Source organism: Sphingomonas sp. (assembly GCF_019746665.1).
Lineage (GTDB): Bacteria > Pseudomonadota > Alphaproteobacteria > Sphingomonadales > Sphingomonadaceae > Sphingomonas.
In genome coordinates, this window is record NZ_JAIERS010000002.1 from 1 (window position 1) to 109,891 (window position 109,891).

Here is a 109,891-nt window from a genome sequence, read left to right on the forward strand (position 1 = left end):
GGGAGCGCGGGCGGGCGGGGGTGGCGGCGCGGCGGGTGTCGGCGGGGACGATGCGCGCGCGGGCGGGGCCGAAGCGGCGGCGGCGGCGCGCTCGGTACGGGTTTCGGGTTTGGGCTTTGGCGGCTCGTTCGGGCGATCGAGCGGGAGCAACGTCACCACCGTCGTCCGCTCGCGCAGCAACTGGCTCGCGGGCGGCGCCCAGCGCACGAGCAGCAGCGCCAGCAACAGGGCGAGCACCGCCACCACGCAGGCGAGCGCGCGGCCACGCTCGCGCGAGGTGGTGGGGGCATAGGCCATGGCGCGGGGTTCTAGGGGGTTCCGGCCGCCCCGGAAACCGGCGCGCGTGGCGGGGTGACGTCGAATTTGACGACGAACTTCACCCAGCCGCGATCAATCGGCACATTGTTCACCTCGCGCGGGAACACCCGCAGCGTGCGCGACAGGCGCAGCGCCGCCGTGCCGAAGCCCCATTCGGCCGGCGCCTCCTCGGCGACGAGGCAGTTCACCAGCTTGCGCGCGAGCGTCACCTGGCAGCGCAGCTGCACCCGGCCCGATTGCTTGGCCGATAGAGCGCGCGTGGGGTGGAAATCATGGACCTCTTCCCAGGTGGCCATGCGCACCCAATTGGCCGAGATCGCCGCGCTTGGGTCATAGCCCTCCCCGCTGCCGTCACCACGCCCGCGACCGCTCCCGGTGCCCAGCCCCACCCCGCCCGCACCGCCGCCCTCGGCGAACAGCGAGGCGCCGCCGCCCGAGGTGGCGGGCGCGAGGCTCGGCGGGGCGTCGAGCAGCTGCGAGCGATCGGGCGCGGCAAGGGCGGGCGGGGCGAGCAGCGGCGCCGGGGCCGGGAGCGGGCGCGGCGCGGGACCGGGTGCCGCGGGGACAGCACGCGCCGGCGCCTTTACCGGGCGGCTGCCGCCCGAAAGCCCGTTCCTGACCGGCGGCGGCGGTGCGACCGGGGGCGGCGGCGGTGCCACCTCGAAGCTGTGCAGCTCCGGCAGGATCATGCGCGACGGCGGCGCGGCGACGCGAAGCAGCTGAAGCAATGCGAGCAGTACGATCAGCAATAGCGCAAGACCAGCGCTCGAGATGCGCTGGTGCATCGTCACAGGGCGATAGTTGGTCGCCGCCAGCATCACGCGATCATACCCAAAAGACCGCGCCTGTCTTGCGAAAAATCAATGTCGCGCGGACCTGTTTAGCAACGCACTCACCGCGCCGTTTTCAACGGGCGTTCAGTCGCCGGTCGGCACCACGCCCGCCTTTTCGATCATCAGTACGACCGATCGGCCGCGCGCGTGCGGGAAGTGCATCACCCCCTTGGGCACGGGGAATGCCTGGCCCGGCTTCAGGCTGACCATCCGGTCTTCCAGCTCGATGTCGAGCTGGCCTTCCATCACCATGAAGAACTCATCGGTATCGTCATGCTTGTGCCAGTGGAAGTCGCCGTCCATCACCCCAAGGCGCACCCAGGCGCCGCTCACCTCGCACAGGGTGCGGTTCCACCACGGCGTCTGCGCCGCGCCGACCGCGGCGATGTCGAAATGCTCGCCCCCGCCGAACATGCGGCCATCGGTGTCGATGTCATAGCGGTCTTCGATCTTTGCCATCCGGCGCCTCCATGGTAGGGCGCATTGACCTGTAACGGCAATTAGCAAAATGGCAATATACCTAATCGACGCGCTGAAAGCGCTGAGCAACGAGCGGCGGCTGGAAATCCTGGACTGGCTCAAGGACCCCCGCGCCCATTTTCGCGAGCAGATTTGGGGTGATCTGGTCGAAGACGGGGTGTGCGGGCTGTTTATCGCCGAGAAGCTGGGCGTGAGCCAGCCGACCGCCAGCGAGCATCTGCGCGTGCTCGTCCAGGCCCAGTTGCTCGTCCCCAAGCGGATCAAGCAATGGACCTTTTATCGCCGCAACGAGACGCGGATCGCCGAGGTGAAGCGCGCGGTGGCGAGCGAGCTCTGACCGACGCGCCCGGCTTGGCGCGTCGGGCGCCATCATCCTCGCGCGGCGGCGGGGGTCAACGCCCCGCCAGCGCGGCCCCGGCCTCCGCCAGCAATGTCGCGACGATCTCGGCGACCGGCTCCTCGCGCGTCACCATGCCGACCGACTGGCCGGCCATCAGGCTGCCCTGCTCGACATCGCCGTCGATCACCGCGCGGCGGAGCGCTCCCGCCCAATAATGCTCGATCTGGAGCTGCGCGGCCGCCATGTCGACTTCGCCGGCATCGAGCGCGGCGGCGACTTCGCGCTGCTTGGCGGCGAAGGCTTCGGTGCCCGCGTTCTTCAGCGCGCGCACCGGGATCACCGGCAGGCGCGGGTCGATCTGCACGCTCGCCACCGCGTCGCGCGCATTTGCCCGGAAGAACGCCTTCTTGAAATTGGGATGGGCGATGCTTTCGGTCGCGCAGGCGAAGCGGGTGCCGAGCTGCACCCCGGCGGCGCCCATCTCCAGATAGGCGGCGATCGCCGAGCCGCGCCCGATCCCGCCCGCCACGAACACCGGCACCTCGGCGGCGACCGCCGGCAGGACCTCCTGCGCGAGCACCCCCGTCGCGACCGGGCCGATATGCCCGCCCGCCTCGCTTCCCTCGATCACCAGCGCGTCGACGCCCGAGCGGATCAGCTTCTTGGCGAGCGCGAGCGCGGGGGCGAAGCAGATGAGTTTCGCGCCAATGCCCTTGATCCGCTCGATCGCCCCCGCCGGCGGCAGCCCGCCCGCGAGGACGATGTGGGACACCTGGTGGTGGCCGCAAATGTCGATCAGCTCGCTGAGCTGGGGGTGGAGCGTGATGAGGTTGACGCCGAACGGGCGACCGGTCAGCGCCCTGGTCGCGGCGATCTCGGCATCGAGCAGCGCGGGCGGCATCGCCCCCGCCGCGATCAGCCCGAACGCGCCGGCATTGGAGACGGCGGCGACGAGGTTACGCTCGGAAACCCATGACATCGCGCCGCACAGGATCGCGCTGTCGCTGCCAAGGAACGCGGTGCCGCGCGCCATCAGCGCGCTCAGGCGCTCGGCGCCAGGGGAGGAGTGAGTCATGGCGGCGGGGCCTAGCGCCCGCGCCCCGGCTGAGGCAAGTCTGGCGGCGCAACGAACGGGGGGGAGGCGATGCGGCTTGCTCGGCTGCGTGGAGTGTCACGCACGGTGTCGGCGGCGTTATGGGCGCCGCTCGTCGCCTCGACCGCGCCCGCCGCGCAGCGTTTCTGGGCACGCTGGCGCGATTTCGCGCGCGAAATCCTGATCGTGGTGCTGGGCGTGCTGATCGCGCTCGGCGCGCAGGAAATCGTCAATGGCTGGCACGACCAGAGCGCCTCGGCCGAGGCGCGCGCCAATATCCGCGCCGAGATCGCGGAGAATCTGGGGCGGATGGCGCAGCGCGACAAGACCCGCGCTTGTGTCGATGGGCGGCTGGCGGAAATCGCGGCATTCCTCGCCCGCGCCGAAGCGGGCGCGGTCCAGCCGGCGATGCGCTGGATCGGGCGCCCGCAGACCTGGCCGATGCAGCAGAACCGCTGGGATGCCGCCGCCAGCGCGGGCAAGGCGAGCCTGCTTACCCCTAAGGAACAGGGCGATTACGGTGCCATCTATGCGAATACCCGCGATTTCCAGGCCAACGAGGCGGTCGAGCAGCTCGCCTGGGCGCAGCTGCGCGGCCTGGCCGACCAGGCGCGGGTGACGCCGCAACAGGCCGCGCTTTATCGCCAGGCGCTGCAAAATGCCCGCTACGCGGCGTGGCTGATCAACGTGAACATCTGGCAGGCGAGCGCCGACGCGAAGAAGTTGCGGATCAAGCCGCACACCGATTGGGTCGGCTCGCGCGGCATCTGCATCGCGAGCGACACGCCGTTCGAGGAAGCAGTGCGGCAAACGGGCGCCAGCCAGCTCGGCGAGCCGCGCTAGAGCGGTTTTCGATCCGATGAAATCGGATCGCCGCTCTAGGCTTTTGTTTATCCGCGATTTCCGAGCCGGCAGGTGATTCCACCTGCCTCGAAATCGCTCTAGCCGTCACGGTCTCGCCTCAGCCCTCCGCATCCAGCCCGTAAGCCGTGTGCAGCACGCGCACCGCGAGTTCGGTCTCGTCTTCGTCGATCAGCACGCTCACCTTGATCTCGCTGGTGGTGATCGCCTGGATGTTGATGCCGCGCGCGCCCAGCGTCTTGAACATCGTCGCGGCGACGCCGGCATGGCTGCGCATCCCCACGCCGACCACGGTGATCTTGGCGACGCGGGTGTCGTGCTTCACCGCTTCATAGCCGATCGCGCCCTGCGCCTTCGCCAGTACGTCGAGCGAGCGGGCGAGATCGGCGGCGGGCACGGTGAAGGTAACGTCGGTCGATCCGGTCGAGTGGGCGATATTCTGGACGATCATGTCCACGTTGATCCCGGCCTCGGCCAGCGGGGTGAAGATCGTCGCCACCGCGCCGGGCTTGTCGGGCACCGCGGTCAGCGTGATCTTCGCCTCGTTCTTGTCGTGGGCGATGCCGGTGATCAGCTGGCGTTCCATATCGAGTTCCTCTTCGCTCACGATCAGCGTGCCGCTGTCATCCCCGCCCGGCACGAACGAGGAAAGCACGCGCACCCGCACGCCTTCCTTCATCGCCAGCCCCACCGAGCGCGTCTGGAGCACTTTCGCCCCCACCGAGGCGAGTTCGAGCATTTCCTCATAGCTCACCCGCCGCAGTTTCCGCGCGCGGGGAACGATCCTCGGGTCGGTGGTATAGACGCCGTCGACATCGGTGTAGATGTCGCAGCGATCCGCCTTCATCGCCGCCGCCACCGCGACCGCGCTGGTATCCGAACCGCCCCGGCCAAGCGTCGAGACGCGCCCTTCGGCGACTCCCTGGAAGCCCGGGATCACCGCGACCTGGCCGGTCGCGAGCGCGGCGTTCAGCGCCTGCGTGTCGATCCCCTCGATCCGCGCGGCGCCATAAGCGGTGTCGGTGTTGATCGGCAATTGCCAGCCGAGCCAGCTGCGCGCCGGCACGCCGATCGCCTGCAACGCGATCGCGAGCAGCCCGCTCGTCACCTGCTCGCCGCTCGCCACCACCACGTCATATTCGCGGCGATCATAGAGCGGCGAGGCTTCGCGGCAGAAATTGACCAGCCGGTCGGTCTCGCCCGCCATCGCCGAGACGACGACCGCCACCTGATGGCCGGCATCGACCTCGAGCTTCACCCGTTCGGCGACGAGGCGGATGCGCTCGATCCCGGCCATCGAGGTGCCGCCGAACTTCATCACGATCCGCGCCATGGGGAAGCGAAAATTCCTTCAGCTTGAAAGCCGCGCCTGATAATTGCGCGCGCTGGGGCTGGCAAGCGGCCCTGGGCGAAGGAGAATGCGCGTGGCGAGCCAATTGACGATCAACCCGGCCGAGGCGCAGCATTTCGGCCGCCTCGCCGCCGATTGGTGGAACCCCAAGGGGTCGTCGGCGATGCTCCACCGTCTGAACCCGGTGCGGCTGGGCTATCTGCGCCAGCTGGCGGACGCGCATTGGGGCGGCGACGCGGCGAGCTTCGCCCCGCTCGCCGGCAAGCGCGCGCTCGATATCGGTTGCGGCGCCGGACTGCTGTGCGAACCGCTCGCCCGGCTCGGCGCGGCGGTGAGCGGGATCGATGCCGCGCCCGAGAACATCCACGCCGCGCGCGCCCATGCGATGCAGAGCGGGCTGCGGATCGATTACCGCGTCGGCGGGATCGAGGCGATCGGCGACGAGCGCTTCGATCTGGTGACGAGCCTGGAGGTGATCGAGCATGTCGCCAACCCGGCGGGTTTCGTCGCGGGCCTCGCGCGGGTGCTGGCGCCGGGCGGGCTGCTGCTGCTCTCCACCCCCAACCGCACCTTGCTGTCCCGCCTCGCGCTGATCACGCTGGGCGAGGGGCTGGGACAGATCCCGCGCGGCACGCATGACTGGCGCCAGTTCCTGCCCCCGGCCGAGCTGACGCAGCTGGTGATCGACGCCGGGCTGCGCCTGATCGAGACCAAGGGCCTCGGCTTCTCGCCGACGCGCGGCTTCCAGCTGAGCGACGATCTGCGGCTCGATTATTTCGTGGCGGCGACCACGGCTTAGAGTCCGTTTGAAAAAGGCGCGCTGCGCCTTTTTCACGGCGGTTCCGGCCCGCACCCCCACCCGGCCACCCAACGGCAGTATTCTATGGGTGGCCGGGTGGGGGTGCGGGCTGGTGCCGCGAAGTGCGCGACCAGCGCATTTCCAAACGGTCTCTTAGGCGCGGTACGCCGGGCTTCGCTTGCGTCCGTCGCCGGGCCGGGTAACGGCGCGCACCGATGCGCCACCGCCTGCCCGTCCTCGCCCTGCTGCTCCTGGTCGCGCTGGCGCTGCGCAGCTGGGATTTCGGCAATCCGGTGATCCATGTCGACGAGCAATATTATTTGCTCGTCGGGGACCGGCTGGCGCATGGCGCGCGCGTCTATCTCGACATCTGGGACCGCAAGCCGATCGGGCTGTTCCTGCTCTACGCCGGCTTCGCGCGGGTGGGGGACGGAATCCTCGCTTATCAGCTGGGCGCGACGCTCAGCGCGACGCTCACCGCGGCGGCGATCATGGCCGGCGGGCGGCGGCTCGGGGCGACGCCGCGCGGGGCGCTGCTCGCCGCGATCGCCTATCTGCTGTGGCTGCCGCTGCTCGGCGGGCGGGGCGGGCAGGCGCCGGTCTTCTACAACCTGCCCATGGCGCTCGCCGCGCTGCTCACGCTGCGGCTGCCCCGGTTGGTGGCGGCGGAGCGCCGCGCGACGATCGCGGGGCAGGGGGCGCCGGCGTGCCTGCTCGCGGGGGCGGCCCTCCAACTCAAGGGATCGGCGCTGTTCGAGGGGGTGTTCTTCGGCATGGCGCATCTCGTCGCCATGCGCCGTTCCGGGACGGGATGGGCGGGGACGGCGTTGCTCGGGAGCGGCTTGGCGCTGTCCGGCGCCGCCCTGACGCTGGCTGCGGGTGGCTTTTACGGGGCTCAGGGGGGCGCGGCGTGGCACATTTGGTGGTTCGCCAACGTCGATTCGATCTTCCTGCGTCCACCTTATCCGCTCGCGCAGTCGTTGGGCCGGCTGGCGGGGATCGGGGCGACGCTCAGCCCGCTGATCCTCGCCGCCGCGCTGGGCTTGGCCGGGCGATTGCGCGGCTCGCGGCGCGACGAAGCCTGGCTCGCGCTTGGCTGGGGGATCGCGGCGCTGATCGGCTTCGCGGCGATCGGCACTTTCTTCGATCATTACGCGCTGCCGCTGCTTGTCCCCCTCTGCGTCGCCGCCGCGCCGACGCTCGGCGCCAAGCCGCGCGTGCGGGTGGGCGCCTTGGGGCTCGGGCTGCTGCTGTTCGCGGTGGAGCGCGCGGTGATTCCCGATGACGCGCCCGGCGCGCGCGCGGTCGCGCGGGCGGTGGCGGCGAACAGCCGGGGCGCGTGCCCCTATGTCTTCATCGGCGACACGATCACGTATCATCTCGCGCGCAGTTGCTTGCCCACGCGCTACGTCTTCCCCAATTTCCTCGCCTACACCACCGAGCGAGGGGCGACCGGAATCGACGCTGGCGCCGAGGTCCGTCGCATCCTCGCCCGCCGCCCGCCGGTGATCGTGACGACCGACCGCCGGCTCGCCATCTGGAACCCGGCAAGCCTCGCCGCGCTCAAGCCGGTCCTCGCTCGCGACTATCGTGTGATCCTGACGGTGCCCCGCGCGCGCTGGCACAGCGTGGTTTACCTGCGCCGCGACCTCAGCGCGCGTCCTTGAGGGCGAGCGCGACGCACAGCAACGCGCCGAGCACCGCGAGCAACTGCACGAGCGCCCAGTCGATCGCGCTCACCGCATCGGGATCGCGCCGCCGCCGCCGGGCGTGGTCACGCTGATAGCCCAACAGGCCGAGGGCGACGCACAACCCCGCCAAGCTCCACAGCTCCGCTTGCATCCGCCGCGCCTCCTCGCTACAACCGCGCGCATCCGCTTTGGCCCAGGGAGACACAATGCGCTACCTTCTCGCCTCGTTCGCCGTGCTTGCCGCCGCTGGTGCGATCGCCGCCGCGCCCAGCATCGACCCCGCGCTCACCGCCGCGATCAAGGCGCCGACCCGCGCCCCGGCCAATGTCGCGCGCGACAAATATCGCCACCCGGCCGAAACGCTGACGTTCTTTGGCGTGAAGCCAGGGCAGACCGTGGTCGAAATCTGGCCCGCGGGCGGCTGGTATACCGAGATTCTGGCGCCCTATGTCGCCAAATCGGGCCGCTACATCGCCGCCGCGCCGAGCGAGAAGGGGCGCGGCGGAGTCCAGAAGCTGATCGCCGCGCATCCCGACACCTATGGCAAGGTACAGTTCGCGACCTTCCCCTCGGCCGACGCGCCCGATCGCGTCACCGCTGGCAGCGCCGATGTCGTGCTCACTTTCCGCAATGTCCACAACTGGATGGGCGCCGGGGCGGCGCAGGGCGCGTTCGAGCAGATGTTCGCGATGCTGAAGCCCGGCGGCGTGCTGGGCGTGGTGGAGCACCGCCTGCCCGAGGATGCCAAGGGTATCACCGAGGCCGAGAGCGGCTATGTGAAGCGCTCGACCGTGCTCGCGCTCGCGACCAAGGCGGGGTTCAAGCTGGCCGGTGAAAGCCAGGTCAACGCCAACCCCAAGGACGCGCATAACTACCCCAAGGGCGTGTGGACGCTGCCGCCCAATTATGCCGAAGGTGACAAGGACCGGGCGAAATATGCGGCGATCGGTGAAAGCGACCGGATGACGCTGAAGTTCGTCAAGCCCATCAAGTAAAGCCTCGCGTGGCGTCCCGCTTAACCCGGAGCGCCATGCCCCATCTCACTCGACGTCATCTTCCATCCGCCGCGCGCGAATGGCCTTCCATGCTGGATCGGGGCGATCATTCTTGATCAGGATCGCCTCGACTTCCTCGAACTCCTCCAGGCCCAGCGCCTCGGTGATTCCCATCGGGAAATAGACATTTTCATCGGTATCGGCGCGGATCGCGAAGGCACCGCGCCCTTCCTCACTGTTGGTGATGATGCATTTTGCCACGACTGCCATGAATTTTCCTGTCGTTCGACGATGTTAAATGGCTATTAAAGCAAGATAAATAGCGTTAGATGAGCGGTGCGGCCAGGTGATTAGCGTCACCGCCCGGCGAAACAAGGGGTGAAACCCGGCGACGTTTTGCAATGGCGGTGGTCAGCCGAGCTTCTCGATCTTCGCCTGCAGCGCGGCCAGCTGCTGCTTAAGCTCGGCGATTTCCTCGTCCTTGGTTTTCTCCGCCTTGCGCGGACCAAAGGCGGCGGTGGCGGCCTCGAACATTTCCATGTTGCGCTTGGCGATCTCGGCAAAGGGCGAATGGGCGAACGCGCCCTCCACCGCCGACTTGAACTGCGCCTGATTGCGGCGGAAGCCTTCCATCGATGCTTCCAGATAGCCCGGCACCAGCGCCTGCATCGAATCGCCATACATCGCGATCAGCTGGCGCAGGAAGCTTACCGGCAGCATCGTCTGGCCACGGCTTTCCTCTTCCATGATGATCTGGGTGAGGACATTGTGGGTAATGTCCTCGTCGCTCTTCGCGTCCACCACCTTGAAGTCACGGCCGGCGCGGGTCATCGCCGCCAGGTGCTCAAGTGTGATGTAAGTGCTGCTTTCGGTATTGTACAAACGGCGATTAGCGTATTTTTTGATAATGACGACGCCGTCTTCAGCCTTGGATTTCATGGCACATAAGCCCTCATATGGTTGATGCACCCATAACAGCATCGCTTGATGCACCGCAACACGGGCCCCGGCCACTGCCGCTGTTTCTTGAAATGCTGCGCCGCGAGACCGAGGCCGCGCCGGAGCGTCGCGCCGCGGCTTTGGCGGGCTTGGCGGCTTACCAGCGGGCGCCGCGCTTGCCCGCCCCCCCGTTGCCGCCACCAGTCGCGCACGCCGGTCGCGCGGTGCTCCGCGACTATGGCGGCGAGGGGACGCCGATCGTTTTCGTGCCTTCGCTGATCAACCCGCCCTACATCCTCGACCTCGGCGCGGAGACCGCGCTCCTGCGTTGGCTGGCGGGCGAGGGGTATCGCGTCATGCTGGTCGAATGGGGTAGCCCCGCGCCCGACGAACCGACCGACATCGCCGGTCATGTCACCCAGCTGCTGCTGCCGCTGATCGGCGCGCTCGGCACGCCGCCGGTGCTCGCGGGCTACTGCCTGGGCGGGACGATGGCGGCGGCGGCGGCGTGCCTCGTGCCGGTGCGCGGCCTCGCTCTGATCGCCGCCCCCTGGCGCTTTCACGGCTTTCCCGCGCCTGCCCGCGCGCGGATCGCCGGACTATGGGCGGAGGCCGAGCCGCTCTGCGCGCGGCTGGGGCTGGTGCCGATGGAGGTGCTGCAGGCGGGCTTCTGGCGGCTCGACCCGGCGCGGACGATCGCCAAATATGAGCGTTTCGCAACGCTAGATCCGGCGAGCGCCGCCGCCGCCGCCTTCATCGCGCTCGAGGATTGGGCGAATGGCGGCGCGCCGCTGCCCTATGCCGCGGGCGCCGAGCTGTTCGCGTTTTTCGAGCGCGACGATCCTGGTGCCGGGCGCTGGCGCGTGGCGGGGCGCGCGGTCGATCCGCGCGCGCTGCCGGTGCCCCGCATCGATTTCGTCTCGACGACCGACCGCATTGTTCCTGCCGCCTCCGCCGCGGGCTTCTTTGAGCGCCATGAATCCCGCGCCGGACATGTCGGAATGGTGGTCGGCTCGGGGCGCCATGCCGCTTTGTGGCATCCGCTGCGCGATTGGTTGGCGCGGATCGCCGAACTGCCCTAAACCCTGCCGTCAGACTCAACCATCGGAGCGTTCGACCATGACCGAGATCGTGATTTCCGCCGCCAAGCGCACCCCCGTCGGCAGCTTCAACGGCGCCTTCGCGACCGTCCCCGCGCACGAGCTTGGCCGCGTCGCGATCGAGGCCGCGCTTGCCGAGGCGGGCGTCGCCGGCGCGGACGTGAGCGAGGTGATCATGGGTCAGGTGCTCACCGCCGCGCAAGGGCAGAACCCGGCGCGCCAGGCATCGCTCAACGCCGGCATCCCCAAGGAAGTGCCCGCCTGGGGGGTGAACCAGGTGTGTGGATCGGGGCTGCGCGCGGTCGCCCTCGGCTACCAATCGCTGATGAACGGCGATGCGACGATCATCGTCGCGGGCGGGCAGGAGAACATGACGCTCAGCCCCCACGCCCAATATCTGCGCGCCGGGCAGAAGATGGGCGACCTGCAGCTGATCGACACGATGCTGAAGGACGGCTTGATCGACGTGTTCAACGGCTATCACATGGGGATCACCGCCGAGAATCTCGCCGAGCGCTACCAGATCACGCGCGATGACCAGGATGCCTATGCCGTCGCCAGCCAGAACAAGGCGGAAGCGGCACGAGCCGCAGGCAAGTTCCAGGGCCAGATCGCGCCCGTCACCGTGAAGGGCCGCAAGGGCGACACGGTGATCGACGCGGACGAGTATATCCGCGCCGGGGCGACGGTTGCCGGCGTGCAGGGCCTGAAGCCCGCGTTCAAGAAGGATGGCACCGTCACCGCCGCGAACGCGAGCGGCCTCAACGACGGCGCCGCCGCTTTGGTGCTGACGACGCGCGAGGAGGCCGAGAAGCGCGGGATGCCGGTGTTGGCGCGAATCGCCAGCTGGGCCTCGGCCGGGGTCGATCCTGCTTATATGGGCATCGGCCCGGTGCCCTCGGTCAAGCGCGCGCTGGAGAAGGCGGGCTGGACGATCGACGAGCTCGACCTGATCGAATCGAACGAAGCCTTCGCCGCGCAGTGCATGTCGGTGAACAAGGAGCTTGGCTGGGATCTGGAGAAGGTCAACGTCAACGGCGGGGCGATCGCGATCGGCCACCCGATCGGCGCCTCGGGCGCGCGGCTGCTGACGACGCTGCTCCACGAAATGGCGGCGCGCGATGTGAAGAAGGGCCTGGCGACGCTGTGCATCGGCGGCGGGATGGGCATCGCGCTGTGCGTCGAGCGGTAAAGGTCCGGACGCGGCCGGTATCACTGACGGCGTCCGGGACAACCGGGCGCCGTTTTCGTTTATAAAAGTCATGCTACGTTCATGTTGCAGTGTTGCAACAGTTTGCACTCTTTGTGCCCGAGAATATGGCTGAACCCCAATTATCGCTTGTTTGGCGAGCGAAATTAGATTGTTTTGCAATGTGAACCCTTGGGGAAAAGGGTCATGCGAAAACAATGGAGGTCCCTGGATGAAATTTTCTAAGCTTCTCGCTGCCACGGCGCTTGCCTCGGCGGCATTTGCGTTTCCGGTAGCAGCGAACGCGCAAACGCCTGCGGGCCAAGCGCCGGTATCGGCTGGCGACGGCAAGAGCGATGACGCGAAGAAGTCGAGCGGCGTCCTTGAGGACAAGGATGTTCCCGAGGGCGAGGTTCTGGTTACCGGATCGCGCATTCCCCGCCCCGAATTCAGTGGTACCTTGCCAGGTGTTCAGATCAGCGAAGCGCAGATTACCGCGCGCGGTTTCACTAACGTGCTCGATATTCTGAACGACCAGCCTTTGATCGGCCCCGGCGCGAGCCCCAACGGCACGAACGGCGGCCAAGCTGCAAGTCTTGGCGCTTCGTTCCCTGATTTGCTTGACCTGGGAACGCAGCGCACGCTGACGCTCGTCAACGGGCGTCGCTTCGTCTCAGGCAATGCTGCCACCCTGTTCGTGGACGCCAACGCGACTGGCGGACAGGTCGACTTGAACGCCATTCCTTCGGCGCTGGTTGCCCGTGTCGACGTGCTGACCGTCGGCGGTGCCGCGGCTTATGGTTCTGACGCTATTGCGGGTGTCGTCAACGTCACGCTCAAGAACGATTATGAAGGCCTGCGGCTCGGACTGCTTGGTGGTTCGACCACCCGCGGCGATGCGTCGAATTATCAGGTCAGCGGTCTGTTCGGTAAAAACCTGGCCGATGGTCGTGTCAACGTGACGGTCTCAGCCGAATATACCCGTAACGACGGCTTGCAGGCTGATGCCCGTGACTTCCGTTTGGTCCGTGGCGGCACGATCACCAATTATCTCGATGGCTCGGTGCGCAACCCCAATTTCGCGTCGGCGATCATCGATGTTGCTGGTTTGAACAACGGGGCGTTCCTCCGCGCTTCTGCTGACGGCATTCCGGGCACCGCGCTCGGCCAAGACTTCATTAACCAAACGATCAGCTTCAATGGCACGATCCTGAACACCCTTGGGACACCGCCGACGCCCTACGTCGCGAACGCCGCGGGCTTCATTAACCTGCGCAACGGCTTGGCACCGACCAATATCGCGTTCTTCAATACGGGCGCGCAAATCATTAGCGGTCTGCCGGGCGCACAGCTGATCTCGGGTAACGGTCGCAACGGCTTGGCGACCGCAATCGCCAATCTGCCCATCACCACTTTCGCACCGACCGCGTTGCCGGCGGGGGTGACACCGGCGCAGGTCTTTGCTCAGTTCAACGTCACGCCGCCCGCAGGGGCGACGGCAGCCCAGCTGAACACCCTCGCCGTCAACGTCCTGCAGGCCAACCGCCCGACAGCGCGTGAGTTCTTTGCGGCGAACCCAACGGTGCCGGTCAACGCCTTTATTGGCACGTTCGCCCCCGGCGTGCCGCGGATCGCGAACACCGATACGCGTTTGGTGACCGTCGCTGGCGTGCAGGTGCCGCTCAATCAGGTGCTGCCGTTTGTCGCCGTCCCGCTTGAGTTCAACCCAGACGGCAGCATCCGGCCATACACGGCGGTAACCGCGGGGCCGACGACGAACTTCAATCTGGGCGCCGCGCCCGGCTCGGACGGTGGCTTTTCGCGGGCGATCGAGAACACGGTGCTGCGTGTGCAGCAGGACCGGTTCGTTGCCAACTTTAACGCCACCATCAACATCACACCCAATCTGACGCTGTTCACCGAAAATCTTTACTCCCGGGTCGAATCGGTTTCGCTGCGGAACAGTCCGAGCCAGAACTTCCTGTCGACTGGCGCGGAGAACTCGGCGCTACTGGTCAATGTGGATAATCCCTTCTTGACTGCCGCATCGCGCGCGGCCCTGAATGCGGCCGGCATCAATGCCGCCACCCGGGGAGGCAGCTTCCTTATCAGCCGCCAGAACCAGGATATTTTTGGCAATAACCCCAATTTCAACACGGTCGACACCTATCGCTTCACCACTGGATTGCGCGGCAAGTTCAATCTGTTCGGTAAGAAGTGGACCGCCGAAGTGTCGGGTACATTCGGTCGTGCCGCGCAGACCAATCGTCTGACCCAGATCGGCGATCTTGAGTATCAGCTGGCGCTGGACGTCGTTGATCAGGGCCAAGCAACTACCGGTGTGGCGAACGGCAATATCGTCTGCCGCTCGCAGCTGTTCCCCAATCAATATCTCGGCCGCACGCCCAACGGCACCGTCGCTAATCTCACGCGAGTTACCGGCGCGGATGGGCTGCCGACCGAAGTGGTGTTCACCCCTACGATCACCCAGGATCTGATCAATCGCTGCGCGCCGCTGAATCCGTTCGGCTACAATCAGATGTCGGAGGCGTCGAAGGCCTATGTCCGCCAAGATAACGTCTTCAACAACATTTCGAAGCAGACATTCATTCAGGGGACATTTGGCGGCGGCATCTTCGACCTGCCAGCTGGTACTTTCGCGATCAACGCCACGGGTGAATTCCGACGCGAGGATCTGAACTTCTTCTCCGACCCGCTCAACCAGCTCGGTCGTGGTCGTGCGGCGCCGTCGGCCGCAACGCGCGGCTTCATCGAGGTCGTCGAAGGCGGCACCGAAGCACGGATTCCGATCTTCGGTGACAAGTTCCTCAGCTTCCTGGGCAAGCTCGAGCTCAACCCGTCGTTCCGCTTCTCTCAGCAGTCGGGCGGTTCAGCACGCTACCGTAATCTTGCCGGCCAGATCATCAGCCCTTCGGCCAGCGGTAGCCCGCAGCTGATCTGGACGATCGGCGGAAGCTGGCAGGTCATCCGTGATATTACCTTCCGCGGCAACGTCACCAGGTCGCTGCGCCAACCGGGTGTCGTGGAACTGTTCCTCGGTGGTCAGCCCGCGTTTGCGGCGCCGACCGATCCCTGCGGGCCCGCCAATATTGACTTCGGTGCATCGGCCACCGTCCGCCGCGGCAACTGCCGTGCCGACGTGATTGCCCGCGGCCTCGCCACGGACAATGCTTCGGCGGACGCTTTCCTGTCGTCGTTCGTGCCAATCACGGCCGCGCTGCCCGGCACCTTCTCTGGCGCGCCCGGGCTTCAACCCGAGCGTGGCAGCAGCTGGACGGCGGGTGTTATCATCAACCCGCGCTGGATCAAGAAGCTCAGTATTTCCGCCGATTACATCAACCTCGACTTGACCGGAATCATCCAGCCGACCAACTTGGCCCAGGCGCTGCAGTTCTGCTACGAAAGCCCCACTTACCCGAATACCGCGCCGCAAACCGGTGCCAACACTTGCGGCTTCTTCACACGCGATGCGGCCTTCCAAGTCGCTCCGGGTTTTGCTTCTGGCTACATCAACCTGTCGTCAATCCGGCTGCGCGCTTGGAATATCTCTGCTTCCTATAACACCACACTGCCGAAGAACTGGGGCAAGATCACGCTTTCTGGCAACGCCTACCACTTGGTGAACTACACGAGCTCGTCGATCGGCGACTTCAGTGACCGAATTGAGTCCGCGGGTACATTTGCCCGCCCGCAACTCGAGACCCAGCTGACGTTCCGCTACGAGAATGGCCCGTTCTTCGCTCAGACGACCTGGAATCGGCAGAGTGCGACGCGCCTCTTCACCAATGGCGCGCCTTCAACGATAGAGAACTTCGCCGATTTTCGCTTCCCGGTGATCAACCGCCTCGACTTCACGATGGCGGTGACGGTTGCGGAGAAAATTCAGTTCCTCGGTACCCTGTTCAATGCAACCGACGTGAACTACGTCGGCGACAATGGCTTGCAACAAGGTGCGTTTGTCGACCAGATCGGCCGACGCTTCCAGTTCTCGATCCGCGCGAATTTCTGACGATTGGAAATTACGGCGATAATGAAGGGCTCTTCGCTACTGGCGAAGAGCCCTTTTTCTTCCCAAGTAGTATTGTTGCCACCGCTCAGCTGACGAAGGTCAGCGATGTGGGTGTCATGAAGCGCGTTCACCCCCAAATGGCCGAGGCTGGCCAATTCTCCTATCGCGCTGCCAATTTATACGCGCCGAGCGCCCGGATGCGTTAACTGACCGTTCTTTCGGTCCAAACCCGCTCAAATCTTGTGCCGAGCCCTGTCAGAAGCTCGTATTGCGACCGCTCGCTCGCCCCCGCGAGCTTGGGCAGGTCGAAATCGAAGCGCACCCAATCGCCCGCGCGCAGATCGGGCGCCGCGCGCAGATCGAGCGCGATCAGGTCCATCGAGACGCGGCCGATCACCGGCAATATCGCGTCCCCGGCGAAGGCGCGCCCGACATTGCTCAACGCACGCGGATAGCCATCCGCATAGCCGAGATTAACGATGCCGACCGGCATGTCCTCGGCGGCGTGATAGATCGCGTTATAGCCGATCGCGTCGCCCGCGCGGAGCAGGCGACATTGGAGCAGCTCCGCCTCGGGATGGGCGACGGGACGGATCATTCGGGCGAACTCCGCGCGAGGTATCCCGCCGTAAAGCGCGAGGCCCGGGCGGACGAGGTCGAACGCAAAGCCCGGCCCCAGCGCGATGCCCGCCGAATTGGCGAGACTGTAGCGTTCGGCCGGTAACGCCCCGGTGATCGCGGCGAAGGCCGCGCGCTGCGCTTCGTTGTCGGCCACATCCTCATCGGCGCGGGCGAGGTGGCTCATCAGCGTCGTGATCTCGAGCCCCGCCGCCGCGTCCAGCGCGTTTCGGTCGAGGCCCAGGCGGTTGATACCGGTGTCGACCATCACGTCGCATGGCCCGCCGCCGCTCGCCCGCCACCGCCCGATCTGCTCGGGCGAATTGAGCACCGGCCGGGCGAAGGTCAGCGTCCGGGCGAGCGCCATATCGGCCTCCCGCACGCCATGGAGCACCGACACCGTCAGTCCCAGTGGCGCCAGTTCGGCCGCTTCGGCCCATGTGGCGACAAAGAAGTCGCGGCATCCCGCTTCGGCCAAGATCCGCGCGACGCCTGGCGCCCCCAGGCCATAGCCATCGGCCTTTACCGCGGCGCCGCACGCGACCCCTGCCATCGCGGCGAGCGCGCGCCAATTATGCTGAAGCGCGGCGCGATCGAGCGCCAGTCGGAGCGGTGCGGTCATCGCCTTCGGCGTTACCCGGCGCCCAAGCGCGGCGCTACCCCCGTCGCGCTACCCGTTCCTCGCGCGGCTCCTTCAAGAACACTACGGTGACCACAAGGGCCATCGCCACCACCGCCCAGCTATACCAAAGCCCGGCATAGGGATCGCCGCTGCGCGCAACCATATACTGGCTGATGAACGGCAGGAATCCGCCGAAATAGCCGGTACCGATATGATAGGGGATCGACATCGACGAATAGCGGATGCGCGCGGGAAACAGCTCGGTCAGCAGCGCGGCGACCGAGCCATAGGTCATCCCCGAGAGCGCGGTGAGGAGCAGGATGCACAGCAGGATCACGGCGATCCCCCCCGCACTCGGCACCACTGGCGCCAGCCGATAGCCCGCCCGCGCCAATGCCGCGTCCAGCGCCTCCGGGCGGGTATCGGCGATGGGCTCATCGCCGATCGTCACCACCGTCACCGGCGCGCGGTGGGTGGTATATTGCACCCCTTTTTTCGAGAAATAGTCGAGCAGCCGCCCGCAATCATCGGCCTGTTGCTTCTGAAACGGACTATAGGCGCAATGCGGCCCCGAGACGACGACCGGCGCGCGCTTGGCCGCCTCGGCCAAACCCGGATTGGCCGACTGACCCATCACCCAGAAGATCGGGAACAGGGCGATCAACGTCAGCGCATAGCCGATCACGATCGGCTGCTTGCGCCCCACCCGGTCCGAGAGCCAGCCGAACAGCACGAACCAGCCAAGGCCGCCCAAGGCGCCCGCGCCGACGATCAGCTGCGCCGTCGTCTCCTCCACCCGCATCGTGCCTTGCAGGAACGCGAGCACACTGAACATCGCCGTGTACCAGATCACCGTCAGCCCCGCTGCGATGCCGAACAGGGCGACGAACAGCCGCACCAGATTGCCGGGATAGGTGAAGCTTTCGACGAAGGGGTTGCGCGCGGTTTCGCCCGCCTGCTTCATCGCCTTGAACACCGGGCTTTCGGACAGCTTCACCCGCATCCACAGCGACACCGCGAGCAGCGCGAGGCTGAACAGGAAAGGCAGCCGCCATCCCCAGGCCTGCCAAGTCGCGTCGGGCAGGGCGAGCTTCGCCAGCAGCACCACCGCGAGGCTGAGGATGAACCCGCCGGCGACGCTTGCCTGGATGAAGCTGGTGAAGAAGCCGGCGCGGCGCGGCGGCGCGTGTTCGGCGACATAGATCGCGGCGCCGCCATATTCGCCGCCCAGCGCCAGGCCCTGGAGGATGCGCAGCATCAGGATGATGCCCGGCGCCCACAGCCCGATCGTCGCCGCCGAGGGCACGAGGCCGACGCCCGCGGTCGCCAGGCCCATCAGCGTGATCGTCACCAGAAACGTGTATTTGCGCCCCAGTCGATCGCCGAGAAAGCCGAACAGCACCGCCCCCAGCGGTCGGAAGCCGAAGCCGACCGCGAAGCCGGCCCAGGCCAGCAAGGTCTGGACGATCTCGCTGCCCGCGGGGAAGAAGGTGCGGCCGATGATCCCCGACGCGGCGAGCGTGCCGTAGATGAAGAAATCATACCATTCGAACACCGTGCCGAGCGACGACGCGGTGATGATCATCCGCATGTCGCCGGCGCTCGGCTCGGCCTGTGCCGCGACGCTCGCCATTCAGTCCCCCTTGTGCCCCGCGTGGGGCGGGGCTCTTCTCGTTGGGCGATACCCTAGTGCCGTGGGGGGCGTCTGAAAAGCGGGGGCGGCTATGCGGGCTTTTGGTCGAGCATCCGGATGATGCCCGAGAAATCGAGCCCGGCATGGCCGGCATCGGCGAACGCCTGATAAAGCTCGGCGGCGCGCGTGCCCATCGGTGTCTGCGCACCGGCGCCGAGCGCGGCTTCCTGCGCGAGTTTCAGGTCCTTCAGCATCAGCGCGGCGGCGAACCCGCCCTGATAGTCGCGATCGGCGGGCGTTTCGGGGCCGACGCCGGGCACCGGGCAATAGCTCGTCATCGACCAGCTCTGCCCGGAGGAGACGCTGGCGATATCAAAGAATTTGTCCGCCGCGAGGCCCAGCTTCTCGGCGAGCAGGAAGGCCTCGCACGTCGCGACCATAGTTGCACCTAAGAGCATGTTATTGCAGATTTTTGCCGCCTGCCCCGCGCCGTTCGCGCCGGCGTGGATCACCGCCTTGCCCATGGCGGCGAGCACCGGTTCGGCGCGCTCGAAGGCCGTGTCGCTGCCGCCGACCATGAAGGTGAGCGTGCCCGCGTTCGCCGCCGCGATCCCGCCCGAGACCGGGGCGTCGACCGCGACCAGGCCCTTGCCCGCCGCGCTTTCCGCCACGGCGCGCGCGGTCGCGACGTCGATCGTCGAGCAATCGATCAGCAGCGTGCCCGGCGCGGCGGCGGAAAACAAAGCTTCTTCATAGACTTGCGCGACATGCCGGCCGGCGGGAAGCATGGTGACGATCACCTCGGCCTCGGTGGCGGCGGCGGCGGCCGAGTCGGTCGGCAGGCAGCCGGCGGCCTTCGCCCGGTTCAGCGCGTCGCTCGACAGATCATAGGCGCGCACGTCGTGCCCCGCCTTGGCGAGGTTGGCGGCCATGCCGCTGCCCATATTGCCCAAGCCGATGAAACCGATGCGTGCCATGCTGCTCTCCACGATATGTTTTGGCCGCAATAACGCCCGCGCCGGGCAACGCCAGCCCCGCCCACGCCCCGCTAGGGCAACGCCGCGGCGTAGCCGCGCGCTACCAGGTGCCTCTCAACCCGCCCCGCGCACAGCCGGGCAACCAGAATTGCGAGCGCGGCGTCGCAATCGTGCCGCCGCCCGCACAGGAAGATGTCGATCGCCGCATAACCGCGTTCGGGCCAGCTGTGGATCGAGATGTGCGATTCGGCGAGCAGTGCCACCCCCGTCACCCCCGCGCCCGGACCAAAGGCGTGGATCCGCACGTCGAGCACGGTCGCGCCCGCCGCCGCCGCCGCGTCGCGCAAGGCCCCTTCGATCAGCGCGGCGTCGTCGAGCCCTGAACAGCCGAACAGATCGGCGAGGAGGTGGCGGCCATCATAACTCATAACAGGCTTTCGAAGCGGTGGCCGAGCCGCGCCATCGCGGCCTCGGCGGCGCGCACCCCCTGATAATGCGCCTCTTCGAACAGCGAGAGGCCGGAGACATCCGAATGCGCCAGATAGAGCGGCGGATCGGGCTGGGGCCGCGCGCCCCACAGGAAGTCGGGCACCGGGCGGATCATCGCATGGCCCCAGCGCCACAGGTCGATCCGGCGTATCGCGCCTTCCAGCTCGGGGTTCATCGCGAGCAAATCGTCCCGCACATAGCGCTTCCAGTCCTTGGCGGGGGTTTCGAGCAAGCGGCGACGGGCGGCGGCGGGGTCTTCGCGCGACAGCGGCTGATACCAGGTGAGCACGCTCGGCCCATCGCGCCCCGCGCTCTGGTGGGTCGCGACGACATAGCCGAGCGACTCGCTCGTGCTCGACACATTGTCCCAGGCGAGCGGTACACCCGGCCCATGCGGCAGCCGATCGACCGTAACATTCGCGACCAGCCAGGGGGCATAGCTGTGCCCGGCATCGTCGATCTCCTCGCTCAGCCGCGCGGCGACGAAATGGGGGAGCGCGAGGATCACCGCCTCGGCCTCGGTCCGCACGGTTTCGCCGCGCGCGACATCGAAATGATCGACCGTCATCCCGCCGCCCGTCATCCCGCCGCTCGTGCGCGTTACGCGGTGGACGATCCGCCCCCCCGCGATCCGGTCCGCAAAGCGCGCCGCCATCAGCCGGATCAGCCGGCCATTGCCTTCGGGCCAGGTGAGCTGATTGTCCTCGCTGCCCCTGGCCGTGTAGCCCCGCCGCCCCGCGAAATAATGCAGCCCCGCCCAGGCCGAGACATGGTGCGGTTCGCAGCCATAATCGTCGCGCATCGCATAGCGCAGATGCGCGCGCAGCACCGGCGCGGTGAAGCCATGCGCGTCGAGCCAGGCGGTGAAGGGCTGGCGATCGAGCGCGCGCAGCGCCGGATCGCGGCTGCTATAGGCGATCGGCGAGGCGAAAGCGGGCCGGCCATCGCCGCCCTTCAGCGCGCGCAGCCGCGCCATTTCGCCTTCGAACGCGGCGATCTGGCGGCGATCCTCCGCCGGCACGCCGGTGCGCGGGATCAGCCCTTCCTGCCATTCGCCCTGCCAGAACAGCCGTTCCTCGAGCTCGGCGGTGAGCTGGAAGGGGTCATAGACCGGGCGGCCATTCTCCTCGCCCACCACCATCCCGAATTGCCCAAGCATGTGGCGCAGCGCGCGCGCCTCCTCGTTGGGCACCGGCAGATAATGCGCGCCGAGCGGGAAGGCGCTCACCGCATTGCGTCCGGCGCGGGCATTGCCGCCGACCCGGTCTTCGAGTTCGAGCAGGCGGAAATCGGTGAAGCCCGCCTCGGCGAGCCGCCACCCCGCCGCGAGCCCCGCGACCCCGCCCCCGGCGATCAGCAGCTTCACGCGCTCGGTGCGCGAAGGCGGCGGAAACTTGCCCTGACGCAGCCGGTGCCCACGCGCGAGATCGGCGCCGCCGAGCGCGCCTTCGGGCATGGGTTCCGCGACCGCCGCCAGCCCCAGCCCGGCCGCGCCCAGCGCCGCCGCGCCGCCGCCGATCACCGCCCGGCGGCTAACCCTCATAACGCCCCCAGGCATCGGCGAAGGCGCGCACCAGCGCCTGATTGTCCAGCCGGTTCACCGGGGTCGCGCGCCGCGCCATGTCGGGCGGGAAGGCGAACAGGCGCGCTTCGGTGGCGGCATCGAGGAATTTGTTGCCCGCCAGCAGCCGGGGATGATCGGGGATGGGCGAGAGGCTCGCCAGCACGAAGCCCCATTCGCCGAAGCTCGGCACATAGGCGTGATAGGCGCGGGTACGGAAGCCCGCCGCCTCCAGCGTGGTCGAAACCGTCCAGAAGGCGCCGGGCGCGACATAGGGCGAGGTGCTCTGCACCACGATCACCGCGCCGGGGTTCAGCCGGGCTTTCAGCGCGCGGTAGAAGCTTTCGGTGTAGAGCTTGCCCACCGAATAATCGACCGGATCGGGAAAATCGACGATCGCCGCGTCGAACCGCCCGCCCCCCGCGCGCACCCAGCGGAACGCATCGGCGTTGATGAGCGTGAGGCGCTTGTCGCTCAGGCTCCCCCGGTTGAGTGCGGCGAGCGACGGCGTGTCGCGGAACAGCTTGGTCACGGCGGGATCGAGATCGACCAAGGTGACGTGCCGCACGCCCGGCCAGCGCAGCACCTCGCGGGCGGCGAGCCCGTCGCCGCCGCCCAGGATCAGCACTTGCCGGGGGTCCGTCACCCGCCCGAGCGCGGGATGCACCAGCGCTTCGTGATAGCGATACTCGTCGCGCGAGGCGAATTGCAGATTGCCGTTCAGGTACAGCCGCAGATCGTCGCCGCGATGCGTCAGCACCACCCGCTGATAGGGCGAGGAAACGGCATAGACGATCGGCTCCTGATAGCTCGCGACTTCGGCCCAGCGCTGCAACCGATCGCTCGCCACGAACCCGGCGACCAGCGCGGCGAGCACCAGCACCCCGATCGCCTTTTCCACCGCATAACGGCGCGGCAGCAGCGCGAGCAGCGCCAGCGCGACGCCCGCGTTCAGGATGCCGAACAGGAAGCCGGTGCGGATCATCCCCAAATGCGGCATCAGCAGCAGCGGGAAAGCGAGCGAAGCGACCAGCGCGCCGACATAATCGAAGGTCAGCACGCTGGAGACGGTCTCGCGAAAGTCGAAGCCCTTCAGCAGCCGCATCAGCAGCGGGATTTCGAGGCCGACCAGCAGGCCGATCAGCAGCACCAGCCCATAAAGCGCGACGCGAAACTGCTCGACCAGCGGAAAGGCGAGGAACAAGGCCGCCGCCGAACCGCCGCCCAGCAGCGCGATCAGCAGCTCGACCCGGACGAACAGCCGCAGCGCGTCGCCCCGGGCATAGCGCGAGCACCAGCTGCCCACGCCCATCGCGAACAGATAGGTGCCGATGACGGTGGAGAATTGGGTGACGCTGTCGCCCAGCAGATAGCTCGCCAGCGTGCTCGCGAGCAGTTCATAGACCAGCCCGCAGGTCGAGACGACGAACGCCGAGGCCAGCAGCGCGGCGGTGCCGGCGCGCGCGCGCAGCGCTGGCGGGTCGGCGTCAGCCATGCACCGCGGCGGCGACGATCAGCGCGAAGCCGAGCGCGACGAACCCGGCGAAGGTCGCGACCGCCAAATTCTGCTTCTGGTGGATTTCTTCCCACAATTTGCCCGGGGTCAGCGCGTCGAACACGAAAAAGCCGACCGCGAACACCACGATCCCGACCACCGCATAGACCAGCGTGCCGATCAGTCCTGCCCAGTTGATCATCGCCCTTGCTCCCTGTTTGTGCCGCCTATTTGTGGCGGGGACCGCCGACATAGACGAAGCCGCCGCCCCCACCCCCCCGCGCGCGGCCGCCATCGGCGAAGGGCGACCAGGCATAATAGCCGGAGAGCAGGAACAGCGCGACGACGCCCATGCACCACAGCGCGAAGAAGAAGACGCGGCCGTTCATCTCGCGGCCCACGAAAAGTTTGTCCCGTCACCCCGGCCTTGAGCCGGGGTCCCGCTGCCTCGCGCCGAGCGCAACAAGCGGGACCGGGGGTCAAGCCCGGGGTGACGGCAAAAGAGCGGGGGCACCGCGTATCGCTCAATCATCATCGCTGTTACTCGTGAACATCGCCGCCAGCCCGGTGCGGCCGACATCGCTCTGGTCCTGCCGGGCCTGCTCAAAGCGGATGTGGCGGAACAGGAACCAGCCGAAGGGCAGCGCGATCAGCAGCGCGGCGAGCAGCCAGTTGCCGAACAGCGCGCCGCCGCTCACCGCCTCCAGCTCGATCTGGGGCTGGCCGGCGAGCCGCCAATCCTGGCTGAAAGCGCCGATCACTTGCGAGGTATCGCTCCAGCGGTTGCCCTTATAGTCGACCACCAGATCATAGCTGCCCGCCGGCACGCTCGCGACCGAGACGCGCGCGCCGCCGCTGCCCTCGCTCCAGCTGCCGTCGCTGTCGACGCCGTGATAGCGCTCGGCGGCCGCCCCGGCTTCGTAGCGCGCCTGGGTCTTGCGATCGACCAGCGCGTAATCGAGATCGACCCAGCCATTGTCGACCGCCGGCACCCGCGCGCGGATCTGCACCTGCTGCCACGGGGCATGGAGGGTGATCGGGCCGATCGTCGCCGATTGCTCGCGTCCGTCGGCGGCGATGGGCAGCGTCGCGCGCGCGATCGTCCGCCCGCCCGACAGCACGATCATCGCGACGAACGTGAACAGCAGCGCGGCGGCGGCGATCCAGCCGATCGGCGCGATCGCCCCGCGATAGGGGGAGGGCTGATGCGGCAGCGGCGGCCAGGGGTCGCGCGGCGCCGCCACCCCGAACGCGGCCTCGGCCTCGGCCGCGGTGAGCAGGCGCAGCACCGTCCAGCTGACTTCCTGCTCATTCTCCTCGCGCGAGAGCATGAAGCCGGGGGCGACCCAGCTGTCGCTCTTCACCCGTTCGCCGCGCTTCACCCGCCAGTAGAATTCGCCGACCACCGCATCGACCTGCGCCCGGCCATCGACGAAGAACCGCTCGAAGCGCGTGTCGCCGACGCGCATCCCGCCGCCATCATAGCTTGGCGTCTGGGTGAGCATCTCGCCGAAGCTCCAGCCGCGCCCGTCCCACATCAGCCAGCGATAGCCGTGATAGGGGTTGAACAGCAGATACTCCTCCCAGGGGTAGCTGCCGCCTTCCGAGCGATCAAGATGGCCGATCGCCTCCCATTCGATCCCGTCGATGCGCCCGCGCGTGCCGAGCGGAATGGCGAGCCGCCCGACCGCCTGCTGATAGCGCTGGAGCAGCCGCACCTCGCCCTGGCTCACATCGAGCAGGCTGCCGCAATATTCGCACGCGACCGTGACGGTATAGCCCGCCGCGCGCAGGCTGACGGTGCCGCCGCAATTGGGGCAGGCGAGCGCCTTGACGGCGGGTTGCGCGCTCATGCGGGGCACCTGTTACCGCGCATAGTCGGGCAGCGCCCAGCCTTCGATCGCGCGCAGATCGCGCGGGGCGAGCTCGGCGAGGCTCACATAGCGGCCGACATAAAGGCTCGCTTCCTCGCCGTCGCGCTGGAGGCTGGCGGCGGCGCCGCTCTCGCTGCGCAGGTCGACGCTGTAGATCCGCCAGCCGGTGGGCGCGCGGAACGGCAGTTCGCCCTCGGCGGCGAGGCATTCCACCTCGCGCGCGTCGCTCACCACCATCACCTCGCCGTTCACTTGGACCTTGGCGCCGATGATCGCGTCGCTCCCCTTGGCGATGCCGGCGCCCCAGGGCGCGCGCAGCTGCTCGATCGGCACTTCGCGGGTGAACAGATATTGCCCCATCGCTTCGCCGAGCCAGCCATGCCCGCCATCCTGGAACAGCATCAGCCATTCGTTCCAGCTGCCGTCGGTCCAGCCCCAGCGGATGCGCCCGATCACCTCGAACGCCTGGCCGTCGAGCGTGCCGCGGGTGCCGCGCTGGATCGGCGACACGTCGAACGGCAGCACCGCGACCTCGCCCGCCTGCTCGATGCCGGCGTCGGTGCGCACCAGCAGCGTGCGGCAGGTGTCGCACACCCGGGCGGGGAGGGCGGGCGATGTGAACACCACGTCCGCCCCGCAATGCGGGCAGGGGAGATGGAGGGCCATTAGCGAGCGGTCTCCCCACGGCCTGAACCATACCGCCCTTCCCCGGCGCAGGCCGGGGTCCAGCGGCGCAACGCGCGACGATGTCGCGCGCCATCGGCAAGCCGCGGGATGCTGGCCCCCGGCCTGCGCCGGGGAAGAGCAAATTGGGTCGAGGGCAGCTCATGCCGTTCGCCCCGAGCGACGTCGAGGGGCGCGCCACCGCGCGCGGCGCCGGGGCCGCGCGCCCCGCCTTCGCCTGGCACGAACCGAGTCCTCACCATCAGCGTGATCCCAAGCCCCGTTCAGCGGATGCGGCTGAGCAATTCGGCCTTCTTGGCGTCGAACTCGGCCTGGCTGATCGCGCCCAGCGTCATCAGCTTGTGGAGCTTTTCGATCTGCGCGAAGGCATCCTCGCCGGGCGCGCCGCCACCGCCACCGCCGCCGAGCGCGCCCGCCATCTGCTGGCCGATCGCCATGCCGGCGGCGGCACTCGCGCCGATGCCGCCCAGCCCGCCCTGGTTGCTCGCCGCCGCCTCGATCGCGTCCGCCGCCTGGAACTTGGCGTAGCGATCGAGATCGCCGACGACGCGCATCGAGCTCGCCTTGTCGAGATAGGCCTGCACTTCCTCGGGCAGCGACACGCTTTCCACGAAGAAGCTGGGGCAGGCGAGGCCCCATTGCTTGAACGCCGCGTCCACCGCGTCCTTCAGCCGGTCGGACAGCGCCTGCTGGTTCGCCGCCATGTCGAGGAAAGCGATCTCGCCGCCGCCCAGCGCCGTCGCCATCGCGGTCGCGATCACGCCGCGCAGCTGGCCCTCGACATCGCTGACGCGCAGATGCTCGGTGGTGCCCATCAGCTTGGTCGCGAACACCGCGACATCATCGACGCGGAACGAATAGCTGCCGAACGCGCGCACCCGCAGCGGGCCGAACTCCTTGTCGCGCACCGTCACCGGCTGGGCGGTGCCCCATTTCAGCCCCGCCTGCTCGCGCAGCGAGAAGAAATAGACATCCGCCTTGAACGGCGACTTGAAGCCCTTGTCCCAGTTCTGCAGCGCGGTCAGCAGCGGCAGGTTGGCGGTGTTGAGCGTGTGCTGCCCGGCCTTGAACACATCGGCGATCTGGCCTTCGTTATAGAAGAAGGCGATCTGCCCTTCGCGCACCGTCAGCTGCGCGCCGTTCTGAATCTCGCGGTCCTGCATCGGATAGCGGATGCCCAGATCGCCGGGTTCCTCCACCCAATCGATCACATCGACGAACTGCTTCGACAGGAAATCGAGAATGCCCATGTGCGTCCTCCACGTGTGTGGCATCAGTATAACGGCGCTTTGGAGCGGGCGGAACCGAAATCGGACGGTTGCCGCCCACGCCGCCCGCGCCTAGCCTCGCGCGCGCAACAAGCGGAGCGCGCCTTATGGCCGAGCAACTGAGCATCGCCTTCCTGCTGTTCCCCAACGTCACCCAGCTCGATCTGACCGGGCCGGCGCAGGTGTTCGCCCAACTGCCCGGCGCTCGCATCGCGCTGGTCGCCAAGACGCGCGATCCGGTGCCGACCGACGCCGGCTTCGCGCTGCTGCCGACCGCGACCTTCGCCGAGACGCCCCGGGTGGACATCATCTGCGTCCCCGGCGGGTTCGGCATCAACGACGCGATCGACGACGCGGAGACGCTCGCCTGGGTCCAGCAGGTCGCGGCCGAGGCGCGCTGGGTGACGAGCGTGTGCACCGGCGCGCTGCTGCTCGGCGCGGCGGGGCTGCTGGTCGGCTATCAAGCGACGACGCACTGGACGCAGCATCATTATCTCGCGGCGTTCGGCGCGGTGCCAGTGCAGGAGCGGGTGGTGATCGACCGCAACCGCGCGACCGGGGGCGGGGTGACCGCCGGGATCGACTTCGCGCTGGTACTCGCCGCGCGGCTGGCGGGTGACGAGACGGCCAAGATGATCGAACTCGGCCTTGAATATAATCCCGCGCCGCCCTTCGATACCGGCAGCCCGGATCGGGCGGGGCCGGCGCTGGTCGAGGCGTGCCGGGCGCGGGCGCTGCGGCTCGCGCCCGATCGTGGGGCGCGCACGCTCGCCGCGGCGGGGCGGCTCGGCGTGCTGACTTAGAGTTTGTTTCAGCGAAGCTGAAACAGGGGCGGCGCCGAATCAGCGAAGCTGCATTAAGCCCTGGCCCCGCGCAGCCGGTGCCAGACGAACCAGGCGGCGCCGGCGACGAGCACCACCCCGATCACCGCGTCGGCCGAATGGAAGGCGGCGCTCACCCGCGGGTCGCTGTGCCATTTCTCGCCGAGGATCATGCCGAGCCAGGCGAGCCCCAGGCACCACGGCCACGAGCCGACGAAGGTATAGATGTGGAACGGCACCAGCGGCATCCGCGCGACCCCGGCCGGGAAGGCGATGAACGAACGCACCCCCGGCAGCAGCCGCCCGATCAGCACCGCGGCATTGCCCCAGCGCGCGAAGAAGCGATCGGCGGCGTCGATCTCGCCCGCGCCGATCAACAGCCATTTGCCGTATTTCAGCAGCAGCGGCCGCCCCCCGCGCTTGCCCAGCTCATAAGCGGGGATCGAGCCGAGATTGCACCCCAGCGCGCCGGCGGTGGCGGCGAGGTACAGGTTCATCTCCCCCTTATACGCCAGATAGCCGGCGAACGGCATGATCAGCTCGCTCGGCAACGGGATGCACGCCGATTCGATCGCCATCAGGACGACGATGCCGGGATAGCCCCCGGCGCTGATCACCGCGGTGCAAATGCCCGCCAGCCATTCGAGAATGCGTGCCACCATATTGGGGGCCGTTGGCGGAAAAGCGGGGGCTTGGGAAGGGGGAGCGTGCGTGATGAGATGGGCTGGCGCTTCAGCCAGAAGCGTCACCCCGCCCTTGTTCCGGGGTCCATGGCGGCGCCCTGCTCGGGAGGCGTGATGCCGGGGCATCCTGCTGCGTCCGCGCTAGTGGCGCACCCACCCTGACGGACAAGGGCGCGCTCTCACGCCGAGAGCGTCGTCCCCGGCGAAGGCCGGGGCCCCGTATCCCGCCGATGGCAAGGGAAGCGGGACACAGCAGACGGCGCGCGGCTGGGCCCCGGCCTGCGCCGGGGAGGGAGGGAACGGGATTGGGCGCTACACCTTGGGGCGCCCCGCTAGAATTCCCCGCCCTCGCGCCGCCGTGGTTCGCGCGGTTCCTCGGGCGGGGGCGGGCGTTTGCCGTCGCCGCCCAGCGTGACGCTCCCTTGCCCCTCGCTGCCCAGGGTGATGCTGCCATCGCGGCCGAGCTTCACGTTCAGCCCCATCCCGTTGAGTTCGCCCTCCAGCGGCAGGGCTTCGTTGCCGATCAGCCCGTCGAGCCCGGGGATGATCATCTCGGGATCGGGCTCCTCCACCTCGGGCGGGCGGGCCGGGGCGACGCCCAAGGCGCTGGTCATGAAATCGCGCCACAGCCGCGCCGGGATGCCGCCGCCCGACAGCCCGGGATTGGGCGAGTTGTCGTCATTGCCCACCCACACGCCGACCACCAGATCGCCGGCGAAGCCCAGGAACAGCGCGTCGCGCGCGTCCTGGCTGGTGCCGGTCTTGCCGAAAGCGTCGATGCTGAGCGCGGCCTGGTGCCCGGTGCCCTGGCCGATCGAGGCGGCGAGCAGATCGCGCATCCCCTCCTGCACGCGGCCCCCCAGCGGATGCGCGCGGTTGCCGAGCAGATCGAGCCAGCTCTTTTCCTGCGGCGCGTCGAGCCCGTGCGGGCGCACCGGATAGGCACCGGCGGCGATCGAGGCATAAGCGGCGGTGAGTTCGAGCAGCGAGGTGCCGCCGGTGCCGAGCGCGATCGTCGCCTCGCTGGGGAGCGGCGTCGAGATGCCGAGATCGCGCGCGGCGCGGATCACCTGCGCCACGCCCACCTGCTGGGTGAGCCGCGCGGCGGCGACGTTGCTGGAGCGCGCGAACGCCTCGCGCAGCGTGATTCGGCCGCGATAGCGCCCGTCATTATTCTTGGGCGACCAGTCGCCGATCGTCACCGGCTCGTCGTCGATCATCGAATCGGGGGTCATCCCCTGGCGCAACGCGGCGAGATAGACGAACAGCTTGAACGCCGATCCCGGCTGGCGCCGCGCCTGGGTGGCGCGGTTGAACGGGCTCTTGGCGTAATCGCGTCCGCCGACCATCGCGACGATCCGCCCGTCCGGGCGCATCGCGACCAGCGCGACCTGGGCCTTGCGCAGCCCCGCGCGCCGCACCGCGCGCTCGGCGGCGCGTTGCAGCCGGGCGTCGAGCGTCGTCACCACCTTGGTCTCGGCGGCGATCGCGCCGGCCTGGTCACGCGCGGCGGGGAGCACCCAGTCGGCGAAATAGCTGCCATCGGGCAGCTGCTTGTCGGGCGCGAGCCGCAGCCGCGCCGGGCGCACGCCTTCCGCTTCCGCTTTCGAGAGCACGCCGGTATCCGCCATCGCCGCGACCACCAGCTTCTGCCGCGCGCGCGCGCCGGCGAGGTTGCCGGTGGGCGCGAGCCGCGACGGCGCCTTCACCAGCCCGGCGAGCAATGCCGCCTGCGCGACCGTCAGCCGATCGGGCGTGGTGCTGAAATAATGGCGCGCGGCGGCGCCGAGGCCATAGACATTGTCGCCGAAATAGACGTTCGAGAGATAGCGCGAGAGGATCTCGTCCTTGCTCAGCCACGCCTCGAGCCAGAAGGCGATCAGCACCTCGCGCAGCTTGCGCGCGGCGGTGCGGTCCGAATCGAGGAACGCGTTCTTGGCGAGCTGCTGGGTGATCGTGCTGCCGCCCTCGCGCAGGCCGCCGGCGGCGACATTGTGCGCCATCGCCCGCGCGATGCCCCAGGGATCGACTCCCCAATGGTCGCGGAAGCGGCGGTCCTCGATCGCGATGAACGCGCCCGTCACATGCGCGGGGAGCCGCGCGGCGTCGACCGGCTTGCCGATGATCGCGCCGCGCCGCGCGATCGGGGTGGTGCCGTCGGCGGCGAGCAAAGTGATGCTGGGCGGCGTCGGTGGTTCGAGCGACTTGCTCAAGGGCGCGGTCACGGCGAGCCAGCCGACCGCGACGAAGAACAGCAGCAGCAGGGCGGCCACCCCGCGCATCGCCCAGCGCAATCGCCAGCGCCGGCGGGGTGGGGGAGGCGCGGCCTCGTCCGCCAGCCAATCGCCCGCGTCGTCCTCGTCGGCGGAAGGCGGGCGATCGGGCGGCGGCAGCCCGCCGCTCAGCTCCAGCGGCTCGGGCTCGGCGGGCGCCTGACGCGGCGGGAAATTCTCTAGGCGCATCGCGGCGGCTTTCTACCAGTCGGGCCGGGGCCGACGCAACTGTATTACTGCCATATAGCACCAGACGCAAGATCGGGCATCCCGGCTAGACGGCGCCGCGCCGCTCGGGCATCAGTTTCGGTTATGGGATTGGCGCAAAGGGCAAGCCGGTGCGCGTGACGATCAAGGACGTCGCGCGCGAAGCCGGGGTTTCGATCAAGACGGTCTCGCGGGTGCTCAACAATGAGCGCTATGTGGGCGCGGAGACGCGCGACCGCGTGCTGGCGGTGGTGGAGCGGCTCAACTTCCGCCCCAGCGCCGCCGCGCGCTCGCTGGCGGGCGGCAAATCGCTCCAGATCGCGCTGATCTGTGACAATCCTTCGCCATATTATGTCTATGAAATGCAGCTGGGGGTACGCGATCGCTGCGTGCGGCAGGGGGTTCGGATGCTGAGCCAGCCCTATGACCGCGCCTCGCCCAGCCTGCTCGGTGACATCGACGCGCTGATCAGCGCGGCGCATGTCGACGGGCTGATCCTCACCCCGCCGGTTTCCGACCATGACGCGCTGCTCGATCGGCTGCGCGAGCGCGGCACGCCGTTCGTCCGTGTCTCGCCCGGCACCTGCGCCGATGGCAGCGACGCGGTGTTCATCGACAATGAACGCGCGGCCGCCGAAATGGCCGAACATCTGCTCGCGCTCGGCCATCGCCGCATCGGGATGATCGCCGGGCACCCCGTCTATGCGACCAGCGCCCAGCGCACGCGCGGGTTTCTGGGGGCGCTCGCCCGCGCCGGGATCACGCCCGAGCCGGGCTTGCTGCGCACCGGCACCTTCGATTTCGCCTCGGGCGCGGCCGAGGCCACCGCTCTGCTCGCGCTGCCCGAACCGCCGAGCGCGATCTTCGCCGCTTCCGACGACATGGCGGCGGGCGCGCTGGCGACGGCGCACCGGCTGGGGGTGAAAGTGCCCGAGCAGCTGTCGATCGCGGGGTTCGACGATACCGCGCTCGCCCCGGTGGTGTGGCCCGCGCTCACCACCGTCCGCCAGCCGGTGCGCGAGCTGGGCTATGCCGCCGCCGACCTGCTGTTCGCCGCCACCCCCGGGGGCGAGCGGCGCCAGATCGCCCACAGCCTGATCGTGCGCGAATCGACGGGGCCGGCGCGCGGCTAAGGTGGTTTTCAGCTTCGCTGAAACGGCACCAGCCCGCGCCCCCACCCGACCTCCCATAGATTACCCTGTTGGGAGGCCGGGTGGGAGCGTGGGCTGGCGCCGCTGCTGTTTCAGCCTAGCTGAAACAGACTCTAAAGCGCCTCGATTCGCGTTAGCCCGAAGCGGGCGAGCGCCGGTGCGAGCGCTTGCTCGCTCGCGCCGAGCCGGGTGAAGACGGCGACGCCCGCGCCCGCCGCCTCGGGCCAGGCCTGCCCCTCGGTGAGCGCCGCGACCCGCCGGGCAATCCCTTCCGCCCCATCGACGAAGCGCAGCGCGCGCGGGCTCGCCGCCGCCAGTTCCGTGGCGACCAGCGGGAAATGGGTGCAGGCGAGCACCACCGTGTCGATCCGCTCGCCCCCCGGCTGATCGAGCAGCCCGCCGAGCGCGCCCGCGAACCGCGCCGGCTCGACCGGCTCGCCGCGCAGCCGCGCCTCCGCCGCCGCCACCAGATCGGCCGAGCCGTGACGCAGCACCAGGCAATCACTGGCGAAATCGCGGGCGAGATTGTCGACATAGGCCTGGCGCACCGTCGCCTCGGTGCCGAGCACGCCGATCGCGCGCGTCCGGCTTAGCAGCGCCGCCGGCTTGATCGCGGGGACGGTGCCCACCACCGGCAGATCGAGCGCCGCCCGCACCACCGGCAGCGCGATGGTGGACGCGGTGTTGCACGCGATCACCACCAGCCGCGGGCGATAGCGTTCGGCGAGCCGGCCGAGCAGTGCCGGCACCCGCGCGGCGATCTCCGCCTCGCTCTTGGTGCCATAGGGAAAGCCCGCCGAATCGGCGGCATAAACCAGCGGCGCTCGGGGCAGCAGCGCCCGCGTCGCGGCCAGCACCGACAGGCCACCGACGCCGGAATCGAAGAAGAGCAAGGGCGCGTGCATCCTGCCCGCCGCTTAGCGTGCCCCGATGTCCACGCGCAACGCCGCCCCCTTGCGCCGGGGCGCGAAGCGGGGTTTAGCTGGGCTACCGAGGGGAGCCGAGATGATCAGCGCTGTTCTGCTGGCGCCGCTGGGCGCGTTGCTGCTGGGCTATGCGCTCGGATCGGTGCCGTTCGGCCTGCTGCTCACCGCCGCCGCCGGCGCGGGGGACATTCGCCAGATTGGATCGGGCAATATCGGTGCGACCAACGTGCTGCGCACCGGGCGCAAGGGGCTCGCCGCGCTCACCCTGCTGCTCGATGCCGCCAAGGGATTCGCGGCGGTGATGCTCACCGACGCGCTGTGGCCCGGCCAGGCGCCGATCGCGGCGGCGGCGGCGTTTCTGGGGCATTGCTATCCGGTGTGGCTGGGGTTCAAGGGCGGCAAGGGCGTCGCGACCCTGCTCGGCATCGTGCTCGCGCTCCACGCGCCGAGCGCGCTGGTGTTCGCCGGCGTCTGGCTTGGGCTGCTCGCGGTGGTGCGGATTTCCTCGGCGGCGGGGTTGAGCGCGGCGATCAGCGCGCCGGTGAGCGCGGCGTTTTTCGGCCGGCTCGATCTGGTGCCGCTGCTGCTCGCGCTCGCGGCGATCGTGCTGTGGCGCCACCGCGCCAATATCGAGCGGCTGCTGAACGGCACCGAGCCGCGCATCGGCGGCGGCGGGGCCAAGGATGGCTGAAGCGGTCGCCGACGCGGCCGATCGCCTGCGCCTGATCCGATCGGCCAATATCGGCCCGGTGACCTATGCCCAGCTGATCGCGCGCTTCGGCAGCGCGGCGGCGGCGCTCGACGCGGTGCCGCAGCTCGCCGCCCGTGGCGGTGGGCGCGCGCCGGTACTCGCCGATCCGCGCGGCGTGGAGCGCGAGATGGCGGCGGTGGCGAAGCTCGGCGCGCGCTATCTGTTCCTCGGCACCCCCGATTACCCGGCCTTGCTCGCCGCGCTGGAGACGGCGCCGCCGGTGCTGATCGCGCGCGGGCGAGCCGGGCTGCTGAGCGGCCCGGCGGTGGCGATGGTCGGCGCGCGCAACGCCTCGGCCGCCGCGTGCCGCTTCGCGCGGGGGCTCGCGCTGGGGCTCGCCGAGGCGGGGCAGGTCGTCGCCTCGGGCCTTGCGCGCGGGATCGACACCGCCGCGCATCAGGGCGCCACGCCCGCCACGATCGCGGTGATCGCGAGCGGCCACGACATCGCTTTCCCGCCCGAGAACGCAGCACTCCAGGAACAGCTCGCCCGCGACGCGCTGGTGCTGAGCGAACAGCCGCCCGGCACCGAGCCGCTCGCGCGCTTCTTCCCGCAGCGCAACCGGATCATCGCCGGGCTCGCGCGCGGCACGGTGGTGGTGGAGGCGGCGCCCAAATCGGGCTCGCTGATCACCGCGCGGCTGGCGGCGGAGGCGGGGCGCGAGGTGATGGCGGTGCCGGGCAGTCCGATCGACCCGCGCGCGCAAGGGTGCAACCTGCTGATCCGCGAGGGGGCGACCCTGGTGCAATCGGTCGCCGATATTCTGGAAGCGCTGGGGCCGCTCGACCCGCGCATGGTCCGCGCGCCGTCAAGCGACTGGGGCGCGCCCCCGCCCGAGGATGCGAGCGACGCCGAACGCCGCCGGGTCACCGCCCTGCTCGGCCCGGTGCCGGTGCCGATCGACGAGCTGATCCGCCAGTCGGGGCTGTCGCCCGCCGTCGTGCAGACGGTGCTGCTCGAGCTCGAGCTCGCCGGCCGGCTGGAGCGCCATGCGGGCGCGCGGGTGAGCTTGGGGTAGCCAGGCCGGCCGGCTCACTCCGCCGCCACCGCGCCGCCGATCGGCACCGCCGCCGGTTCGGGCGCTTCATGGCGCGAGACCTTGGCGAGCACGGCTTCAAGCAGCGGCGTCATCACCCGCAGCCGCCGCGCCTTGATCACCATGTCCCATAGCGGCTCGAACTTCTTCCAGCCGGCGGCATAGAAGAAATGCTTGGCGCGGTGCTTGGCGCTGTCATGCGTCCAGGCGCCGCGGGCGATATTCCCCCAATTGTAGAACTCGCGATAGGCGCGGTCATAGCCTGCCTTCAGCGCCGCCGGGCTCAGCCGCGCGGGCCGGTAGACGACGTGGCGGGTGTCATACAAATCCCAGTCATGGCTGGTGATCCGCCCCTGCGCCGCGAGCTGCTGATAGAGCCGGGTGCCGGGATAGGGCGTCTGGATGTGGAAGGTCGCGGTGGTGACGCCGTGGCGCACCGCCCAATCGACGGTGCGATCGAACACATCCGCGTCATCCTCGTCCATCCCGAACACGAACGATCCGTTGATCATGATTCCCAGGTCCGACAGGCGACGGGTGACGGCGGCATAATCGCGCGCCAGATTCTGCTTCTTGTTGCAGCCGCGCAGGTTTTCGGGGCTGAACGTCTCGAAGCCGACGAACAGGCTGCGCAGGCCCGCCTCGGCGGCGCGCTCGATCAGATCGCCGCGCAGCACGCTGTCGACCGTCGCCGCCCCCTGGAACAGCCGGCCCATCCCCCGCATCCCCGCGAACAGCCCCTCGGCGAAGCGGCGGTCGCCGAGCAGATGATCGTCGAGGAAATAAAGGTGCCGTCCGGGCAGCCGCTCGATCTCCGCCAGCGCCTCGTCCACCCGCTGCGCGTAGAAGGAACGGCCGCCGGCGAAGAAGGCGTCCTTGTAGCAAAAGTCGCAGTGCTGCGGGCAGCCGCGCGTCACCACGATCGAGTTGGGGACGAGATAGCGCTCGCGCTTGATCAGATCGCGGCGGATCGGGGGGACGCCGTGCAGGCTGCGCCCCGCGGTCGAGACATAGCGCGGCCGCGGATGGCCCGCGCGCCAGTCGGCGAGGAAGCGCGGGAAGGTCTGCTCGCCGGGGCCGATGAAGATGCTGTCGGCATGGGGCGCCGCTTCATCCGGCAGCGAGGTGACGTGGAGCCCGCCGAGCGCCACGTAACACCCCTTCGCCCGGTAATGATCGGCGAGCGCATAGGCGCGGTAGGCGTTGGTGATATAGACCTGGATCACCACCAGATCGGGGGCGTCGTCGGTCGTCAGCCGTTCGACATGATCGTCGACGAGCGTCACCTCGTCATCGGGCGACAGGAACGCGGCGAGCGTCGCGAGGCCGAGCGGCGGAAACAGCGAATATTTGATCGGGCGCCAGAAGGGGCTCTTCGCCTCGGTGAGCGCGGGCAGGATCAGCTTGACCTTCATCGGCGTCCCTCAAACCACCTGGTTGAGCAGGATCAGCGTCGGGCCGGCGAGCGTCAGCGCGAGCTGCGCGGTGCCGGCGGCGTCGCTGCGGCAGAAGCGCGCCGCCGCGCCCGACACCGCATAGGTGAGCCCGGGCCGCAGCCCGGTGATCCGCACCCGGCCCGCGCGGGGATAGGCGTCGGCCTCGATCAGCAGCGCCACCGCGCCCGCGCCGTCGTGGCGCTGCGCGATCGTCAGCTGGGTCGGTGATAAGCTTTGTGATGCAAAGCTACTGGACAAATGAAGCGGCGCGTTCATGCCGGCGTCTCCCGCAAATTGGGTTGGGCGGTGCCGGCGGCCTTGCGCACCACCTCCTCCAGCACCGCGAGATACTCGGCGAAGCGCGCGCGGCCCTGCTCGGTCAGCCGGCAGCGGGTGAGCGGGCGCTTGCCCTCATAGCCCTTGTCGATCGCGACGAAGCCCGCTTCCTCCAGCACCGCGAGATGGCGGTTGAGATTGCCGTCGGTCAGCCCGCACAGCGTCTTCAGCTCGGAAAAGCCCAACCCCTCGGCATGGACCGCGAGCGAGCTGACGATGCCGAGCCGGGCGCGTTCGTGGAACACCCGGTCGAGCCCGGCATAGGCGTAGGGCGGCTCAGGGCTGGGCATCGGCGCGCGCCGCGTGATGGAGGATGAACGCCACGAGCAGCTGGCCGATCCCGAAGGGCAGCCCCATCAGCCACGGCCCCGGCGCGCCCGCCTGCGCCGCGAGCAGCAGCGTCAGCGTGCCGCAGCCGAAATACCAGGCCGCCGCCCACAGGATCGCCGGCGGCAGGGTGCTGACCGCCGTAAAGCCGATCAGCGCGACCAGCAATTGCCACAGCCCGGGCAGAATCCAGATCGCGTCGGGCGCGGCGCGGGCGATCACCAGCGTGATCACCGCGCCAGCGGCGCCGAACGGCAGCAGCAGCCGCAAGGTGCCGGCGATCATCAGATCGGCGAGCCCGCCGTGCAGCCGCCGCGCGCGATCGAGCGCTTCGACCGCGATCACCCCGCTCGCGACCGCGGCGAGGCCGACCCATGCCCAGACGAAGCCGAGCCCGCTCGCCCCCCAGCTGTCGGGCGCCACGCTCTGCGCGGTCGCCAGCACCAGCGCGAGCACGCCGGTGAGCGCCACCGCCGACGGGGCAAGCCCGCGAAAGCGCGTGCTGGCGGCGACGCGGCCCTGAATGAAAGCGAGCTGCGCCAGGGCTTGATCGAGATCGGTCATCCTGCCTCCCGAGTCACTTTGGAGTGCAAAGTATCTTGCCGATCCAAAGTCGTCAATCGGACGCGCGCTTCGCCTTCAGGCGGCCTGCGCGGCGAGCGGGTAGAGCAGGGCGTTCTCGCGCGCCACCCGCGCCCGCAGCCGCACCAGCATCTCGCGCGTTTCGGTGGCGAAGCCTGCCCAGTCGCGCGCGATCGCCGCCGGTTTCCAGCGCAGCAGGTACAGGCTCCAGTCGCCGGTCAGGTGGCGGAACTCGCTGATCAGCTGCAGCCCGATCGCCTGCTCGGCGAGCGAGGCGCTGCCCGCGAGCCGCGGGTAGATATGGGCGTCCTCCGCCGCCAGATGCGCGTCGAGCGCGACCCGCAAAGCGGTGACCGCCTGCAGCGCGGCGGCGGGGGCGGGGGTGGGCGCCGCCACCACCGCCTCGACCGCGTCGATCAGCGCCAGCAGCGCGTCATGTTCGTGCATCAGGCGGTGCGGATCGAGCGGGGCGTCGGTCATGCCCTCCGGCTAGCGCCGCGATGGTTACGCGCGCCGTCCCAGACATGGTTAATCGATGTTAAGCGGTAAAAACCCCTAGCCCGCGCCGGCGCCCCCCTTGACGCGGCGTGGGCGGGCTCCCCACCCTCGCGCGCGAAGGAGCCTTTCGTGCAACTGGTTATCGTTGAATCGCCCGCCAAGGCGAAGACCATCGAGAAATATCTCGGCCCCGATTACCGGGTGCTGGCGAGCTACGGCCATATCCGCGACCTGCCGCCCAAGGACGGCAGCGTGAACCCCGACGAGGGGTTCGCGATGGCGTGGGAGAATTATGCCGACAAGGCCAAGCAGCTCAAGGCGATCACCGACGAAGCGAAGAAGGCCGATCGCCTGATCCTGGCGACCGACCCCGACCGCGAGGGCGAGGCGATCAGCTGGCACGTGCAGGAAGTGCTGAAAGGGCGCCGCGCGCTGCCCAAGCAGGTCGAGCGCGTCACCTTCAACGCGATCACCAAGGCCGCCGTCACCGAGGCGATGGCGCGCCCTCGCGCGCTCGATACCGATCTGATCGACGCTTACCGGGCACGGCGGGCGCTCGATTATCTGGTGGGGTTCACTTTGTCGCCGGTGCTGTGGCGCAAGCTGCCCGGCGCCAAATCGGCCGGCCGGGTGCAATCGGTCGCGCTGCGGCTGATCGTCGAGCGCGAGCGCGAGATCGAGGCGTTCCGCGCGCAGGAATATTGGAGCGTTTCCGCCGAGCTGGAGCAGGACGGCACGCCCTTCACCGCGCGGCTGGTGCGCTGGCGGGGCGAGAAGCTGGAGCGGCTCTCGCTCGCCGACCAGGGCACCGCCGAGCGCGCCAAGGCCGATGTCGAGGCGGGGCGCTTCTCGGTCGCGAGCGTCGAGACCAAGCCGGCGACCCGCAACCCGCCGCCCCCCTTCACCACCTCTACCCTGCAGCAGGAGGCGGCGCGCAAATTGGGCTTCGCGGCGAGCCATACGATGCGCCTGGCACAGGCGCTCTACGAGGATGGCGCGATCACCTATATGCGCACCGACGGCGTGCAGATGGACGGCAGCGCCATCTCGGCCGCGCGCAAGGCGGTCGCCGATCGCTATGACGCGAGCTATGTGCCCGACAAGCCGCGCCAGTATCAGACCAAGGCGAAGAACGCGCAGGAAGCGCACGAGGCGATCCGCCCGACCGATTTCAGCCGCGAACGCGCCGGATCGGGCGACCATGCCCGGCTGTACGAGCTGATCTGGAAGCGCGCGCTGGCGAGCCAGATGGCGAGCGCCCGGCTGGAGCGCACCACGATCGAGCTGACCGATGGCAGCGGGCTCCATGCCTTGCGCGCCACCGGACAGGTGGTGCTATTCCCCGGTTATCTCGCGCTCTACGAGGAAGGCCGCGACGATGCCGAGGATGAGGAAAGCCGCCGCCTGCCGCGCCTTTCCGCCGGCGACGCCCCCGCCAAGAAGGCGGTGACCGCCGAGCAGCATTTCACCCAGCCGCCGCCGCGCTATTCGGAGGCATCGCTGGTCAAGCGGCTGGAAGAACTCGGCATTGGCCGGCCATCGACTTACGCGTCGATCATCCAGACGCTGAAGGACCGCGCCTATGTCCGCGTCGAGAAGAACCGCTTCTTCGCCGAGGAGAGCGGGCGGCTGGTGACGGCGTTCCTGGAGCGCTTCTTCGAACGCTATGTCGGCTATGACTATACCGCCGGGCTGGAAGAGGAGCTGGACGACATCTCCGGCGGCCGCGCCGAGTGGCAGGCGGTGCTCGATGCCTTCTGGCGCGACTTCAAGCCGCGCACGAGCGAGGTGATGGCGTTCCAGCCGAGCGAAGTGACCGCCGAGCTCGACAAGTTCCTGGAACCCTATCTCTTCCCCGCCAAGGCCGATGGCGTCGATCCGCGGCTGTGCCCCAATTGCGGCGCGGGGCGGCTGGCACTCCGGGGCGGACGGTTCGGCGCGTTCGTCGCCTGCTCCAACTACCCCGAGTGCAAATATACCCGCCGCTTCGCGCAAGGCGGCGAGGCGGCCGGCGAGGATAGCGGGCCGGAACTGCTCGGCACCGACGAGGCGACCGGGCTGGAAGTGAGCCGCCGTTCGGGCCGGTTCGGGCCGTATCTCCAGCTCGGCGAGGGCAAGGAGGCGAAGCGCGCCTCAATCCCGCGCGACGTGCCCTCGGTCGATCTGGAGCTGGCGCTGAAGCTGCTGTCGCTGCCGCGCACGATCGGGCCGCATCCGGAAACGGGCAAGGAGATCACGGCGTCGATCGGCCGCTTCGGCCCCTATCTGGCGCATGACGGCAAATATGCCCGGCTCGGTTCGACCGCCGAGGTGTTCGAGACGGGGATGAACGCGGCGGTCGTCAAGCTCGCCGAGGCGGCGGCGGGCGGTGGGCGCCCCAAGCGGGGGGCGCAGGCGCCGCTCAAGGAACTGGGCGCGCATCCGCGTACCGGCGCGGCGATCAAACTGATGGAGGGCCGCTACGGCGCTTACGTCACCGATGGCGAGACCAACGCGACGCTCCCCAAGACGATCGACAAGGACGCGCTGACGCTGGAGGAAGCCGCGCAACTGATCGACGCGCGCGCGGCGGCGGCACCGGCCAAGGGCAAGAAGGCCAAGAAGGCGGCGCCTAAGAAAGCGGCGGCGAAAAAGGCGCCGGCCAAGAAGGCGGCGGCGAAAAAGGCTAAAGCGTAGCGGGGCGATCCTATACCCGCATCACACCACCACCCGCGCCACCAGCCACAGCGCGAGCACGGTGAGCACCGCGACCGTCGCCAGGATGCCGGTGGACCGCAGCGGCCCGATTCGCTCGCCCTCGCGCTGCAAGCCAAAGGCGTGGATCAGGCGGGCGAGCACGAACACCAGCGCGAGCGGCGCGAGCAACGCGCGCGGCGCGCCGCTTCCTTCGAGCAGCGCGAGCAGGGTGAGCCCGATGGGCATGTATTCGATGAGATTGGCGTGGGCGCGGATCGCCATTTTCAGCGGCAAATGGCCGCCATCGCCGAACGGCATCCGGTAGCGGCCGCGCAGGCGCACCGCATGGAGCGTCAACAGCACCAGCAGCAGCGCGAGCGATGCCGCGGCGAGCGCGGTGACGGGTAAGCGCATCATCCTCCCCTCCCCGCCCATTGGCGCGGGAGAGGAAGCTTAGGCCGCCCGCGCGTAGCTGGCTTGCAGGAAAGCGCGCGCCTGGCGCTGTGCCTCCGCGATTTCGCGCGCGGTCATATCCTCGGCGACATCGCTGCGGCATTGCTGGGCCGCCTCGCTGCCCCACACGCTCGCCAGGTTGAACCATTTGTGCGCTTCGATCAGGTCGAGCCGAATCCCCGCGGCCCCGGTCGAATAGAGCACACCCAATTCATAGGCCGCGGCGGCATCGCCCCGGGCGGCATCGGCAGTTCGGCACTCAATCAGGAACTCGGCGCTTTGCAGGCTGTGGGCCATGACACGTCCCCCCTTCTCCCCTGTGCTGGAGACGGTGTGACGCAGCGCCGGTAACAAAATGGTTAACGCGGTTAACCCTGTTCGTCGATTTCGACAGCGATATTGTCGATTAATCGCGTGCCGGCGATCCGCGCGGCCGCGAGCAAGCGCAGCGGCCGGTGCAAATCGCGCGGCGGTTCGAGCGTTTCGGCGTCGACCAGCGCGATATAGTCGACGCTTTCGAACCCGCCGGAAAGCAGCGCGTCGTGCGCCGTCGCCAGCGCCGCCTCGACCGCGCCGCCGCGCGCGATGCCGCGCGCCGCCACCCCCAGCGCGCGCGGGAGCGCCACCGCGCGGGCGCGGTCCTCGCCCACCAGATAGGCGTTGCGCGAGGAGAGCGCCAAACCGTCATCGTCGCGCTGGGTCGGCACGCCGATGATCTCGATCCCGAAATCGAGATCGGTCGCCATGCGGCGAATCACCGCCAGCTGCTGAAAATCCTTCTCCCCGAACAGCGCGACATCGGGGCGGACCTGATTGAACAATTTGGCGACGACGGTCGCGACGCCGTCGAAATGCCCCGGCCGGCTCGCGCCTTCCAGCGGCGCGCTGACGCCCGCGACCTGGATGTTGGTGGCGAAGCCCGCCGGATAGATTTCCTCCACCGGCGGCAGCCACAGCAGCGCGCAGCCGGCCTCGGCGAGCATCCGCTGGTCCTGCAGCTCGCGTCGCGGGTAGCGCGCCAGATCCTCGTTCGGGGCGAACTGCTTGGGATTGACGAAGATCGACGCGACGACCTTGTCCGCGACCAGCTTCGCCGCCTCGATCAGCGCGATGTGCCCGGCGTGCAGCGCGCCCATCGTCGGCACCAGCGCGACCCGCGCGCCATCGGCCCGGAAAGCGGCGAGCGCGTCACGCAAGGCGGCGAGCTGACGGATGGTTTGCACCGGCGAATGGCCTCCGATAAGAGCGAGGCCGCGCCTTCTATGGGGGGAGGCGGCCGGGATCAAGGGAAGCCGCGTGTCGCAAGCAGCGCCGCATGTCATCGTCTTCGCGAATGAAAAGGGCGGCACGGGCAAGTCGACCACCGCGGTGCATGTCGCGATCGCGCTCGCCGCGAAGGGCGCGCGGGTGGCGGCGCTCGATCTAGACCACCGCCAGCGGACGATGGGGCGCTATCTCGACAATCGCGCCGCCACGATCAAGCGCCTGGGCCGCGAGCTGCCGATGCCGCGCCACGCGACGCACGACGGCGAAAGCCTGCCGCGCTACCAGGCGCTGGTCGAGGAGCTTTCGGACGGCAGCGATTTCCTGATCATCGACACGCCGGGCCGCGACGATCGCTTCGCGCGGCTCGCGTGCCAACGCGCCGATTCGCTCGTCACGCCGATGAACGACAGTTTCGTCGATTTCGACCTGATCGGGCAGGTCGATCCGACCAGCTTCAAGGTGACGCGCCCCAGCTTCTACGCCGAGCTGATCTGGGAGGCGCGCAAGGCCCGCGCGAAAAGCGATGGCGGCACGATCGACTGGGTGGTGCTGCGCAACCGCCTGCAACATATCGAGGCGCGCAACATGCGCCGCGTGTCGGAGGCGCTGACCCAGCTCGCCAAGCGGATCGGCTTCCGCGTGATCCCGGGGCTTGGCGAGCGCGTGATCTACCGCGAGCTGTTCCCCGCCGGGCTGACGATGATCGACGCGCGCGAGTTCGGCGAGATGGGGCTGGGCCATGTCGCCGCGCGCCAGGAACTGCGCGAGATGATGGGCGCGCTCGGCCTGCCCGAGATCGCGCTGCCGCTGTTCGCATGATCTTCAAGCTGCTGGTCGCGGTGCTGGTCGCCTATGCGGGCTGGCGGCTGTGGCATGACGGTTTCGGCGCCGGCCGCCGGCGCGTGCCCAAGCCCGCCGAAACGGGCGAACTGGCGGAGGCGCGGGCGGTGCTGGGACTCGGCCCGGCGCCGAGCGAGGCGGAGATTCGCGCCGCGCATCGCCGGCTGGTGCGCGCCGTCCATCCCGATCATGGCGGCTCCGAAGAATTGACGCGCCGGATCAATCAGGCGCGCGACGTGTTGCTGAAAGCGCGCTCCGCTTGAGCGCCGACCATTTCTAGGGAGCCCCATGATGACCCACCGCTTCGATCCGACGTCGTTACGCGAATATGATATTCGCGGCATCGTCGGCCAAACCCTGGGCGAGGACGACGCCCGCGCGATCGGCCGGGGCTTCGCCACGCGGGTCCGCCGCGCCGGGGGCACGCGGGTGGCGGTGGGCTATGATGGCCGCACCAGCTCGCCCATGCTCGAAGCCGCGCTGATCGACGGGCTCACCGGCGCGGGCGTCGATGTCGTGCGGATCGGCATGGGGCCGACGCCGATGCTATATTATGCCGAGAATGTGCTGGAGGTGGATGGCGGCATTCAGATAACCGGCAGCCATAACCCCGGCAACTACAATGGCTTCAAGATGGTGCTGCAGCATCGGCCGTTCTTCGGCGCCGACATCCAGGATATCGGCGCGCTTGCCGCGAAGGGCGATTGGGAGAGCGGCGCGGGCACCGTCACCGAGGCAGCGGTACTCGACGATTATGTCGGCCGGCTGATGGCCGGCTATGCCGGCGGCACCTTCCGCATCGGGTGGGACGCCGGCAACGGCGCCGCCGGGCCAGCGATCGAGAAGCTCGTTAAGCTCCTCCCGGGTGAGCATCATCTGTTGTTTACCGATGTAGACGGTAATTTTCCCAACCATCATCCCGATCCTACCGAGGAAAAGAATCTCGCGCATCTGCGCGCGCTTGTCTCGGAAAAAAAGCTCGATTTCGGATTGGCTTTCGATGGCGATGGCGATCGGATCGGCGCGATCGACGGCGAAGGCCGCGTGATCTGGGGCGATCAAATCCTGTCCATTTTGGCGGAACCCGTGCTGCGCGAGCTGCCCGGCGCGACGATCATCGCCGATGTGAAGGCCAGCCAGGCGCTCTACGATCGCATCGCCGAGCTGGGCGGCCAGCCGCTGATGTGGAAAACCGGCCATAGTCTGATCAAGACCAAGATGAAGGAAACCAACGCCCCCCTCGCCGGCGAGATGAGCGGGCACATCTTCTTCGCGCATGATTATTACGGGTTCGACGACGCGCTCTACGCCGCCGTCCGCCTGATCCGCGCGGTCCACATGATCGGGCAGTCGATGACCGCGATCAAATCGGCGATGCCGGTGATGATCAACACCCCCGAAATGCGCTTCCAGGTCGATGAAAGCCGCAAGTTCGCGGTGATCGACGAGGTGCTCGATCGGCTGTCGGCCGAAGGCGCCGAGGTGAACCGTACCGACGGCGCGCGCGTGAACACCGCCGATGGCTGGTGGCTGCTGCGCGCGTCGAACACGCAGGACGTGCTGGTCGCGCGCGCCGAGGCCAAGAGCCAGGAAGGGCTCGACCGACTGCTCGCGCAGATCGACGCGCAGCTCGCGGCGAGCGGGCTGGAGCGGGGGCCGCAGGCGGCGCATTGAGCGTCCGCCGCCCCGAGCGCGCGCCGCCGATCCGCAACCGCTTGTTATCCTCCCCGGGGCTAGAAGCGCGGCCATGCTGCGCGTCCTGACCCTCGCGACCCTGTTCCCGGACGCGTCGCGCCCCAATTTCGGGGTGTTCGTCGAGCGGCAGACCTTGGGCCTCGCCGCGCGGCCGGGGGTGGACTTGCGCGTCGTCGCGCCGATCGGGGTGCCGCCCTGGCCGCTGGCGCGGCTCGGCCACCACCGCGCCTTCGCCGCCGTGCCCGAGGCCGAGACGTGGCGGGGGCTGAATGTCATCCGCCCGCGCTTCCTCGCGCTGCCGGGCACCGGCGGACGGTTCTTCGCCGCGAGCCTCGCCCGCGCGCTCGCGCCCCGGCTGGCGGCGCTGCGCCGGGACTTTCCCTTCGACGTGATCGACGCCGAGTTCTTCTTTCCCGATGGCCCCGCCGCGATCGCGCTCGGCCGGCGCTTCGGGGTGCCGGTGTCGATCAAGGCGCGCGGGGCGGACATTCATCACTGGGGCCAGGGGCCGACGCGCGCCCAGGTCGCGGGCGCCGCGCGCGATGCCGATGGCCTGCTCGCGGTATCGAGCGCGCTGGCGGACGATGTCGCGGCGCTCGGTGTCGCGCGCGACAAGGTGCGGGTGCATTATACCGGCGTCGATCTCGCCCGCTTCGCCGCGACGCCGCGCGCCGAGGCCAAGGCCGCGATCGGGGTGGCCGGGCCGCTGGTGATCGCGCTCGGCGCGCTGGTGCCGCGCAAGGGGCATGAGGTGGTGATCGAGGCGGTCGCGCGGCTGCCGGGCGTGGCGCTGAAGATCGTGGGGGAGGGGGCGGAGCGTCCCCGACTCGCCGCGTTGATCGCCCGGCTGGGGGTGGCGGACCGCGTGACGCTGACGGGCGCGGTGCCCCATGCCGAGCTTGGCCCGCTGCTCGCCGCCGCCGATGTGATGGCGCTCGCCTCGGCGAGCGAAGGGCTCGCCAATGCCTGGGTCGAGGCGCTGGCGGCGGGGGTGCCGGTCGTCATCACCGATGTCGGCGGCGCGCGCGAGTTGTTGACGCAGGGCACCTATGGCCGGCTCGCCGCGCGCGAGCCCGCCGCGTTCGCCGCCGCGATCGCCGAGCTGATCACCGCGCCGCCGCCCAGCGACGCGGTGCGGCGCGGCGCCGAACGCTTCACCTGGGAGGCCAATGCCGAGGCGCTGCACGCGCATCTCGCCGGGCTCGTTTCGGGGCGCCGCCAGGGCCGGTAACCGCCACGGTTGCGCGCGCCGCGCCGCACGCTAGGACAGACGGCCATGCAACGCCCCGCGCTATCCGTCGTCGTCCCCTGTTACAACGAAGAGCCCAATCTCGCTTTGCTCCATGCCCGGGTCGGCGCCGCCGCGCGCGCGGCGGTGGGTGAGGATTATGAGATCGTGCTGGTGAATGACGGTTCGCGCGACGGTAGCTGGGCGGTGATGCAGCGCTTGGCGGCCGAGGACGCACATGTCGTCGCGATCAACCTGTCGCGCAATCACGGCCACCAATTGGCGCTGACCGCCGGGCTCGATCTCTGCTCGGGCGCGCAGATCCTGATCATCGACGCCGATCTGCAAGACCCGCCCGAATTGCTCGCCGAAATGCGCGCGACGATGGCCGAACAGGGCGCCGACGTCGTCTATGCCGTGCGCCGCAAGCGCGAGGGCGAGACTTTCTTCAAGCGCCTGACGGCGGCCGCTTTCTACCGCGTGCTCGACCGGGTGACCGACACCCCGATCCCGCTCGATACCGGCGATTTCCGCCTGATGAGCCGGCGCGCGCTCGATGCGCTGCTGGCGATGCCCGAACAGGCGCGCTTCATCCGCGGCATGGTCGCCTGGGTCGGCTTCCGCCAGGTGCCGTTCGTCTATGATCGCGCCGAGCGGCACGCGGGCGTCACCAACTACCCGCTCGGCAAGATGATCCGCTTGGCGCTCGACGCGGTGACGGGGTTCTCGACCGCCCCGTTGCGTTTCGCGAGCCATGTCGGGCTGGCGCTCACGGGCGCGTCGCTGCTGCTGATCGTCTATATCGCGATCGGTTTCTTCACCGGCAGCGCGGTGCAGGGCTGGACCTCGACGATGCTGGTGGTGGTGGTGCTGGGCGCGGTGCAGATGTTCGTGCTGGGGATGATCGGCGAATATCTCGGGCGGCTTTACGTCGAGTCGAAGCGACGGCCCTTGTATCTCGTCGCCGATGTCGCCGGCCCGCTGAAGGGCCGCGCGAGCCTGGGCTATCAGGCGCTGGAGACGCTCCCCGTGGCGACAGCCGAGCTTACTTCGTCGCCAGAGTGATGATCGACACGCCGGGGCTCATCGGCACCCGGCCGATCAGGTGGCGCTCGATCGCGAACACTTTCTCGAACAGCGCGTTCACCGGCGCGGGCGGGGGGCTGTCGTCGCTGTCGTCCTTGCCCGTCAGCCGCCCGGCGAGGCGGGCCGCGACCGCGAGCGGGAACAGCAGCGAGTTGAAATAGCGCAAGCCATTGTGGCGCAGCCCGCCCGCGCGGATCGCGGCATCCAGGCTCGCCTTGGAATAGCGGCGCTGGTGGTGGTTCACCACGTCGTGCGCGCTCCACAGCCATTGGTGCGCGGGGACGGTGATCAGGATCTTGCCGCCAGGCTTCAGGCAATCGCCCATCGCCTTCAGCGCGGCGACATCGTCGGCGATATGTTCGACCACGTCGAGCACCGCGATCAGATCATAAGCGCCGCGCTCGATCCCCGGCAGCTGGGGCAGCGGCGCGTCGCCGACCGGGCGATCGAGCCGGGTGCTGGCGATGGCGCGCGCGGCATCGTCGATCTCGATCGCCTCGACTTGCCCGAAGCGCGCGAGCATCGGCAGATTATGCCCGGTGCCGCAGCCAATCTCCAGGATGCGCGCGTCGGCGCCGAGCCCGGCATAGCGCGCGACATAATCGGCCAGGATGTCGCGCCGGGCGCGATACCACCAATGGCTGCTGTCATGCTCGGCCATGCGATCATAGACAATGCGTTCCATCAGTCGAACACCCAATAGCGGTTGAGCAGGAAGCCGAGCACCGCCACCAGCAGGATCGCCGGCACCAGCGGCACCCAGGGATGCAGCCCGAGCAGCTTGGTCGCGCTCCAGGTGATCGCGGCGTTGAGCGCGAGGCCAAAGCCCTGCACCAGCACGAACTTCATCTGTTGCGCCGGCCCGCGCGCGCTGCCCTGATCCTTGAAGCTCCAGCGGCTGTGGACGACGAAGCCGAAGCTCACCGCGACCAGGAACGCCAGCGGCACCGCGTACACCGCGCGCGTGCCCGGGAAAATGGTGGCGGTGAGCGGCAGATAGACCGCCGAGTAAACCAGGCTCGATGCCAGCCCGCCGATGCCGTAGCGCACCAGCTGGCCGAACGCGGGATGCGCGCGCGCGGCCTGTAAGTGTCGGATCATTGACTTGCCCTTCTGCGCCCCGCCACTAAAGCGCGGGCGTGAGCGAGGGAAGCCTTTTGAACAGCCCCCGGAACAGTTTCGCGCGCGAGCTCGATCGCGGCTGGTGGCAGTTGCTGCTGATCGCCTGGGTGGGTGTCGCGCTGTGGGAAGTCTATAGCTATTGGCCACAAATCCGCTGGCTGGTGCTGCGCGATACCGACGACAATATGCGGCTGATGCAGGTCCGCGCCTGGCTGGGCGGGCAGGGCTGGTATGATCTGCGCCAATATCGCCTCGATCCGCCGCTGGGCGCCGATATTCACTGGTCGCGCATCGTCGATCTGCCGATCGCCGGGCTGATCGTGGCGCTGAAGCCGCTGGTCGGTGGACCCTGGGCGGAGCGGCTGGCGTGCGGGATCGCGCCGCTGCTGCCGCTGTCGGTGGCGATGCTCGCGCTGGGGTTCACCGCGCGGCGGCTGGTGCATCCGCTCGCCTGGCTGCTGGTGCCGGTGATCGTGCCGCTCGCCACCTCGACGATGCAGATGTTCGAGCCGATGCGGATCGATCATCATGGCTGGCAGCTGGCGAGCCTTGCCGTGACGATCGCCGGCCTGGTCGATCCGCGCGCGCGGCGCGGCGGGGTGACCGTGGGGCTGGCGAGCGCTTTCTCGCTCGCGATCGGGTTGGAGCTGATGCCCTATGTGGTGGGGGCGGGCGGCATCCTGGCGCTGCGCTGGGTGGCCGCGCGCGACGAGCACGAGCGGTTGCGGCTGTATGGCGTGTGCCTCGCCGGCGCGTGCGTGCTCGGCTATCTGGGCTTTGCCTCCTATGCCAATGCCGCCCCGCGCTGCGACGCGCTGACCCCCGTATGGCTGAGCCTGATGCTGTGCAGCGGGGCGCTGCTGGCGCTCGCCGCGCAACTGAACCCGCGGGCGATGCTCGCGCGGCTGGCGCTCGCGGCGGTGGCGGGGGCGGTGGTCGCGGGGTTGCTCGTCACGCTGTTCCCGCAATGCCTCGGCCGGCCGGAGGGCATTTCGGACGAGCTCGCGCGCGACTGGCTGAACAATGTACGCGAGGCCAAGCCGATCTACACTCACCCGCTGCGGATCGCGCTGCCGATCGCGGTCTCGGCGCTGCTCGGGCTGGCGGGGGCGGCGCTGGGGGCGTGGCGCGCGCGGGGCGACGATCGCCTGGTGCCGTGGCTGACGGTGCTCGCGTTCAGCGCGGTCGCGGGCGGGCTGCTGCTGTGGCAGATGCGCGCGGGGCCGGCGGCGCAGCTGCTCGCGGTGCCCGGCATGGTCGCGCTGGCCTGGTTCGGGATGGGCTGGGCACAGGCGAGCCGCTTCGCGCTGGTGCGGGTGTTCGGCACCGTCGCCGCGTTCCTGATCGCCTCGGGCGCGGTGAGCGGGCTGGTGCTGCGCTACCTGCCGTTCGACCGGCCCAAGCCGATCGAGCGCAAGGTCGGGCGCGCGGCGGGCAGCTGTTCGAGCCTGACCGCGCTCGCCCCGCTCGATCGGTTGCCGCCACAGACGATCTTCACCTTTGTCGATCTGGGGCCGCGACTAATCACGCTGACGCATCACCGCGCGATCGCTGGCCCCTATCACCGCAACGGCGCCGCGATCCTTGACGTGCAGCACGCGTTCGGCGGCAGCCCGGCGCGGTTCCGGGCGATCGCCAGGGCGCACGGTGCGACCTTGCTGCTGATCTGCCCCAACCTCGCCGAATCGACCATTTACCGCAGTCGCGACAAGGGCGGTTTCTACGACCGCCTCGCGCGCGGCGAGCGGTTCGACTTCCTGCAGCAGCTGCCGCTACCGGCGCGCTCGCCGCTGCGGCTTTACCGCATCACAGGTTGAACAAGGTCGGGTGCGGGCTTCACGCTCCTCCCCCATAGGGGGAGGGGGACCACGCGAAGCGTGGTGGAGGGGTATGACCCTCAGCCGGGTGGGGGACACCCCTCCGTCAGGCGCTATCGCGCCTGCCACCTCCCCTTCCAGGGGAGGAGCTGACGGGCAGCAGCGGCAGCCTCTAAAGGTTGAACGCGCCCTTCAGCCCGTCGATCACGAACTGCGCGGCGAGCGCGGCGAGCAGCACGCCGAGCAGCCGCGTCACCACCGCCTCCACCTTCGCGCCCAGCACGCGCATGATCGGCCCGGCCAGCAGCAGCGCGAAATAGGTCAGCGCCAGGATCGCGCCGAGCGCCGCCAGGATCACCAGCGTCCGCTCGATGCCCGTCCCGCGCGACATCAGCAGCATGATCGAGGCGATCGAGCCCGGCCCGGCGAGCATCGGCATCGCCATCGGGAAGATCGAGACATCGTCCACCTCGTCCGCCGCGATCATCTTCTGCGCGCGGTCCTCGCGGCGCTGGGTGCGCTTTTCGAACACCATTTCGAGCGCGATCAGGAACAGCATGATCCCGCCGGCGATGCGGAAGCCATCGAGGCTGATCCCCAGCGCGCGCAAGATATCCTGCCCGAACAGCGCGAACACGACGAGGATGCCACCCGCGACCAGCACCGCGCGCCCCGCCATCGCGCGAACATGCGATCGCGGCGCGCCGGCGGTGAGCCCGGCATAGATCGGCGCGCAGCCGGGCGGATCGATCACCACGAAGAAGGTGATCAGCGAGGAGACGAAAAGCTCGATCATCGGCGGGTCACAGCGCCTCGGCGTCGATCGCCACGCCCGCACGCTGGCCGGCGGCGATCAGCGTGTTGCGCAGCAGGCAGGCGATCGTCATCGGTCCGACCCCGCCGGGCACCGGGGTGATCGCCGAGGCGACGCTCGCCGCGCCGGCGAAATCGACATCGCCGACCAGGCCATGATCGCCGCGATTGATGCCGACATCGATCACCACCGCGCCGGGCTTGATCCACTCCCCGCGCACCAGCTCGGCACGGCCGACCGCCGCCACGACGATGTCGGCGCGGTGGACGATGCTCGCCAGATCGCGGGTGCGCGAATGGGCAAGGGTGACGGTCGCGTTCTCGGCGAGCAGCAACTGCGCGATCGGCTTGCCGACCAGGTTCGAGCGCCCGATCACCACCGCGTCGCGCCCGGCGAGGCTCCCCAGCCGATCCTTCAGCAGCATCAGGCAGCCTTGCGGCGTGCACGGCACGAAGCCCGGATGCCCGGCGGCGAGCAGGCCGGCGTTGAGCGGGTGGAGCCCGTCGACATCCTTGGCCGGGTCGATCGCCAGGATCACCGCCCAGGCGTCGATCTGCGGCGGCAGCGGCATCTGGACGAGGATGCCGTCGATCGCCGCATCGGCGTTCAGGTCGGCGATCAGCGCGAGCAGCGTCTCGGGCGCGGTGTCGGCGGGCAGGCGGTGCTCGCTGCCCGCCATGCCGACCGCGGCGCAGGCCTTCGCCTTGTTGCGGACATAGACGGCGGAGGCCGGATCGTCGCCGACCAGCACCACCGCCAGCCCCGGCGCGCGGCCGGCTTGCTTGGTGAATGTCGCGACCTGCTCGGCGATGCGCGCGCGCAGCGCGGCGGCGAAGGCTTTGCCGTCGATGATCTCAGCGCTCATGGGCGCGGACCTTAGGGGCGGGGCGCCCGCCGCGCCAGCCCCCGACCTCACCGTCGAGCCGCTTAAAATCCCCCGCCGATCGCCGCGCCCGCCTGCATCTGCGCGAAGATATAGTCGAGGATGCGGATGCCGAGCAGCACCACCATCGGCGAGAAATCGAGCGGCCCGAAATCAGGCATGATCCGCCGGATCGGCCGGTAGAGCGGCTCGGTCATCCGCGTCAGCCCGGCATAAACCTGGCGCACCGCGTCGTTATAGGTGTTGATCACGTTGAACGCGATCAGCAGCGACAGGATGATCTGCGCGAAAATGATCCAGCTCGCGACATCGAGCAGAATGAGCAGAACGCCAAGCAGCGTGTAGAGCAAAGCGGGTGTCTCCGTTCAATCAGGTGTTATAATAGGATCAAACACTCGGCTTTTCCAGCCCCCGGGCATGGACCAGCGTGCCGGCGCCGCGGCGGGTGAAGATTTCGAGCAGCATCGCGTGCGGCACCCGCCCGTCGAGGATGACGGCGGCGTCGACCCCGGCCTCGACCGCGGTGACGCAGGTTTCGATCTTGGGGATCATCCCGCCGGAGATGGTGCCGTCCGCCACCAGCCCCGCGATCCGCGCCGGATCGAGATCGGTGAGCAGGTCGCCGCCCTTGTCGAGCACGCCGGGCACGTCGGTCAGCAGGAACAGCCGCGCGGCGCCGAGCGCCGCGGCGAGCGCGCCCGCCATCGTATCGGCGTTGATGTTATAAGTCTGGCCATCGGCGCCGATGCCGATCGGCGCGACCACCGGGATCATCCCGGCGGCGGAAACCGTATCGATCACCCGCCGGTCGATCAGTTGCGGCTCGCCGACAAAGCCCAGGTCGACCGCGCGCTCGATATGGCTGTCCGGGTCGCGGGTGGTGCGGGTGACTTTCACCGCGCGCACCATGCCCGCGTCCTTGCCCGAAAGCCCGATCGCGCGCCCGCCCGCCTCGCCGATCCACGCCACGAGTTCCTTGTTGATCGCGCCCGACAGCACCATTTCGGCGACCTGCGCGGTTTCGGCGTCGGTGACGCGCAGGCCATCGACGAAGCTCGATTCGACGCCCAGTTTCTTCAGCATCGCGCCGATCTGCGGCCCGCCGCCATGCACCACCACCGGATTGATGCCGACCGCCTTCAGCAACGCGACATCCTCGGCGAAATCGCGCTGGCGCTCGCCGTCGCCCATCGCATGGCCGCCATATTTCACGACGAAGGTCGCGCCGGCATAGCGGTTGAGATAGGGTAGGGCTTCGGTAAGCGTTTCGGCCTTGGCGAGCAGCGCGGCGCTGGGGCTGTGATCGGTCATCGTCGGCGCTCCTAACGGATCGCGTGGAGCGGCGAAAGCCGCGCGCTCGCCAAATGATGCGCGTGCGTAATCGCGACCGCGAGCGCGTCGGCGGCGTCCGGCCCGGCGAGCTTCGCCCCGGGCAGCAGCCGCGCGACCATCGCCTGCACCTGCGCCTTGTCCGCGCCGCCGGTGCCGACCAGCGCCTTCTTCACCGCGCGCGCGGCATATTCGCCCACGTCGAGCCCGGCGCGCGCCGCCGCGCACAGGCACACCCCGCGCGCCTGGCCGAGCTTCAAGGTCGATTGCGGATTGGTGTTGACGAACACCTCCTCCACCGCCGCCGCCTGCGGATGGTGCTCGGCGATCAGCGCGGCGAGCGCGGCGTCGAGCTGGGCAAGGCGGGCGGGGAGCGCGACGTCGGCAGGGGTCTTGATCCGGCCGTTGGCGAGATGGGCGAGGCGGTTGCCCTCCGCCCGGATCACCCCCCAACCCGTGGTGCCGAGCCCGGGATCGAGCCCGAGGATGATCGTCGCGCGCATCACCGGGGTTTAGCCGGACGCCGGCGCGGATGCTACCGCGCCGCCATGCCGGGGGCCTCGCAACCGTCGGGCAGCTTGGCTCGGGCGGCTTGGAGGGGCCAGATCACCTTGATAACAAAGCAGTGTTCCCGCCAACCGGAGTCGCGGATGCGCCTGTTGATCCTCGCCGCCTTGCCGTTGATCGCCGCCACGCCCGAATGTCCGCCCGGCACACCCTCGTCGGCGCTGCCGCCGCGCGGTTGGCGCGCGCCGGTCACGGTGGCGGCGGGGCAGACGGCTGAGGCGGCGCCGGCCATCGCGGTCAACCAGCCGGCGCGGGTCGGTCTGGCACCGGGCGCCGCGCTGCGCTTTGCCCTGCCGCCCGAGCGCGCGCCCGACCCCGCGAGCCGGGGCGGCACGGTCGCGGTCGAGGTGGCGAAGCCGGGGCGGTACAGCGTCGGACTCGGCACCAGCGCCTGGATCGATGTGGTGCGCGACGGCGCGGCGCTGCCCGCGATCGCCCATGGCCACGGCGCGTCGTGCTGGGGTTTGCGCAAGCTGGTGACGTTCGATCTCTCGCCCGGCCGCTACCTGATTCAGCTGAGTGGCGCCAAGGTGGAGACGACAACGCTGGTGGTGATCCCGGCACGCTGAACGCCTGCCGCGTTTGACGCGCGTCAAAGCCCGCGCCCGCCGCCTGCGCCAGCCTCGCAAGCCTTGGCAATCAGGAGCCCGGGCCATGCGGATCATGCTCGTTCACCCCAATTATCGCTCGGGCGGGGCCGAGATCGCCGGGAGCTGGCCGCCCGCCTGGGCGCCCTATCTGGCGGGGGCGCTGAAACGCGCGGGGTTTGACGACATCGTCTTCGTCGACGCGATGACCGAGGGGCTGGATGACGGCGCGCTCGCGCTGCGCATCGCCGAGGCGGCGCCCGACGTGATCGGCACCACCGCGATCACGCCCGCCATTTATGCCGCCGAGCGCGTGCTCCAGCTCGCGCAGCGCGTCGCGCCGGGGGCGGTGCGGGTGCTGGGCGGCATCCACGGCACCTTCATGTACCCGCAGGTGCTGCACGAGGCGCCCTGGGTGGACGTGATCGTGCGCGGCGAAGGCGAGGAGATTTTCAACGCGCTCGTCACCGCGGTCGCCGAAGGACGCTGGCCCGAGGCGCGCGCGACGATCCGGGGGCTCGCTTATGCGGAAAGGGGGCAGGTGATCGCCACTCCGGCGGCGCCGACGGTGCGCGATCTCGATGCGATCGGCCCCGATTGGTCGATCCTCGATTGGGCGCGCTACACCTATATCCCGCTCGGCACGCGGGTCGCGATCCCCAGCATGGCGCGCGGCTGCCCGTTCAGCTGTTCCTTCTGCTCGCAGTGGAAATTCTGGCGCGATTACCGCGTCCGTGAGCCGGCGAAAGTGGTCGACGAGATCGAGGTGCTGGCGCGCGATCACGGCGTCGGCTTCTTCATTTTGGCGGACGAGGAGCCGACCATCAACCGGCGCAAATTCACCGAATTCTGCGAGCTGCTGATCGAACGCGGCCTGCCCGATACGGTGAAATGGGGGATCAACACCCGCGTCACCGATGTGATGCGCGACAAGGATCTGCTGCCGCTGTGGCGCCGCGCGGGGCTCGTTCACGTCTCGCTCGGCACCGAGGCGGCGGCGCAGCTGAAGCTCGATCTGTTCCACAAGGAAACCACCGTCGCGCAGAACAAGGAAGCGATCCGGCTGCTGCGTGAGGCCGACATTTTCACCGAGGCGCAGTTCATCGTCGGGCTGGAGAACGAAACGCCCGAGACGCTGGAGGAAACCTATCGCATGGCGTGGGATTGGCAGCCCGATCTCGCCAACTGGTCGATGTACACGCCCTGGCCCTTCTCCAACCTGTTCAAGGCGCTGGGGGACAAGGTCGAGATTCACGATTTCAGCCAGTATAATTTCGTGACGCCGATCATGAAGCCGGCGGCGATGGAGCGCGGCGAGCTGCTCGATCGGGTGATGAACAATTACCGGCGCTTCTACATGCGCAAGGCTTTGTTCCATTATCCCTGGCGCGGGACCGGCTTTCGCCGGCGGTATCTGCTCGGTTGCCTGAAGGCGTTCGCGCAGGCCGGTTTCCAGCGCAGCTTCTACAATCTCGGCAAGGTCGGCTATTGGGGGCCGCAATCGAAAAAGGCGGTCGATTTCGGCTTCGATGCCAGCCGCACCATGGCGCCCGCCGCGCTCGGCGATTGGGAGGCGGCGCAGGACCGCGCCGAGCTGGCGCGCGAACGCCGCGCGGTCGCCAAGGCGGCGCGCGCGCTGTCTGCCCCCGCCGCGCCGATCTGCGGACAATGAGCGCGCGGATCGGCCCCAATGCCGCGATCCAGCTCGGCGCGGCGCTCGCCAGCCGCCCGGCGCTGGCGGCGGCCGTGTTCGCCGAGGCGCGCCATCCCGATTGGTTGAAGGTCCCGCCATCGGCGATGCTGCCGGAAGGGGAGGTCGCCGCGCTCCATGCCGCGCTATGGCGGCTCGCCCCCGATCCGCTGCCGCTGGCGCGCGATGCCGGGCGGCGCACCGCCGATTACATCATGGAGCATCGCCTGCCGTGGCTCGCCCGCGCGCTGCTGATCGCGCTGCCGCCCGCGCTCGCCGAGCCGCTGCTGTTGCGCGCGGTGACGGCGCACGCCTGGACCTTCACCGGATCGGGCCGGTTCGCGGTGGTCGGCCACGCGCCGACCCGGTTCGAGATCGCCGCCAACCCGCTCGCCCGGGCGACAGCGGACGCGCGCTGCGCGTGGCACGAGGCGGTGTTCACGACGCTGTGGCAGCGGCTGGTGACGCCGGGGGCGTGGGTGGTGGAGGAACGCTGCGGCCGTGGCATCGCGTCGTGCCGCTTCGTCGTGGAGCGCTATACCTATGCGGGGGCGAGGGTAGGCCCGGCCCGGCGGCGCGCGGCGTTGATGGTGGGCGATGACGGACTCGAACCGCCGACATTCTCGGTGTAAGCGAGACGCTCTACCAACTGAGCTAATCGCCCGCGCCCGCCGCTCTGGCAGCAAGCGGCCAGGCGCGCAAGCCCCGCGCGGCGGGTCAGCGCGCCGTGAGCAGCGCCTGGCGCGCCTGCCAGTGGCGGGCCATCGCCGCCGTCGCCTCCGCCGACAGCGAGATGAAGGCGCGGCGCCGGTCGCGCGGATCGGGCACGCGCTCCAGCAGGCCCTGCTCGCTCAGCCGGCCGATCCAGCGCAGCGCGGTGGTCGGCGCGACCGCGGCGGCGATGCACAGCGACGAAACCGAGACGCGCACCCCCTCCAGCTCGGCGGCATAGAGATCGAGCAGCATGTCCCAGGCGGGGTCCTCGAACAGGCCCGCGCCGAAATGTTCGTCGCGCAGCCGGCGGGCGCGGAGCAGGGCGCGGATATGGCCGGCGCTGCCGGAGGTCGGGGTCGGTTCGCCCCGGAACAGCGGGCGCCGGTCGGCGAGCCCGCCCGGCGGCGGTTCGTCGCGGGTGAGCCGGGCGATCGCCTCCACCAGCCGGGCGATCTCGGCCTGGAGCGCGGCGACGCTCGCCGCATCCTGTTCGCGCACGCGCCCGCCGGCATCGCCGAGCGCGACCGCGAGCGCGGTCACACGTTCGGCGATCGTCGGCGCGCAGAGCAAGGTGGCGCGGCTATCGAGCAGGAACGCGGCCACCAGATCGATCCGCGCGGCGTCGAACGCCACCACCAGCGGCACGTCGAGCGTGGCGGCGCGTTCGAGCAGCGCGGCGAGCGGATCGTCCGCCACGCCGGCCGCCTCGATCAGCACCACATCGGCGGCGCCCGGGCCAGCGAAGTCGGCGGGCGCGACCGGCCCGATCAGTCGCGCGCCGAGATGCCCCACGGCGTCGCGCCCCGCCGCCGCGCCGTCCACCCCGGCGACGAGCAGTACCGCGCGTTCGTCAAGCCGCATCAACCGATCGCCTTGACGATTTCCTCCACCATCTTCTTGGCATCGGCGAGCAGCATCATGGTGTTGTCCATGTAGAACACGTCGTTATCGACACCGGCATAGCCGACGCCGCCCATGCTGCGCTTGATGAACAGCACGGTCTTGGCCTTCTCCACGTCGAACACCGGCATCCCGTAGATCGGCGATCCCTTGTCGGTCTTGGCGGCGGGGTTCACCACGTCGTTGGCGCCGATGATGAAGGCGACATCGGTCTGCGCGAATTCGCTGTTGATGTCCTCCAGCTCGAACACCTCGTCATAGGGCACGTTCGCTTCGGCGAGCAGCACGTTCATGTGCCCGGGCATCCGGCCGGCGACGGGGTGGATCGCGAACTTCACGCTCACCCCCTTTTCCTTCAGCTTGTCGGTCATCTCGCGCAGGATGTGCTGCGCCTGGGCGACCGCCATGCCGTAACCGGGGACGATGATCACCTGTTCGGCCTGGGTCATCAGGAAGGCGGCGTCGTCGGCCGAGCCGCGCTTCCACGGCCGGTCGACCTTGGCGGCGCCCCCGCCGCCGCTGTCGCTCGCGCCGAAGCCGCCCGCGATCACGCTGATGAAGCTGCGGTTCATCGCGTTGCACATGATGTAGCTGAGGATCGCGCCCGAGCTGCCCACCAGCGCGCCGGTGATGATCATCGCGGTGTTGTGGAGCGTGAACCCCATCGCCGCCGCCGCCCAGCCCGAATAGCTGTTGAGCATCGAGACGACGACCGGCATGTCCGCCCCGCCGATCGGGATGATCAGCAGGAAGCCGATCGCGAAGGCGAGCAACGTCACCACCCCGAACACCCACAGCGATTGATCGGTGAGGAAATAGCCGATCAGCCCGAGGATCGCGGCGAGTGTGCCGAGGTTGATGATGTGGCGCGCGGGCAGCAGGATGGGCTTGCCGCTCATATTGCCGTTCAACTTTGCGAACGCGATCACCGAGCCCGAGAAGGTGATCGCGCCGATCGCCACGCCTAGGCCCATCTCGACCCGGCTCTGGAGGAAAATCTGCCCGGCGGCGGCGATGCCGAACGCCTCCGGGTTCAGATACGCCGCCCAGCCAACCAGCACCGCCGCCAGGCCCACCAGCGAGTGGAACGCGGCGACCAGCTGCGGCATGTCGGTCATCTTGATCCGGCGCGAGGTGGTGACGCCGATCACCGCGCCGATCGCGATCGCGATCAGGATTTCGGCGAGCGCGCCATAATCGAGCTGGAAGACATGGCCGCAGAAGGACTCCTTGCCGACGCACGCCTCGGGCGGCAGCTGCACGGCGGGGGCGTGGGTGAGGAGCGTCGTTACCACCGCGATGCCCATGCCGATCATGCCATAGCGATTGCCCTGGCGGCTCGACGCCGGGCTCGACAGCCCGCGCAGCGCGAGGATGAAGCACACGCCCGCGACCAGATAGGCGAGCGCGACCCAGGGATTGACGGCAACCGCTTCGTGCATCGTTTGAGCCCCCATGGCGCGTTACTTCGCCTTCTTCTTGTACATGGCGAGCATCCGCTCGGTGACGGCGAACCCGCCGAAGATGTTGATGCTGGCGAGCACTACGGCCGCGAGCCCGAGATATTTGGCGACCGGCGACCCCGCCGCCGCCCCCGCGACGAGTGCGCCGACGATGATCACCGAGGAAATCGCGTTCGTCACCGCCATCAGCGGCGTGTGCAGCGCGGGCGTGACCGACCAGACGACATAATAGCCGACGAAACACGCCATCACGAAGATCGACAGGGTGGAGATGAAGTCCATCAATAGGCTCCCACAGGAACCTCCCCATGCACCGCATGGGGAGGGGGACCGCCCGCAGGGCGGTGGAGGGGCAAGGCGACGCTTGCCACGATCGCTTCGGCGACTTGTTCGGGATCGGCGAGCACATCGCCGGCCGCGACGCGGATCACGCGCAGGCCATGCGCGGCAAGGAACGCATCCTTAGCGGCGTCACGCTCCGGCTGATCGCCGCAATCATGCGCGTGGCCGTCGATTTCGACGACCAAGCGAGCCGCCGGCGCGTAAAGATCAAGCACATAGGGCGGTAGCGGGTGTTGCTTGCGAAATTTGAGGCCCAGTGCCCGGCGTCGCAGGCAGCGCCACAACAGAACTTCGGGCAAGCTCATCCTTTTGCGGAGTTGCCGCGCTCGCCGCAGCGTCGCTGCCCCTCCACCGTTCGCCGATGGCGAACGGTCCCCCTCCCCATGCGGGGCATGGGGAGGTTCGGCTCTCACCGATGCTGCCCCCGGTTGCGGACGCCAACGAAAGTCACCCCAACAGCCTCGGGTTCACCACCTGGCCGTCCTTGGTCAGCCGGATCGCGTCGCCGATCTCGGCGTCGAGCACCGGGCGCTTGGCTTCCTTGTCCCAGAAGGCCGAGAGGAAATTGAACAGGTTGCGCGCATAGAGCGCCGAGGCGTCGGCGGCGAGGCGGCTTGGCATGTTGCGATGGCCGACGATCCGCACCCCGTGGCGCTCGACCACCTCGCCCGGCACCGACCCTTCCACATTGCCGCCCTGTTCGACCGCGAGATCGACGATCACCGAACCCGGGCGCATCGAGGCGATCTGCGCGTCGCTCACCAGCCGCGGCGCCGCGCGGCCGGGGATCAGCGCGGTCGTGATCACGATGTCCTGCTTGGCGATGTGCGACGAGACCAACTCGGCCTGCGCCGCCTGATATTCGGCCGACATCTCGGTCGCATAGCCGCCGCTGCCCTCGCCCTCGATCCCCGCCACCTTCTCGACGAAGATCGGCTTGGCGCCGAGCGAGAGGATCTGCTCCTTGGTCGCGGCGCGCACGTCGGTGGCGGAGATCTGCGCGCCGAGCCGCCGCGCGGTCGCGATCGCCTGCAGCCCGGCGACGCCCACCCCCATCACGAACACGCGCGCGGCCGAGACCGTGCCCGCCGCGGTCATCATCATCGGGAATGCGCGGCCATATTCGGCCGCCGCGTCGAGCACCGCCTTATAGCCCGCGAGGTTCGCCTGGCTGGAAAGCACGTCCATTGACTGGGCGCGGGTGATGCGCGGCATGAACTCCATCGCCAGCGCCTCGAACCCCGCCGCCGCATAGGCGTCGACCCGGCCGCGCTCGCCGAACGGGTTGAGGATCGCCGCCAGCCACGCGCCGGGCTTGGCGCCGGCAAGGCTCGCCGGATCAGGCCCCTGCACGCCGAGCACGATATCGGCGTCCGCCAACACCCCCGCCCGGTCGGCGATCGTCGCTCCCGCCTCGGCATAGGCGGCGTCGGCGATCGCCGCGCCATCGCCCGCGCCCGCTTCCACCGCCAGCGTCGCGCCGAGCTGGCCAAGCTTCTTCACCGTCTCCGGGGTCGCGGCGACTCTGCGCTCCCCAACGACTTGCTCCTTGAGGACCGCGATTTTCATGGGGCTCAGCGCCAGGCGAGAATGGCGGCGACGAGCAGGCCGGCGACGACGCCGACCGCGCCGCCGACCTTCAGCAGCGTCAGCACCTTGTCGTACGTCGCGCGGTTGGTCTGGATGTCGCCATTGCCGGCCATGATCGCTCCTCGAAATCCAAATTCACGCAAACCTTAACCGCGGCTTGCGCGCCCGCCAAGTCCCCTGGGCCTTAAGCCGGCTTTTACCCCAGCCGCGCTACGCCACTGCCCTGATTTTGGACAGTGGGGACAGGCATGACGCGCAGTGGCCAGCGGATGCTGATGCTGATCGACGATGAGCCGGCGCAGCGCCGCCTCATCGCCGCGCTCGCCGCGCGTGGGGGCTGGCGGACGATCTTCGCGGGCGACGCCGAAACCGCGATCGCCACGCTCGGCACGCAGGACGGAATGCTGCTCGACGCGATCCTGCTCGATCATTGGGGCGCGGATGACGAAGCGGCGGCACTGATCGCCGAGCTGAAGGCACGTCGTCCGGCGCTGCCGCTGCTGGTGCTCACCGCCAATGGCTCGGTCGCGCACGCGGTGCAGGCGATGCGCGCCGGGGCGACCGATTTCCTGGTGAAGCCGCTCGCCCCCGAACGGCTGCTCGGCGCGCTGGAGGCGGCGGTACGCGCGCCCGACGCCGGCGAGCTGCGCCCGCTGACCGAGAAGATCGCCGCGCCGCTGGCGTTCGACGAGATCGTCGGCGCCGATCCGCAGTTCCGCGCCGCGCTCGCCATCGCCGCCAAGGCGGCGCGGGCGCGGGTCGCGGTGCTGATCGAGGGCGAGAGCGGGGTCGGCAAGGAAGTCGTCGCCAAGGCGATCCATGCCGCCTCCCCGCGCGCGCGCCAGCCGATGCTCTCGGTCAATTGCGGCGCGATCCCCGCCAATCTGGTCGAATCCGAGCTGTTCGGGCATGAGAAGGGCGCGTTCACCGGCGCGTTCGAGCGCAAGATCGGCCGCTTCGCCCAGGCCGATGGCTCGACGCTGTTCCTCGACGAGATCGGCGAGATGCCGCTCGACGCGCAGGTGAAGCTACTCCGCGTGATCGAGACCGGCGAGGTGTTCCCGATCGGCGCGCGCCACCCGCGCGAGGTGGACGTGCGGATCATCGCCGCGACCAACAAGCGCCTCGCCGACGAAGTCGAAGCCGGCAATTTCCGCGAGGATCTCTATTACCGGCTCAACATCGTCCAGGTGACGATCCCCCCCTTGCGCGAGCGCACCGGCGACATTCCCGCGCTCGCCCGCCATCTGCTCGCGCGGATCGCGCAACAGCCGGGCCTGCGCCCGATCGGCATCACCGAGGAGGCGCTCCACCTGCTGCTGCGCTATGATTGGCCGGGCAATGTCCGCCAGCTGCAGAACGCTTTGTTCCGCGCGGCGGTGCTGTGCGACGACGCCGCGCTCACCACCGCCGACTTCCCGCAGATCGCCGCGATCGGCAACCGCCGCCCGGGCGAGGCGGTGAGCACGCCCGCGAGCGGCGGAGTGACGCTGTTCCGCTCGGACGGCAATCTGCGGCCGCTGGAGGAAATCGAGGCCGATGTGATCCGCCTGGCGATCGGCCATTATCGCGGCCGGATGACCGAGGTCGCGCGCCGGCTGGGGATCGGCCGCTCGACGCTGTACCGCAAGCTGGGCGAGCTTGGGATCGATACGGCGGCGTGAGCGGCGCTTAAGGCCGACGCTGCATCGACGAGCGTTTCTTCTCCTGATCGGCTTGCACGGGTACGCCAAGTTCGGTGCGAAGCGCGTCGCTGATCAGCGTGCGGTCATACGGATCTTGGGTGACGGTGCCCGCCGCGGGCGACTTATACTGCGTGCCATAGATTTGGGGCTGCTCGATCGTCATGAGGTAGCGATCGAGCGTCGCCGCCGCGATCCAGCTTGCCGCATGATTGCCCTTTGTCATCGCGACCATCGCCAGCGTGTGCGCGAGCAGATAGTCGCCTGGCTTGTCGCCGTGCTGAAAAATGAAGGCGGCGCGTTCATAGTCTTGGCCGGTGTGGAGCGCGCCAGCCTTGAGCAGCGCTTCGGTCCGCGCCTTGCGCGCCTTGTCTTCGGCGATCATCTTTTGGAAGTAAGCGGGCGTTACATCCTTGGGGATGTTCGCGCGCACGGCCTGATCGGCTTCATAAATCTGCGCCATCTCGGCATTGTCGGTAAGTTGCTGTGCCGAAGCGGGTGCGGCGAACGTCAGCAACAGCGCGGCAAGATACTTCATCGCCACCCCTCCAAAAAGCGCGCGACATTCGCGCCCAGCGCCTCGATCGCATAGCCGCCCTCCATCAGCAGCACGCTCGGCCAGCCGGCGGCGGCGATGTCGCGCGCGAGGATCGCGTAATCCCCGGTCGTCAGCTTGAAATGGCTGATCGGATCGCCCTCCCAGGTGTCCGCGCCGAAGCTCACCACCAGCAGGTCGGGACCGAAGCGTGCGATCGCCTCCAGCGCCCGCGCCTGCGCGCGGCGGAAAGCGTCGAGCCTGGTCCCCTGCGGCAGCGGCAGGTTGAGCGTCGCGCCTTCGCCCTCCCCCGCGCCGCGCTCATCGGCATGGCCCCAGTAGAAAGGGTAATCGGTCGCCGGATCGGCATGGAGCGAGGCGTAGAACACGTCGCCGCGCGTCCAGAAAATGTCCTGGGTGCCGTTGCCGTGGTGATAATCGATGTCGAGCACCGCGACCCGCGCCTTCCCGCCCGCGCGTGCGGCTTCGGCGACCACGGCGGCGGCGTTCAGATAGGAATAGCCACCCAGATAATCCGCCCCGGCATGATGGCCGGGCGGGCGGCAGAGCCCGAAGGCTGCGCGCTCCCCGCCGAGCACCGCGTGAAGCGCGGCGAGCGCCGATTGGCAGCTCCAATAGGCCGCCTCCCACGTCTCGCGCGCGAGCGGGGTCGAGGCGTCGAAGCTGTAGCGGCCGACCAGCGCGTCGATCCGCGACAGCGTCAGCGGGCGTCGTCCGACCACCGGCCAGACATAGCCGATCACATCGCCCGGCCGCCCCGCCTCGGCCCAAAGCGTGGGCGCGGTGCGCAGGAAATCGAGATAATCGGGGGTGTGGACCGCCGCGATCGGCGCGAGCCCGAAATCGGCGGGCGCCGCGCCGCCACCGATCGCCGTCAGGATCGCCTCGGCGCGGCGCGGCGCTTCAGCATAGGCGGTGAAGCCGCCATTATGGAGTTCCTGGGCCGGCGCGTGCGCCAATTGGCGCGGATCGAAAAAGGTTCGCATCACCCGGTTTTGCGGGGCGGCACCGCGAAGCGCAAGACGAGGAAGCCCGCCAGCCCGGCGGCGAGCGAGCCGATCAGCACGCCGAGCTTCACCTGCTCGATAAGGGCCGGCTGCTCGAACGCCAGGCCGCCGATGAACAGGCTCATGGTGAAGCCGATCCCGGCGAGCAGGGCGATGCCGTATAGCTGGGTCCAGCTCGCCCCACCCGGGCGCCGCGCGAGCCCCAGCCCTTCGGCAAGCGCGATGCCGCCCAAAATCCCCAGTTGCTTGCCGAAGAACAGCCCGGCGGCGATCGCGACGACGAGCGGCGCCGCCCAGGAACCCGGCGGCAGCGCGCCGAGCGACACCCCGGCATTGGCGAAGGCGAACAGCGGGACGATGAAATAGGCGACGATCGGGCTCAGCGCATGTTCGAGGCGGTGGAGCGGCGAGCCATGCGCGTCGGGCGTGCCCTTGCTCCGCTCGAACGGCACGAAAGCGGCGGCGAGCACCCCGGCGACGGTCGCGTGGACGCCCGAGCGCAGCACCAGCCACCACAGCAGCGCGAACAGCAGCAGATAGGGCGAGAGCGCCCGCACCCCGCGCCCGTTGAGCGCCGCCATCAGCAGCAGCACCCCCGCCGCCGCCGCGAGCGCGGCGAAATCGAGCGCGCCGGTGTAGAACAGCGCGATGATCGCGACCGCGCCCATATCGTCGACGATCGCGACGGTCGTCAGGAACAATTTGAGCGCGGCGGGCACGCGGGGGCCGAGCAGCGCCATCACCCCGATCGCGAAGGCGATATCGGTCGCCGCCGGCACCGCCCATCCCCGCCCGAGCCCCGCCGTGCCGCCCGCGACCACCAGATAGACAAGCGCGGGCACCGCCATCCCCGCCGCGGCAACGATAATCGGCAAGACGCGGTCCGCCGGGCGGGTGAGCGCGCCATCGACCAGCTCGCGCTTGATCTCCAGCCCGACGAGCAGGAAAAACAGCGCCATCAGCGCGTCGTTGATCCACAGATGCACGGTCATCGGCCCCAGCGCCGGAGCGAGCACCGGCCCGGTCTCCAGATGGAGGAGCGCGTGATAGTCAGGCGCGGTCGTGGGCAGGTTGGCGACCAGCAGCGCCAGCGCGGCGGCCGCCATCAGCACCCCGCCGCCCGAGGCGCCGGTGGTGAGCAGCGCGCGTAGCGCCGAGCGCACCCGTTGCCGTCGATCCTGCCGCATTCACGCCTCCCAAGCGTTCAAAAGCCCGGAGGTCGAGAAAAGGTCAAGCGGAAGCGAATTGCACGGCACGCAATCCATGGTGCAACCGCCGCACATCGTCCGGTTTCGATTTAACCCCGCAACGACTCTGCTATAATCAGGGGCGTGCGATAGTCGCACGCTGGAACCCGAACGATGGATCGGGCACGGTGGATCGGAAGAGCGGCGCTCGCCGTGCTTCTGCTCTGGCTGATGCTCTTCGCCGCCCCCGCTTTGTTCAACGCGCATGACACGCCGCGGCTGATCGCCGCGGTGCTGATCGCGGTGGCGGCGGGGGCGGCGATGATCCGGCTGGCGGTGGCGGCGCTGACGCACGTTTCGCCGCCGCCGGACGGGCGCGGCTCTCATGGAGATGATGATGGCTTATGGTGATGGCTCGGCCTTTCGCCCGAGCGTCGGCGCGCAGGCGCGCCGCGTGTTGCTCGCCGTGTTTCTGGTCATCCTGTTGATCTTGATGGCGCTGTTCACCTTCGCGCGGGTGCAGCCGGGCTATGTCGGCATCCGCGTGAACAATATCGGCACCGGCGCCGGCGTCTCGCCCGAGCCGCTCTCGGTCGGCTGGTATTTCGCGCCGCCGGGCACGAACATCTATGAATATCCCATCTACACGCGCACCTACACCTGGACCAAATCGACCACCGAGCAATCGCCGCTCGATGAAAGCTTCGCCTTCCAGGACAAGAACGGGCTGGGCCTGTCGGCCGATGTCGCGGTCGCCTACCATGTCGATTCGAGCCGCGCGCCGATCCTGTTCCAGCGCTATCGATCGAACATGGACGCGATCATCGCGGGGCCGTTGCGCAACGCGATCCGCAACGCGATCGTCGAGCGCGCCGCGCAACTGGGCGTCGAGGAGATTTACGGCCCGCGCAAGAGCGAGCTGATCCAGACCGCGCTGCGCCGGGTGCAGGAATATTTCGCGCCGGTGGGGCTGCAGGTCGAGCAGCTATACTGGGCGGGCAATATCGTCGTGCCCGATGCGGTGCTGCAGCAGATCAACGCCAAGATCGCGAACGAGCAGGCCGCACTCGCCGCGCAAGCCAATGTCGCGACCGCGCGCGCCGATGCCGAGGCACGGGTCGCGCGCGCCGAGGGCGATGCCAAGGCGATCCAGGTCGAGGCGGAGGCGATCCGCACCAACCCGGAAATCGTCAAGCTGCGCGCGGTGGAGAAGTGGGACGGCAAGCTGCCCACTTATTCGGGCGCCGGGCCGCTGCCCTTCCTCGACGTGAAGTGACCGGCGAGGGTGGGGGCGGCGGCGGTGCGCGCTGCCCCTACCCACCCCAACCCAGTTTCGGGTAAGCAGTCCCCCGGACTGCTTAGGTCATGCCGGGGGCATGACCGACCCGAAACTGGGCTGGGGGTGGGTCGAAGCCTTGGCGCGACGAATATCTACCGCGCCAACGCCTCGGCGATCAGCGCGCGGCTGTTCGCCACCCCATAGAGCGCGATGAAGCTGCCCATGCGCGGGCCTTGCGACGATCCGAGCAGCGTTTCGTAAAGCGCCTTGAACCAGTCGCGCAGCCGTTCCTTGCCGAACTGCGCCTTGCCGATTTCGTACACCTCGTTCTGGATCGCCTCTGCATCGGCGCCATCGAGCCCCGCGAGCGCGGCATCGAGCGCGGCGAGCGCGGTCGCTTCCTCGGGCGTCGGCGCGCGGCGCTGGAGCGTCGGCGCGACGAAATCGCGATTATAGGCGAGCGCCTTGTCGATCAGCGTGTCGAGCGCGGGGTAAGCCTCGGGCGTCGCGTCGGCCACATAGTTGCGCAAATAAGCCCAAACCTGCTCGCGCGTCGCCCCGGCGCCCATCACCCCCACCAGATTGAGCAGCAGCCCGAAAGTGACGGGCAGCGCCTCCGCCGGCGGGGGGCCGTTGTGGATGTGGTGGACCGGATTGCCGAGCTTCTGCTCGATCGGCTGATCGGCATAGGCCGCGCGAAACTGCCAATAATCGTCCACCGCGCGGGGGATGACGCCCATGTGCAGCGCCTTGGCCTTTTTGGGTTCGCGATAGATGTAGAAGGCCAAGCTCTCGTCCGAGCCATAGGTCAGCCATTGTTCCAGGCTGAGGCCATTGCCCTTGGACTTGGAGATCTTCTCGCCCTTTTCGTCGAGGAACATCTCGTAGTTGAAGCCCTCGGGCGGCTGGCTGCCGAGCACGCGCGCGATCTTGCCCGACTGGATCACCGAATCGATCAAGTCCTTGCCCGCCATCTCGTAATCGACGCCGAGCGCGACCCAGCGCATCGCCCAATCGACCTTCCACTGCATCTTGGCGCCGCCGGAAAGGATCGAATGGGTGATCCGCTCGCCCTCATCATCAAAGGCGACGAGGCCCGCCTCGGCGTCGATCACCTCGACCGGCACCTGCAGGACGATGCCGGACTTGGGGCTGATGGGGAGGACGGGCGAATAGGTCGCGCGCCGCTCCGGCCCGAGCGTCGGGAGCATCACCCCCATGATCGCGTCATAATGGCGCAGGATGCTCTTCAGCGCTTCGTCGAAGCGGCCGGCGGTATAGTAATCGGTCGAGCTGGCGAACTCGTATTCGAAGCCGAAGCGATCGAGGAAGTCGCGCAGCATCGCGTTATTGTGATGGGCGAAGCTCTCATGCTTCTCGAACGGATCGGGCACCTTGGTCAGCGGGTGGCCGAGATAGCGCGCCAGCATCTCGCGGTTGGGCACATTGTCGGGCACCTTGCGAAGCCCGTCCATATCGTCGCTGAACGCGATCAGCCGGGTGGGCGCGCCGGTCAGCGCTTCATAGGCGCGCCGCACCATCGTCGTGCGCAGCACTTCGTTGAAGGTGCCGATATGCGGGAGGCCAGAGGGGCCATAGCCGGTTTCGAACAGCACCGGGTCGGCCTTGCCTTGCGGATAGCGTTTCAGCAGCTTGCGGGCTTCCTCGAACGGCCAGGCCTTGGACTCGAGCGCGGCGGCGCGCAGGGTATCGGGATCGGTCATAACGCCACAGGCTCTGCCGCGCCCGCGCGCCGGGCGCAACCATTTGCCGCTTGTATGTGTTGGAGCGGTTATATAACTAATGAGTTATGGACCATCGACTCGACCGGCAATTCGCGGCGCTCGCCGACCCGACGCGGCGGGCGATCCTCGCGCGCCTGGCGCAGGGCGAGGCGACCGTGGGCGAGCTGGCGCGGCCATTCGGCATCAGCCAGCCGGCGATCTCGCGGCACCTGAAAGTGCTGGAGGCGGCGGGGCTGATCGAAGGCGCGCGCGCGGCGCAGGCGCGCCCCCGGCGGTTGAAGGCGGAAGGGCTGGCCGAGGCGCGCGCGTGGATCGACGGCCTCGCCAGCTTCTGGAACGACAATTTCGATCGGCTCGACGCACTGCTCGGCCAACAGGAAGGACCCCCGGCATGACGACCCCGCGCTTCACCATCACCCGCCACTTCGCCGCGCCGCGCGAGCGCGTCTGGGCCGCCTGGACCCAGCCCGAGCAATTGGCGCGGTGGTTCGGGCCGAAGGGCAGCGCGGGGACGATCCTGGCCTTCGATCCGCGCCCCGGTGGCGAATGGCGCGGACGGATGGAGACGCCCGATGGCGCCACCATGTTCAGCAAGTTCGTGTTCCGCGAGGTGACGCCGCCCAGCCGGCTGGTGTGGGTCCACGGCTTCGCCGACGCAGCGGGCAACCGCATCCGCGCGCCCTTCGCCGCGCAATTCCCGCTCGAACTGCTGACGACGGTCGATTTCGCCGAGGACGGCGCGGGCACCCGCATCACGCTCGCCTGGGAGCCGCTCGACGCTAGCCCCGAGGAGGAAGCGTTCTTCGCCAGCATGATGGCGTCGATGGAAGGCGGCTGGAGCGGCAGCTTCGAGCAGCTCGACGCGCTTCTCGTTTAGAGCGGGGTCGAGGCGCTTACCGTGTCGATGAAGGCGATCCCGTCATATTGGGTGGCGAGCGTGGTGGGGCGGTAGGTGCGGGTGTCGTTCTCGGGCTCATAGCCGCCCCCGATCGCGCGCAGACCGAGCTGGGCGGCCGCTCGTTCGCGCCAGCCGGGCAGCCGCTCGAGCTGGGGCAGCGTGACGAAATAAGCCTTGCCGAGCGCGGCCAACGCGACATCGAGTGATCCATCGCGGGCCGGGCCAAGGGTGTTGACGATCACCCCCTTGACCCCCTGGCGCTGCGCTCGCGCCTCGCCGTCGCGAAACGCCGTGCCCAGCGCGAAATAGCCGGCGCCGAGCGCATCGCCTAGCACCCCACCGAGCAGCTTCACGCCCGAAAATTCATGCGTTTCGCGGTTGATATGGCCGTTATGCGCCCACACCGCCACCTGGCCGGTTGTCTGCTTGGCCTCGGCGAGGATGCGCTGCGCGCCGAACGCGTCGCGCTGGGCATAGGCGGCTTCGAAGCTCGGCTGCTTGAACAGCGCGAAGGCGTTGTCGATCGCGTCGAACAGCCGCGCGCGGGCGGCGACGGCAGGCGCGCCGAGCGCCGCCTCAAGCGCCGGCCGCGCGGCCTGGAATGCCGCCCTCGCCGGTGCCACCGCCGCCACGAAGGCGCTCGCGGTCGCCGGGTTATAGGCCTGGATCGGCCTGGGATTGGCGGCGAGTTCGGTGAACGGGGCGGGGAAAGCGACCGCCACTTTTGCCCGATCGCACAGCGCGACGATCGCCGCCGCGTCGGCGCCCGGCGTTTGCACGTCATAGCCGAACAGCGCGATGCGCCGCGCCGCCGGCCGGCTCTGGTTGATGCGCCGGATCAGCTCGATCAGCGCCGTCATCTCGGCGGTGGCGACGGTAAAGTTGCCGGTTGCCTTCAGCAACGGCGCGATCGCGTCCGGCCGCCCTTCGCGCACGATTTCGTCGAGCGGCAGCATCGCCGCGCCGCCAATTTCGAAGCCGATCGCGCTCAACCGTCCGGCTTGGGCGAGCGCGGTGATGAAGCTGGTCTTCAATTCGAAGATTTCGTGCGATCCATGCGTCGCCTCGCCCAGGCCGATCACCCGCGCGGCGCGCGTCGCCGCCAGGAAAGCGCGCGCGCCGGGCGCGGTCGGCGGGAAATCCGCGCCGGGCAGCGGGCTGACGCCAGCGCTCGCCGCTCGCAGCGTGCCGGGCCAGAACGCCGCCGCTGCCATGCCCCCCAAAACGCCCCGCCGCGATGGATTGATGCGCATGTCCGGTTGCCCTTTCGTTCTTATTTGATCATGGCAGTCAGGTGTCGGCGAAAATGCCCTATCCCGCGCTTCACGCAAGCCATGGCGGCATTTGGATCGCGCATGAAGGTGATACCCGCCCGGTATCCCGCGCCGAGGCGATCCGGCGCGCGGGCGATACGCCGATGATCCTGCTCAATGCGCCGCTTATCGCGCAGCGGCTGGGTTATGCCGAGCTGTCGGGGCTCGACGTGCTCGAGCTGTTCGCGTTCCTGCACCCGGCGCGCTTCATGGTGCCGACGCCCAAGGGGCTCGCCGCCGTGGCCGGGCTTGCCGCGCCGGCGCGCGATGCCGATGTGCCCGCGCTGTTGATCGCCGCCGCCGAGGCGCTGATCGCGCGGATCGACGGCGATTGGCCCGAGCGCGAGGGGGCGTGGGGCGCGCTTCAGGCGCTGGCGCGGTTGCGCTGGCCCTGGGCGGCGGCGCTCGCGGCGCACATCCCCCGCCCGCCCGCGCACGAGCCCTTCCTGTTCGCGCGCCTGCCCGAATGGGAGGAAGCCGCGCCGCGCCCCGCGCCGCGCACCGTGACCATCGCGCCCGAGGCGGCGGTCGAGCGGCTGGCGCGGCTCACCGGCGCCGGCGCGGAGCAGCGCCCCGGCCAGCGCGCTTATGCCGAGGCGGCGAGCACCGCCTTCGCGCCAAGGGTCGCGCGCGAGGCGCCCAATCTGGTGCTGGCGGAGGCGGGGACGGGGATCGGCAAGACGCTTGGCTATCTCGCCCCGGCGTCGCTCTGGGCGGAACAGGCCGGCGGGGCGGTGTGGGTCTCCACCTTCACCAAGGCGCTGCAACGCCAGCTGGGGCACGAGACCGCGCGGCTGTTCCCCGATGCCGTGCAGCGCCGGGCGCGCGTCGTCACCCGCAAGGGACGCGAGAACTACGCCTGTCTGCTCAATCTGGAGGATGCGCTGCAGGGCGGGTTCCAGGGGCGCGCGGCGGTCCTCGCGCAGCTCGTCGCGCGCTGGGCGGGGTACACCGCCGATGGCGACATGGTCGGCGGCGACCTGCCCGGTTGGCTGCCAACCCTCTTCCGTCGCAACGGCGCCCCCGCGCTCACCGATCGGCGCGGCGAGTGCGTCTATGCCGGCTGCCCGCATTACCGCAAATGCTTCATCGAACGCGCCGCGCGTGCCTCGGCCAATGCCGACATCGTCATCGCCAACCACGCGCTGGTGATGGTCAACGCCGCGCGGGGGCGCGAAGTGGCGACGCGGCCGACGCGCTATGTGTTCGACGAGGGCCACCACCTGTTCGACGCCGCCGACGCGATGTTCGGCGCGTCGCTCTCGGGCGCGGAGACGATCGAGCTGCGCCGCTGGGTGCTTGGGCCGGAGGCCAATGCACGGGGGCGCCGCCGGGGGCTTTCGGCGCGGCTGTCCGATGTCGCGAGCTATGACGCGGGCGGGGCCGAGGCGATCGCCGCCGCCGCCGATGCCGCGCGCGCGCTGCCGAGCGACGGTTGGCTGGCGCGACTGGCGGAGGGCCAGCCCTTTGGCCCGGTCGAGGCGCTGCTCGCGGCGGTGCGCGGCCTCGTTTATGCGCGCGACACAGGCGCCGAGGACGCGGGCTATGCCCTGGAGACCGAACTCGCCGAGCCCGACGCCGCACTGATCGAGGCCGCCGGCCCCGCCGCGCGCGCGCTCGCCGAGCTCCACCGCCCGCTGGTCGCGCTCGGCCGGCGGCTGGAGGCGGTGCTCGATGAAGCGCCGGACTGGCTCGATGCGCCCGCGCGGGCGCGGATCGAGGGCGCGATCGCCTCGCTCGGCTGGCGCGCGGAAACGGTGAGCGCGTGGCTCGCGCTGGTCGCGCGGATCGGCGGCCCGGCCGACCCCGATTTCGTCGATTGGCTCGGCGTCGATCGGGTCGAGGGGCGCGAGTATGACATCGGCCTCCACCGCCGCTGGCTCGATCCCACGCGCCCCTTCGCCGAGATCGTGCTGAAGCCCGCCCAGGGCGCGCTGATCACCTCGGCCACGCTACGCGCCGGCGGCGATTGGGCGGTGGCGGAGGCGCGCGTCGGCGCGCCGCACCTGCCGCGCCCGGCCGAACGGTTCGAGGCCGAAAGCCCGTTCGATTACGCCGAGGCCGCGCAGGTGCTGATCGTCACCGATGTGAAGAAGGGCGATGGTGCCGCGCTCGCCAATGCCTATGCCCAGCTGATCCTGGCGGCGCGGGGCGGAACGCTGGGGCTGTTCACCGCGATTCGCCGGCTGCGCGGCGTTCATGCCCGCATCGCCGATCGCCTCGCGCGCGAGGGATTGCCGCTCTACGCGCAGCACGTCGATCCGATCGACACCGGCACGCTGGTCGACATGTTCCGCGACGAGCCGCACGCCTCGCTGCTCGGCACCGATGCCCTGCGCGACGGGGTCGATGTGCCCGGCCATTCGCTGCGGCTGGTGGTGCTGGAGGGCGTGCCCTGGGCCAAGCCGAGCGTGGTTCACGCCGCGCGCCGCCTGGCGAATGGCGGCAGCGCCTATGACGATCGCCTCGTCCGCGCGCGGCTCGCCCAGGCGTTCGGGCGGCTGATTCGCCGCGCCGACGATCGCGGGACGTTCGTGCTGCTCTCCCCCGCGGTGCCGAGCCGGCTGCTCGGCGCGTTCCCGGCGGGCGTGCCGATCGCGCGGGTGACGCTGGAGGAGGCGGTCGCGCGGGTATCGCTTTCCACGCGCGCGCCGCTGGTGCATGAGGCGGCCGAGCAACCAAGCGAGCGGCGATGAAACATCTGTTCCTGCTGCGCCACGCCAAGTCGGGCTATAGCGACGATATTCCGCGCGACTTCGATCGCCCGCTGAACGCGCGGGGCGAGCGCGCGGCGGAGACGATCGGCCGCTATTGCCGGCGCGAGCGGCTGGCGTTCGACGCGGCGATCGCCTCCGACGCGGTGCGCTGCGTGCAGACCGTTGCCGGGGTCGAGTCGGGGCTGGGGGCGGCGCTCGGCGTCCAGTGGCAGCGCGGGCTTTATCTCGCCTCGGCGGCGACGCTGCTGGAGGCGGTGCAGGCTCTGCCCGGGGCGGCGAGCCACGCGCTGCTGGTGGGGCATAATCCGGGGCTTGAGGATCTGATCTTCGATCTGGTGCCCGAAGGCGATCCGCTGCGCGACCAGGTCTATGAGAAATTCCCCACCGCCGCGCTCGCCGAGCTGGTGGCGGAGGGCGGCTGGAGCGATTTCGGGGCGGCGGCGGCGCCGGGCGCGGTGCGGCTGACCCGCTTCGTGCGCCCGCGCGATCTCGACCCCAGCCTGGGGCCGGACGGGGATTAACGCCCGCCGCGCGGCTGGCCCCCGCGCCGAACAACCGCTATACCCGCCCCATGTCGCTTATCCTCGCCGCCACGCTGTCGACGCTGGCGATGATCCTGATCGTCGCGGTGCGCTATCTGATGGTCAGCGGTGCCTTCGCCTTCGCGACGCGGCTGCGCCACCCTGGGCTCTACCACGGCCTCGACAAGCAGATCGTCCGCGAGATCCGCTGGAGCCTGATGAGCGCCGCGATCTATGGCGTGCCCGCCGGCGTCGTGGCCTGGGGCTGGCGCAACCAGGGCTGGACGCTGATCTATGAGCGGCCGGGCGACTATCCGCTCTGGTATCTGCCGCTGTCGATTTTCCTCTATCTCTTCGCCCACGACACCTGGTTCTACTGGACCCATCGCTGGATGCACCAGCCGCGCTGGTTCCGCCTGGCACACGCCGTCCACCATGCCAGCCGCCCGCCGACCGCCTGGGCGGCGATGGCGTTCCACCCGATCGAGGCACTGACTGGCGCAATCGTGATTCCACTACTGGTGTTTATCGTGCCCATTCATGTCGCGGCGCTTGGTTTCGTGCTATTGGTGATGACGGTGATGGGGGTCACCAACCATATGGGGTGGGAAATTTTCCCCGCGTTCATGTGGCGGGGGCCATTGGGAGCATGGTTGATCACGGCGAGCCATCACCAGCGGCATCATGAGGAGTATCGGGGGAATTATGGCCTCTATTTCCGGTTTTGGGACCGGCTGTGCGGCACCGACCGCGGGGTCGGTCGCTTCGCGCCGCGCAAGGCGCCTGGTGGCGGGTGCGGGCCTGCTGGCGAGCCTGATGGGGGCGAGCCCGGTCGCCTCGCTCCAGGTCACGGTCGATAGCCTGCGCTCGACCAAGGGCGAGCTGCGGGTGTGCCTCACGGCCGATCCGCGGAACTTCCCCGCCTGTGTCGACGATGCCCGCGCGGTGACGCGCACCGTGCCCGCCGCCGAGCGGGGCCTGCGCTTCGAGGGGCTGCCGCCCGGCCATTACGCGGTAGCGGTGATCCACGACGCGAACGGCAACGCCAAGCTCGACACCTTCATGGGCATCCCGAAGGAAGGCTTCGGCTTTTCGCGCAACCCGGCGATCGGCTTCGGCCCGCCCAAATTCACCGCCGCCGCGTTCGATCTGGGCGCGGAGGGGAGCGTGCAGCCGGTGAAGATGCGGTATCTGCTGTAGGTTTTGGTTCACGCGGGAGGCGAATGCCCGCGAGACGTGGCCCAACCAAGCCCTCTCCCCTTCAGGGGAGAGGGTTGGGAGAGGGGGACCGAGGCGTGCCGCTGCCCCTAGCTTCCCCTACACCCCACCCCTTCCTCTGGAGGGGAGCGGGCTTTTTCTCGCCCCGCCCTGCCGCGTGAACGCTATACTTCCGACCCGCCCCACGCTAAACACGCCGCTTCCCCGGGGGGCCGCGCCGAAGCGGCTGAGAGGCGGCTGAGGCCGCGACCCGCTGAACCTGATCCGGTTGAGACCGGCGGAGGGAGGGAGCGTCCACGCCCTCACTCCGTAAAGCGAAGGAGTGAGCCTCATGGCGGACATCAACGCGCGCACCGAAATCGGCGTGACCACCGGGCCGATCCGGGGCAGTCGCAAGGTGCATCTCCCCGCGCCGGGCAGCCACGGCGTTCGCGTCGCGATGCGCGAGATCCTGCTCGAACCCGGCTCGGGCGAGCCGCCGCTGCGGGTGTATGACACCAGCGGCCCCTATACCGACCCCGATGTCCTGATCGACATTTCCGCCGGGCTCGCCCCCTTGCGCCGCGATTGGATTCTCGCGCGCGGCGATGTCGAGGATTATCAGGGCCGCGCCGTCCGCCCCGAGGATAATGGCCAGCTCGGCCCCGATCGTTCGGGCGGGGTGCCGCAATTCCCCCACACCGTCCGCCGCCCCTTGCGCGCCAAGCCCGGCGCCAATGTCAGCCAGATGCACTATGCGCGGGCGGGGATCATCACCCCCGAGATGGAATATGTCGCCGCCCGCGAAAATCTGGGGCGCGAGATCGCGCGCGAGGCGCTGCTGCGCGACGGCGAAAGCTTCGGCGCGGAAATCCCTGATTATGTAACCCCCGAATTCGTCCGTGACGAAGTGGCGCGCGGCCGGGCGATCATCCCCGCCAATATCAACCACCCGGAAAGCGAGCCGATGGCGATCGGCCGCAATTTCCTCGTCAAGATCAACGCCAATATCGGCAATTCGGCGGTCGCGAGCGACGTGGCGAGCGAAGTCGACAAGATGGTGTGGGCGATCCGCTGGGGCGCCGATACGGTGATGGACCTTTCCACCGGGCGCAACATTCACGACACGCGCGAGTGGATTCTGCGCAATTCCCCCGTGCCGATCGGCACCGTGCCGATCTATCAGGCGCTGGAGAAAGTCGGCGGCATCGCCGAGGAGCTGAGCTGGGAAATCTTCCGCGACACGCTGATCGAACAGGCCGAGCAGGGCGTCGACTATTTCACCATCCACGCGGGCGTGCGCCTGCCCTACATCCCGATGACCGCCAAGCGCGTGACCGGCATCGTCAGCCGGGGCGGCTCGATCATGGCGAAATGGTGCCTGGCGCACCACCGCGAGAATTTCCTCTACACGAACTTCGAGGAAATCTGCGCGATCATGAAGGCGTATGACATTTCGTTCAGCCTGGGCGATGGCCTGCGCCCCGGCTCGATCGCCGACGCCAATGACGAGGCGCAGTTCGCCGAGCTTTATACCTTGGGCGAGCTGACCAAGATCGCCTGGAACCATGACGTGCAGGTGATGATCGAAGGCCCCGGCCATGTGCCGATGCACAAGATCAAGGCCAATATGGACAAGCAGCTCGCCGCCTGCAGCGAGGCGCCCTTCTACACGCTCGGGCCGCTCACCACCGATATCGCGCCGGGCTATGACCATATCACCAGCGGCATTGGTGCGGCGATGATCGGCTGGTTCGGCACGGCGATGCTCTGCTACGTCACCCCCAAGGAGCATCTGGGGCTGCCCGACCGCGACGATGTGAAGGTGGGTGTGGTGACGTATAAGCTCGCCGCGCACGCCGCCGATCTGGCGAAGGGCCACCCGGCGGCGCGGCTGCGCGACGATGCGCTTTCGCGCGCGCGCTTCGAATTCCGCTGGCGCGATCAGTTCAACCTCTCGCTCGATCCCGACACCGCCGAGCGCTATCACGATCAGACGCTGCCGGCCGAAGGCGCCAAGACCGCGCATTTCTGCTCGATGTGCGGCCCCAAATTCTGCTCGATGAAAATCACCCAGGAGGTTCGAGAATTCGCAGCCGGCAGGGCTGCGAATAGCGGCCATCCGGGGGATGGACGCGATCTCGAACCTCGCGAGTTCGCGGCGAAGCAGAATGAAAGCGCCGACAGCTTCATCGCCGCCACCCCGCCCGAACTGACGCCCGAATCCGCCGAGGCCGGCATGGCCGAAATGAGCCGCGTCTATGACGCGATGGGCCGCGAGCTGTATCTCGGCGCCGGCGGAAGGGAGCGTGACTGACACCCCCGCCGTCGCGCGGGCGCTCGCCGAGCAGGGCTATGTCGTGCTCGCGGGCGCGGTGCCGGCGGATTGGCTGCCGGGGCTGCGCGCGGCGTTCGAGGCGGGGGTGGTGCCGTCCGACGCCTGGCCGGTGCCGCGCGGGGCCGACTGGCGCCACGCGATGGTCGATCTCGACCCGCTGGTGCGCGCGGCGTGCCGTCTGCCCACGCTGATCGCCGCCGCGCGCCGCCTGCTCGCCGAGCCCTTCTTCCTGGCGCAGGTGGAGGGCCGCGCGCCGTGCCCCGGCAACGCCCCGCAACCGCTTCACCGCGACGCGGCGGGGATGGCGGGGCGGATCGTCAACGCGATGATCTGGCTCGACCGCTATGACGCCGCCAACGGCGCGACGTGCGTCGTGCCCGGCTCGCACCGCGCGGCTGCGGGCGATGGCGGCACGCCGATCACGCTGGCGGGCGAGGCCGGCGATATTCTGGTGTTCGATCCCGACCTGCTTCACGGCGCGACGACCAACCATGACGGCGCCCCCCGCCGCGCGCTGCTGCTGCTCTACGCCGCGCAAAGCCTGAGGGCAGCGCAGCGCGCGACCGAACGGCTGCGCGGGGTGCGCATGGCGACGGAGGAGGTGTTCGGGAGATGAGGCGACGATGCGCTCCGCCGTCGCCCCGTCGCCCCATCCCGGCGCGCGGCGGGCGCGGCCGATCGCTGGTTCGGCCGATGGGGAAAGGCGGATGGTGGGTCCGCCGGGATTCGAACCCGGGACCTCTCGATTAAAAGTCGCTTGCTCTACCGACTGAGCTACGGACCCACGCGGCCCCGCACATAGCCGCTTCGCGCGCCAGTGCAAGGGCGGGCGAGCTGGCGGACGGTGCGCCCGCTGACCGGATCGCGCCAATCGGGGGCGATCGCGGCGAGCGGGCCGAGCACGAAGTCGCGGGTGCGCCACGCCGGATGCGGGATCACCAGCCCTGGCGAGACCCACGCGCCGCCCGACCACAGGATCAGGTCGAGATCGAGCACCCGCGCCCCCCAGCGTCGTCCGGGGCGGCGACCGAAGCGCGCCTCGATCGCCTTCAGCGCCGCCAGCACCGCATCGGGCGGGGCGGCGATCGCGACCAGCGCGGCGGCATTGGCGAAGCGCCGCGTGGACGGGCCGAGCGGGGCGGTCTCGACGATCGGCGACACCGCCCGCACCGCGCCCAGCTCGGCGAGCGCGGCCACCGCCGCCCGCAGCACCCCGCGCGGGCGTCCGGCGCGCCCAGACCGGTTCGAGCCGAGCGCGATCGCGTAGAGATAGGGCGCGCTTGGCACGGACATCGCCGCCGCCTATCGCAGCGGGCGTGACCATCTCAAGCCTTGAACCGCCGCGCGATTGCCCGCTCTGCCCGCGCCTCGCCGCGTTCCGCGCGCAATGCCGCGCCGAATTTCCCGATTGGTGGAACGCGCCGGTCCCCGCCTGGGGGGACGCCGAGGCGTGGCTCGCGGTGGTGGGACTCGCGCCCGGCAAGCACGGCGCCAACCGCACCGGGCGGCCGTTCACCGGCGATTATGCGGGCGAGCTGCTCTATGCGACGCTCGCCAAGTTCGGTCTGTCCCGGGGAAAGTTCGACGCGCGACCCGATGACGGTCTGGCGCTCAGCGGCGCGGTGATCCTCAACGCGGTCAAATGCCTGCCGCCCGAGAACAAGCCCGTCCCCGCCGAAATCCATGCCTGCCGCCCATTCCTGGAGGCGCAGCTGGCGGCGCTGCCGAAGCTGCGCGTGGTCGTCGCGCTAGGTCAGATCGCGCATCAATCGGCGGTGAAGGCGCTGGGCGGCAAGCTGCCCAAGGCCAAGTTCGCGCACGGCGCCGAGCATCGCCTGCCATCGGGGCTGGTGCTGATCGATAGCTATCATTGCAGCCGCTACAACCAGAATACCGGGCGGCTGAACGCGGCGATGTTCGAGGCGGTGTTCGCCCATGCGATCACCCATCGCCCGCCAGCGGCGTGACTTTGCGCGGGCGTCGCGCTAAAATCGGCGCGTAAAAGCGAAAGGTTAGCCCCTATGATCCTGCTGATCGCAGCACTCGCCGCGAACCCCACCCCGCCGCTGGTCGACAAGGGCAAATGCGCCCCCGCCCGCCTGGAGCGCGCCGGCACGCCGCGCCCGGCAAGGCCCGAGACACTCGACCGCCAGCCCGATGCCGAGCTGTATTTCACGGTGTGGCGCAGCGTCGACAATTGCCCCAAGCCGGTGAAGGTGCGCGAGGCGCGGGCGCGCTAGCCGCCCGGTAACCCCCGTCCCGGGGCTGAACACTTCGCTCCCGGTGAGCAGCCCAGCCCGGGCCACGCGCATGGCCCCCATCCCATCTTTCGTCTATGGCCGTGCCATAACCGGGGGGTGAGTCGATGAGTTTGGTTGGCCGCATTCAATGCCTGTTCGGCGTGCATCATCGCTCGCAGGGGCGGGCGAAGCCGGATGACGCGCGCGGCACCTATGTCAGCGTCTGTCGCCATTGTGGCGTTCCGATGGAGCGGCAGAACCGGCGCTGGGTGCGCATCAAGGGCTGAGTTCAAGGCGCCGCCGCGAGCGATTGCTGGCGTTCGATCGTGCCGAGCCGCACCGCGGGCCGATCCGGCCCAACCGAAACCTGCTCCGCCAGCACCCGCGCCCCGCGCGCCAGTTGCAGGCGATACTCGCCATAGCGAACGCGTTCGAAGCTGAAGAAGCCGTCGAACTCGGTGCGCAGCCGATAGGCGACCTGGCCCTTGGCATCGACCAGCTCGATCACTTCGCCGGCGGCCGCCCGCCCGTCGATCAGCAGCGTGCCGTCGACGGTGGAGGTGGCGGTGATGCCCAGCAGCACCGGCGTCACCAGTCCGGCGCGTGGCACCGCCGCCACGCCCTTGTCGCTCGGCAGCTGGAACGGATCGGGGATCGCGCTTTCGTCGAGCGAGACGCGCACCGGCAACGCGGGGCTGAGGCCGTCGATCAGGATCGCGGTTTCGCCGGGTTGGGGGTGTTTGGGCGGGGCGATCGGCACGTCGTTCACCAGCAGGCCCGGGGGTAGGGTGAAGGGCTCGTCGTCCTGGCGAAGGCCGTCGCCGTTCAGATCCTGGAACGCCATCACCGCGACCGCGCCGCTCGCTGCCTGCGCGGTCGAGCGGAAGCGGCCAAAGGCCCCGCGCGCGTCGCGCCCGATCCCGAATTGCAGCGACAGGCCGAGCGCGAAACCGCCCCGGCTATCGACCAAGCCATTGCCGCTGAGCGAGAAAGCGGCGAAGTCGCGCGTATAGCTCAGCCCCGCGCTGCTGAGCCCTTCATTGCCATTATGCGTGAGCGTCGCCTGCACCTCGTCATGCGAGCCAAGCGACCAGTTGGCGGCGGCGCTGGCGCCTTGCAGCCCCAGCCGCGGGGCGACCGCGAGATCGATCTCACCGCGCACGCGCACATGGCCCAGGCGACTGTTGAGCAGCAGCCCCGCCAACGCCTCTTCCCGGCTGTCGCCGCCGACGATGCTCTGCCGCTGCCAGCTGCCGATCAGGCTCGCCGAGAAGCGCCGCGTCGCGATCGAAACGCGCCCGCGCGCCGCGAGCAGATGCTCGCCGCGAGACTGGGTTTCGCGCAGATCGAACCGGATCGGCACGATCAGCCCGAAAGCCCGCACCGGCTTGTCGAGCGCGATCGCGGTGATCGCGTTTTGCTCGGGGTTGAGTCGCTCGCTCGCCAGGCCGAAATTGCGGATCGTCTCGATCGAGAAGTTGGTGCGCCACAGCTGGCCGAACAAATTGGCGCGATAGGCCTGGCCGCCGCTGGGGTTGGCGGCGACCTCGAGCTGGGCGAGCGTGCCGAATGGGCTGGCGCGCAAGCTTCCCTCCAACAGCGTTCGCGCCCCGTCGAACACCGGGATGCGGTGCGCGGCGAGCGCGATCGAGGTGCCGTGGCCGAGCCCCTGCTCGACGCCGAGATCGGCACGCCAGCCAAAGCGCCGCGCGTTGATCGCCGAGACGCGCGAGAATTCGATCAGATCGCGGCGATCCTCGACGATGTCGGCATAATACCAGGTCTCGCCGCCCACCGGCATTTGCGCGCCGATGTTATAGCTGCGCCGCTCGCGCCGGACCTGGCCTTGCGGGCCATAGGCCACGATCTCGAACGCGTTGACGCCGTAGCGGAGTTCGACATCGCGAAACTCGTAGCGCCCCAGCGTGCTCGCGGTTTCGCTGCGCAGCAATTCGCCGTTGCGATACAGCTCGACATCCCAGCCACGCGGCAGAACGCCGGTGAAATCGGTGGTGTCGAAACGGCTGGCGGTGCCGATCGGGCGGTTGGTGATCGCCGCGCCGCGCCCGGGCGTCGCCTGCACGCCAAGCGCGGTCGAGGGGCTGGCGACATCCCCGAGCGCGAATTCGGTCGCGTGCGCGGGGCCGAGCAGCTGCGCGGCGATATCGCTGCGATAGAGCCGCAGTCGCAGCGCCTGGGGCGCGCCGCTGGTGTCGGACGACAACCGTGCTTCGGCCGAGAACCAGGCGAGTTCGCCCGCGCCGAACAATTCATAGCGGGTCTCGCGCCGCAGGCCGTCGCCGCGATCCTGCACCGCGGCCGAGGCGATCACATCGAGCGACGGCATCCGCCATGCGCGATAGGGGAGCGCGACGCGCGGGAGGTCGGAAGCCTTGTCCTTGCCGCCGCGCAGCCGTTCGGCGGCGGCCGCGCGCTTGGCGGCGGCCTCGATCGGCAGCGCACCCTTGGCCGCGATGCCGAGGATCGCGTTGCTCGTATCGGGCGTGAAGGTCAGGCCGAGCCAGCGCCCGAGTTCGGGCGCGAGCACGCACCAGCCCGAGCGGCTTTCCCAGATGGTATCGGGCGTCAGCTTCGCATATTCGCCGGCGAAGCGGACCTCACCCTTGTCGCGATCAATCTCGACCCGGTGATTCTCGTCAAATGCCCAGCCCCGCGCGCCCCGCGCGCCCGGATCGATCGTGATCGCGATCTGCAGCGCGTCGAGCACGTCGCCGAAATCGAGGCATAACCCCGCGCTGGTGTTGAACGCGCGCACGCCGTGGCCGATCTGCAGCGAGCCGAGGCGCGCGTCGAATAACAAGGCGTCGTCGGGGTCGACCTTGTGCGTGCTTTGCTGCGCAGCAATCGGCGCAGCATGAAGCGCGAGCGCGGCGAGCAGCGCGCGGGCGGCGGCGAGCGCCGCGCGCCACCAACCCCCCGCGCGCGCCATCGTTCAGGGGGCCGGCGTCCGCGCCAGCGGCACGTCGCTCGGCGCGGCGCCGGCGGCGGCGGGATCGGTTTCGACGAACCGCACGCTCAGCGCGCCCTTGGCCTGCGCCAGCCGCTTCGGATCGATCGGCATGCTCACGCTGCGCTGGTCGACTTCGGGATAGGCTGCGATGCCCTTCATCGCCGCGATCGGCTCGGCGCGGCCCGCCTCGCGCAGTTCGAGCGTGCCATAGACCGAACGGGCGCCGCTGCGGCCGAGCGTCACCGTCACCTGCGGCGCGGTCGCCGGGCCTTCGAGCTTGGCGGCGCTGAGCTTGGCCGCGCCCGCCACTTCGCCGATGCGCACGATCAGCGGGATCGCGACGCCGTAGATCGGGGTGAGCTGGATCGACATGCCGTCCGCCGTGGGGGTGGGGGCGGTGCTGCTCGGCACGTCGGGCGCGTCGGGCACGGCGCGGAACAGCAAGTGCGCGCGATATTCACCGGTCGCCAGGCCCGGCGGCGCGCGCACCCCGATCCGCACCGTCTGCGACTGCCCCGGCGCGAGCGTGATCTTGCGCGGCGCATAATTGAGCATGTCGAGCGCGGCCGCCTCGCTCGGGCGTGCCTCCGCCTCGTCGACCGGGCGGATCTGCCCGGCGGCGTCCATCCGTCGCAACACCAGCGAGATGCGGTAGGTGGTCGTGCGCTGGCCGGTGTTGCTGACGATCACCTCGCCACCGCCGGCGCCGCCCAGCACCAGGCGGGTCGGCGCGACGAGCAGATCGCCTTGCGCGCGCGCGGGGGTGGCGACGGCGAGGCCCAGGGCCAGCGCCGCCAGCATGAACAAGCGGAACATCGGGGTTATCCTTGTGCTGGCCGCGCGCGGCCTATTGATAATTGACCGAGACGGTGAACTGCCCGGTATAGGTGCCCGCCGCCTGCGATGCGCCGACACTCAGCGTGCCGCCGACGCGGAACGGATTGGCCCCGGCGACCAGGGTGATCGTCCGCGTCTGGGTGGCGAGCGCCACGCTCATCCGGTTGGTGCCGCTCGTCAGCTGGATCGTCGGCGTGTCGATCGCGACGACGACGGTTTCACCCACCGTGCCGGTGACCGCGAACGCGGCGCCGGTGGTGGTGCCCAGGCAGCGCAGCGCCGCCGGGCAAGTGCGCGTGCCGTCTTCGGCGACGACGACGCTGCCCGCCGCCGTGCCAGCGACCACGCGCCCGAAGTTCAGATCGGCGGTCTTGCTGACGGTGATCGCCTGAAGAATGCGCACCGACACGTCGCCGGTCGCGGTTTGCGCCGCGGCGGGCGCCGCCATGGCCGACAAGCCCAGCCCGGCCAGGCCGAGCATCATCAATTTCTGCATCGTTCCACACCCCAAATATGTGGCCGACATCGGGTCCAGCGCGTCGGCTTGGGGCAGCTATGGGCGCGATATGGTTATCATTACGCTAACCGTACCGAGTTTCTACGGGGCTATCGGCGGTTCAGAGATAGTCGAGCACCACCAGATACGCGCCGCGATAATCCCCGGCGGGCTGGTTCGCGCCGATCGAGAGCGTTCCGCCCACGGTGAAGCGAGTCTGCCGCCGGCCGCCGAGCAGCAGCAGCGTGGTGGCGGAAGGCGTGATGCGGACGCCGAGCGTCGCCCCGCCGGTCGCGCGCAGAATCGTCGGCGCGACGGTCACGGCGACCGCGTAATCCTTGGGTCCGGTCACGTAGAAATCGCCCGCGCGCGCGCCGCTCAAACATTGCACCCCGGCGCAGCGGACATCGCCATCGGGCGTGACCGTGACTTGGCCCGCCCGGCTTCCGGCCACGATCGCGCCGAAGCTCAGCGCGACCCCGGCTTGCACCTGCGGCGCGCGGCGTTGCGCGGCGGCGGGGGGCGCGACCAGTGCGGCCAGCACCAGGGCGGGGAGCAAGGCTGGCGGCGGGCGCAAACAAAACGCTCTGGTCATGGTGGCTTCCAGCACCACCATGCCAGAGCGGCAAGGCATTCACCAGTAGGCGCCGGCGCGAACCGCGGCAGGGAAGGGACGGCGAGTGCCGCGCCGGCTAGCCCGTGGTGAAACGCGGTTACTGGTAGTTGACCGAGACGTTGTACTGGCCGGTATAGGTGCCCGCCGCCTGGTTGGCGCCGACCGAGAGCGAGCCCGCCACGCGGAAGCTGCCGGTGCCGCCCGCCAGCGTCAGCGAGCTCGTCGCCGTCGTCAGCGCGACCGCCATCGACTGGGTGCCGTTGCTCAGCTGGATGCTAGGCGTATCGATGCCCACCGACACGGTTTCACCCGCGGCGCCGGTCACGTTGAACGCGCCTGCGGTGGTGGTGCCATAGCAGTTGAGGCCGGTGCCGCAGGTGCGGGTGCCGTCTTCGCCAACCGCGACGGTCGCCGCGCTGGCCGAGGCAACGACGTTGCCGAAGTTCAGGTCGGCGGCCTTGGTGACCGTGATCGCCTGGAGGATCTTGACCGTCGCATCGCCCTGCGCGGTTTCGGCATGAGCCGGCATCGCCAGGCCAGCCGCCAACACCCCGGCGACGCCGAGCAGCTTGAAATTCACCTTCATGTGCAAAACCCCTAAAGCAAATTCGAAGAAGCCGGCCCCAGCGACCGACAACCCCGGTATAACTACGGGGGATTACCGACAGGGTTAGAGACTCTGGTTAAACACGTGCTTACCATCATTTGATGGTCGGCGGCACACCAGGTGTGATTTCGTGGCTTGTTGCTATTGATATTGCAGATCGAGCACGTAGCGGCCGGTATAGGCGCCGGGCGCCTGGTTGCCCGCGATCGTCAGCGTGCCGCCGACGCTCAGGTCGCCGGTGCCGCCGCGCAGCGTTACCTCGCGCGCCGACACCAGCGGGCGCAGGGCGACCGATTCGCCGCCCGGACCCGCCAACGCCACGCTTTCCGAAATGCCGATCGCGACGACATCATCCGATCCCGACAGCCGGAAGCGTGCCGCCTGGCCGCGCGACGCGCAGATCATGCCGCCGGTGCAGCTGAGCGCGCCATCGGGCGACAGCGTCATCACGCCGCCGGTGGCGGAGGGCAGCACTCGCCCGAAATCGAGCGGTTCGGCCTGTTCGGCCGATGCGGCGCGCAGAATCACGACGCTCGCATCGGCCGAAACGCTCGATCGCGTTTGTGCTGCCGCGCTGCTGGAAAACGCGGCGGCCACGATCAAGAAGGGCAACGACACCGAGGGGTTTGGAACGATGTTGCTGCCTCTCATGGCCGAAGCGTTAGCCTCGACTCATCGGTAATTACGTAAGCAGATAGCCTGAAGCGGAAGTTAAGCATCTTTTGGAAATCCGCGCCTTCCCCAATTTGGGGGGGCGCTCCTCCCTCCGGCTGCCACCCAAGCGGGGCGCCCACAAGCCGCGAAAAACACGGTTCCGACCTTCACTTGCACCAAATCAAGAAAATCTATTACAAAATTGCAGAAAATTGCGGCATGTTGATCGTTCGTGCCGGCCGCCGCCGGACGACAGGGGCAACGACCCCTATTCAGGGAGACTGTGGGGATGACCAAATTCGGGTTCGCGCTTGCGGCGAGTGTCGCGCCCTTGGCGCTGGCGATGCCGGCGGCGGCACAATCACTGCCCGCTGCCGCCGAAGAGCAGGAAGCCCCCGCCCAGGACGTGATCGTCACCGGATCGCGCGTTCCGGGCCGCACCGTGGCTGACAGCCCGGTGCCGATCGACGTGATTTCCGCCGAATCGCTCAGCCGCAGCGGCCAGACCGAGACCAACAAGCTGCTCAACCAGCTCGTCCCCTCGTTCAACTTCCCGCAGCCGTCGCTGACCGATGGCACCGATTCGCTGCGCCCGGCGACGCTGCGCGGCCTGGCGCCCGATCAGGTGCTGGTGCTGGTGAACGGCAAACGGCGGCACCAGTCGGCGCTGATCAACTTGAACGGTTCGGTCGGGCGCGGCTCGACCGCGGTCGATCTGAACGAGATTCCGCCGATCGCGATCGACCGGATCGAGGTGCTGCGCGACGGTGCCTCGTCGCAATATGGCTCGGACGCGATCGCCGGCGTCATCAACCTGCAACTGTCGAAGCGGCCAGGGGTGAGCGCGAGCGCGACCTATGGCCGCTATGTCACCACCTTGCCGGGCGTTTTCCAGGTGGCGGGCGTGGCGCTCGCCGCCAATGGCCAGCCGCAGATCCTAACCCCCGGCGGTGGCAACAACGACATTCTGCGGCTGAACAACGGCCCCGAAGTGACGCGCGACGATGGCGGTACGCTCACGCTCGCCACGCGCTTTGGCTTGCCGATCGGGCCAGACGGCTATTTCAGCTTCTCCGCCCAGTTCCGTGATCGCAACCCGACCCAGCGCTCGGGCGCCGATCCGCGCCGGCAATATCCGCTGGTGGGCGGGCTGAGCGATCCGCGCGAGCTGACGATCGATCGCTTCACCCATGGCTATGGCGATGGGCAGGTGACCGATTACAACCTGTTCTTCAACGCCGGCGCCAATCTCGGCCCCGATCTGCAGGTCTATGCCTTTGGCAGCTACGGCATCCGCGACGGCATCGGCGCGGGCTTCTATCGGCGCGCGAACGACGCGCGCAACCGCGATTTCTCCGCCTCCACCACCACTTTCGTGCCCTATTACCCCAACGGCTTCCTGCCCCGCATCAAGAGCATGATCGAGGATGCGTCGGGATCGATCGGGATCAAGGGCGATGTCGCGGGGTGGAATGGCGATCTGTCGTTCACCGCGGGCTCGAACCGGCTCGATTACCAGACGATCGACAGCTTCAACGTCTCGCTTGGTGGCGCCAACTCGCCGCAGCGCTTCGACGCGGGCGGGCTGTTCTTCCGCCAATCGACCGTGAACCTCGATTTCAACCGCAAGTTCGATATCGAGGGGCTTTCGAGCCTGGGCGTCGCGTTCGGCGGCGAATATCGCAACGAGAATTTCGCGATCCGCCAGGGCAGCGTCGCAAGCTATATCAACGGCCCCTTTTCGGCGGCGCCGTTCAATGGCGCGGGCGGGGCGCAGGTGTTCCCCGGCTTCCGTCCCAACAACGCGATCGACGTCTCGCGCCGCAGCTATGCCGGCTATGTCGAAATCGATGTCGACGTGACCAAGAATTTCGTCGTCCAGGGCGCGGGCCGGTTCGAGACCTATTCGGACTTTGGCGAAACCTGGAACGGCAAGATCGCCGCGCGGTGGGAGATCATCCCCGGTATCGCGATTCGCGGCTCTGTCTCCTCGGGGTTCCGCGCGCCGAGCCTCGCGCAGCAATTCTTCGCGACCACCTCGACCAACAACACGGTGGTCAACGGCGTCGCGCAGCTGATCGAAGTCGGCACTTTCCCCGCGACCAGCCCGGTCGCGACCGCGCTCGGCGGGCGCCAGCTGCGCCCCGAACGCGCGCTGAACATCGCCGGCGGCATCACCTTCACCCTGATCGACGGGCTCAGCATCACCGCCGATTATTATAACATCCGCATCAACGACCGCGTGCTGCTGACCGAGAACCTGACCGGGGCGGCGGTGGTCAACCTCCTTACCGGGGCGGGGATCACCAATGTCACCTCGGCGCGCTTCTTCGTGAACGGCGCGGATACGCGGACCCAGGGCGTCGATATCGTCGGCAGCTACCGCGTGCCCGAGTTCGGCGCGGGCAAGTTCACGCTGACGGCGGGCTATAACTACAACAATACGAGCATCATCAATCGCGCGGTGCTGCCCTCGCTGCCGGGCATCGTGTTGTTCGGGCGCCAGGAAAGCTTCCGCCTGACCGACGGCCAGCCGCGCTCCAAGCTCAACCTCGCGCTCGATTGGGAACTGGGCAAGTTCAGCGCCACCGCGCGCACCAACCGTTATGGCACGGTATGGACCGCGTCCAACGGCGCGCTCACCGCACCGCTCGGCACGGTCGCGGGCGATTTCCAGCTGACGCCCAAATGGGTCACCGATTTCGAGCTGCGGTATCGGCCGACCGGGCCGCTGCTGCTGGCGGTGGGATCGGACAATATCTTCGACGTCTATCCCGATCGCCTGCCCACCGGCGACGCGGCGGGGGCGCCGGGGTTCACCCCGAACAGCTATTTCCTGCCGTACAGCAACCTGTCGCCGTTCGGCTTCAACGGGCGCTTCGTCTATGGCCGGGTGGCGGTGAACTTCTGATCGGGGGCTGACGGCAGCGGCGGCAGGAACAGCCAGGCGAGCGCGGAGGCGGCGAAGCTCGCCGCGCCGATCAGGAAGATCGTGCCGCGATCGGCGAGCATGGGGGCGAGCGCGCCGAGCCCCAGGCTCGCCACCAGTTGCGGCACGACGATCGCCAGGTTGAACACGCCGAGCAGCAGCCCCAGCTGGCGGGCGTCGGCGCGATCGGACAGGATCGCATAGGGCAGGCTGACCATCGCGCCCCAGCCAACCCCCGCGATCGCCAGCCACAGCCACAGCGCCGGCGGGCTCGCCACGAACAGCCCGATGGCGGCAAAGCTCAGCGCCATCAGTAGCAGTGCCGCGGCATGGACGTGCGCGCGCCGAAAGCGCCGCGTCGCCGGCCCGAGCAGCACGAGCGGCGCGAGCGCGCCGACCGCGTTGAAGCTGAGCAGCCCGAGCGCCGCCACCCGCCCGAGCTCATCGGCGCCCAGCGCCGGCATCCGCTGCTGGAGGAACGGCGTGAGGAAGATGAACAGGCAATAGGCGCCCAGCCAGCTGAAACTGTGCGCCATCACCACCTTGCGCATCACGATGCGCTGATCGTCCCCCCGCGCGCCCAGCGTCGGCACGGCGGCGAGCAGCACCGCGAGCCCCGTGAATGCCATCAGCGCCGCGATCGGCGCCTTGATCCCCAGCCCGTGCAGGATCAGCAGCAGCGCGACCAGCGCCGCCATCGGGCCGAGCGGGGCGGCGCACGCGATCACCAGCCGCGCGTCGAAGGTTAAACCGCGCGCGCCCGGCGCCCCGCGCTGTTCGCGCAGCAGCAAGGTGGGGATCACGCCCAGCGCGAGAATCAGCGGCGGGGCGATCATCACCAGCGCCAGATTCCCCGCCCAGGCGCCGAACGCATAAGCCGCGACGCTGAACCCGCCCGACAGCGTCTGCATCCAGACAAACCCGATCGAGCGTTCACGCCCCTCCGCGGTCAGGTCGGCGATGATCGCCCGCGCGGGATTGAGGCCGATATTCACCGCCAGATCGAGCAGCAATGTCACCCCGATCGCGACGCCGATAACGCCCGCCACCCCGAGCGCGCTCGCGATCATGTCAAGATGGGGCAGCGCCAGCAGCGCGGCGGCCGACGCGCTCACGCTCACCAGCAGGAACGGGCGCCGCCGTCCGCCCAGCCACCAGACGCGGTCGCTCCAGGTGCCGACCAGCACCTGGCCGATGATCCCGGCGATCGGCCCCGCCGCCCACACCATGCCGATCTGGTCGATCGCCAGCCCATAGCGCGTCGCCAGCAGCCAGCTGAGCACCGACACTTGGACCGAGAGCGCCACGCCCAGCGCCGCCGCCGGCAAGCCGAGCAGCACCGCCGGTGGCATGCGCGCCGGCTTGGGTTGCGTAAGCAGCATTGTTCCTCCCCCGCGGCACTTGGTGGCCGCTTGCGGGCAAAGCTAGCAGCTTGAGGGCTGGCGCAAAGGGGCCATTGCCGGGCGCGCCGCCTCGAACGCGGCGATGGCCGGTTCGGCGCGCAGGGTGAGCGCGATCTCGTCGAGCCCGGTCATCAGGCTGTCGCGGCGGAACGGATCGAGCGCGAAGGCGAAGCGGTCCTGGAAGGGCGTGGTCACCGTCATTGTCTCAAGGTCGATCGTCAGCGGCGCCTCGGCCGCCACCGTCATCAGCCGCGCGACGGCATCGGCGGGCAAGGCGACGGTGACGATGCCGTTCTTGAACGCGTTGCTCGCGAAAATATCGGCGAAGCTCGGCGCGATCACCGCGCGAATGCCGGCATCCGCCAGCGCCCAGGCGGCGTGCTCGCGGCTCGATCCGCAGCCGAAATTCTCGCCGGCGATCAGGATCGGCGCACCGGCATAGCGCGGATCGGCGAGCGGACTGCCGGCTTCGGCGCGCATCGCCGCGAGCGCGTGGACGCCGAGCCCTTCGCGCGCGGTGGTCTTCAGATGCTCGGCGGCGATGATCGCGTCGGTGTCGATGTTCGCGCGCCCCAGCGGGCAGGCGGTGCCGGAGAGGCGGGTGATGCCGTTCATGCGAATTCCCGCACATCGGCGAGGTGGCCGGCGATGGCGGCGGCGGCGGCCATCGCCGGGGAGAGCAGATGCGTGCGCGCGCCCGGTCCCTGGCGTCCGGCGAAATTGCGGTTGCTGGTGGAGGCGCAGCGCTCGCCCGGCGGCACCTTGTCCGGGTTCATCGCGAGGCACATCGAGCAGCCGGGCTCGCGCCATTCGAAGCCCGCCTCGGTGAAGATGCGGTCGATCCCCTCGGCCTCCGCCGCGCGCTTGACCAGCCCCGAGCCGGGGACGACCAGCGCCTGCTTGATGCCGGGCGCGATCCGCCGCCCGCGCACGACTTGCGCGGCGGCGCGCAGATCCTCCAGGCGGCTGTTGGTGCAGCTGCCGATGAAGATATGCTCCACCGGCACATCCTGCAGCGCGGTGCCGGGAGTGAGGCCCATATAGGCGAGCGCGGCGCGGGTGCCGGCGGGATCGGCGGTCGCGTCGGGGTCGGGGACATGCCCGGTGATCGGCGCGAGCTGATCGGGCGAGGTGCCCCAGGTGACGACCGGGGCGATCGCGCTCGCATCCAGGCGGACGCTCCCATCGAACGCAGCGCCGGGGTCGGTCACGAGGGTTCGCCAGCGCGCGACCGCCTGCTCCCACGCCTCGCCCCCGGGCGCGCGCGGACGGCCTTTGAGATAGTCGAACGTCTTGTCATCGGGCGCGAACAGGCCCGAGCGCGCGCCCGCCTCGATCGACATATTGGCGATCGTCAGCCGCCCCTCGATGCTCATGGCGGCGAAAGTGTCGCCGCGATATTCGATCACCTGGCCCGCGCCGCCGCCCGCGCCGAGCCGCGCGATGATCGCGAGGATCACATCCTTGGGCGAAACGCCGTGGCCGAGCGTGCCTTCCACGCGCACCTCCAGCGTCTTCGCGGGGCGCAGCCAGAGGCATTGGGTGGCGAGCACATGCTCCACCTCGCTGGTGCCGATCCCGAAGGCGAGCGCGCCGAGCGCGCCATGCGCCGCCGTATGGCTATCACCGCAGACGAGCGTGGTGCCCGGCAGGGTAAAGCCCTGTTCGGGGCCGATGACATGGACGATCCCCTGTTCGGGCGCGGTGGCGGGGATATAGGGGATGCCGAAATCGGCGACATTGGCCTCAAGGGCGGCAAGCTGCGCCGCGCTCGCCGGATCGGCGATGGGGAGCGGGCGCCCGGCGGCGTCGGTCCGCGCGGTGGTCGGCAGGTTGTGGTCGGGCACCGCCAGCGTCAGATCGGGGCGGCGGACGCGGCGCCCGGCGGCGCGCAAGCCGGCAAAGGCCTGGGGCGAGGTGACTTCATGCACAAGATGCCGATCGATATAGAGCAGGCAGGTGCCATCCTCGCGCCGGGCGACGACATGATCGTCCCAGATCTTCTGGTAGAGCGTGCGCGCCGTCATGCCGCGGCTTCCAGCGTCGTGGCGGCGAAGGCGGTGCGGATCGCGGCGCCCAGCTCGGCGGTGGTCGCCGCGCCGCCGAGATCGCGGGTGCGGCAGCCGCCAAGCACCGCCGCCTCGATCGCGGCGTGCAGCGCGCGCGCCGCCGCGCCCTGGCCGAGCGCGTCGAGCAGCATCGCTGCGCTCGCGATCGCGCCTGCCGGGTTGGCGACTCCCTTGCCGGCGATGTCGGGCGCCGAGCCGTGGATCGGCTCGAACAGGCCGGGACCGCCATTCCCCAGGCTCGCCGAGCCGAGCAGGCCGATCGAGCCGGCCACCGCCGAGAGTTGATCGGAAAGAATATCGCCGAACAGATTTTCGGTGAGGATCACGTCGAAACTCGCCGGCCGGCGGACCAGCTCCATCGCGGCGGCATCGACATAGAGGTGATCGAGCGTCACGCCCGGGTATTCCGCCGCCACCTGCCTCACCACCCGCCGCCACAGCCGCGAGGTGGCGAGAACGTTAGCCTTGTCGACGAGCGTCACCCGCCCGCGCCGGCCCCGCGCCGCGCGGAACGCGACATGGGTGACGCGGGCGACTTCGGCGGCACTATAGGCGCAAAGGTCGCTCGCCGCCTCGGGGCCTTCCTCGCGCGCGCCGAAATAGAGGCCGCCGGTGAGTTCGCGCACGACGAGAATGTCGGTCCCTTGCGCCAGTTCGGGGCGCAGCGGCGAAAGCGCCTCCAGCCCGGGAATCACCCGCGCGGGCCGCAGATTGGCGTAGAGGCCGAGGGCGGCGCGTAAAGCCAGCAACCCCGCCTCGGGCCGTTGCGGTGCGTTGTCCCAAGCCGGCCCGCCGACCGCGCCCATCAACACCCCGTCCGCCGCGCGGCAGGCGGCGAGCGTCGCCTCAGGAAGCGGCGTGCCGCAGGCGTCGATCGCGGCGCCGCCAAAGGGGTGCTCGCTCAGCTCGAGCGCGAACCCGCCTTGATCCGCCGCCAGCCGCAGCGCGGCCACCGCCTCCGCCGTCACCTCCGGGCCGATGCCGTCCCCCGGCAGCACCGCTAGTCTCATGCCGCGCGCGCCTGCCCCGCCGCGCCCAGCGCGCGCACCGCTTCGGCGTTGCTGAGCGCATCGACGAAGGCGCTGACGCAGCCCGGCACGATGTCGCGCGCCCGCGCGCGTCCGGTGAAGCGCTCGCCGCCGGTCTCGATCGCTATTTCCACCAGCACCTTGGCGCCTTGCCCGTCATCGCCGGGATCGGTGGGATCAGCCGCCAGATATTGCATCTCCAGATGCTCGACCCGCGCGGGAATGCCGATGATATGGCTCACCGCGAGGAACGCCGCGTCCAGCTCGCCCGGGGCGGCGGCGACATCGGTCACCTTGCCGCGCTCGCCATGATCGAGCTCGACGCGGGCGACCGGCTGGGCGGTGGCCGACACGGGCGCGCGAATATCGACCTTGCTCAGCCGCCACAGCCGGGGCGGGCGGCCGCTTTCCTGCGCGCCGAGCAGCGCGAGCAGCCGCGCGGTATCGACCGTGCCGACCTCGTCCGCCACCGCCTTGAACGCGGTGAACAGCGCGTCGAGCTTCTCGCCATCCAGCGCATAGCCGAGCGCGCGGGCGCGCGCGGCGAGCGCATGGCGCCCCGAATGCTTGCCGAGGACGATCCCGTCGGTCGCAAGCCCGATATCTTCCGGTTTCATGATCTCGTACGTCTCGCGGTTCTGGAGGATGCCGTGCTGGTGGATGCCCGATTCATGGGCGAAGGCATTGGCGCCTACGATCGCCTTGTTGCGCGGCGGCGGGGTGTTGGTGGCCTGGGCCAGCGCGCGGCTCGCGTTCATCAATTGCGGCGTGTCGATCGCGGTCGTGACGCCGAACGCATCGGCGCGGGTTTTCAGCGCCATCACCAGATCTTCCAGCGCGCAATTGCCCGCGCGCTCGCCAATGCCGTTGAGCGCGCATTCCACCTGGCGCGCGCCGCCCTTCACCGCCGCCAGCGAATTGGCGACCGCCATCCCTAGATCGTCATGGCAATGCGCCGAGAAAATCGTCCCGGCGGCGTGCGGCACCGCGCCCAGCAGATAGCGGAACAGCGCCTCGATCTCGTCGGGCGTCGCATAGCCGACCGTGTCGGGCACGTTGAGCGTCGTCGCGCCTTCCGCCGCCGCCGCCGCGAGCGCCTCGACCAGGAAGTCGCGCTCGGTGCGGATCGCGTCCTCGGCGGAGAATTCCACGTCGTCGCACCGCTCGCGGGCATAGGCGACATTGGCGCGGATCTCGCTCAGCACCTGCTGCCGCGTCATGCCGAGCTTGTGCTCGCGGTGGATCGGGCTGGTGCCGAGGAAGACATGGACGCGGCGGCGGCTGGCGGGGGCGATCGCGGCGAGTGCCGCGTCGATATCGGCACGCCGCGCGCGGGCGAGCGAGGCAATCACCGGCCCCTCCACCTGCGCGGCGATGGCGCGAATCGCCTCGGCCTCGCCCGGGGAGGCGCCGGCGAAGCCCGCCTCGATCACATCGACGCGCAAAGCCGCGAGCGCGCGCGCGACGCGGAGCTTGGCATCGGGCGTCATCGAGAAACCCGGCGCCTGTTCGCCATCGCGCAAGCTCGTGTCGAAAATCCGTACATGGCTGTCCGTGCCGGTCATGCGCGTGGCCCTTCGCTCAGAACTTCGATGTGGTGGATGCCGTGCAGCCGGCGGAGCTGGCGATCGAGCGTGTGCGGGCAGCGCCCGGCGTCGCGCGGCGCGAGATCAAGCGCGATCCGCGCCGGCGCCCCGCTTTCCATGCGGATGCCGGTGAGCGCGAAGCCGCGTCGCTCGATCAGCGTCAGCAGCCGGGGCACCGCGCCCTCGGCGGGATCGAAGGCGATGGCGAGGGTGACGCTCATCGCTCCATCATCCGGATATTGGGGCTGTTCGGCGGCACCAGCGGCCACACATTCGCGCGCGGGTCGATCCGCGCCTGGCACAATATCGGCCCGCGCGTGCGCAGCAGCCGCTCGATCGCGCCCGGCACCTCGTCGCGCCGGTCGATCGTGAATGCCTCGATCCCGAACGAGCGTGCAACCTCGGCGAAATCGGGATTGTCCGACAGATCGACTTCGGAGAAATTCTCGTCGAAGAACAATTCCTGCCACTGGCGGACCATGCCGAGCTGGGCATTATCGAGCAGCAGGATCTTCAGCGGCAGCCGGTAGCGGCGGATCGTCGCCAGCTCCTGAATGTTCATCATGATCGATCCGTCGCCCGTCACGGTGATGACGGTCGCCCCCGGCTCGGCGAGCAGCGCGCCGATGCCCGCCGGAATGCCATAGCCCATCGTCCCCAGCCCCGCGCTCGTCAGATGCGCTTGCGGGCGGGCGAAGCGGCAATGCTGCGCGACCCACATCTGGTGCTGGCCGACATCGCAGGTGAAGATCGCCCCCGGCCCCGCCGCCTCGGACAATTGGCGGAGCAGCGCCGGGGCGTAGATGCCCTGGCCCGGCGCGTCATAGCGTGGCGCCCAGTCGGCGCGCCAGCGGTGACACTGGGCGCGCCACAGCTCGGGCGCGGGGGCGCCGGGCAGCGCGTCGAGGATATTGTCGATCGGGCCGGCCAGGCCGACGCTCGCCGCGCGCAGCTTGCCGATCTCGGCCGGGTCGCCGTCGATGTGGATGATCCGCGCGTTCGGCGCGAAGCCGTCGAGCTTGCCGGTCGCGCGGTCGTCGAAGCGTGCGCCGACGCAGATCAGCAGATCGGCGCGATCGACCGCGACGTTGGCGGCGCGGTGCCCGTGCATCCCGAGCATTCCCAGGAAATCGGGGTGGTCGCCGGGCAGCGCGCCAAGCCCCTTGAGCGTCGCGACGGCGGGAATGCCGGTCCGCGCCTGGAACGCGCGCAGTGCGCGCTCCGCCCCGGCGATGCCGACGCCGCCACCGATGTAGAGCAACGGCGCCCGCGCCCCGGCGATCAGCGCCTGCGCGGTGGCGAGAGCGTCGGTGCTGGGGCACGGACGCGGCGCGCGCTGGATCGCCGCCGGGCGCGGCTCGATCAGCGCGGTCGCGATATCCTTGGGCAGGTCGATCAGCACCGGACCCGGGCGCGGCCCGCGCGCGATCTCGAACGCTTCGGCCACGATCTGCGGAATATCCGCCGCGTCGCGCACCAGAAAACCATGTTTGGTGATGGGCAAAGTGATGCCGAGAATGTCGATTTCCTGAAAGGCATCGGTGCCGATCAGCGGCGTCGCGACTTGGCCTGTGATCGCGACCACGCCGACGCTGTCCATATAGGCGTTGGCGAGTCCCGTGACCAAATTGGTCGCGCCCGGGCCGGAGGTGGCGATGCAGACGCCGGGCTCGCCGCTCACCCGCGCATAGCCATCGGCGGCGAGTGCCGCCGCCTGCTCGTGGCGCACCAGGATATGGTCGAACGCCGCGCCCGGCAGCGCATCGTAAAAGGGCATGATCGCCCCGCCGGGATAGCCGAACACATGCCGCACGCCCTGCGCCTCCAGCGCCTGGACGAGCGCCTGCGCACCGCTGACGAGCGTGGGCGCGGCGGTGCGCGGCGACGGGGCGGCGAGACTCGCCATCACGCCGCCTTGGTGCTCGGCGCGGCGGCGAGCCACGCCATATGCTGGCGCAACCGCGCGCCCACCTGCTCGATGGGCTGGGCGCGATCGGCCTCGAGCAGCGCCTGGTAGCGCGGCTTGCCCGCCTCGTTCTCGGCGATCCATTCCTGCGCGAAGCGGCCGGTCTGGATGTCGCGCAGCACCGAGGCCATGCGCTGGCGGGTCTCGTCGTTGATCACGCGCGGGCCGGAGACGAAATCGCCGTATTTGGCGGTTTCCGAAACAAACTCGAGCATCTTGCTGAGGCCACCTTCATAGATCAGGTCGACGATCAGCTTCAGCTCGTGCAGGCACTCGAAATAGGCGACCTCGGGCTGGTAGCCGGCGTCGGTCAGGGTGGTGAAGCCGGCGGTGATCAGCTCGCTCACCCCGCCGCACAGCACTGCCTGCTCGCCGAACAGATCGGTCTCGGTCTCTTCGCGGAAGGTGGTTTCGATCGCCCCGGCGCGGGTGCCGCCGATGCCGTGCGCATAAGCGAGCGCGCGGGCGCGGGCACCCCCGGTCGCGTCCTGATTGATCGCGAACAGGCAGGGGACGCCGCCGCCGCGCTGATATTCGCGGCGCACCAGATCGCCCGGCCCCTTGGGCGCGACCAGGATCACATCGAGATCGGCGCGCGGCGCGATCTCGCCATAGAGTACCGAAAAGCCGTGCGCGACGAGCAGTGTCGTGCCCGGCGCCGCGTGGGGGGCGATCGCCTCGGCATAGAGGCTGCGGTGCGCCATGTCGGGCGCCAGCAGCGCGATCAACTCGCCGGTGGCGGCGGCCTCGGCCGGGGTGCAGGTGGAGAAGCCATCGGCGCGGGCGCGCTGTTCGGCGCGGCTCGCCGGGCGCGCGCCGATCGTCACGCGGTGGCCCGAATCGCGCAGGTTGAGCGCATGGGCACGCCCCTGGCTGCCATAGCCGATGATCGCGATCTGCCGCCCGGCGAGCGCCTGGGGCTGGGCATCGGCATCGGTGAATAACTTGGTCATCGGGTTTCCCTTTCGCGCAAAAGAAAACCCCCGCTCCCTGGTGGGGGGCGGGGGCCTGTTGGTCTCTGGTTGATCTTCTCAGAGCAGGTCGCCGCGTCCCCTTGCGAGGCTAAGTACGAGGCGGATGCTAAGGAGGCGCGCGCGACGCGACAGCGAATGGGCGGTGGGCACGGGCATCTCCTTTCGGGGCAAGCCTATAGCCCCCCAGAGTTTAACGCGCAACTAAATTCCGCACTTTTCTTTGATCGTGTTTGAAAATAACGATGAACCAGATGAAAGGGGAAAACATGCCACAGCTGCCCTCGCGCGAAATGGTCGAAGGCCCCGCGCGCGCGCCTGCCCGGGCGATGCTGAAAGCCGCGGGCTATGACCGGGAAGCGCTTGAAAAGCCGCTGATCGCGGTCGTTCACAGCTGGTCGACCGTCACCCCGTGCAACATGCATCTGCGAGGCCTGGCCGAACATGCCCGTGCCGGCATCGCCGAGGCGGGCGGCACCCCGTTCGAGTTCAACACCATCGTCGTCACCGATGGCATCGCGATGGGCACGCGCGGGATGCGCGCCTCGCTCATCAGCCGCGAGGTGATCGCCGATTCGGCCGAACTCGCGCTGCGTGGCCATTCGATGGACGGGGTGGTGTTCATTGTCGGCTGCGACAAGACGATCCCCGCCGCCGCGATGGCCGCCGCCCGGCTCGATCTGCCCTCGGTGATCCTTTATGGCGGCTCGATCTTGCCGGGCCGGGTCGGTGGCAAGGCGATCACCATTCAGGACGTGTTCGAGGCGGTAGGCGCGCATGGCGCGGGCACGATCGACGATGCCGCGCTCGAAGCGGTCGAGGCCGCCGCCTGCCCGGGCGCGGGAGCGTGCGGCGGGCAGTTCACCGCCAATACGATGGCGCTGGCGATGAGTTTCCTGGGGCTCTCCCCCATCGGCCTGAACGATGTGCCCGCGCCCGATCCCGCCAAGCCCGCCGCCGCGCGTGCCGCCGGGGCGCTCGCGGTAAAGGCGGTGCGCGAGGGGTTGAACGCGCGGCGCTTCATCACGCCCGCCAGCCTGCGTAACGCCGCCGTCGCGGGCACGGCGACGGCGGGGTCGACCAACTTGATCCTCCATTTGCTCGCCATCGCGCGCGAGGCGGGGGTGGAAGGGTTCGAGCTCGATCTGTTCGATGCCGTTTCGCGCGAAACGCCGGTGATCGCCGATCTGAAGCCCGGCGGGCGCTTCATGGCGCCCGATATGAGCGCGGCGGGCGGCACCGCCTTGCTCGGGCGGCGGCTGATGGAAGCCGGGCTGATCCAGGACGCGCCGACGATCGGCGGCGGCACGCTGTTCGAAGCGTTCGCGGGCGCCGCCGAAACGCCGGGGCAGGAGGTGATCCGCACCGCCGCCGATCCCGTGAAGGCGCGCGGCGGCTTCGGCATCTGCCATGGCAATCTGGCGCCCGAAGGGTGCGTGGTAAAGCTCGCTGGGCACGGTGCGTTGCGCTTCGTGGGGCCGGCGCGGGTGTTCGATGGCGAGGAGGCTGCGTTCGCTGCGGTTCAGGCCGGGGCCATCCAGGCGGGCGACGTGGTGGTGATCCGCTATGAAGGCCCGGTCGGCGGGCCTGGGATGCGCGAAATGCTGCAGGTGACCGCCGCGATCCAGGGGCGCGGGCTGGGGGACTCGGTCGCGCTCGTTACCGATGGGCGCTTCTCAGGGGCGACCTATGGCTTCATGGTCGGCCATGTCGCGCCCGAGGCGGCGCGCGGCGGCCCGCTGGCGCGGCTGCGGGATGGCGACCAGGTGGTGATCGATGTCGAGGCGCGGCGGATCGAAACCGATGCCGATCTCGCCGCGCGCCCGCTGCCCGATTGGCAGCCTTCGGCCGAGGCGACCGGAGCGTTCGCCAAATATGCGAAGCTGGTCGGCTCGGCGGCGCAAGGCGCGGTGACGTTGTAGCCCGGCGTTCCGGGGGTCAGGCGACCCCCGGCGGCAACGTCTCCAACTCGCCCTCGTGCACCTCGACCCGGCCTTGCCCAAGATGGCTCGCCCCGCGGCTATAGGCGAAATAGACGAGGATGCCGATTACCGCCCAGATGGTGAACACCACCACCGCCTGCCAGGGCAGGTTGGCGAACAGGAAAATGCAGCCGGCGATCGTCGCCGGGCCGATCAGCCACAGCGCCGGCGTGCGGAACTTGCGCGGCTGGTCGGCGGCGGTGCGGCGGAGCACCATCACCGCGATGGCGACCATCATGAAGGCATAGAGCGTCCCCGCATTGGCCCAGTCCGCCAGCTGGCCAACCGGGAAGAACGCCGCCGCGAGCGCAGTCGCGACGCCAGTGAAGGCGGTCACGATATGCGGCGTCTTCCACTTGGGATGAACGCGGGCGAGCGCGGCCGGCAGCATTCCGTCGCGCGCCATCACGAAGAAGATGCGCGTCTGGCCGAACAGCAGGATCAGGATGACCGAGGGCAGCGCGATGAACGCGGCATAGCCCAGCAGATTGCCGACCGTGCCGAAGCCGATCACGCGCAGCACATGCGCCAGCGCTTCGTTGGAGCAGACCAGCGCCTGCGCATGTTCCGGCAGCGCGCACTGCCGGGCGAGTTCGGGCGATCCGGCGGCGAGCGGGGTGCCGTCGACACCCATGATCGGCTGGCCGCCGATCGTGCCGATCGCGCCGGCGGCGACGATGATGTAGAACACGGTGCAGAACAGCAGCGATCCGATCAGCCCGATCGGCACGTTGCGCTGCGGGTTGCGAGTCTCTTCGGCGGCGGTCGAAACCGCGTCGAAGCCCACATAGGCGAAGAAGATCGTCGCCGCCGCGCCGACCGCACCGACACCCTTGCCCAGATCACCGAACACACCGGCGGGCAGGAAGGGGCTGAATTCGGCGCTGTTCACCTTGGGCAGAGTGAGCACGATGAAGGCGGTGAGCGCGGTCACCTTGATCGCGACGAGGATCGCGTTCACCCGCGCGCTTTCGGTCGTGCCGATCATCAGCAGCCAGGTGACGAGCAGTGCGATGCCGGCGGCGGGCAAATTGACCAATCCGCCCTCGGCGCCGCCCAACACCACCGGCCCGGCGGTGGCCCAGGCGGGCAGGACGATCCCGAGCGAACTTTTGAGCACCGTCCCCGTCAAATAGCCCGACCAGCCGACGCACACCGCCGAGGCGGCGACCGCATATTCGAGCACCAGCGCCCAGCCGACCGTCCAGGCAAGGAACTCGCCCATCGTCGCATAGGTATAGGTATAGGCCGATCCCGCCACCGGGATCATCGCCGCGATCTCGGCATAGCAGAGCGCCGCCACGATGCAGATCGCGCCGGCGATCGCGAAGGCGAGCATCAGCCCCGGCCCCGCTTTCTGCGCGCCGGCGGCGGTCAGCACGAAAATGCCGGTGCCGATCACGCAGCCGATGCCGAACAACGTCAGCTGGAACGCGCCCAGCGAGCGATGCAGCGATTTGCGTTCGGCGGTTGCCAAAATGGCCTGCAGGGGTTTCACCCGGCCAAAGATCATCGAACTCTCCCTAAGCGGCGCGCGTCCCCCGCGCGGCCATCTCCGGCGCCAGACCCTAAAGCCAAATCAGGCCGGCACAATCCTTAATGTGAAAGGCTTGTGACGGCTCAGCGCGCCAGCATTGGCCCCAGCGGCCGGCCGGCGAAAACATGGACATGCAGGTGCGGCACCTCCTGATGCCCGTCGCGCCCGATATTGGCGAGCAGGCGATAGCCGGGCGCGACCAGCCCCGCCGCGCGCGCGACCAGCCCCACCGCGCGGACGAAGCCCGCGATCTCGGCATCGCTCGCCCGGGCGGAGAAATCGTCCCAGCTGACATAAGCCCCCTTGGGGATCACCAGAATATGCGTCGGCGCCTGGGGGTTGATGTCGTGAAAGGCGAGGGCGTGCTCGTCCTCATACACCTTGTTGGCGGGAATCTCGCCGCGCAGGATGCGCGCGAAAATATTGCCCTCTTCATAGGGCTGGGTGGCGTCAATCGGCATCGTTCCTCCGCGCGGCTTTTTCGGCCAGCCCCGACAGCCCCTCGCGCCGGGTGAGTTCGGCGCGGACATCGTCGAGGCTCAACCCCATATCGGCGAGCAGCACCAGCAAGTGGAACAGCAGATCGGCCGCCTCGCCGGTGAGCGCGGCGCGATCATCCTGCACCGCGGCGATCGCGGCCTCGACCGCTTCCTCGCCCAGCTTCTGCGCGATCTTGGCGCGGCCCTTGGCGAACAGCCGCGCGACATAGGAAGCGTCGGGCGCGGCGGCGCGGCGCTCGCGGATCACCGCTTCGAGCCGGTCGAGCGCGTCCATCGTCATTCCCCGCGCTCGCGGCGCTTGGCGAAGCGGCGGCGCAGCGCGATGCGCACCGCCGCGACCGCGATCACCGCGACCGCGAACAGCACCACGTCGGACAGTTCCGGCCCGGTGCGCTGGCGCACGACCCCCGAATGCGCGGCGACGAGAGCGGCCGTCATCCTCACACGTCCAGATTGGCGACGCTCAGCGCATTGTCCTGGATGAACTCGCGCCGGGGCTCGACCACGTCACCCATCAGCCGGGTGAAGATTTCGTCGGCCATGTCCGCCTGCTGCACTTCGACGCGCAGCATCGAGCGGTTGGCGGGGTCGAGCGTGGTTTCCCACAGCTGCTCGGCGTTCATCTCGCCCAGCCCCTTGTAGCGCTGGATCGAGAGGCCCTTGCGTCCCGCCGCGAGCACCGCGTCGAGCAATTCGCTCGGCCGGGTGATCCGTGCCTCGCCCTTGGCGAGCGGGGCGGGGGCGCCCTCCTCGCTCTCGGCGGGTTCGGGCTCCGCCGCCGCCGCGCCCTTGGCCGAGACCAGCTTGCCGGCGACCGCGAACGCCTCCGCCAATTCGCCCGCCAGCGCGTGGAGCTTGCGCGCTTCGGCGGAGACGAGGAACGCCGCTTCGATGATGTGATGATCGGTCACCCCGCGCCAGCGCCGCTGGAAGTGAAGCGCGCCTTCCGCGCCGGCTTGCGCCGACCAGGTCGCCTCGGGATCCCCCAGATCGAGCCGGGCGACGGCAGCCGCGAGCGCTTCGGTCCGCGTCCCCGCCGGATCGAGCGCGCCGGCAAGCGCCAGCGCCTCGACGATTGCGGGATCATAGCGGCGCGGCACATAGCGCATCAGCGTGCGCAGCCGCCGCGCCTGTTCGACCAGCGCGCGCAGATCGGCGCCCGATCGCTGCCCGCCCGCGCCCTCGAACACGCTTTGCCCGACGCCATGCTCGACCAGATAATCATCGAGCGCGCCATCGTCCTTCAGATACACTTCGCTGCGCCCGCGCGACGCCTTGTAGAGCGGCGGCTGGGCGATGAAGAGATGCCCCGCCTCGATGATCTCGGGCATCTGGCGGTAGAAGAAGGTGAGCAACAGCGTGCGGATATGCGCGCCGTCGACATCGGCGTCGGTCATGATCACGATCTTGTGGTAGCGCAGCTTCGCCAGGTTGAACTCCTCGCGGCCGATGCCGGTGCCCATCGCCTGGATCAGCGCGATGATTTCCTTGGACGAGAGCATCCGGTCGGTGCGCGCGCGCTCGACATTCAGGATCTTGCCGCGGATCGGCAGGATCGCCTGATATTCGCTGTCGCGCCCCGATTTGGCCGAGCCGCCCGCCGAATCGCCTTCCACGATGAACAGCTCGGCCTTGGACGGATCGCGCTCGCGGCAATCGTGGAGCTTGCCTGGCAGCCCGCCGAGCGAATCCATCACGCCCTTGCGCCGGGTGAGCTCGCGCGCCTTCTTCGCCGCCTCGCGCGCGGCGGCGGCGTCGATCACCTTCTGGACGATCGCGCGGCCATGCGCGGGGTTCTCCTCAAGCCATTCGGCGAGCTTGTCCGCCATCAGGCTTTCGAGCGGCTGGCGGACTTCGGAGGAGACGAGCTTGTCCTTGGTCTGGCTGCTGAACTTGGGGTCCGGCAGCTTGACCGAGACGATCGCGGTGAGCCCTTCGCGCATGTCATCGCCCGTCAGGCTCACCTTCTCCTTCTTCAGCAGCCCCGAGCGGTCGGCATAATTGTTGAGCGTGCGCGTCAGCGCCGCGCGGAAGGCGGCGAGGTGCGTGCCGCCGTCGCGCTGCGGGATGTTGTTGGTGAAGCAGAGGACGTTTTCGTAATAGCTGTCATTCCATTCCAGCGCGACGTCGATCGTCACATCCTCACGCGTGCCGGTGATCGCGATCGGATCGGGCACCAGCGGCTGCTTGGTGCGATCGAGCCACTTCACGAAGGCGGCGATCCCGCCCTCGTAATAAAGCTCGACGGTCTTCTGCTCCTCGTGCCGCGCATCGGTGAGGAACAGGCGCACGCCCGAATTGAGGAAGGCCAGCTCGCGGTAACGATGTTCGAGCTTGTCGAAATCGAACTCGGTGATCTTGAAGGTGGCGGGGCTCGGCAGGAAGGTGACGCGGGTGCCGCGCTTGTCCCCCGCCGCGCCGACCACTTTCAGCGGCGCTTCGGCGTCACCGTGGCGGAAGCGCATGAAATGCTCCTCGCCATCGCGCCAGATCGTCAGATCGAGCCATTCGCTGAGCGCGTTGACCACCGAGACGCCAACGCCGTGCAGCCCACCCGAAACCTTATAGGCGTTGTCGTCCGACGTGTTCTCGAACTTACCGCCGGCGTGGAGCTGGGTCATGATCACTTCGGCCGCCGACACGCCCTCTTCGGGGTGGATGCCGGTCGGGATGCCACGGCCATTGTCGGTGACGCTGACCGAGCCATCGGGGTTCAGCGTGATGTCGATCCGGTCGCAATGCCCGGCGAGCGCCTCGTCGATGGCGTTGTCGGACACTTCGAACACCATGTGGTGCAGCCCCGAGCCATCGTCGGTGTCGCCGATGTACATGCCGGGACGCTTCCGAACCGCGTCGAGCCCTTTCAGGACCTTGATCGACTCGGCGCCATAATCATTGCTGTTGGGGGTGCTTGCCATAGCAAGCCTATAGGAAAAGCGGGGGGAGAAGGCAAAGGGCGTGGCGCTTTCGGGTTCTGAAACTGGCGGATTAGTGGCGGGGTTTTTGGTTCACGCGGAGGCGCGGAGACGCGGAGGATTTTGGGGCCTCCGGCTTTCGTCCCGGCGCCGCAGGCGCCTTTAAGGCGGTTGGAAAGGCGCTTCGCTCTGCTCACCAGCGCTGCCTCCCTCCGCGCCTCCGCGTCTCCGCGTGAACCAAAATCGCTCGAAGCAGCGAGCAGGCTTCAGAACGGGGAGGCCCCAGCTTTCGCTGGGGCGACGGCTTGCCCCTTAGCGTGTAAGGCCAACCCGATGACCTATCTCCACCTCGGCGCCGGTGATTGCGTCGCCACTCTGGAACCCGCCCCTGCCGCGCCGATCTGGCGCTGGTGGGGGCCGGGCGCGCCGCCTGGCGATCTGCCCGCGCTCGCGACGCTGCGCCCGCCCGCCGGCTTCTCGCTCGACGCGCCGGTGCCGCTGACCCTGGTGCCCGAATATGGCACCGGCTGGTTCGGCCCCGCCGCCTTGCGCGCGCACCGCGAAGGGCGAGATTTCGCGCCCCGCTGGCATCACGAGGCGACCGAGCGACAGGGCGACACGATCACCGTCACGCTCGCCGATCCCGCGACCCGGCTCCGCCTCACCCAGCGGCTCGCCTTTGCCGATGGCGTGCTGCGGCTGTCGGCGACGCTCGCCAACAATGGCGGCCCGCTCGATCTCGAATGGCTCGCCGCTGGCACGCTGCCGCTGCCGCCGAGCGCGGCGCGGATCAAGAGCTTCACCGGGCGCCACAATGACGAGTTCGTGCCGCATGAGGAACCGATGCCCGCGCACGAGTGGCGGCGCGAGACCGGGCGCGGCCTCACCGGCCATGGCGGCCCGCCCGGGCTGTTCGTGCTGGGCGAGGGGGCGGGCTGGCACGCTGGGCCGGTGTACGCGGCGCAGCTCGCGTGGAGCGGCAATAGCCGGCTGATCGTCGCCCGCGCGGACAATGGCTGGCTGCTTCAGGCGGGCGAGGCACTGGCGCCGGGCGAGGTGCGGCTGGCGCCGGGCGAAAGCCATGCGACCCCCGAGCTGATCGCGACCTGCTCGGCGGCGGGCCTGAACGGCGCGCTCCAGGCGTTCCACGCGAGCGTCCGCGCCGCCGGCCCGGTGCTCCGGCCGCGCCCGGTGCATTTCAATAGCTGGGAGGGCCTCTATTTCGATCAGGACGAGGCGAAGCTGATCGCGCTCGCCGAGCGGGCCGCGGCGCTGGGGGTGGAGCGGTTCGTGCTCGACGATGGCTGGTTCCTCGGCCGGCGCAGCGACCGCGCGGGGCTGGGGGACTGGCGGGTCGATCCGGCGAAATATCCGCGCGGGCTCCAGCCGCTCGCCGAACGGGTGACCGCGCTTGGCATGGAATTCGGGCTGTGGGTCGAGCCCGAGATGGTGAACCCCGACAGCGATCTCTACCGCGCCCACCCCGATTGGGTACTCCGCCTGCCCGGCGTGCCCGAATTGACCGCGCGCAACCAGCTCGTGCTCGATCTTGGCCGGCCCGAGGTGCGCGAGCATCTGTTCGAAGCGATCGACGCGCTGCTCCGCGCGCTGCCGATCGCTTATTTGAAATGGGACCATAACCGCGATCTCGCCCCCGCCGGCGGCGCTGACGGACGGCCCGGCTACCGCGCGCAACTGCTCGGCGCTTATGCGTTGATCGATCGGCTGCGCGCGGCGCATCCCGCGCTCGAGATCGAGGCGTGCGCGGGTGGCGGCGGCCGGATCGACGCGGGAATCGCCCAGCGCGCCCATCGCTTCTGGACGAGCGACAATCTCGACGCCGTGTCGCGCGCGCGGCTCCAGCGCGGTTTCCTGCACTTCATGCCGCCCGAGCGGATGGGTGCGCATGTCGGCGCGGCGCCGTCGCACGCCACCGGGCGCACTCAGGCGATGGCGTTCCGCGCGGCGGCCGCGCTGCCCGGGCATTTCGGGGTGGAACTCGATCCGGCGGCGCTCGACCCCGGCGACGCCGCGACACTGCGCGCCGCGATCGCGCGCTACAAGGCGTGGCGCGATCGGTTCCACGGCGGGCGGGTATGGCTCGGCGAGGGGCCGGACGGGCTGCTCTGGCAGGCGCACGGCCAGGCCGACGCGCTGCTGCTCCAGGTCACCCGCCTCGCCCCACCGCACGAACGCTTTCCGCCCTCGCTGCCGCTGCCGATGCTAGGCGCGGGGCGCTACCATGCGAGGCTGCTCGATCTGGCGAGCGGCCGCCTTCCGTCGCAGCCGGATTGGACCGAGCGGCTGCGCGGTGGCGTCGTGCTGGACGGCGACTGGCTGCGGCAGGCCGGACTCCCCCTCCCGGCGCTGGGCGCGGAAAGCGTCGCGCTGTTCGAGCTGGTTCGGCCTTAGGCCCGGCCGCGCCGCGTTGCGCCTGTCCGGCTCTTCCCCTAGAGCGGCCCGCGAGCGGGGACAGCAGGGAGAGACATCGTGATCAAACCGTTGCGCAAAGCGGTATTCCCCGTCGGCGGGCTCGGCACGCGCTTCCTGCCCGCGACCAAGGCGATGCCCAAGGAAATGCTGCCGGTGGTCGATCGGCCGCTGATCCAATATGCGGTCGACGAGGCGATCGAGGCCGGCATCGAGCAGATGATCTTCGTCACCGGCCGCGGCAAGTCGGCGATCGAGGACCATTTCGACATCGCCTATGAGCTCGAGACGACGATGATCGCGCGCGGCAAGTCGCTCGATCTGCTGCACCAGACGCGGCTCGCACCCGGCGCCGTCGCCTATGTCCGCCAGCAGGAGCCGATGGGGCTGGGCCATGCGGTGTGGTGCGCGCGCGACATCGTTGGCGATGAGCCGTTCGCGGTGCTCCTGGCCGACGATTTCATGGTCGGCGCGCTCGGCCAGCCGGGGTGCCTCAAGCAGATGGTCGAGGCCTATAACCGTACCGGCGGCAATCTGATCTGCGCGCAGGAGGTGCCCGCCGAGCAGACCGATAAGTACGGGATCGTCACCCCCGGTGCGCGGGACGGCGCGCTCACCGAAGTGAGGGGGCTGGTCGAAAAGCCCAAGGCGGGCACCGCGCCCTCGAACCTAGCGGTGATCGGCCGCTACATCCTTCAGCCCGAGGTGATGCGCGTGCTCGAAACCCAGGAAAAGGGCGCGGGCGGCGAAATCCAGCTGACCGACGCGATGGCGCGGATGATCGGCGACCAGCCGTTCCACGCCGTCACCTTCACCGGCACGCGCTATGATTGCGGCGACAAGGCGGGCTTCGTTCAGGCGACGATCGCGCTCGCGTTGCAGCATGGTGAAATCGGCCCCAAGATACGCGCTTTCCTGGAAGCGCAGGGCTAGGTCCCGCCGGACTCGCGGACGAACAAGGGGAAGTTGATGCGGATCACGATGATTGGTTCGGGCTATGTCGGCTTGGTCTCCGGCGCCTGTTTCTCCGATTTCGGGCATCAGGTGACGTGCGTCGACAAGGATGCGGGAAAGATCGACGCGCTGAAGGCCGGCAAGATGCCGATCTATGAGCCCGGCCTCGATCAGCTGGTCGCCGGCAATGTCGCGGCGGGGCGGCTGACCTTCACCACCGAACTCGCGCCCGCGGTCGACGGGGCCGACGCGATCTTCATCGCGGTCGGCACGCCCTCGCGGCGCGGCGACGGCCATGCCGACCTGACCTATGTGTTCGAGGCGACCCGGGAAATCGCCGCCGCGATCACCGGCCCCACGGTCGTCGTCACCAAATCGACCGTGCCCGTCGGCACCGGCGACAAGGTGGAGGCGATCCTGCGCGAACTGCGCCCCGAGGCCGAGGTGGCGGTCGTTTCCAACCCCGAATTCCTGCGCGAAGGCGCCGCGATCGGCGATTTCAAGCGCCCCGACCGCATCGTGATCGGCGCCGAGGACGAGCGTGCCCAGGCGGTGATGCGCGAAATCTATCGCCCGCTTTACCTGAACGAGAGCCCCATCCTGTTCACCGGCCGGCGCACCGCCGAACTCATCAAATACGCCGCCAATGCGTTCTTGGCGACCAAGATCACCTTCATCAACGAGATCGCCGATCTGTGCGAGGTGGTCGGCGCCAATGTTCAGGACGTGTCGCGCGGGATCGGGCTCGACAAGCGGATCGGCGCCAAGTTCCTGCACGCCGGGCCGGGTTATGGCGGCTCGTGCTTCCCCAAGGACACGCTCGCGCTGCTCAAGACCGCCGAGGATCACGAATCGCCGGTGCGCATCGTCGAGGCGGTGGTGAAAGTGAATGACAGCCGCAAGCGCGCGATGGGGCGCAAGGTGATCGCCGCGCTGGGAGGCGAGGCGGCGGCGAAGGGCAAGACCGTCGCGCTGCTCGGCCTCACCTTCAAACCCAATACCGACGATATGCGCGACGCGCCGTCGATCGCGATCGTCCAGAGCCTGATCGACGCGGGCGTGACGGTGCGCGCCTTCGATCCTGAAGGCATGGCCGCGGCCAAGGCGCTGATGCCCGAAATCGAACTGGCCGAAGATGCCTATCACGCCGCGCGCGGTGCCGACGCGGTGGCGATCGTGACCGAGTGGGACGTGTTCCGCGCGCTCGATCTGAAGCGGCTCGGCGCGGGCATGGCGGCCCCGGTGATGGTCGATCTGCGCAACATCTATCCGCCGGTCGAAGCCGAGCGCGCGGGTTTTCGCTACAGCTCGATCGGGCGGTGAGGGCGGGCCGATCGCGCGGCGTTGGGCCATCCCGATCGCCAGCGCGAGGCGCGGCCTCGATTATCGCTGGCTCGACGTGATGGCCGAGGCGCTCTGGGCGGTGAACGC

General features: G+C 69.2%; 110 protein-coding genes, 2 tRNA genes and 1 riboswitch (1 of these 113 cut by a window edge). Of the genes, 42 read left to right on the forward strand and 70 right to left on the reverse strand.

Annotated elements, in window-relative coordinates:
* The 3 genes from K2X73_RS00920 to K2X73_RS00930 form a co-directional block, all read right to left on the reverse strand.
* Window positions 1-297: hypothetical protein (locus K2X73_RS00920; RefSeq protein WP_294107688.1), on the reverse strand; the 297-nt coding region annotated here is incomplete at its 3' end.
* A gap of 11 nt (window positions 298-308) precedes the next feature.
* Window positions 309-1,136 (reverse strand): hypothetical protein, encoded by an 828-nt coding sequence (locus tag K2X73_RS00925; RefSeq protein WP_294107690.1) that lies wholly within the window; start codon window positions 1,134-1,136, stop codon window positions 309-311.
* 99 nt (window positions 1,137-1,235) lie between these two features.
* Window positions 1,236-1,610, reverse strand: a complete 375-nt coding sequence (locus K2X73_RS00930) for a cupin domain-containing protein (protein ID WP_294107692.1) — start codon at window positions 1,608-1,610, stop codon at window positions 1,236-1,238.
* 49 nt (window positions 1,611-1,659) lie between these two features.
* On the opposite strand from K2X73_RS00930, the gene K2X73_RS00935 reads away from it, so the two are divergent.
* Complete coding sequence (locus K2X73_RS00935) at window positions 1,660-1,968, forward strand: winged helix-turn-helix domain-containing protein (protein WP_294107694.1); 309 nt, start codon at window positions 1,660-1,662, stop codon at window positions 1,966-1,968.
* Window positions 1,969-2,023: 55 nt separating this feature from the next.
* Here the strand turns inward: K2X73_RS00935 and K2X73_RS00940 are convergent, their stop codons facing one another.
* Entirely contained in the window at window positions 2,024-3,046 is a 1,023-nt protein-coding gene (locus tag K2X73_RS00940) for a nitronate monooxygenase (protein ID WP_294107696.1), read from the reverse strand.
* A gap of 69 nt (window positions 3,047-3,115) precedes the next feature.
* On the opposite strand from K2X73_RS00940, the gene K2X73_RS00945 reads away from it, so the two are divergent.
* A complete protein-coding gene (locus tag K2X73_RS00945) occupies window positions 3,116-3,907 on the forward strand; it encodes a hypothetical protein (protein ID WP_294107698.1) in 792 nt (263 codons plus the stop codon).
* A 118-nt stretch (window positions 3,908-4,025) separates the two neighbouring features.
* Here the strand turns inward: K2X73_RS00945 and K2X73_RS00950 are convergent, their stop codons facing one another.
* Window positions 4,026-5,258: an aspartate kinase gene (locus K2X73_RS00950; RefSeq protein ID WP_294107703.1), complete on the reverse strand. Its 1,233-nt coding sequence runs from the start codon at window positions 5,256-5,258 to the stop codon at window positions 4,026-4,028.
* Between the two features lie 85 nt (window positions 5,259-5,343).
* Between K2X73_RS00950 and ubiG the strand changes: the two genes are divergently transcribed.
* Window positions 5,344-6,075 carry a bifunctional 2-polyprenyl-6-hydroxyphenol methylase/3-demethylubiquinol 3-O-methyltransferase UbiG gene (ubiG, locus tag K2X73_RS00955; RefSeq protein WP_294107705.1) on the forward strand — a complete coding sequence of 244 codons (732 nt, stop codon included), beginning with the start codon at window positions 5,344-5,346 and terminating at the stop codon, window positions 6,073-6,075.
* Between the two features lie 215 nt (window positions 6,076-6,290).
* A complete protein-coding gene (locus tag K2X73_RS00960) occupies window positions 6,291-7,742 on the forward strand; it encodes a hypothetical protein (protein ID WP_294107707.1) in 1,452 nt (483 codons plus the stop codon).
* Here K2X73_RS00960 and K2X73_RS00965 read toward each other — a convergent pair.
* Entirely contained in the window at window positions 7,726-7,917 is a 192-nt protein-coding gene (locus tag K2X73_RS00965; protein WP_294107709.1) for a hypothetical protein, read from the reverse strand. The two genes, K2X73_RS00960 and K2X73_RS00965, sit on opposite strands and share 17 nt — an antisense overlap.
* Before the next feature lie 55 nt (window positions 7,918-7,972).
* Between K2X73_RS00965 and K2X73_RS00970 the strand changes: the two genes are divergently transcribed.
* Window positions 7,973-8,761 (forward strand): methyltransferase, encoded by a 789-nt coding sequence (locus K2X73_RS00970; RefSeq protein WP_294107711.1) that lies wholly within the window; start codon window positions 7,973-7,975, stop codon window positions 8,759-8,761.
* 45 nt (window positions 8,762-8,806) lie between these two features.
* Here K2X73_RS00970 and K2X73_RS00975 read toward each other — a convergent pair whose 3' ends face one another.
* A complete protein-coding gene (locus K2X73_RS00975) occupies window positions 8,807-9,031 on the reverse strand; it encodes a hypothetical protein (protein ID WP_294107712.1) in 225 nt (74 codons plus the stop codon).
* 141 nt (window positions 9,032-9,172) lie between these two features.
* Window positions 9,173-9,700: a polyhydroxyalkanoate synthesis repressor PhaR gene (phaR, locus tag K2X73_RS00980; protein ID WP_294107900.1), complete on the reverse strand. Its 528-nt coding sequence runs from the start codon at window positions 9,698-9,700 to the stop codon at window positions 9,173-9,175.
* Between the two features lie 176 nt (window positions 9,701-9,876).
* On the opposite strand from phaR, the gene K2X73_RS00985 reads away from it, so the two are divergent.
* The 3 genes from K2X73_RS00985 (at window position 9,877) to K2X73_RS00995 (ending at window position 16,019) form a co-directional block, all read left to right on the forward strand.
* Window positions 9,877-10,782 (forward strand): alpha/beta hydrolase, encoded by a 906-nt coding sequence (locus tag K2X73_RS00985; RefSeq protein WP_365980142.1) that lies wholly within the window; start codon window positions 9,877-9,879, stop codon window positions 10,780-10,782.
* A 37-nt stretch (window positions 10,783-10,819) separates the two neighbouring features.
* Window positions 10,820-11,992 (forward strand): acetyl-CoA C-acetyltransferase, encoded by a 1,173-nt coding sequence (locus tag K2X73_RS00990; RefSeq protein WP_294107716.1) that lies wholly within the window; start codon window positions 10,820-10,822, stop codon window positions 11,990-11,992.
* 229 nt (window positions 11,993-12,221) lie between these two features.
* Entirely contained in the window at window positions 12,222-16,019 is a 3,798-nt protein-coding gene (locus tag K2X73_RS00995) for a TonB-dependent receptor plug domain-containing protein (protein WP_294107718.1), read from the forward strand.
* Between the two features lie 202 nt (window positions 16,020-16,221).
* On the opposite strand, the gene alr is transcribed toward K2X73_RS00995, so the two are convergent.
* The 11 genes from alr to K2X73_RS01050 all read right to left on the reverse strand — a co-directional run bounded on the left by alr (window position 16,222) and on the right by K2X73_RS01050 (window position 27,222).
* Window positions 16,222-17,259 carry an alanine racemase gene (alr, locus tag K2X73_RS01000; RefSeq protein ID WP_294107720.1) on the reverse strand — a complete coding sequence of 346 codons (1,038 nt, stop codon included), beginning with the start codon at window positions 17,257-17,259 and terminating at the stop codon, window positions 16,222-16,224.
* A gap of 34 nt (window positions 17,260-17,293) precedes the next feature.
* Window positions 17,294-18,892, reverse strand: coding sequence for an MFS transporter (locus K2X73_RS01005; RefSeq protein ID WP_294107722.1), 1,599 nt, complete (start codon window positions 18,890-18,892; stop codon window positions 17,294-17,296).
* 89 nt (window positions 18,893-18,981) lie between these two features.
* Window positions 18,982-19,881 carry a 3-hydroxyisobutyrate dehydrogenase gene (gene mmsB / locus K2X73_RS01010; protein WP_294107724.1) on the reverse strand — a complete coding sequence of 300 codons (900 nt, stop codon included), beginning with the start codon at window positions 19,879-19,881 and terminating at the stop codon, window positions 18,982-18,984.
* 59 nt (window positions 19,882-19,940) lie between these two features.
* Window positions 19,941-20,297 (reverse strand): adenosylmethionine decarboxylase, encoded by a 357-nt coding sequence (gene speD, locus K2X73_RS01015; RefSeq protein ID WP_294107725.1) that lies wholly within the window; start codon window positions 20,295-20,297, stop codon window positions 19,941-19,943.
* Window positions 20,294-21,901 (reverse strand): FAD-dependent oxidoreductase, encoded by a 1,608-nt coding sequence (locus K2X73_RS01020; RefSeq protein WP_294107727.1) that lies wholly within the window; start codon window positions 21,899-21,901, stop codon window positions 20,294-20,296. The genes speD and K2X73_RS01020 overlap by 4 nt, the downstream gene beginning before the upstream one ends.
* A complete protein-coding gene (locus K2X73_RS01025) occupies window positions 21,891-23,414 on the reverse strand; it encodes a polyamine aminopropyltransferase (RefSeq protein WP_294107729.1) in 1,524 nt (507 codons plus the stop codon). The genes K2X73_RS01020 and K2X73_RS01025 overlap by 11 nt, the downstream gene beginning before the upstream one ends.
* Window positions 23,407-23,616, reverse strand: a complete 210-nt coding sequence (locus K2X73_RS01030) for a DUF350 domain-containing protein (protein ID WP_294107731.1) — start codon at window positions 23,614-23,616, stop codon at window positions 23,407-23,409. The genes K2X73_RS01025 and K2X73_RS01030 overlap by 8 nt, the downstream gene beginning before the upstream one ends.
* 25 nt (window positions 23,617-23,641) lie before the next feature.
* Window positions 23,642-23,803: a hypothetical protein gene (locus tag K2X73_RS01035; protein ID WP_294107733.1), complete on the reverse strand. Its 162-nt coding sequence runs from the start codon at window positions 23,801-23,803 to the stop codon at window positions 23,642-23,644.
* A gap of 135 nt (window positions 23,804-23,938) precedes the next feature.
* Complete coding sequence (locus K2X73_RS01040) at window positions 23,939-25,267, reverse strand: DUF4178 domain-containing protein (protein ID WP_294107735.1); 1,329 nt, start codon at window positions 25,265-25,267, stop codon at window positions 23,939-23,941.
* A 12-nt stretch (window positions 25,268-25,279) separates the two neighbouring features.
* Entirely contained in the window at window positions 25,280-25,954 is a 675-nt protein-coding gene (locus tag K2X73_RS01045) for a DUF4178 domain-containing protein (RefSeq protein WP_294107737.1), read from the reverse strand.
* A gap of 281 nt (window positions 25,955-26,235) precedes the next feature.
* On the reverse strand, window positions 26,236-27,222 hold the full coding sequence (locus tag K2X73_RS01050; RefSeq protein ID WP_294107739.1) for an SPFH domain-containing protein: 987 nt from the start codon (window positions 27,220-27,222) through the stop codon (window positions 26,236-26,238).
* A 125-nt stretch (window positions 27,223-27,347) separates the two neighbouring features.
* Between K2X73_RS01050 and K2X73_RS01055 the strand changes: the two genes are divergently transcribed.
* Window positions 27,348-28,043 carry a DJ-1/PfpI family protein gene (locus K2X73_RS01055; RefSeq protein ID WP_294107741.1) on the forward strand — a complete coding sequence of 232 codons (696 nt, stop codon included), beginning with the start codon at window positions 27,348-27,350 and terminating at the stop codon, window positions 28,041-28,043.
* Between the two features lie 53 nt (window positions 28,044-28,096).
* On the opposite strand, the gene K2X73_RS01060 is transcribed toward K2X73_RS01055, so the two are convergent.
* A complete protein-coding gene (locus K2X73_RS01060) occupies window positions 28,097-28,723 on the reverse strand; it encodes a DedA family protein (protein WP_294107745.1) in 627 nt (208 codons plus the stop codon).
* Between the two features lie 353 nt (window positions 28,724-29,076).
* Window positions 29,077-31,206, reverse strand: a complete 2,130-nt coding sequence (locus K2X73_RS01065; protein ID WP_294107747.1) for a transglycosylase domain-containing protein — start codon at window positions 31,204-31,206, stop codon at window positions 29,077-29,079.
* Window positions 31,207-31,361: 155 nt separating this feature from the next.
* Here K2X73_RS01065 and K2X73_RS01070 point away from each other — a divergent pair, with 155 nt between their 5' ends.
* Entirely contained in the window at window positions 31,362-32,357 is a 996-nt protein-coding gene (locus K2X73_RS01070; protein ID WP_365980148.1) for a LacI family DNA-binding transcriptional regulator, read from the forward strand.
* Between the two features lie 131 nt (window positions 32,358-32,488).
* On the opposite strand, the gene murI is transcribed toward K2X73_RS01070, so the two are convergent.
* Window positions 32,489-33,280, reverse strand: coding sequence for a glutamate racemase (gene murI, locus K2X73_RS01075; protein WP_294107751.1), 792 nt, complete (start codon window positions 33,278-33,280; stop codon window positions 32,489-32,491).
* Window positions 33,281-33,380: 100 nt separating this feature from the next.
* On the opposite strand from murI, the gene plsY reads away from it, so the two are divergent.
* Window positions 33,381-33,992 carry a glycerol-3-phosphate 1-O-acyltransferase PlsY gene (plsY, locus tag K2X73_RS01080; RefSeq protein ID WP_294107753.1) on the forward strand — a complete coding sequence of 204 codons (612 nt, stop codon included), beginning with the start codon at window positions 33,381-33,383 and terminating at the stop codon, window positions 33,990-33,992.
* Window positions 33,985-35,070, forward strand: a complete 1,086-nt coding sequence (dprA, locus tag K2X73_RS01085; protein WP_294107755.1) for a DNA-processing protein DprA — start codon at window positions 33,985-33,987, stop codon at window positions 35,068-35,070. Before plsY ends, dprA begins: the two co-directional genes overlap by 8 nt.
* Window positions 35,071-35,084: 14 nt before the next feature.
* Here the strand turns inward: dprA and K2X73_RS01090 are convergent, their stop codons facing one another.
* From K2X73_RS01090 to K2X73_RS01110, 5 genes are all read right to left on the reverse strand, one after another.
* Window positions 35,085-36,503: a radical SAM protein gene (locus K2X73_RS01090; protein ID WP_294107758.1), complete on the reverse strand. Its 1,419-nt coding sequence runs from the start codon at window positions 36,501-36,503 to the stop codon at window positions 35,085-35,087.
* Window positions 36,504-36,512: 9 nt separating this feature from the next.
* Window positions 36,513-36,800 (reverse strand): hypothetical protein, encoded by a 288-nt coding sequence (locus tag K2X73_RS01095; protein WP_294107760.1) that lies wholly within the window; start codon window positions 36,798-36,800, stop codon window positions 36,513-36,515.
* Window positions 36,797-37,150 (reverse strand): transcriptional regulator, encoded by a 354-nt coding sequence (locus K2X73_RS01100; protein ID WP_294107762.1) that lies wholly within the window; start codon window positions 37,148-37,150, stop codon window positions 36,797-36,799. The genes K2X73_RS01095 and K2X73_RS01100 overlap by 4 nt, the downstream gene beginning before the upstream one ends.
* Window positions 37,137-37,751 carry a hypothetical protein gene (locus K2X73_RS01105; RefSeq protein WP_294107764.1) on the reverse strand — a complete coding sequence of 205 codons (615 nt, stop codon included), beginning with the start codon at window positions 37,749-37,751 and terminating at the stop codon, window positions 37,137-37,139. Before K2X73_RS01105 ends, K2X73_RS01100 begins: the two co-directional genes overlap by 14 nt.
* A gap of 75 nt (window positions 37,752-37,826) precedes the next feature.
* Window positions 37,827-38,249: a hemerythrin domain-containing protein gene (locus K2X73_RS01110; RefSeq protein WP_294107766.1), complete on the reverse strand. Its 423-nt coding sequence runs from the start codon at window positions 38,247-38,249 to the stop codon at window positions 37,827-37,829.
* A gap of 147 nt (window positions 38,250-38,396) precedes the next feature.
* On the opposite strand from K2X73_RS01110, the gene topA reads away from it, so the two are divergent.
* Window positions 38,397-40,943 carry a type I DNA topoisomerase gene (topA, locus tag K2X73_RS01115; protein ID WP_294107768.1) on the forward strand — a complete coding sequence of 849 codons (2,547 nt, stop codon included), beginning with the start codon at window positions 38,397-38,399 and terminating at the stop codon, window positions 40,941-40,943.
* A 21-nt stretch (window positions 40,944-40,964) separates the two neighbouring features.
* On the opposite strand, the gene K2X73_RS01120 is transcribed toward topA, so the two are convergent.
* The 3 genes from K2X73_RS01120 to panC all read right to left on the reverse strand — a co-directional run bounded on the left by K2X73_RS01120 (window position 40,965) and on the right by panC (window position 42,619).
* Entirely contained in the window at window positions 40,965-41,360 is a 396-nt protein-coding gene (locus K2X73_RS01120; protein ID WP_294107769.1) for an MAPEG family protein, read from the reverse strand.
* Between the two features lie 36 nt (window positions 41,361-41,396).
* Window positions 41,397-41,693, reverse strand: coding sequence for a hypothetical protein (locus tag K2X73_RS01125; protein ID WP_294107771.1), 297 nt, complete (start codon window positions 41,691-41,693; stop codon window positions 41,397-41,399).
* 71 nt (window positions 41,694-41,764) lie between these two features.
* Complete coding sequence (gene panC, locus K2X73_RS01130; RefSeq protein ID WP_294107773.1) at window positions 41,765-42,619, reverse strand: pantoate--beta-alanine ligase; 855 nt, start codon at window positions 42,617-42,619, stop codon at window positions 41,765-41,767.
* Window positions 42,620-42,692: 73 nt separating this feature from the next.
* Here panC and K2X73_RS01135 point away from each other — a divergent pair, with 73 nt between their 5' ends.
* From K2X73_RS01135 to K2X73_RS01155, 5 genes are all read left to right on the forward strand, one after another.
* A complete protein-coding gene (locus K2X73_RS01135; protein ID WP_294107775.1) occupies window positions 42,693-43,481 on the forward strand; it encodes a division plane positioning ATPase MipZ in 789 nt (262 codons plus the stop codon).
* Window positions 43,478-43,765, forward strand: coding sequence for a DnaJ domain-containing protein (locus tag K2X73_RS01140; protein ID WP_365980154.1), 288 nt, complete (start codon window positions 43,478-43,480; stop codon window positions 43,763-43,765). The genes K2X73_RS01135 and K2X73_RS01140 overlap by 4 nt, the downstream gene beginning before the upstream one ends.
* 28 nt (window positions 43,766-43,793) lie before the next feature.
* On the forward strand, window positions 43,794-45,176 hold the full coding sequence (pgmG, locus tag K2X73_RS01145; protein ID WP_294107776.1) for a phosphoglucomutase/phosphomannomutase PgmG: 1,383 nt from the start codon (window positions 43,794-43,796) through the stop codon (window positions 45,174-45,176).
* A 73-nt stretch (window positions 45,177-45,249) separates the two neighbouring features.
* Window positions 45,250-46,428 carry a glycosyltransferase gene (locus tag K2X73_RS01150; RefSeq protein WP_294107778.1) on the forward strand — a complete coding sequence of 393 codons (1,179 nt, stop codon included), beginning with the start codon at window positions 45,250-45,252 and terminating at the stop codon, window positions 46,426-46,428.
* Between the two features lie 45 nt (window positions 46,429-46,473).
* Window positions 46,474-47,490 carry a glycosyltransferase family 2 protein gene (locus tag K2X73_RS01155; protein ID WP_294107780.1) on the forward strand — a complete coding sequence of 339 codons (1,017 nt, stop codon included), beginning with the start codon at window positions 46,474-46,476 and terminating at the stop codon, window positions 47,488-47,490.
* Here the strand turns inward: K2X73_RS01155 and K2X73_RS01160 are convergent.
* The gene (locus K2X73_RS01160) at window positions 47,471-48,196 is read right to left on the reverse strand and encodes a class I SAM-dependent methyltransferase (protein ID WP_294107782.1); all 726 of its coding nucleotides are present in this window, start codon (window positions 48,194-48,196) and stop codon (window positions 47,471-47,473) included. The two genes, K2X73_RS01155 and K2X73_RS01160, sit on opposite strands and share 20 nt — an antisense overlap.
* Window positions 48,196-48,612 carry a GtrA family protein gene (locus K2X73_RS01165; RefSeq protein WP_294107784.1) on the reverse strand — a complete coding sequence of 139 codons (417 nt, stop codon included), beginning with the start codon at window positions 48,610-48,612 and terminating at the stop codon, window positions 48,196-48,198. Before K2X73_RS01165 ends, K2X73_RS01160 begins: the two co-directional genes overlap by 1 nt.
* A gap of 56 nt (window positions 48,613-48,668) precedes the next feature.
* Here K2X73_RS01165 and K2X73_RS01170 point away from each other — a divergent pair, with 56 nt between their 5' ends.
* Window positions 48,669-50,450: an AcrB/AcrD/AcrF family protein gene (locus K2X73_RS01170; protein WP_294107786.1), complete on the forward strand. Its 1,782-nt coding sequence runs from the start codon at window positions 48,669-48,671 to the stop codon at window positions 50,448-50,450.
* Between the two features lie 172 nt (window positions 50,451-50,622).
* On the opposite strand, the gene K2X73_RS01175 is transcribed toward K2X73_RS01170, so the two are convergent.
* The 5 genes from K2X73_RS01175 to ruvC form a co-directional block, all read right to left on the reverse strand.
* Window positions 50,623-51,246: a MarC family protein gene (locus K2X73_RS01175; RefSeq protein WP_294107788.1), complete on the reverse strand. Its 624-nt coding sequence runs from the start codon at window positions 51,244-51,246 to the stop codon at window positions 50,623-50,625.
* Window positions 51,247-51,253: 7 nt separating this feature from the next.
* Window positions 51,254-52,129, reverse strand: a complete 876-nt coding sequence (gene folD / locus K2X73_RS01180) for a bifunctional methylenetetrahydrofolate dehydrogenase/methenyltetrahydrofolate cyclohydrolase FolD (RefSeq protein ID WP_294107790.1) — start codon at window positions 52,127-52,129, stop codon at window positions 51,254-51,256.
* Window positions 52,130-52,191: 62 nt separating this feature from the next.
* Entirely contained in the window at window positions 52,192-52,497 is a 306-nt protein-coding gene (locus K2X73_RS01185) for a YggT family protein (RefSeq protein WP_294107792.1), read from the reverse strand.
* 37 nt (window positions 52,498-52,534) lie between these two features.
* Complete coding sequence (gene argB / locus K2X73_RS01190; protein ID WP_294107795.1) at window positions 52,535-53,458, reverse strand: acetylglutamate kinase; 924 nt, start codon at window positions 53,456-53,458, stop codon at window positions 52,535-52,537.
* A gap of 11 nt (window positions 53,459-53,469) precedes the next feature.
* Window positions 53,470-53,979 carry a crossover junction endodeoxyribonuclease RuvC gene (ruvC, locus tag K2X73_RS01195; protein WP_294107797.1) on the reverse strand — a complete coding sequence of 170 codons (510 nt, stop codon included), beginning with the start codon at window positions 53,977-53,979 and terminating at the stop codon, window positions 53,470-53,472.
* A 147-nt stretch (window positions 53,980-54,126) separates the two neighbouring features.
* Here ruvC and K2X73_RS01200 point away from each other — a divergent pair, with 147 nt between their 5' ends.
* From K2X73_RS01200 to bchJ, 3 genes are all read left to right on the forward strand, one after another.
* Window positions 54,127-54,612: a hypothetical protein gene (locus tag K2X73_RS01200; protein WP_294107799.1), complete on the forward strand. Its 486-nt coding sequence runs from the start codon at window positions 54,127-54,129 to the stop codon at window positions 54,610-54,612.
* Between the two features lie 85 nt (window positions 54,613-54,697).
* Complete coding sequence (gene bchE / locus K2X73_RS01205) at window positions 54,698-56,302, forward strand: magnesium-protoporphyrin IX monomethyl ester anaerobic oxidative cyclase (protein WP_294107801.1); 1,605 nt, start codon at window positions 54,698-54,700, stop codon at window positions 56,300-56,302.
* Window positions 56,299-56,952 carry a bacteriochlorophyll 4-vinyl reductase gene (gene bchJ / locus K2X73_RS15475; protein WP_365980171.1) on the forward strand — a complete coding sequence of 218 codons (654 nt, stop codon included), beginning with the start codon at window positions 56,299-56,301 and terminating at the stop codon, window positions 56,950-56,952. Before bchE ends, bchJ begins: the two co-directional genes overlap by 4 nt.
* Here the strand turns inward: bchJ and K2X73_RS01215 are convergent.
* From K2X73_RS01215 to K2X73_RS01245, 7 genes are all read right to left on the reverse strand, one after another.
* A tRNA-Val gene (locus K2X73_RS01215) sits at window positions 56,909-56,984 on the reverse strand. The two genes, bchJ and K2X73_RS01215, sit on opposite strands and share 44 nt — an antisense overlap.
* 53 nt (window positions 56,985-57,037) lie before the next feature.
* The gene (locus K2X73_RS01220; protein WP_294107805.1) at window positions 57,038-57,895 is read right to left on the reverse strand and encodes a winged helix DNA-binding protein; all 858 of its coding nucleotides are present in this window, start codon (window positions 57,893-57,895) and stop codon (window positions 57,038-57,040) included.
* Window positions 57,895-59,376: an NAD(P)(+) transhydrogenase (Re/Si-specific) subunit beta gene (locus K2X73_RS01225; protein WP_294107807.1), complete on the reverse strand. Its 1,482-nt coding sequence runs from the start codon at window positions 59,374-59,376 to the stop codon at window positions 57,895-57,897. Before K2X73_RS01225 ends, K2X73_RS01220 begins: the two co-directional genes overlap by 1 nt.
* 21 nt (window positions 59,377-59,397) lie before the next feature.
* On the reverse strand, window positions 59,398-59,679 hold the full coding sequence (locus tag K2X73_RS01230) for an NAD(P) transhydrogenase subunit alpha (RefSeq protein WP_294107809.1): 282 nt from the start codon (window positions 59,677-59,679) through the stop codon (window positions 59,398-59,400).
* The gene (locus K2X73_RS01235) at window positions 59,679-60,044 is read right to left on the reverse strand and encodes a DUF559 domain-containing protein (RefSeq protein ID WP_294107811.1); all 366 of its coding nucleotides are present in this window, start codon (window positions 60,042-60,044) and stop codon (window positions 59,679-59,681) included. Before K2X73_RS01235 ends, K2X73_RS01230 begins: the two co-directional genes overlap by 1 nt.
* Window positions 60,045-60,186: 142 nt before the next feature.
* Window positions 60,187-61,308, reverse strand: coding sequence for an NAD(P) transhydrogenase subunit alpha (locus K2X73_RS01240; protein ID WP_294107813.1), 1,122 nt, complete (start codon window positions 61,306-61,308; stop codon window positions 60,187-60,189).
* 5 nt (window positions 61,309-61,313) lie between these two features.
* Entirely contained in the window at window positions 61,314-61,442 is a 129-nt protein-coding gene (locus K2X73_RS01245; RefSeq protein WP_294107815.1) for a hypothetical protein, read from the reverse strand.
* A gap of 135 nt (window positions 61,443-61,577) precedes the next feature.
* On the opposite strand from K2X73_RS01245, the gene K2X73_RS01250 reads away from it, so the two are divergent.
* Entirely contained in the window at window positions 61,578-62,993 is a 1,416-nt protein-coding gene (locus tag K2X73_RS01250) for a sigma-54 dependent transcriptional regulator (RefSeq protein WP_294107817.1), read from the forward strand.
* Between the two features lie 7 nt (window positions 62,994-63,000).
* Here K2X73_RS01250 and K2X73_RS01255 read toward each other — a convergent pair whose 3' ends face one another.
* The 3 genes from K2X73_RS01255 to nhaA are packed head-to-tail and all read right to left on the reverse strand — an operon-like array spanning window position 63,001 to window position 65,761.
* Window positions 63,001-63,549 carry a hypothetical protein gene (locus K2X73_RS01255; protein ID WP_294107819.1) on the reverse strand — a complete coding sequence of 183 codons (549 nt, stop codon included), beginning with the start codon at window positions 63,547-63,549 and terminating at the stop codon, window positions 63,001-63,003.
* Entirely contained in the window at window positions 63,546-64,553 is a 1,008-nt protein-coding gene (locus K2X73_RS01260) for a histone deacetylase family protein (RefSeq protein ID WP_294107821.1), read from the reverse strand. Before K2X73_RS01260 ends, K2X73_RS01255 begins: the two co-directional genes overlap by 4 nt.
* Complete coding sequence (nhaA, locus tag K2X73_RS01265; protein ID WP_294107823.1) at window positions 64,553-65,761, reverse strand: Na+/H+ antiporter NhaA; 1,209 nt, start codon at window positions 65,759-65,761, stop codon at window positions 64,553-64,555. Before nhaA ends, K2X73_RS01260 begins: the two co-directional genes overlap by 1 nt.
* A 213-nt stretch (window positions 65,762-65,974) precedes the next feature.
* On the opposite strand from nhaA, the gene K2X73_RS01270 reads away from it, so the two are divergent.
* Together K2X73_RS01270 and K2X73_RS01275 are read left to right on the forward strand one after the other, a co-directional pair.
* Window positions 65,975-66,172 (forward strand): hypothetical protein, encoded by a 198-nt coding sequence (locus tag K2X73_RS01270; RefSeq protein WP_294107826.1) that lies wholly within the window; start codon window positions 65,975-65,977, stop codon window positions 66,170-66,172.
* Window positions 66,159-67,037: an SPFH domain-containing protein gene (locus K2X73_RS01275; protein ID WP_294107828.1), complete on the forward strand. Its 879-nt coding sequence runs from the start codon at window positions 66,159-66,161 to the stop codon at window positions 67,035-67,037. The genes K2X73_RS01270 and K2X73_RS01275 overlap by 14 nt, the downstream gene beginning before the upstream one ends.
* Before the next feature lie 155 nt (window positions 67,038-67,192).
* Here K2X73_RS01275 and K2X73_RS01280 read toward each other — a convergent pair whose 3' ends face one another.
* Complete coding sequence (locus K2X73_RS01280; RefSeq protein WP_294107831.1) at window positions 67,193-68,764, reverse strand: lysine--tRNA ligase; 1,572 nt, start codon at window positions 68,762-68,764, stop codon at window positions 67,193-67,195.
* Between the two features lie 86 nt (window positions 68,765-68,850).
* On the opposite strand from K2X73_RS01280, the gene K2X73_RS01285 reads away from it, so the two are divergent.
* Both K2X73_RS01285 and K2X73_RS01290 read left to right on the forward strand, forming a co-directional pair.
* Window positions 68,851-69,180 carry a metalloregulator ArsR/SmtB family transcription factor gene (locus tag K2X73_RS01285; protein WP_294107833.1) on the forward strand — a complete coding sequence of 110 codons (330 nt, stop codon included), beginning with the start codon at window positions 68,851-68,853 and terminating at the stop codon, window positions 69,178-69,180.
* A complete protein-coding gene (locus K2X73_RS01290) occupies window positions 69,177-69,662 on the forward strand; it encodes an SRPBCC domain-containing protein (RefSeq protein WP_294107835.1) in 486 nt (161 codons plus the stop codon). The genes K2X73_RS01285 and K2X73_RS01290 overlap by 4 nt, the downstream gene beginning before the upstream one ends.
* Here K2X73_RS01290 and K2X73_RS01295 read toward each other — a convergent pair.
* Window positions 69,659-70,936 carry an erythromycin esterase family protein gene (locus K2X73_RS01295; RefSeq protein ID WP_294107837.1) on the reverse strand — a complete coding sequence of 426 codons (1,278 nt, stop codon included), beginning with the start codon at window positions 70,934-70,936 and terminating at the stop codon, window positions 69,659-69,661. The two genes, K2X73_RS01290 and K2X73_RS01295, sit on opposite strands and share 4 nt — an antisense overlap.
* 53 nt (window positions 70,937-70,989) lie before the next feature.
* On the opposite strand from K2X73_RS01295, the gene K2X73_RS01300 reads away from it, so the two are divergent.
* The 6 genes from K2X73_RS01300 (at window position 70,990) to K2X73_RS01325 (ending at window position 78,385) form a co-directional block, all read left to right on the forward strand.
* Window positions 70,990-73,692 (forward strand): ATP-dependent DNA helicase, encoded by a 2,703-nt coding sequence (locus K2X73_RS01300; protein ID WP_294107840.1) that lies wholly within the window; start codon window positions 70,990-70,992, stop codon window positions 73,690-73,692.
* Window positions 73,689-74,234 (forward strand): histidine phosphatase family protein, encoded by a 546-nt coding sequence (locus tag K2X73_RS01305; RefSeq protein ID WP_294107842.1) that lies wholly within the window; start codon window positions 73,689-73,691, stop codon window positions 74,232-74,234. Before K2X73_RS01300 ends, K2X73_RS01305 begins: the two co-directional genes overlap by 4 nt.
* A 50-nt stretch (window positions 74,235-74,284) precedes the next feature.
* Window positions 74,285-75,094, forward strand: coding sequence for a sterol desaturase family protein (locus tag K2X73_RS01310; protein ID WP_294107844.1), 810 nt, complete (start codon window positions 74,285-74,287; stop codon window positions 75,092-75,094).
* The gene (locus tag K2X73_RS01315; RefSeq protein WP_365980163.1) at window positions 75,021-75,434 is read left to right on the forward strand and encodes a DUF2141 domain-containing protein; all 414 of its coding nucleotides are present in this window, start codon (window positions 75,021-75,023) and stop codon (window positions 75,432-75,434) included. Before K2X73_RS01310 ends, K2X73_RS01315 begins: the two co-directional genes overlap by 74 nt.
* A 213-nt stretch (window positions 75,435-75,647) precedes the next feature.
* A riboswitch (TPP riboswitch) is annotated at window positions 75,648-75,755 on the forward strand.
* A 28-nt stretch (window positions 75,756-75,783) separates the two neighbouring features.
* A complete protein-coding gene (gene thiC / locus K2X73_RS01320; RefSeq protein ID WP_294107846.1) occupies window positions 75,784-77,748 on the forward strand; it encodes a phosphomethylpyrimidine synthase ThiC in 1,965 nt (654 codons plus the stop codon).
* The gene (locus K2X73_RS01325) at window positions 77,741-78,385 is read left to right on the forward strand and encodes a phytanoyl-CoA dioxygenase family protein (protein ID WP_294107848.1); all 645 of its coding nucleotides are present in this window, start codon (window positions 77,741-77,743) and stop codon (window positions 78,383-78,385) included. The genes thiC and K2X73_RS01325 overlap by 8 nt, the downstream gene beginning before the upstream one ends.
* Before the next feature lie 92 nt (window positions 78,386-78,477).
* Here K2X73_RS01325 and K2X73_RS01330 read toward each other — a convergent pair.
* Window positions 78,478-78,553: transfer RNA gene (locus tag K2X73_RS01330), tRNA-Lys, on the reverse strand.
* A complete protein-coding gene (folK, locus tag K2X73_RS01335) occupies window positions 78,544-79,062 on the reverse strand; it encodes a 2-amino-4-hydroxy-6-hydroxymethyldihydropteridine diphosphokinase (protein ID WP_294107850.1) in 519 nt (172 codons plus the stop codon). The genes K2X73_RS01330 and folK overlap by 10 nt, the downstream gene beginning before the upstream one ends.
* A 23-nt stretch (window positions 79,063-79,085) precedes the next feature.
* Between folK and K2X73_RS01340 the strand changes: the two genes are divergently transcribed.
* The 3 genes from K2X73_RS01340 (at window position 79,086) to K2X73_RS01350 (ending at window position 80,296) form a co-directional block, all read left to right on the forward strand.
* The gene (locus K2X73_RS01340; RefSeq protein ID WP_294107851.1) at window positions 79,086-79,736 is read left to right on the forward strand and encodes a uracil-DNA glycosylase; all 651 of its coding nucleotides are present in this window, start codon (window positions 79,086-79,088) and stop codon (window positions 79,734-79,736) included.
* Between the two features lie 54 nt (window positions 79,737-79,790).
* Window positions 79,791-80,009 carry a hypothetical protein gene (locus K2X73_RS01345; protein ID WP_294107852.1) on the forward strand — a complete coding sequence of 73 codons (219 nt, stop codon included), beginning with the start codon at window positions 79,791-79,793 and terminating at the stop codon, window positions 80,007-80,009.
* Window positions 80,010-80,134: 125 nt separating this feature from the next.
* On the forward strand, window positions 80,135-80,296 hold the full coding sequence (locus K2X73_RS01350; protein ID WP_294107854.1) for a hypothetical protein: 162 nt from the start codon (window positions 80,135-80,137) through the stop codon (window positions 80,294-80,296).
* 2 nt (window positions 80,297-80,298) lie between these two features.
* On the opposite strand, the gene K2X73_RS01355 is transcribed toward K2X73_RS01350, so the two are convergent.
* From K2X73_RS01355 to K2X73_RS01380, 6 genes are all read right to left on the reverse strand, one after another.
* A complete protein-coding gene (locus K2X73_RS01355; RefSeq protein ID WP_294107856.1) occupies window positions 80,299-82,959 on the reverse strand; it encodes a carboxypeptidase regulatory-like domain-containing protein in 2,661 nt (886 codons plus the stop codon).
* Window positions 82,960-82,962: 3 nt separating this feature from the next.
* Window positions 82,963-83,796 (reverse strand): hypothetical protein, encoded by an 834-nt coding sequence (locus K2X73_RS01360; protein WP_294107858.1) that lies wholly within the window; start codon window positions 83,794-83,796, stop codon window positions 82,963-82,965.
* Window positions 83,797-83,827: 31 nt separating this feature from the next.
* On the reverse strand, window positions 83,828-84,313 hold the full coding sequence (locus K2X73_RS01365; protein ID WP_294107860.1) for a DUF4402 domain-containing protein: 486 nt from the start codon (window positions 84,311-84,313) through the stop codon (window positions 83,828-83,830).
* Window positions 84,314-84,434: 121 nt separating this feature from the next.
* Entirely contained in the window at window positions 84,435-84,872 is a 438-nt protein-coding gene (locus tag K2X73_RS01370; RefSeq protein ID WP_294107861.1) for a DUF4402 domain-containing protein, read from the reverse strand.
* A gap of 154 nt (window positions 84,873-85,026) precedes the next feature.
* Complete coding sequence (locus K2X73_RS01375) at window positions 85,027-85,515, reverse strand: DUF4402 domain-containing protein (protein WP_294107863.1); 489 nt, start codon at window positions 85,513-85,515, stop codon at window positions 85,027-85,029.
* A gap of 162 nt (window positions 85,516-85,677) precedes the next feature.
* Window positions 85,678-86,187 (reverse strand): DUF4402 domain-containing protein, encoded by a 510-nt coding sequence (locus K2X73_RS01380; RefSeq protein WP_294107866.1) that lies wholly within the window; start codon window positions 86,185-86,187, stop codon window positions 85,678-85,680.
* A gap of 292 nt (window positions 86,188-86,479) precedes the next feature.
* On the opposite strand from K2X73_RS01380, the gene K2X73_RS01385 reads away from it, so the two are divergent.
* On the forward strand, window positions 86,480-89,101 hold the full coding sequence (locus K2X73_RS01385; RefSeq protein ID WP_294107868.1) for a TonB-dependent receptor: 2,622 nt from the start codon (window positions 86,480-86,482) through the stop codon (window positions 89,099-89,101).
* Here K2X73_RS01385 and K2X73_RS01390 read toward each other — a convergent pair.
* The 8 genes from K2X73_RS01390 to ilvC are packed head-to-tail and all read right to left on the reverse strand — an operon-like array spanning window position 89,074 to window position 98,124.
* The gene (locus K2X73_RS01390) at window positions 89,074-90,501 is read right to left on the reverse strand and encodes a hypothetical protein (protein ID WP_294107869.1); all 1,428 of its coding nucleotides are present in this window, start codon (window positions 90,499-90,501) and stop codon (window positions 89,074-89,076) included. The two genes, K2X73_RS01385 and K2X73_RS01390, sit on opposite strands and share 28 nt — an antisense overlap.
* A 42-nt stretch (window positions 90,502-90,543) precedes the next feature.
* A complete protein-coding gene (leuD, locus tag K2X73_RS01395) occupies window positions 90,544-91,137 on the reverse strand; it encodes a 3-isopropylmalate dehydratase small subunit (protein ID WP_294107870.1) in 594 nt (197 codons plus the stop codon).
* Complete coding sequence (gene leuC / locus K2X73_RS01400) at window positions 91,134-92,549, reverse strand: 3-isopropylmalate dehydratase large subunit (protein WP_294107872.1); 1,416 nt, start codon at window positions 92,547-92,549, stop codon at window positions 91,134-91,136. Before leuC ends, leuD begins: the two co-directional genes overlap by 4 nt.
* A complete protein-coding gene (gene leuB, locus K2X73_RS01405; protein ID WP_294107876.1) occupies window positions 92,546-93,601 on the reverse strand; it encodes a 3-isopropylmalate dehydrogenase in 1,056 nt (351 codons plus the stop codon). Before leuB ends, leuC begins: the two co-directional genes overlap by 4 nt.
* Window positions 93,598-95,184, reverse strand: a complete 1,587-nt coding sequence (locus K2X73_RS01410) for a 2-isopropylmalate synthase (RefSeq protein WP_294107877.1) — start codon at window positions 95,182-95,184, stop codon at window positions 93,598-93,600. Before K2X73_RS01410 ends, leuB begins: the two co-directional genes overlap by 4 nt.
* A complete protein-coding gene (locus tag K2X73_RS01415) occupies window positions 95,181-95,426 on the reverse strand; it encodes an ACT domain-containing protein (RefSeq protein WP_294107879.1) in 246 nt (81 codons plus the stop codon). Before K2X73_RS01415 ends, K2X73_RS01410 begins: the two co-directional genes overlap by 4 nt.
* The gene (gene ilvG, locus K2X73_RS01420; RefSeq protein WP_294107880.1) at window positions 95,423-97,111 is read right to left on the reverse strand and encodes an acetolactate synthase 2 catalytic subunit; all 1,689 of its coding nucleotides are present in this window, start codon (window positions 97,109-97,111) and stop codon (window positions 95,423-95,425) included. The genes K2X73_RS01415 and ilvG overlap by 4 nt, the downstream gene beginning before the upstream one ends.
* Window positions 97,111-98,124, reverse strand: a complete 1,014-nt coding sequence (gene ilvC / locus K2X73_RS01425) for a ketol-acid reductoisomerase (RefSeq protein ID WP_294107881.1) — start codon at window positions 98,122-98,124, stop codon at window positions 97,111-97,113. The genes ilvG and ilvC overlap by 1 nt, the downstream gene beginning before the upstream one ends.
* Before the next feature lie 287 nt (window positions 98,125-98,411).
* Between ilvC and K2X73_RS01430 the strand changes: the two genes are divergently transcribed.
* Entirely contained in the window at window positions 98,412-100,064 is a 1,653-nt protein-coding gene (locus K2X73_RS01430) for a dihydroxy-acid dehydratase (protein ID WP_294107883.1), read from the forward strand.
* Between the two features lie 16 nt (window positions 100,065-100,080).
* Here K2X73_RS01430 and K2X73_RS01435 read toward each other — a convergent pair whose 3' ends face one another.
* From K2X73_RS01435 to gyrB, 5 genes are all read right to left on the reverse strand, one after another.
* Window positions 100,081-101,637: an amino acid permease gene (locus tag K2X73_RS01435; RefSeq protein ID WP_294107885.1), complete on the reverse strand. Its 1,557-nt coding sequence runs from the start codon at window positions 101,635-101,637 to the stop codon at window positions 100,081-100,083.
* Window positions 101,638-101,744: 107 nt separating this feature from the next.
* Entirely contained in the window at window positions 101,745-102,122 is a 378-nt protein-coding gene (locus K2X73_RS01440; RefSeq protein ID WP_294107886.1) for a histidine triad nucleotide-binding protein, read from the reverse strand.
* Window positions 102,112-102,441: a phosphoribosyl-ATP diphosphatase gene (locus tag K2X73_RS01445; protein ID WP_294107887.1), complete on the reverse strand. Its 330-nt coding sequence runs from the start codon at window positions 102,439-102,441 to the stop codon at window positions 102,112-102,114. The genes K2X73_RS01440 and K2X73_RS01445 overlap by 11 nt, the downstream gene beginning before the upstream one ends.
* Window positions 102,438-102,599: a hypothetical protein gene (locus K2X73_RS01450; RefSeq protein WP_294107889.1), complete on the reverse strand. Its 162-nt coding sequence runs from the start codon at window positions 102,597-102,599 to the stop codon at window positions 102,438-102,440. The genes K2X73_RS01445 and K2X73_RS01450 overlap by 4 nt, the downstream gene beginning before the upstream one ends.
* A 2-nt stretch (window positions 102,600-102,601) precedes the next feature.
* Window positions 102,602-105,079 (reverse strand): DNA topoisomerase (ATP-hydrolyzing) subunit B, encoded by a 2,478-nt coding sequence (gene gyrB / locus K2X73_RS01455; RefSeq protein WP_294107891.1) that lies wholly within the window; start codon window positions 105,077-105,079, stop codon window positions 102,602-102,604.
* A 330-nt stretch (window positions 105,080-105,409) separates the two neighbouring features.
* Between gyrB and K2X73_RS01460 the strand changes: the two genes are divergently transcribed.
* From K2X73_RS01460 to K2X73_RS01475, 4 genes are all read left to right on the forward strand, one after another.
* On the forward strand, window positions 105,410-107,488 hold the full coding sequence (locus tag K2X73_RS01460) for an alpha-galactosidase (RefSeq protein WP_294107893.1): 2,079 nt from the start codon (window positions 105,410-105,412) through the stop codon (window positions 107,486-107,488).
* Window positions 107,489-107,563: 75 nt separating this feature from the next.
* A complete protein-coding gene (gene galU / locus K2X73_RS01465; RefSeq protein WP_294107906.1) occupies window positions 107,564-108,439 on the forward strand; it encodes a UTP--glucose-1-phosphate uridylyltransferase GalU in 876 nt (291 codons plus the stop codon).
* Window positions 108,440-108,475: 36 nt separating this feature from the next.
* A complete protein-coding gene (locus K2X73_RS01470; RefSeq protein WP_294107894.1) occupies window positions 108,476-109,783 on the forward strand; it encodes a UDP-glucose/GDP-mannose dehydrogenase family protein in 1,308 nt (435 codons plus the stop codon).
* Between the two features lie 79 nt (window positions 109,784-109,862).
* Window positions 109,863-109,891 carry the 5' end (the start) of a hypothetical protein gene (locus K2X73_RS01475; RefSeq protein WP_294107896.1) on the forward strand. The gene runs 100 nt beyond the window's last position, so only the first 29 of its 129 coding nucleotides appear in the window; it begins with the start codon at window positions 109,863-109,865; its stop codon lies beyond the right edge, outside the window.

What these genes read in the sequence shown, in the direction of transcription:
- K2X73_RS00925 (WP_294107690.1), bottom strand. Translation starts at nt 1,136, where the DNA reads ATGCTGGCGGCGACCAACTATCGCCCTGTGACGATGCACCAGCGCATC.
- K2X73_RS00930 (WP_294107692.1), bottom strand. Translation starts at nt 1,610, where the DNA reads ATGGCAAAGATCGAAGACCGCTATGACATCGACACCGATGGCCGCATG.
- K2X73_RS00935 (WP_294107694.1), top strand. Translation starts at nt 1,660, where the DNA reads ATGGCAATATACCTAATCGACGCGCTGAAAGCGCTGAGCAACGAGCGG.
- K2X73_RS00940 (WP_294107696.1), bottom strand. Translation starts at nt 3,046, where the DNA reads ATGACTCACTCCTCCCCTGGCGCCGAGCGCCTGAGCGCGCTGATGGCG.
- K2X73_RS00945 (WP_294107698.1), top strand. Translation starts at nt 3,116, where the DNA reads ATGCGGCTTGCTCGGCTGCGTGGAGTGTCACGCACGGTGTCGGCGGCG.
- K2X73_RS00950 (WP_294107703.1), bottom strand. Translation starts at nt 5,258, where the DNA reads ATGGCGCGGATCGTGATGAAGTTCGGCGGCACCTCGATGGCCGGGATC.
- ubiG (WP_294107705.1), top strand. Translation starts at nt 5,344, where the DNA reads ATGCGCGTGGCGAGCCAATTGACGATCAACCCGGCCGAGGCGCAGCAT.
- K2X73_RS00960 (WP_294107707.1), top strand. Translation starts at nt 6,291, where the DNA reads ATGCGCCACCGCCTGCCCGTCCTCGCCCTGCTGCTCCTGGTCGCGCTG.
- K2X73_RS00965 (WP_294107709.1), bottom strand. Translation starts at nt 7,917, where the DNA reads ATGCAAGCGGAGCTGTGGAGCTTGGCGGGGTTGTGCGTCGCCCTCGGC.
- K2X73_RS00970 (WP_294107711.1), top strand. Translation starts at nt 7,973, where the DNA reads ATGCGCTACCTTCTCGCCTCGTTCGCCGTGCTTGCCGCCGCTGGTGCG.
- K2X73_RS00975 (WP_294107712.1), bottom strand. Translation starts at nt 9,031, where the DNA reads ATGGCAGTCGTGGCAAAATGCATCATCACCAACAGTGAGGAAGGGCGC.
- phaR (WP_294107900.1), bottom strand. Translation starts at nt 9,700, where the DNA reads ATGAAATCCAAGGCTGAAGACGGCGTCGTCATTATCAAAAAATACGCT.
- K2X73_RS00990 (WP_294107716.1), top strand. Translation starts at nt 10,820, where the DNA reads ATGACCGAGATCGTGATTTCCGCCGCCAAGCGCACCCCCGTCGGCAGC.
- K2X73_RS00995 (WP_294107718.1), top strand. Translation starts at nt 12,222, where the DNA reads ATGAAATTTTCTAAGCTTCTCGCTGCCACGGCGCTTGCCTCGGCGGCA.
- alr (WP_294107720.1), bottom strand. Translation starts at nt 17,259, where the DNA reads ATGACCGCACCGCTCCGACTGGCGCTCGATCGCGCCGCGCTTCAGCAT.
- K2X73_RS01005 (WP_294107722.1), bottom strand. Translation starts at nt 18,892, where the DNA reads ATGGCGAGCGTCGCGGCACAGGCCGAGCCGAGCGCCGGCGACATGCGG.
- speD (WP_294107725.1), bottom strand. Translation starts at nt 20,297, where the DNA reads ATGAGTTATGATGGCCGCCACCTCCTCGCCGATCTGTTCGGCTGTTCA.
- K2X73_RS01020 (WP_294107727.1), bottom strand. Translation starts at nt 21,901, where the DNA reads ATGAGGGTTAGCCGCCGGGCGGTGATCGGCGGCGGCGCGGCGGCGCTG.
- K2X73_RS01025 (WP_294107729.1), bottom strand. Translation starts at nt 23,414, where the DNA reads ATGGCTGACGCCGACCCGCCAGCGCTGCGCGCGCGCGCCGGCACCGCC.
- K2X73_RS01030 (WP_294107731.1), bottom strand. Translation starts at nt 23,616, where the DNA reads ATGATCAACTGGGCAGGACTGATCGGCACGCTGGTCTATGCGGTGGTC.
- K2X73_RS01035 (WP_294107733.1), bottom strand. Translation starts at nt 23,803, where the DNA reads ATGAACGGCCGCGTCTTCTTCTTCGCGCTGTGGTGCATGGGCGTCGTC.
- K2X73_RS01040 (WP_294107735.1), bottom strand. Translation starts at nt 25,267, where the DNA reads ATGAGCGCGCAACCCGCCGTCAAGGCGCTCGCCTGCCCCAATTGCGGC.
- K2X73_RS01045 (WP_294107737.1), bottom strand. Translation starts at nt 25,954, where the DNA reads ATGGCCCTCCATCTCCCCTGCCCGCATTGCGGGGCGGACGTGGTGTTC.
- K2X73_RS01050 (WP_294107739.1), bottom strand. Translation starts at nt 27,222, where the DNA reads ATGGGCATTCTCGATTTCCTGTCGAAGCAGTTCGTCGATGTGATCGAT.
- K2X73_RS01055 (WP_294107741.1), top strand. Translation starts at nt 27,348, where the DNA reads ATGGCCGAGCAACTGAGCATCGCCTTCCTGCTGTTCCCCAACGTCACC.
- K2X73_RS01060 (WP_294107745.1), bottom strand. Translation starts at nt 28,723, where the DNA reads ATGGTGGCACGCATTCTCGAATGGCTGGCGGGCATTTGCACCGCGGTG.
- K2X73_RS01065 (WP_294107747.1), bottom strand. Translation starts at nt 31,206, where the DNA reads ATGCGCCTAGAGAATTTCCCGCCGCGTCAGGCGCCCGCCGAGCCCGAG.
- murI (WP_294107751.1), bottom strand. Translation starts at nt 33,280, where the DNA reads ATGCACGCGCCCTTGCTCTTCTTCGATTCCGGCGTCGGTGGCCTGTCG.
- plsY (WP_294107753.1), top strand. Translation starts at nt 33,381, where the DNA reads ATGATCAGCGCTGTTCTGCTGGCGCCGCTGGGCGCGTTGCTGCTGGGC.
- dprA (WP_294107755.1), top strand. Translation starts at nt 33,985, where the DNA reads ATGGCTGAAGCGGTCGCCGACGCGGCCGATCGCCTGCGCCTGATCCGA.
- K2X73_RS01090 (WP_294107758.1), bottom strand. Translation starts at nt 36,503, where the DNA reads ATGAAGGTCAAGCTGATCCTGCCCGCGCTCACCGAGGCGAAGAGCCCC.
- K2X73_RS01095 (WP_294107760.1), bottom strand. Translation starts at nt 36,800, where the DNA reads ATGAACGCGCCGCTTCATTTGTCCAGTAGCTTTGCATCACAAAGCTTA.
- K2X73_RS01100 (WP_294107762.1), bottom strand. Translation starts at nt 37,150, where the DNA reads ATGCCCAGCCCTGAGCCGCCCTACGCCTATGCCGGGCTCGACCGGGTG.
- K2X73_RS01105 (WP_294107764.1), bottom strand. Translation starts at nt 37,751, where the DNA reads ATGACCGATCTCGATCAAGCCCTGGCGCAGCTCGCTTTCATTCAGGGC.
- K2X73_RS01110 (WP_294107766.1), bottom strand. Translation starts at nt 38,249, where the DNA reads ATGACCGACGCCCCGCTCGATCCGCACCGCCTGATGCACGAACATGAC.
- K2X73_RS01120 (WP_294107769.1), bottom strand. Translation starts at nt 41,360, where the DNA reads ATGATGCGCTTACCCGTCACCGCGCTCGCCGCGGCATCGCTCGCGCTG.
- K2X73_RS01125 (WP_294107771.1), bottom strand. Translation starts at nt 41,693, where the DNA reads ATGGCCCACAGCCTGCAAAGCGCCGAGTTCCTGATTGAGTGCCGAACT.
- K2X73_RS01140 (WP_365980154.1), top strand. Translation starts at nt 43,478, where the DNA reads ATGATCTTCAAGCTGCTGGTCGCGGTGCTGGTCGCCTATGCGGGCTGG.
- pgmG (WP_294107776.1), top strand. Translation starts at nt 43,794, where the DNA reads ATGACCCACCGCTTCGATCCGACGTCGTTACGCGAATATGATATTCGC.
- K2X73_RS01150 (WP_294107778.1), top strand. Translation starts at nt 45,250, where the DNA reads ATGCTGCGCGTCCTGACCCTCGCGACCCTGTTCCCGGACGCGTCGCGC.
- K2X73_RS01155 (WP_294107780.1), top strand. Translation starts at nt 46,474, where the DNA reads ATGCAACGCCCCGCGCTATCCGTCGTCGTCCCCTGTTACAACGAAGAG.
- K2X73_RS01160 (WP_294107782.1), bottom strand. Translation starts at nt 48,196, where the DNA reads ATGGAACGCATTGTCTATGATCGCATGGCCGAGCATGACAGCAGCCAT.
- K2X73_RS01165 (WP_294107784.1), bottom strand. Translation starts at nt 48,612, where the DNA reads ATGATCCGACACTTACAGGCCGCGCGCGCGCATCCCGCGTTCGGCCAG.
- K2X73_RS01175 (WP_294107788.1), bottom strand. Translation starts at nt 51,246, where the DNA reads ATGATCGAGCTTTTCGTCTCCTCGCTGATCACCTTCTTCGTGGTGATC.
- folD (WP_294107790.1), bottom strand. Translation starts at nt 52,129, where the DNA reads ATGAGCGCTGAGATCATCGACGGCAAAGCCTTCGCCGCCGCGCTGCGC.
- argB (WP_294107795.1), bottom strand. Translation starts at nt 53,458, where the DNA reads ATGACCGATCACAGCCCCAGCGCCGCGCTGCTCGCCAAGGCCGAAACG.
- ruvC (WP_294107797.1), bottom strand. Translation starts at nt 53,979, where the DNA reads ATGCGCGCGACGATCATCCTCGGGCTCGATCCCGGGCTCGGCACCACG.
- K2X73_RS01200 (WP_294107799.1), top strand. Translation starts at nt 54,127, where the DNA reads ATGCGCCTGTTGATCCTCGCCGCCTTGCCGTTGATCGCCGCCACGCCC.
- bchE (WP_294107801.1), top strand. Translation starts at nt 54,698, where the DNA reads ATGCGGATCATGCTCGTTCACCCCAATTATCGCTCGGGCGGGGCCGAG.
- bchJ (WP_365980171.1), top strand. Translation starts at nt 56,299, where the DNA reads ATGAGCGCGCGGATCGGCCCCAATGCCGCGATCCAGCTCGGCGCGGCG.
- K2X73_RS01220 (WP_294107805.1), bottom strand. Translation starts at nt 57,895, where the DNA reads ATGCGGCTTGACGAACGCGCGGTACTGCTCGTCGCCGGGGTGGACGGC.
- K2X73_RS01225 (WP_294107807.1), bottom strand. Translation starts at nt 59,376, where the DNA reads ATGCACGAAGCGGTTGCCGTCAATCCCTGGGTCGCGCTCGCCTATCTG.
- K2X73_RS01230 (WP_294107809.1), bottom strand. Translation starts at nt 59,679, where the DNA reads ATGGACTTCATCTCCACCCTGTCGATCTTCGTGATGGCGTGTTTCGTC.
- K2X73_RS01235 (WP_294107811.1), bottom strand. Translation starts at nt 60,044, where the DNA reads ATGAGCTTGCCCGAAGTTCTGTTGTGGCGCTGCCTGCGACGCCGGGCA.
- K2X73_RS01240 (WP_294107813.1), bottom strand. Translation starts at nt 61,308, where the DNA reads ATGAAAATCGCGGTCCTCAAGGAGCAAGTCGTTGGGGAGCGCAGAGTC.
- K2X73_RS01245 (WP_294107815.1), bottom strand. Translation starts at nt 61,442, where the DNA reads ATGGCCGGCAATGGCGACATCCAGACCAACCGCGCGACGTACGACAAG.
- K2X73_RS01250 (WP_294107817.1), top strand. Translation starts at nt 61,578, where the DNA reads ATGACGCGCAGTGGCCAGCGGATGCTGATGCTGATCGACGATGAGCCG.
- K2X73_RS01255 (WP_294107819.1), bottom strand. Translation starts at nt 63,549, where the DNA reads ATGAAGTATCTTGCCGCGCTGTTGCTGACGTTCGCCGCACCCGCTTCG.
- K2X73_RS01260 (WP_294107821.1), bottom strand. Translation starts at nt 64,553, where the DNA reads ATGCGAACCTTTTTCGATCCGCGCCAATTGGCGCACGCGCCGGCCCAG.
- nhaA (WP_294107823.1), bottom strand. Translation starts at nt 65,761, where the DNA reads ATGCGGCAGGATCGACGGCAACGGGTGCGCTCGGCGCTACGCGCGCTG.
- K2X73_RS01275 (WP_294107828.1), top strand. Translation starts at nt 66,159, where the DNA reads ATGGCTTATGGTGATGGCTCGGCCTTTCGCCCGAGCGTCGGCGCGCAG.
- K2X73_RS01280 (WP_294107831.1), bottom strand. Translation starts at nt 68,764, where the DNA reads ATGACCGATCCCGATACCCTGCGCGCCGCCGCGCTCGAGTCCAAGGCC.
- K2X73_RS01285 (WP_294107833.1), top strand. Translation starts at nt 68,851, where the DNA reads ATGGACCATCGACTCGACCGGCAATTCGCGGCGCTCGCCGACCCGACG.
- K2X73_RS01290 (WP_294107835.1), top strand. Translation starts at nt 69,177, where the DNA reads ATGACGACCCCGCGCTTCACCATCACCCGCCACTTCGCCGCGCCGCGC.
- K2X73_RS01295 (WP_294107837.1), bottom strand. Translation starts at nt 70,936, where the DNA reads ATGCGCATCAATCCATCGCGGCGGGGCGTTTTGGGGGGCATGGCAGCG.
- K2X73_RS01300 (WP_294107840.1), top strand. Translation starts at nt 70,990, where the DNA reads ATGCCCTATCCCGCGCTTCACGCAAGCCATGGCGGCATTTGGATCGCG.
- K2X73_RS01305 (WP_294107842.1), top strand. Translation starts at nt 73,689, where the DNA reads ATGAAACATCTGTTCCTGCTGCGCCACGCCAAGTCGGGCTATAGCGAC.
- K2X73_RS01310 (WP_294107844.1), top strand. Translation starts at nt 74,285, where the DNA reads ATGTCGCTTATCCTCGCCGCCACGCTGTCGACGCTGGCGATGATCCTG.
- thiC (WP_294107846.1), top strand. Translation starts at nt 75,784, where the DNA reads ATGGCGGACATCAACGCGCGCACCGAAATCGGCGTGACCACCGGGCCG.
- folK (WP_294107850.1), bottom strand. Translation starts at nt 79,062, where the DNA reads ATGTCCGTGCCAAGCGCGCCCTATCTCTACGCGATCGCGCTCGGCTCG.
- K2X73_RS01345 (WP_294107852.1), top strand. Translation starts at nt 79,791, where the DNA reads ATGATCCTGCTGATCGCAGCACTCGCCGCGAACCCCACCCCGCCGCTG.
- K2X73_RS01350 (WP_294107854.1), top strand. Translation starts at nt 80,135, where the DNA reads ATGAGTTTGGTTGGCCGCATTCAATGCCTGTTCGGCGTGCATCATCGC.
- K2X73_RS01355 (WP_294107856.1), bottom strand. Translation starts at nt 82,959, where the DNA reads ATGGCGCGCGCGGGGGGTTGGTGGCGCGCGGCGCTCGCCGCCGCCCGC.
- K2X73_RS01360 (WP_294107858.1), bottom strand. Translation starts at nt 83,796, where the DNA reads ATGTTCCGCTTGTTCATGCTGGCGGCGCTGGCCCTGGGCCTCGCCGTC.
- K2X73_RS01365 (WP_294107860.1), bottom strand. Translation starts at nt 84,313, where the DNA reads ATGCAGAAATTGATGATGCTCGGCCTGGCCGGGCTGGGCTTGTCGGCC.
- K2X73_RS01375 (WP_294107863.1), bottom strand. Translation starts at nt 85,515, where the DNA reads ATGAAGGTGAATTTCAAGCTGCTCGGCGTCGCCGGGGTGTTGGCGGCT.
- K2X73_RS01380 (WP_294107866.1), bottom strand. Translation starts at nt 86,187, where the DNA reads ATGAGAGGCAGCAACATCGTTCCAAACCCCTCGGTGTCGTTGCCCTTC.
- K2X73_RS01385 (WP_294107868.1), top strand. Translation starts at nt 86,480, where the DNA reads ATGACCAAATTCGGGTTCGCGCTTGCGGCGAGTGTCGCGCCCTTGGCG.
- K2X73_RS01390 (WP_294107869.1), bottom strand. Translation starts at nt 90,501, where the DNA reads ATGCTGCTTACGCAACCCAAGCCGGCGCGCATGCCACCGGCGGTGCTG.
- leuD (WP_294107870.1), bottom strand. Translation starts at nt 91,137, where the DNA reads ATGAACGGCATCACCCGCCTCTCCGGCACCGCCTGCCCGCTGGGGCGC.
- leuC (WP_294107872.1), bottom strand. Translation starts at nt 92,549, where the DNA reads ATGACGGCGCGCACGCTCTACCAGAAGATCTGGGACGATCATGTCGTC.
- leuB (WP_294107876.1), bottom strand. Translation starts at nt 93,601, where the DNA reads ATGAGACTAGCGGTGCTGCCGGGGGACGGCATCGGCCCGGAGGTGACG.
- K2X73_RS01410 (WP_294107877.1), bottom strand. Translation starts at nt 95,184, where the DNA reads ATGACCGGCACGGACAGCCATGTACGGATTTTCGACACGAGCTTGCGC.
- K2X73_RS01415 (WP_294107879.1), bottom strand. Translation starts at nt 95,426, where the DNA reads ATGAGCGTCACCCTCGCCATCGCCTTCGATCCCGCCGAGGGCGCGGTG.
- ilvG (WP_294107880.1), bottom strand. Translation starts at nt 97,111, where the DNA reads ATGGCGAGTCTCGCCGCCCCGTCGCCGCGCACCGCCGCGCCCACGCTC.
- ilvC (WP_294107881.1), bottom strand. Translation starts at nt 98,124, where the DNA reads ATGACCAAGTTATTCACCGATGCCGATGCCCAGCCCCAGGCGCTCGCC.
- K2X73_RS01430 (WP_294107883.1), top strand. Translation starts at nt 98,412, where the DNA reads ATGCCACAGCTGCCCTCGCGCGAAATGGTCGAAGGCCCCGCGCGCGCG.
- K2X73_RS01435 (WP_294107885.1), bottom strand. Translation starts at nt 101,637, where the DNA reads ATGATCTTTGGCCGGGTGAAACCCCTGCAGGCCATTTTGGCAACCGCC.
- K2X73_RS01440 (WP_294107886.1), bottom strand. Translation starts at nt 102,122, where the DNA reads ATGCCGATTGACGCCACCCAGCCCTATGAAGAGGGCAATATTTTCGCG.
- K2X73_RS01445 (WP_294107887.1), bottom strand. Translation starts at nt 102,441, where the DNA reads ATGACGATGGACGCGCTCGACCGGCTCGAAGCGGTGATCCGCGAGCGC.
- K2X73_RS01450 (WP_294107889.1), bottom strand. Translation starts at nt 102,599, where the DNA reads ATGACGGCCGCTCTCGTCGCCGCGCATTCGGGGGTCGTGCGCCAGCGC.
- gyrB (WP_294107891.1), bottom strand. Translation starts at nt 105,079, where the DNA reads ATGGCAAGCACCCCCAACAGCAATGATTATGGCGCCGAGTCGATCAAG.
- K2X73_RS01460 (WP_294107893.1), top strand. Translation starts at nt 105,410, where the DNA reads ATGACCTATCTCCACCTCGGCGCCGGTGATTGCGTCGCCACTCTGGAA.
- K2X73_RS01470 (WP_294107894.1), top strand. Translation starts at nt 108,476, where the DNA reads ATGCGGATCACGATGATTGGTTCGGGCTATGTCGGCTTGGTCTCCGGC.